This window comes from Aliiruegeria sabulilitoris (genome assembly GCF_001558155.1).
Classification (GTDB): Bacteria; Pseudomonadota; Alphaproteobacteria; order Rhodobacterales; family Rhodobacteraceae; genus Tropicimonas; species Tropicimonas sabulilitoris.
In genome coordinates this window covers 1-115,343 of sequence record NZ_LOAS01000001.1, presented here as the reverse complement: position 1 = coordinate 115,343, position 115,343 = coordinate 1, and the positions used below count along the sequence as shown (strand labels likewise).

The following is a 115,343-nucleotide window of genomic DNA, read 5'->3' as shown; positions in this document are numbered from 1 at the left end:
GGGCCGCACGCATCTGATGAGCCCCGCCATGGCCGCCGCTGCTGCCATAAATGGAAAGCTGACAGATGTGCGCGAAGTGATGTAGGGTCGCGGGCAATTGGGTAAGCGTGCCGTGTACGAGGTGGGTTTCATGAGCGAATGGGCCAGATGGCTGATGGCAGGACTGCTGTCGATTGCTCTTGGGGCCCTTGCCCTGGGCAACGCCGTGGCGGTGTCCATCGGGATCGTCTGGGTGACGGGCTCGATGCTGTTGCTGGCGGGCGGCGTTCAGATGGTCCTCGGCTTCTCCGACAACGGCCTTGGCAACAAGGCCCTGTCGATGTTGCTTGGATTGCTGATCGCGGTGCTCGGCCTCTCCTTCATGCGCAACCCGCTTGAAGGCACGATGTCCATCACGGCCGTCATTACCCTTGTCATCGCCTTTGCTGGCGTGCTGCGCCTGTTCTGGGCCTTCCGCATGCGACAGACCGGTTACTACTGGATGATGCTGATCTCCGGTTCGCTCTCGATCCTGCTCGCCGGGTTCATCTTGGCGAACTTCCTGCAGACAAGCGAACGACTGCTCGGCATCCTTCTCGGTATCGAGCTGGTCTTCAACGGCGCGGCCCTCTCCGTTCTGGCGCTGTTCCTGCGCGCCCATACGGACGAATATTGATGCAAACCGTGGCCCCGCCGGGCCGCGAAAACCAGATCTGAGCCGCCGGGGGGCACTCCCCGAAGACGGCAAAAGGACGACGAAATGGACAAGTTCACCACTTTGACGGGCATCGCCGCCCCCCTTCCGCTGATCAATGTCGATACCGACATGATCATCCCCAAGCAGTTCCTGAAGACGATCAAGCGCTCCGGGCTTGGCGTGAACCTCTTCGACGAGATGCGCTACGATTCCGATGGTAACGAAGTCGAAGACTTCGTTCTGAACAAGCCGGCCTATCGCGAAGCGAAAATCCTTGTCTCGGGCGACAATTTCGGCTGCGGCTCCTCGCGCGAGCACGCCCCCTGGGCAATCAAGGATTTCGGAATTTCCTGCGTCATCGCGCCGAGCTTCGCCGATATTTTCTTCAACAACTGCTTCAAGAACGGCATCCTGCCGATCGCGCTGCCGCAGGAAGATGTCGACAAGCTGATGGATGACGCCGAGCGCGGCTCCAACGCGGTCATCACGGTCGATCTGGATAGCCAGACCATCACCGGACCGGACGGTGGCGAGATTTCCTTCGAGGTCGATGCGTTCAAGAAGCATTGCCTGCTCAACGGCCTCGACGATATTGGGCTGACGCTGGAAAAGGTTGCTTCCATCGATACGTTCGAGGCGCAGGCCGCACAGTCGCGCCCCTGGGTCTGAGACCGTAACAAGATCTTTGCACGACGCGAGAGAGGGGCCAGGGTGCCCCTCTTTTCTTGTCCAAAGCATCGAGCCGATCCGGCGCATCTCGCAGCGCATCCTCCGACGGCACGATCAAGCCCCAGAAAGTCAAACGAAGTCAGATACTTCTTCTGACGCCAAATATTCCCGCCGGGGTCACGATCCGAAAGGATCGTTCCCAGGGGCCGAACATGCGCGACGTACAACCGCTGCGGCCAGGGAGATGCCTTCATTTGTCCACAAACTTGATGCAAAGGCGCACCATTTCGCCCGCAAATCGGCCCTAAAGGCTTTGTTAACCTAGACTTGGACTTGTGGGGCGGCGGCGAAAGCGGCAAATGTTTCGGAAAAGTTGGGGCATCGCGTCCAATTGGACGCATCCACGCCGGAACAAGGGCACGGCATCGTATCGTGACCGTCCGGGATGGAGGTATCGAGCAGTGTTCTCGAAGCTTACGAGCGCGACAGTGCGGGCGATTCTTGTGGCGGTGGTGATCCTGCTGCCATCTCTGCTTGTGCCGGGGGTGCGGGACGACGCGCCGCAGATCATGGTTTTGATCGCGCTGGCCTGCGCCCTGCTGACATTCTCCGAGTATTCCTCCGTTTATCCCAGCCTGGTCGAGTTCCGGGACGCGCCGCCATTCAACCGTATCCGCTACCTGTCCCTGTTCATGACGCTGTTCTTCCTCTCCGTCCTGGTGCGCGGTCAGACCGACCCCAGCGGGCTGACGATGTTCATGGAGGCGCTTGGCGGACTGGTCGGCGTGGCGCTCGATTTTCCCTACAGCCCTGTCCGGCTCGTCCTGCTGTCGCTGCCGGAAGCGACCCCCGCCGAACAGCTCGTCGCGGTGCGGACTTCCGCCGGGATGGCCTATTTCATCTCGCTGATGGCGATCACCTTTTTCTACCTGATCCTGAAGTTGAAGAACTGGCCTTCTCGGTCCGGCGCCTTCAACGTCTGGATCAACTTGCCCACGTTCGACCCGACCGCCGGTGGCGATGTGGTGGACCGGCTCAACCGGGATGCGCGCGTTAACCTTGCCTTAGGGTTTCTTCTGCCATTCCTGATCCCGGCGATCGGCAAGGCCGCGACTTCGCTCTTCGGTCAGGCGGCGATCTCCGAACCGCAGACCTTGATCTGGATGGTGTCGCTATGGGCTTTCCTGCCGCTGAGCCTTTTCATGCGCGGTATCGCCATGTCGCGCGTGGCCGACATGATCACGGAGATGCGCAAGCGGACCTCCGAGCCGATCACCGCGCAACCGCAGGCCTTCGTTACCTGATCGCGGCCGTCCTGCTTGTCGTCCTGACCGTTGGCGCGGCGATGGCCGAGACCGTACGTATTGCGAGCTATTCGCCGGAATTGTCCCGCAAGGGGCCGGGGCTGCTGCTGCGCGATATCCTCAAGAGCGAGGATGAGCAGATCGCCGCCTTCATTTCGGTCGTTGCGGAGCTGTCCCCGGATATCCTTCTGCTGACGGGCTTCGATTACGACGCAGGCAACGTGGCGCTGCGCGCGCTGGCGGAGCACCTCGCTGAGGCTGGCGCCGACTATCCGCATCTTTTCAGCCTGCGCCCAAACAGCGGCATGGCCACGAAGCTCGACATGGACGGCAATGGCCGCACGGGTGAGCCGCGCGATGCGCAGGGCTATGGGCGCTTTTCCGGTCATGGCGGCATGGCTCTTCTGAGCCGTTTTCCCGTCATCGAGGAGGAGGTTCGGGATTTCTCGGCACTCCTGTGGAAGGATCTTCCCGGCGCGCGCCTGCCAGCAACTGGCGGCGTCCCGTTCCCCTCCGAAGAGGCGCTTGCCATCCAGCGCCTGTCGAGCACCGGCCATTGGGTGGTGCCGGTCCGCGGGCCCGGGCGCGCGGCGCTGTCCTTGCTGGCGATGTCGGCCACGCCGCCGGTCTTCGACGGACCGGAAGACCGCAACGGGCTGCGCAATGCCGATGAAACACGCCTCTGGCAGGTCTTTCTGGATGGCGGTCTCGGCGCGCCGGTGCCGCAGGAGGGTTTCGTGATCCTCGGGAACATGAACCTCGATCCAAGCGATGGGGATGGGCGTCGCGAAGCCATTGCGGCGCTGCTTGCCGACCCGCGCCTGCAGGACCCGCAACCGGCAAGCCCCGGTGCACGGGCGGCCGCGGATCCCGTCCATACGGGCGATCCGGGCCTGGATACGGCGGAATGGACGCCCGCGGCCAAGGGGGGCACGGGAAATCTCAGGGTGGATTACGTGCTGCCATCGGTCGATCTGGAGGTTGTGAAAAGCGGCGTTCACTGGCCCGAAGACGAACGGGCGCAGGAGCTGGCGCGGAAGGCCTCCCGCCACCGGATGGTCTGGGTCGACATCCGCATTCCTTGAGAAACGCGCCGAGGGACGGTTTTTCCGCCGTCGCACCGATGTTGCGCCCCCTTGAGCACGGCGTGGTTCTTGATTCCTCGGGGCAGCGCGGGTAACCCCGCCCGGACACATCTTGCAAGGATTTAAGACTCATGAGCACCCCATCCCTCCTGATCCTGCCCGGCGACGGCATCGGCCCCGAAGTCATGACCGAGGTTCGCAAGATCATCGATTGGTACGGCGCCAAGCGCGACCTGCAATTCGACGTCAGCGAAGACCTTGTCGGCGGTATCGCCTATGACAAGCATGGCGTGCCGCTGACCGACGAGACGATGGCCAAGGCGCAGGAGGCCGACGCCGTCCTGCTTGGTGCCGTGGGTGGCCCGCAATATGACGATCTCGACTTCTCGCTGAAGCCCGAGCGCGGCTTGCTGCGCCTGCGCAAGGAGATGGATCTCTTTTCCAACCTGCGCCCGGCGCAATGCTTCGACGCGCTGGCCGATTTCTCCTCGCTCAAGCGCGACGTGGTTGCCGGCCTCGACATCATGATCGTCCGCGAGCTGACCTCCGGCGTCTATTTCGGCGAGCCGCGCGGTGTTTCCGTGAACGCCAATGGCGAGCGCGAGGGCGTGAACACGCAGCGCTACACAGAGAGCGAGATTGCCCGCGTGGCCCGCTCCGCCTTCGAGCTGGCCAAGCGCCGTGGCAACAAGGTCTGCTCGATGGAAAAGGCCAACGTGATGGAATCGGGCGTGCTCTGGCGCGAGGTCGTGCAAGAGGTGCATGACAAGGAATACCCCGAGGTCGAGCTGTCGCACATGTATGCCGACGCCGGCGGGATGCAGCTCTGCCGCTGGCCCAAGCAGTTCGACGTCATCGTAACGGACAACCTCTTTGGCGATTTGCTCTCGGACGTGGCCGCGATGTTGACCGGAAGCTTGGGCATGCTGCCCTCCGCGAGCCTCGGCGCACCGATGGAGAATGGCCGCCCGAAAGCGCTCTACGAACCGGTACACGGCTCCGCGCCGGATATCGCCGGCCAGGGCAAGGCCAACCCGATCGCCTGTATCCTCAGCTTCGCCATGGCGCTGCGCTATTCCTTCGACCAGGGCGCCGAAGCCGACCGGCTCGAAGCCGCGGTGGAGAAGGTGCTGGCCGACGGGCTGCGCACCGCGGACCTGATGGGCCCGGAAGGCGGCACCCCTGTCTCGACCTCCGAGATGGGCGACGCGATCGTCGCCGCGCTTGACGCCTCGCTCTGAGCCGGACATCCGCGCCCTGCGCGGGCAACAGGATTGGGCCCCTCCGATGGATCGGAGGGGCCCTTTTTCGTGGCGGGAACACGCCGAAAGGCGCAAAACCTTCCCAAAAGAGGAAAGCGCCCCCTTTTCACATCGCCGGAACCGCAGTAACGCTGACATTATCCCCGGTAGTACCAGAGTCGGGATCGCTCCCATGCAAAACAATACCAAAGGCGCGCTGACTGCGCTTCTGGCCTTCGGGCTGTTCTCAACGCACGATGTCGTCGTCAAATATCTTGGCGGGACCTACTCGACGTTCCAGATCGTTTTCTTCAGTGTCCTGCTGGGTTTCCCGCTGGCCGCCCTGATGCTGATGCATGACAATACGCCGGGCAATCTGCGTCCGCGCCACCCGTGGTGGACCGCCATTCGCACCGTGGCGGTGATGACCACCGGGGCCTGCGGGTTCTATGCCATTACCACGGTGCCGCTGGCGCAGTTCTACGCGATCATCTTTGCCATGCCGCTCGTGATCACGCTGCTCTCCATCCCGCTTCTGGGAGAGAAGGTCGGCCTGCATCGCGCCGGCGCGGTTCTCGCGGGGCTGGCTGGGGTGTTCATCGTTCTGCGGCCGGGAACGGCCGAGCTTACACTCGGGCACGCCTCGGCCCTCGTTGCCGCCTTCAGCGGCGCGCTGGCCTCGGTCATCGTGCGCAAGGTCGGCCACGAGGAGCGCAGTGTCGTGTTGCTGCTCTATCCGATGGTGGCCAACGTGATCGTGATGGGGGCGATCCTGCCCTTCGTCTATGTTCCCTTGTCCGGTATCGACCTCGCCGCGCAGGCGGTGATTGCCGTGCTCGCCTTCGGCGCCACTCTCGGGGTGATCGCCGCCTACAAGGCCGGCGAGGCAGTCATCGTCGCGCCCATGCAATATTCCCAGATCATTTGGGCAACCTTCTATGGCATGATTCTGTTTGGCGAGAGCCCCGACATGGCGACGGTGATCGGGGCCGGCGTGATCATCGGCAGCGGCATATATATCCTCATGCGGGAGGGCCGCAAACACAGCACGTCCAACCGCCCGGTTCTGCGGACGCGGACACGCCACGAGACAGGAACCTTTCTGCGGGCAGGATCTTTCCTGCGGCGCAAGGCCGATATGACCAAAAAAAATGGGAACGGACCAAAAGGATGACCGACAACCCTTGCCATTCCCGGGCAGGTTCTGTAATCGCCTGCGTCACGGTCGGAGTGTAGCTCAGCCTGGTAGAGCACTGTCTTCGGGAGGCAGGGGTCGGAGGTTCGAATCCTCTCACTCCGACCAATTAAACAAGGGCCCTGAGGGGCCCTTTGTTGTGTCAACGCACATGCTGTTTCTGGGGTGGGTCCAAACCGGACGTTCGCCGGGTCACTGAGATGCTGAATTGCCGTTCGCCATTGTGGCCGTTGAGTGTGACTGCACGGGCGTAGCAGTGTTGTTCAAAAATAGAAGTGCGAAGACAGCTTACGCATCACTCGACGGGCGGTGCCAAAGAAACAATGCGTGTGTTTTCGGGAATACCGGTTTCTGGAACTTCGGAAAGAAGGGTCAGGTCCCCATCTGGCTTCAGAACACCGATCAGCTGTGCATCCGGCCAACGCTCGCGCCAATTGTCAACGTGAACTCTTCGGTAATTCGCGTAACGCGCATGCTCCAACCTTGCTTGACCAAGTCGTCCAGATATTCTTGGGTTCTGCCTTCCCCGATGGAGCGCCCTGCCAAACCTGGTGGCAATGCATGGCGTGCGCGGTTTTCCTTCGATCTCGCCAGGCGCCACACGCGAGCGCGACCGAATTCTGGCCCGAGATCAGCCACGACCAGCGTGTTGTAGGCGTCGTTATTTGTTGCCGCCAGGACGGTCCGGTACTCAATAAACTCGACCGAATGTTCTGCGGCCTCTCCCAGAATGTCGCCGTAGAATGTCGGAATGCCAGCATCCCGTGCGCGTTGCAGATTGGCCCTGTTAGGATCCGTGATCAAAGCTGGCAATCCGGCTTTCACTAGAGCTTGGGCGAACTCGGTTGTGAAACGAGATCCTCCAACGAGAATGACGCCTGGCGACTCGCCGCCTGACAAGCCCAGAAACCGCGCCATGGGGCCAAGTGTGAAACCATGCAAGACAACCGTCACCGTGACCAAGGCAAAAGCAAGCGGTCCCACGAGAGCGCCATCGGCAACGCCTGCAGCGGCCAACCGTTCGCCAAACAACCCGGCGACTGCAACGAGCACAATGCCTCTGGGTCCGGTGAAGGCCACCAATATGCGCTCTCTCCAAGGCAAGTCTGTGCCCAGCAGAGAGATGAGAACCGTCAAGGGACGCGCGAGCAGCACCACCCCAAGCACAAAAAGTGATGCCCTCCATGTGAGCTGTCCCAGTGCCGAGAAATCAAGCGAGGCGGCAAGCAATATGAAAAGGCCGGAAACAAGAAGGACCGTGGCGTGTTCCTTGAAGCGTCTTAACTCTTCGTAGGACGGCAGGTTGGCATTGGCGATGACAAGCCCCATCACGGTCACCGCGAGCAGGCCGCTTTCATGAAGCAACAAGTCCGAGACTGAAAAAGCCACGAGAACAGCGGCAAATAAGACCGGCACCTTCATGTATTCGGGAACCAACGCATTGCGAAACAGGTAGACGACGCTTTTTGCGATCGCATAGCCAAGGGTCGCGGAAAAAACGATTCCGAAAACCATTGCACCCATTCCGACTTCGGCCCCGCCCCGCAAGGTCAGCACGACTTGGAAGGCGACGACCGCCGCCAAGGCTCCAATCGGATCGTTGACAATCGCTTCCCATTGCAGCAAAGCGGCCGGCCGACGCTGTAGGCGTGCCTGGCGCAAGAGCGGCGCGATCACGGTCGGTCCTGTAACAATCATGATGCCACCGAAAACGACGGCTGCGTCCCAAGTCAGGCCGGCGCCGTATCGCAGGGTAAGCGAAGAGAGCAACCACCCGAGAGGCGCTCCAATCACGATGAGCCGGATCACGCCCGTTCCTGCACCCGCGAGCTTTTTGAAATCGAGTGTGAGACCGCCTTCAAAGAGGATGATTGAAACGGCCAAAGCGATTAGCGGCTGAAGCAGCGCGCCAAACTCGACAGAAGGTACCAGAATCCCGGTCAGTGGGCCGACAACGACACCAGCTGCCAGCATTAGAACGATAGCTGGTAACTGCAGGCGCCATGCAAGCCATTGCGAGCCGACCCCCAATGCCCCGACGAGCGCGACTGCAGGAATTGTTCCAATACTCCCAGCTACTTCTATCGCCATCGCGACGCACTCTCCGTTGTGTTCAAGGCAACTGTTTTGCCTAAGCCTTCAGGCGTTGTCCATGCAGCAGTGCGAGATGGGGTTTCGAAATGATGTGACGGTTCTATTAGCTGTCTTGTCGTAACGGGTTGCCGCGCGTCGCGCGCCCTTAAGCCTGTTTCCGCATGGTTCGAAGAGGCACCTCAGCCCGTAGAGTGGAGATCCACGCCAAATCGCCTTTTGCGCGACTGGGATGACCTCATTGGGTGGTTCTGGTTGAATGCCTAAAGGTGCATTGAAAAAGCAACTTCCAAGATGGGCGGGTCATGATGGCTCCGTCCACCGCATTGTCGGCCCGCCCCTTGGCACCAAGCAAGATGCTGGGCGTCACGCGGTTGCGGTTCGTTTTTCGTCACCCATGCCATTTGATGACCGATGGACAGGGACTCTGCGGATCGTTTTCTTGTATAATGGATGCATCTTAAAGGCTTGTTAGTGCCGGATCGGCAATGCTCACGCGTCGAATCATCCCGGAGATATCAATGACCTATAAGAAGATCCTCGCCGCTCTGCTTGCTACGGCCGCGTGCTCCAGTGCCGTCGCAATGGAAACGGATAGATTTCGGACCATTGTTGCCGACACGGTGTCCCAGCTTGAAGCAGGCGATGTCGATGCAGATGCGCTCATCGCCTTGCAGGTCGAACTGGTGCAGATCGGTGTTGCCGGTGCGCTGGAGCATGCCTCGGAAGCGCCCGAAGACGCAAAGATCCTGAACTACGTCGCGGACAACGCTGAGAAAATGATGGCGATGGATCTCGATGGTATCGAAGTCGCTTGGCATGATGGTGAAGCGTTCCAAGAGATTGGTACCGACATTGAGGACTATGACCACTTCAGCCCTGTTGTCGGTCATGTGGATGCCGTGGTGCATCCAGCAACCGCCGTCATCGCGCTTCGGAGCTACAAGGAGACCGGAGACAAGGTGTTCCTGCTGCAGGTCAAGGACGAGTTGGCCGAGGTCGTCGAGCACCTCGCGCATATCGACTGAACAAACCTGAGTGAAAATGGAGCGTGGAACATGCTGAAATCCATGAGTATTTCTCAGCAACTGGTCCTGGTGTTCGGGATCGTGCTGGCTATTGCTGCCGTAGTTGGCGGTGTTGGTGTCTACGGCGCGCGCTCCATTACGCAAACGGTCAATATCGCGGCGGAACAAGCGCTTCCTCAGGCAGAGAGAGCAGCACTTCTTGCTGAAACATCGGCGAAGATAGAAGTCACGGCGGTCTCCTATTTCGGTCGCGCACGGAATGACCCGACAATGGAAGACCAAATTGCAGACCTCATGGACGAACTCGGAGAAATTGCGTCCGCGTCAGGCAACGAGGCGCTGATTGCCGAGCTTGCCCGCCTGAAGGACGACACGCGGACCACGCTCGAGGTTCATGAGCGAACCTCGAAATATGTCTTCATGTTTGATGGGACCGAATATAGCCTGCCGAGCTTTCTTGAACACATTGCCGTCGTCAACGCGCGGTTTTTGAAGTCGGTCGACGAAGCAACACGCTTTGGAGTTTTCGACGGTTTATTGACGGATCCTGGGGAAACCGAGTTCGCGCAGTGGTCGGCCGAATACACGGCTCCGGACGAGGACTTGGGCGCTCTCATTGGCAGCTATCTCGCGGCCGAAGACAGCATGGTCACCTATGTCGCGGACAAGGTTATTACGAAGCCGGAGAAAGCCGCGGCTCAGTTCGTCCGAATGCAGTCTCGTCGTGTACCGAAGGTGAACCGTGCCTTGGAAGCCTTGCACGATGAAGCAACGACTCGCTTCAAGGCAGCCGAGGATGCAAAAAACGCGGCTCTTGGAGCGCTCCTCGAACGGCTTTCCACGGTGATTGAAATGTCTCGTTCCGAGCAAGCCAATGCAATGGCTGCCATGGCCAAATCCGTCGATCATGCAAAATCTACCGGCGCGACGACAATTGCCATCGTGTCCTTGGTTTTGGCGTGCGGTATTGCCGTCTCGGCCCTGGCTTCCTTTGCCGCGACTCGTCGGATCGGTCGCCCATTGGCTCATCTCTCTGAGGTGATCGGAGAACTGGCGGGCCGCAATTACGAGATCTCGGTTCCATTCAAGGACAGGGCGGACGAGATTGGTGCCATTGCGCGGGCGACCGAAGAATTTCGGGAGAGTCGGCTGGAACGCGAAGAGCTTCAGCGGGATCAGGAACGGCACCGGGAGCGTGCAGAAGCCGAACGCCTTGAACGTCTTGAGCGGGAACATGCGGCTCAACGCGAAGCAGAACAACGGGAACGCCAAGCAAAGGAGGCCGAGGACAAACGACTTGCAGAGATAGAACATGCCGCGGAGATGGAGCGCCGAGCCAGGCAGGAGGAGCAGGCAACGGTTGTCGACTCGCTCGCCAGGGCCCTGCGTGATCTTGCGGCCGGCAAACTCAATGCACGTATCGAAACGCGGTTTGTTGATGGCTATGAACAGTTGCGGCTCGATTACAATCTCGCAATCGATACACTTGCCGATACAATCCGATCGATTTCTTTGAGCGCGGCAACGATCAACCAGAATGCAGCATCGATGAACGAAGCTGCCGAGAGCCTTTCCGGCAGAACGGAGCGGTCTGCGAGTTCGCTGGAAGAAAGTGCGGCGGCAATCACGGAGGTGGCCTCCTCAGTCAAGCAATCCGCGGAAAGGGCCAATGAGACCGACAGTATCGTGACGTCCGCTCGGGACCAGGCCGAAAAGAGTTCTCTTGTCGTGACGGATGCTGTCGCTGCGATGAGCGCAATCGACCGGTCGTCCAAGAAAATCGCGAAGATTATTGATTTGATCGAGGATATTGCATTCCAAACCAACCTGCTGGCGTTGAATGCCGGCGTCGAAGCTGCTCGCGCAGGAGATGCTGGAAGGGGATTTGCAGTCGTCGCATCTGAGGTCCGCGCCCTCGCTCAGCGTGCGTCCGAAGCTGCGAGCGAAATCAACGGCCTGATTTCGGAAAGCGATTCCCAAGTAGAGCAGGGGGTGAAACTGGTCGACGACGTCGGAGACGCGCTGAAAACAATTGTCCAATCCGTTTCCAGGATCTCTTCTCATGTTGCAGACATCGCTTCGTCTTCGCGGGAGCAATCGACGGGTATCGAAGAGATAAGCAACGCCGTTAATCAACTTGATCAAGCGATCCAACAGAACGCCGCTATGTCGGAAGCGTCTGTTTCGGCCACGTTCATGATGTCCAATGAAGCACAGCGCCTTGCAGAAAGTGTGGCTCGTTTTCAAGTGGAGCCGGAAGAGAAGATGAGTGAGGCTGCGGCGTAGTCACTCGCTACAGTTTGCAAACGCACTGGGTGCGGAGGCGACGCTGTCAGCCCGGTTCGGCCATTCGCGCCAGCTAACCTCGCTGCTGCATGACGTCCCGAGATGAGACACTCATCGGTATCGCAGCCTTCCAGACCGCTGCGGGCTACACGGGCCGAAAGGTCGCTTGCTAAGGCGAGCGGGTCATCGTCTACCAAATCATCCTTATGGTGCTGGAACGTGCGGAGGCGGCCCGAAGATGTGGGCAGCACCGGTTGACCCGGAGGGTGGTTTGAGGCTTTTCTTCCTGGGCACACGGCACAGCCCTGCAACCTGACGGTAAATTGTTGGCACGCGAGACAACACCTCCCCTTCGTATCGGCAACCGGACGGCACGGACCCTTTGGTTGACCTCGCAGGGCTTGGCTCGGGCGCCGACCGGTCCTCTCAATGCCTTGGCGATCATTCGCAAGCTCGGGTTCGTACAACTCGACACCATTCAGGTCGTCTCCCGCGCCCATCACCACATCCTCTGGAGCCGCAACCAGAACTACCGCGAGCCGATGCTGGACAAGCTTCTTGCCCGGGACCGGAGCATTTTCGAGCATTTCACCCATGATGCCTCGGTCCTGCCGATGGAGTTCCTGCCGATGTGGCAGCGGCAGTTCCGCCGCAAGCGGGAGCAGCTCGACAAGGCGGGCTGGTTCAAGGGCCTGCCTGATATCGAGGCGCGTGCGGCCATCAAGGCGAGAATTGCTGCCGAAGGAGCCCTCTCGACCAAGGCATTCGAAACCAGGGCGGCCAATTCCGGCCAGATGTGGGCACGTCCACCGCACAAGCTGGCGCTCGATTACATGTGGTACAGCGGGGAATTGGCGACCTGCCACCGGATGAACTTCACCAAGGTCTACGATCTGGCCGAACGGGTGTTTCCAGCGCATCTTCGCGAAGCTTGCGTAAGTGACCGGGCGCAGATCGACTGGCTCTGTTCAGAGGCGCTGGATCGCTTGGGTTTCGCCAGTCCGGGCGAGATCCAGCGGTTTTGGGATGCCGCAAGTCGTACCGAGGTGCTGGATTGGATCGACCGGACCGAAAGCCTCCATCCGGTCGAGATCGAGACAGCAGACGGCCAGTGGATCAAGGCTCTTGGACCTTCTGACATCGAGCAACGCATTGCCGCGCTGGCTGCGGTCACTTCAAGGCTCCGCATTCTGAACCCGTTCGACCCGTTAATACGTGATCGCGACCGCCTGAACCGACTTTTCGGCTTCGAGTACCGAAACGAGATGTTCGTCCCGGCCGCACAACGCAACTGGGGATATTACGTGTTTCCGATCCTTGAAGGTCACCGGTTTGTCGGGCGTATCGAACTGAAGGGAAACCGCCGGGACTCATCCCTCAATGTGCTCAACTTCTGGCCCGAGGACGGTGTCCGTTGGCCGTCAAAAAGACGCGTCAAGCTCGCCGCCGAACTGGCGCGCCTCGCAGCGTTCATCGGCGTGGAACAAGTATCGTGGGGAAGTCAAGCGATTGCGAACAGCGACCGTCGATAACGGCCCTGAGCGGACGTGTACTGCCATACCGCGGCCCACCGTGGTGGACCTTGGCTGGGGTGCCTAAGGCTGCAAGAACCGACCCGCAGGTCAGGAAGGCTGCAATCGACAGGCGATGAAAGCTCGCTGATGTCGTCGCCGGCCCACCAAGGGTGGCTACGCGTTCAGTGCGGCGTTTTCAAAATCGACAACCGCTGCAACCGAATTGGCGTCTGTCAGCAAGTCGCGGGCTATCTTCGGAGCAATCGTGAAGCAATCCAGCCCGATGCGGGCAAGCGACACCATCTGATCGGTATTGCGCAGGGAGGCCACAAGAATTCTGGTTTTTCCGCTCGCGAGATCGCCAATTGCAAGCATCTGTTCCATCGCCTCATAGGCCGGGAGCCCTCCTTCGAGCATCCTTCCGAAATAGGGCGCGATATACTCCGCCTCCAGAGCCGTCGCCACGAACATCTGCTTTGCATCGTAGCAGGCCGTCATCAGGATAGGCCCGCCGAGGACGGATTTCATCTTTGGCACGACGCGAATGGCCGGTTCGACCAGGGGGACCTTGATCACAACCTGTATGCCCGCCTTTTTCCCGTCCTCGTATCGGGCACCGGCAAAGTCGATGTAGGTCTCGGTCGGACCGTAGACCTGGCAGTGAAGTTCCTTGGCACCGAGATCCGCGGCAAGCCCCGCCATGCCAGCCCAGTCGATCTCCGGATAGGAGAGTCCGGCCCGGTGCGCCAGAAGCGGGTTCGTCGTGATCCCCTTAAAGAGCCGCGTGGGCATGAGTTCCGACCAGGCGGCTGTTTCCGCGGTGTCGATATAGAGGTCCATCTTGTCCTTGGCCTTTCAAGTTGAAGCTGCGTCTATCTCTGTGCGGCTGGGCGGGTTGCATCCCGCGCGTCCGCAATTGAGCGCCGCGGCCAGACTGGCGCGACGGAGCAGCAAAATGAGGTCGTCTCGCGTGAGGGACGCGAGAGCGGCGGTGGAGAGCGCGTTTCGGTCTGCCAGTGCGGCCAGGATTGTCGCCGTGAATGTGTCGCCGGCCCCGACCGTGTCGACAAGCGCAGGCACATCGGCGGCGGGAAGCTCGATCGTCTCGCTGCCCATCTGAGCGACGACCCCCTCGCTGCCGCGAGTCAGGATGAGCAAACGGGCCGAAGAAAGCGCCCGCAGCGCCTCCAGCGCCTGGGGCTGCGTCTGGCCCGGGAAAAGCCCTTCGAGATCCTCGTCGCTCAGTTTGAGCAGGTGAACCCGTTGGCATATGCGCAGGATGCGGTCCCGGTATCCGGACACATCCGCAATGACCGATAGGCGAACATTGGGATCGAGCGAAATCAGCCGCCCTTCGTCGAAGCAATCGGCGCAGAACGCCTCCCAGGAAGCGGCATCTGCGCCATCGGTAAGTGTCAGCGAGCCGGTATGGACCGACGCCGCGCCGTCCGGCAAGGCGGCGCGGAGGCTTTCGCAAGTGATCATCCGCTCTGCTGTCCGCTCCCGCTCGAAACGGTAGCTGGGCACGCCGTTGGAAACCGTCACCCGCGCCATGGTCGTGGGGGCGGGGTTGCGCCCGCCCGTCAGGACCACGCCCGATGCGCGCAGCGTTTCGGTGAGCAAGTCCCCCCAGCGATCCGTGGAAATCGGGGAGATGTAGTGCACATCCGTTTCCTGCCGGCCCAGTGCCATGGCGACGTTGAACGGCGAGCCGCCGGGGCAGGCCGAGACCTCGCCATCGCGGGTCACATGGTCGATCAGGTTTTCACCGCCAACGGCGAGGATCGGTCTGCCGGCCATCAGCTCATCCAGTTCCCGCCATCGACATTGAGCGTCTGCGCCGTGATATACCGCGCCTCGTCGGAGGCGAGGAAGACACAAGGCGCGGCAACTTCCTCGGGGCTGCCCATGTAGCCCAGCGGCACGGCCTCTCCGACTTCCCGTTTCTTCTGCCCTACAGGCTTGTTTTCATAGCGCGCAAACAGGCCGTCCACGACATCCCACATCGGCGTTTCGATCACTCCCGGCGCGATGGCGTTCACGCGAATGCCGTTCGGGGCCAGTTCAAGCGCCAGCGATTGAGTGATCGAGATGATCGCCGCCTTCGTGGAGCAATAGAGCGCGATGTTCGGCTCTCCGCGGCGGCCGGCTTGCGATGAAAAATTGATGATCGCGCCAGAGCCGCGCCGCTTCATCCCGGGCACCACGGCCTTGATCGTGAACAGCGTGCCGGCGACGTTGATGTCGTATTGGCGGCGATATTCCTCGAGCGTGATCTCCTCGATCGACGCCATGGTGAAGATACCGGCATTGTTTACCAATATGTCGATCTTGCCCCATTTCGCCTCGACCTCGGCCACACCCGCAGCAATCGCGTCAAGATCGGTCACATCCATCGCCAGCGCCATCGCGTTTTCGCCGAGGGCGGCGGCGGTTTCCCCGGCCTCCTCCGCCAACCGGTCCGCCACGGCGACCTTTGCCCCGGCGGCTACGTAGGCCTCACAGATTGCCCGTCCAATGCCACGCGCTCCGCCCGTCACCAGGGCGACCTTTCCTTCGAGTCTTTTCATTGCTTCCAGATCCCTCCCTAGCGCTGGCCCAACAGGTCGTCCGCATGGTCGGACGTCCCTTTGCGCCGAGTTGTCATTCCAGGTTCGTGTGGTTGCGACGCATCTTCTCGGGGTCGATCCCGAGCCTGTCGCGGAGCTTCAGCACCATGATTTCGAAAAGCACGAATTGCGCCCCTTCGAAGAGCGATCCCATGGGGAGGATCGAAAGGCCCGGGCCGGAATCGTCGGCCATGGTCTGGGCCGGAATGGTCAGGACATGATCGGCGGATTGCGGGCAGCGGCCATCGGGCTGGGCGGTGACGCATAGCGTGCGCGCACCCGCTGCCGATGCGGTCTCCAGGAGGCTCTGGACCGTCGAGAGATAGCCCGGGCCGGCGGAAACGATCAGCAGGTCGCCCTCTCCGAGCGGTGGCGTCGTCATGTCTCCGACCACAGAGACCTGCAGGCCAAGATGGAACAGACGCATCGCCAATCCCTTGATCTGCAGCCCTTCCCGGCCGACGCCGTAGAGTGCGATCCGCCGGGCGGAGGCGATCACGGAGACCGCATCCTCCACGGCGCTGTCGTCGAGCCGGTCGAGTGTTGTACCTAGTTCGGCCAATGCGCTGTCATAGATGGATGTCATGGTCGCCCCTCTTCGCCGCGACTCGCGGGCGGGATCTCCGTTACGGCGTCAATCCATTCCGATTGGCGGCGGCTGTCAAAGCGACCTTTGCGCACCGTTGGCTATTCCTCGAATCCGCAGGCTGTAAAATACCGCTTCACGGCCCGCTCGATGTGCTCGGCGATGAGCGTCTGCGCGCTTGCCGGCGGGGCTCCGAAGTCGCGGCCGAAGAAGAACTGCGACAGGAGGGTCTCGGCAAGAGGTTGCTCCGAGAGATTGGCCATCATCTGCGTGAGCGCGGCCGCGACCTCTGCGTCGTTCCAGTAATAGCGGATCCTGTCGCTGTAGCTGAAGCGCTTGAGCAACTCGATCCGGGCGTCGTCGCCTGCATAGTAATCCTGCCAATCCCCGGGCTTGGCGGCCATGACGGCGGCGACCGTTTCGGCCAGCCGGCTGGGCTTTGCGGGTGACAGGAGCGTCTCTACCTCGGCCAGCGCGTAGACCGCCTCGCGGAAACGGAAGGTCAGTTCCGGCCCGACCTTCAGGAAGAAGAAGTGGTTCTCGACCAGTTCCCGGAGCGCTTCGGTCGGTTGGTAATCCGTCGAATGCGCCTCGAAGGTAAGGCCCGGCGCGTCCTCGATGGCCCTGCAGAGCGGGGCCGCTGCTTCCGGGACGAAGCGGAAGATCGAGGTATGCGAGAAATCGACGCCGGGCTGGGTCACCACCGAAACGATCCGGGACCAGGCCCGTGCCAGCCCGCGCGCCTCGAAGGCCGCGCGGTGCGTGTCGATCGTATCCTGGAAACGCGGCACCGAGGTCACGTCCAGCGCGTCGGGCTCCTCGGTCTCGCCGCCGGGGATCGGCACCTCCGTCCCGATGATATAGATCAGCGCCTCCGGATCCGGAGCGTATTTCTCAGCGACCGCGCAGAGATCTGCCGCGCGCTCGGCGATCTGGGTAAAGCTCGGATTGGGCTCGCCCCCGCATGCCATGCTGGCATCGAGATGGATCTTCGTGAATCCGGCCTCGACATAGAGCTTCACCAGCTCCCGGGCCTTCTCCATGGCGGTCTCGACCGGCTCCCTGCGCCAGGCATTTGGCCCGAGATGGTCCCCGCCGAGCACCAGCTGCTCCATGGGAACACCGGCCTCCCCGGCCATCCGCTCAATCCACCGCATGAAATCGGCGGGTTGCATGCCCGTATATCCGCCATCCTGGTTCACCTGGTTGCAGGTGGCCTCGATCACGGTCGGGAACCCGCTGCGCGCGGCAAAGCCGAGGATCGACCCGATGACATGCTCGTTCGCGGTGCAGAAACAGGGCAGCCCGACGGGTTTTCCGCTGCGGTTCGCTTCAATCATGGAGTGAATATCAAGCATCTTAGCTCCTCTCAGGCGCGGGTATTTTCAGCAGCAAGGAACGCGTCGATTTCCTCCGGGCTTGAATTGCCCTCCATCGGGCCGCGCCGCGTCACAGCGATGGCCCCGGCAGCATTGGCGCGCCGCCCGGCCTCCTCCAACGAAACGCCCTGCGCCAGAAGTCCGACAAAGGTGCCGCAGAACCCATCGCCTGCGCCGGTCGGGTCAAGTTCTTCAACCTTGTGCGGGGAGATATCGAAACGCTGCCCCTGCGAGATCAGGGTCGCCCCCTCGGCGCCGCGTTTCAGGGCAATGATCTCCGCCTTGGCCGAAAGCATCTTCTCGACCGCCGCAGCCTCGTCCAGCCCAGGAAAGAGGTAGCCCAGATCGCTCGTGCTCGGCATCAGGCACCAGCTCTGCTCGACGATGTCCTGCAGCGCCTGCCGTGCGGCGTCATCTCGCATCAGCTCCGGCCGCGCATTGGGGTCGCAGGAGATCCGGCCGCCGCGTGCAAGAACGGCCTCGACCGCCTGGACGATGACGTTCCGCAGCTTTGGCGTGCCAAGAGAGGCTGCGGAGACGTGAAGTATCAATTCCCCATCCGGCAAGTCTTCCGCCGAGAAGGAGATCGCCTCCGCCGCTGTGTCTTTGAGGTGGAAGATGAACGTCCTGGATCCGTCCTCGTAGTAGGAGACAAAGGCGGTGCCGGTCGTCCGGTCGGGATCGGTGGAAATGCCGGAGGTATCGACGCCGTCCTCCCTCAGGCGCGCAACCAGAGACCGGCCGAACCCGTCATCACCAACCGTTCCATAGAACCCGGTCGCGGCGCCCATGCGCGCGGCCTGGTCGATGAAGATCGCCGGTGCACCGCTCGGGTAGGGGCCGGAATACTCCGACACGGCCTCAAGTCCGCAACCCTTCCGGTGCGAAACGAATTCGACGAGAAGCTCGCCGGCCGAAATGATCGTGGGGCCAGACGGCATAATACCCTCGCTTGGTTGTTCGAGCTGTAATTTCGACATACGGAAATACTTTACGCGTGTCAATTTTTCTGTTTCCATAATACTAAGAACTTGAGCGCTGCGGGTGCCGAGGGTATCTCGGCCCTTCAGGGAAAGGCGCGGGTGTGATGAAGCGGAAGATCAAAACAATGGAGGAGTTTGCCGAGGTCAGCGGCATTTCCCGTCCGACAATTTCCAAGTATTTCAACGATCCTGAAAGTGTTCGGAGGTCGACTCGCGACCGCATCGAGGTTGCCCTGGAGGCATATAGCTACCGGCCAAACATCTTTGCGATCAACCAGAACCGGAAGCTCACGAAGACGATCGGGATCGTGGTGCCCTACCTGGCCGACCCGTTCTTCGCGGAGATCGTGCGCCTGATGGAGCGCAGATGCATGGACGCTGGCTTCTCGCCGATGATCTTCAGTGCGCATGGCGAGCAACGGCTTGAGAATGACGCGCTCGCCGCGCTGCAATCCCAACGTCCCGCCGGTGCGTTGATCGCTCCGTTGGGTCGGCATTCGGATTTCGAAAGCGTGCGCCGCTTCACCGAAGAGGTGCCGACGGTTGTTTTCGACAGCAATATAAAGGTCGGAGAGGCCTTTGTGGGCTCGGACAGTTTCCAGAGCATCCCCTTGATTGTCGATTACCTGTGCCGCTCCGGCGAGCCCCCCTGTTTCCTCGAGATGCCGCCGGTGAACCCGAACGCAAACAAGCGCCGTGATGCCTACATTCTGGCGATGGAGCGTCTTGGGCATGATCCGAAGGTTATTCGCGTTGACGGGAACGGTTGGGACTTCGAGCGCATCGGGATGGACGAAGGGACGCGCCTTATCTCGAAAAAAGAGCTGCCTTCCGAGACTGTTTTGTGCAGCAATGATCGGCTCGCGATCGGATTCATCGCGGCCGCCTATCAGCAGGGTCTCCGGGTGGGGCATGGCGCGGGTTGCGCGCTGCGGGTTGCCGGGCATGATGACCATCCCTGGGCGCGCTTCACCTGCCCGCCGCTGACGACGGTCGCGCAGGATTACTCGGCCATCGTGGACAGGAGCGTCGAGAAGCTCTTTGACCTGATCGAGAATGGCCGGACGGAGGAAGAGCGGTTGGAGGTCTTGATCGAATGCAAGCTCGTTCTTCGCTCTTCTGCCTAAGAGGGTGTGACGCCGAAGTGGGTTTAAATTTTACGGGAGTAAAAATTTCATTTGACAGGTGAGGCGAGTCGTCTTTAGCCTCCCGCGGTGTGTTCAACGCGAAAGGGAGGACTTTCGATGAAACTGAGAACCGCAATGCTTGCCGGCTCGGCGCTGGTATCGGCGGTGGCAACTTCGGCGATTGCAGAAGAGATTACGATCGCGACCGTGAACAACGCTGACATGATCGTCATGCAGAAGTTGGCTCCGAAGTGGGAAGAAGCCACGGGCAACACCATTAACTGGGTCGTTCTGGAGGAGAACGTCCTGCGCCAGCGCACGACGACGGATATCGCCACCGGTGGCGGCTCCTTCGATATCATGTTCATCGGCGCCTATGAGACGCCGATCTGGGGCGCCAAGGGCTGGCTTACCCCGCTGGACGATTTCGCCGATGACGCCGATTACGACCTGGAAGACATCTTCCAGCTCGTGCGCAACGGTTTGTCGGCCGACGGTCACCTCTATGCGGTTCCGCTCTACTCCGAGACGTCCTTCACTTTCTATCGCACCGACGTGTTCGAAAAGGCTGGTGTCGAGGCCCCGACCGAGCAGATCACCTATGACGCGTTTGCCGAGCTCGTCGCCAAGGTCCACGACCCCGAAAATGGCGTCTACGGCACCTGCCAGCGCGGCAAGGCCGGCTGGGGTGAGAACATGGCGTTCATCGGCCCGCTCGCCAACGCCTTCGGCGCCAAGTGGTTCGACATGGACTGGCAGCCGCAGCTCGACAGCGAAGAGTGGAACAATGCGATCACCTACTATGTCGACCTGATGAACAATTACGGTCCTCCGGGTGCGTCCGCCAATGGTCACAACGAGAACCGCGCCCTGTTCAAGGACGGCAAATGCGCAACCTGGGTCGACGCCACTTCGGCCGCCAATGACGTTCGCAACCCGAAAACCTCCACCGTTGCCGACGTGACGGACTTCTTCCAGGCACCGAAGCAGGTGACGTCGAACGGTACCGGCTGGTTCTGGTCCTGGGCTCTTGCCATCCCGGCAAGCTCTCAGAAAGCCGACGTCGCGAAGGACTTCCTGAAATGGGGCACTTCGAAAGAGTACTACGAAATGGTCGGCGAAACCGAAGGTTGGGTCGCCGTGCCGAGCGGTACCCGCGCATCGGTCCACGAAGATCCGCGTCTTCTGGAAGCTGCGCCCTTTGCCGAGACAATCAAGAATGCGATCTTCTCGGTTGACCCGGCGAACCCGACCAGGGATCCGGTTCCCTATACCGGCGTCCAGTTCGTGGCGATCCCCGAGTTCCAGGGCATCGGCAACTATGTCGGTCAGCAGATTGCCGCGGCCCTGACCGGCCAGGCGACGGTTGAAGAGGCGCTGGCCAACAGCCAGAAGTTCGCCGTCCGCGAAATGACCAAAGCGGGTTACATCAAGTAACCTCCTCCCGAAGCGGGCCGAAACCAAGCGTTTCGGCCCGTTTTGCCTCCGCCTGGCAAAAAGCACTCCGGCAAGGGCCTGACAGCGGTCTTTCCCCGAGTGCTTACGAAAATTCGCAGGGAGGGCGAACCGTATGGCGACCAAGGCTTCCAGATCCTCTGCTCGATTGATGATCTCCCCGGCAGTGATCCTGCTGCTGGGCTGGATGATCATTCCCTTGAGCATGACAATTTATTTTTCGTTCCTGCGCTACAACTTGTTGCAACCGGGAAGTACCCCTTTTGCAGGGTGGGAAAACTATTACTGGTTCTTCACCGATCCCAGTTTCAGCGCGGCGATGGTAAACACGCTGGTGCTGGTGACGGGTGTGCTGACGATCACGACCATCGGTGGCATCTGCTTCGCGCTCCTGCTGGATCGACCGATGTTCGGACAGGGCATTATCCGCATCATGGTCATCGCGCCTTTCTTCGTCATGCCGACGGTGTCCGGCCTTGTCTGGAAGAACATGTTCATGAACCCGGTGAACGGCATCTTCGGGCGGATCGCGGGTGCGCTCGGGATGCAGCCGGTCGATTTCTTCGGACAGATCCCGATGGCCTCGATCATCCTCATCGTTTCCTGGATGTGGCTGCCATTCGCCACGCTGATCCTGCTGACGGCGCTCCAGTCGCTCGACCAAGAGCAGTTGGAAGCGGCGGAAATGGATGGGGCGAGCTGGCCGAACCGCTTCTGGTTCATCATGTTGCCGCACATGGCACGCGCCATCACGGTCGTGATCCTGATCCAGACGATCTTCCTGCTCTCGATCTTCGCCGAAATCCTCGTCACCACGAATGGTGGCCCCGGCGTCGCAACAACCAACCTCACCTATCTGATCTATGTCTCGTCGCTGCTGCAATATGATGTGGGCATCGGCAGCGCAGGTGGTGTCGTCGCAATCATCCTCGCCAATATCGTCGCATTCTTCCTGATGCGGATGATTGGCAAGAACCTCGACGCGTAAGGGGAGGGAACAAAATGGCACGCGCAATTTCGACGAAATCCAAGATGTTCAACACAGCAACGGCCGGAACACTGGGTTTCCTGATGTTCTTCCCGATCCTGTGGATCCTGATCCTGTCCTTCAAGACCGAGGAGGACGCGATCCGGGCGCCTCTCGAAGTCCTCTTCTCCTCGGACTGGACCACCGAGAGCTATGGCGCGGTTCAGGCGCGCTCCGACTACTTCAAGCACTTCATGAACTCGGTGACCATCTCGGTCGGCTCGACCCTCCTCGGCTTGCTGATCGCGATCCCGGCCGCCTGGGCAATGGCCTTCGTGCCCGCCAAGCGGACCAAGGACGTGCTGATGTGGATGCTCTCGACCAAGATGCTGCCGCCCGTCGGCGTGCTGATCCCGATCTACCTGATCTTCCGCGATTTCGGCCTGCTCGACACCCGCGTCGGTCTCACCTTCGTGCTGATGATGATCAACCTGCCGATCATCATCTGGATGCTCTACACCTATTTCAAGGAGATCCCCGGCGAGATCCTTGAAGCGGCACGGATGGACGGGGCCACTTTGCGAGAAGAGGTCATCTACGTGCTGACCCCGATGGCGATCCCCGGCATGGCCTCGACCGTGCTTCTCAACATCATCCTGGCCTGGAACGAAGCCTTCTGGTCGCTTCAGCTGACGAGTTCCAACGCAGCGCCGCTGACCCAGTTCATCGCCAGCTATTCCAGCCCGGAAGGCCTGTTTTACGCCAAGCTCAGCGCCGCCTCGATCATGGCCATCGCGCCGATCCTGATCATGGGCTGGTTCAGCCAGAAACAACTCGTCCGCGGCCTGACCTTCGGCGCGGTGAAGTGAGGACAGAATAATGGGACATATCTCTCTCAGCCAGGTCACCAAGTCCTTCGGGGATGTGAACGTCATTCCGCCGCTGGATCTCGAAATCAACGAAGGCGAGTTCGTCGTCTTCGTCGGCCCCTCGGGTTGCGGAAAGTCCACGTTGCTGCGGCTCATCGCCGGACTTGAGGACATCACCTCCGGCCATATCGCGATCGACGGGCAGGACGCGACCGACGTGCCGCCTGCCAAGCGCGGCTTGGCGATGGTCTTCCAGAGCTACGCGCTCTACCCGCATATGAGCGTGCGCAAGAATATCGCCTTCCCGCTGCGCATGGCAAAGCTCGACAAGGCGGAGCAGGACCGGAAGGTCGAGGAAGCGGCCCGCGTTCTCAACCTCACGGACTATCTCGACCGTCGCCCCGGCCAGCTTTCGGGCGGCCAGCGCCAGCGGGTTGCCATCGGCCGGGCCATCGTGCGGGAACCCTCCGCCTTTCTCTTCGACGAGCCGCTCTCGAATCTCGACGCAGCGCTCAGGGTGAACATGCGGCTGGAGATTTCCGAGCTGCACAAGCAGCTCGCAACGACGATGGTGTATGTCACTCACGATCAGGTCGAAGCCATGACCATGGCCGACAAGATCGTGGTGCTGCGTGCGGGAAATATCGAGCAGGTGGGCAGCCCGCTGGAGCTTTACCGCAAACCGCAGAACAAGTTCGTCGCCGGCTTCATCGGTTCGCCCAAGATGAATTTCCTCACCGGCAAGACGGCCGCCGCCCATGGGGCTGACACGATCGGTATTCGGCCGGAGCATCTCGAGGTCTCCCGGGAGAGCGGGGACTGGAAAGGGATTGTCGGCGTCTCCGAGCATCTCGGCTCGGACACGTTCTTCCACGTGCCGGTCGCGGATTCCGAGGCCCCGCTCACGGTTCGGGTCAGCGGGGAGGTTGATCTCCGGCGTGGCGAGGAAATCTTCGTGTCACCGCAGCTGGAACATCTCCACCGTTTCGACGCCCAGGGGCGCGCAATCGGGTAACGCCTTGAACTGAGGTATATTCCTCTCCCCGAGAACGCTCCCGGCGGCGCACTGCCGCCGCCGGGGTGGACGACGACCGAAATCGGCCGTGGCTCTCCTGCAAGGAAAGATACGATGACGATCACAAGCGCGAGTTCCTCCCAGACAATCCGATCCCACCGCATCGGCGGTGAAGAGGTTCAGGAAGTTCTTCTCACCAACCAGGCCGGCGCGCGGGCATCCATCCTCTCCTGGGGCGCTGTCCTGCGCGACCTCGAGGTCCCGCTCAAGGACGGTTCTCTGCGCCGCGTGGTGCTCGGTTATGCCGATCTCGCCGACTACGCGGCCAATGCCTCCTATCTGGGGACGGTGGTCGGGCGGGTCTGCAACCGGATCGCGCACGGGCATTTCACCCTCGACGGCAAGGAATACCAGTTGCCCGTGAACGGGGCAGGGGATGTGCACCTGCATGGTGGCGACAAGGGGTTCACGCGGAGGAACTGGTCGGTACTGGAAGCGGGCGGCGATTTCGTCGTGCTGGCACTGGTTTCGCCCGATGGCGAGGAGGGGTATCCGGGAAAGGTCTCGGTCACCTGCCGCTACGAGCTGACGGAAGACAACGCCCTGCGAATGGAAATCGAAGGTCACACGGACGCGCCGACGCTTCTGAACATGACCAATCACAGCTATTTCACCCTCGCGGACGGGGCCATGGCGGCGCAGCACTGGTTGGAGGTCGCCTCCGATCTGCACACTCCTGCGGCGCCGAACCAGATCCCGACCGGGGAGGTGCTCTCCAGCGCCGGTACGAAATACGATTTCAACGCCCTGCGGCAGATCGGCGAGGATTACGAGATCAATTTCGTGCTGCAAGGGCCGCGCGGGCTGCGGCCTGTGGCGCGGTTGGTTTCGCCGCATCGCGACCTGGAAATGGCGGTGATAACGGATCAGCCGGGCTTGCTGTTTTACACTGGCGCCGGGCTGCCCGAAGCGCGTGGTCTGGACGGGCAGATGCACGGACCCAGCCTCGGGCTCTGCCTGGAGGCGGCGGGTTTCGCGGATTCGGTGAACAGACCCCATTTCCCATCGCCTGTCCTGAGGCCGGGCGAGACCTATCGCAACATCTGCGAATATCGATTCACGGCGCTCTGACGCCGGAAGCACATCTCGCCCTGGGCGAGGAAAGACAAGATGGAGAAGAACATGAAACGTCTTGAAGGAAAATCCGCGATGATAACCGGCTCCGCGCGCGGCATCGGAAAGGGCTTTGCCGAGGCCTATATTCGCGAGGGCGCGACGGTGGCCATCGGTGATATCAACATGGAAGCCGCGGAAGCCACCGCGAAGGAGCTTGGCGAGGGCGCCTATGCGGTCAATCTCGACGTGACCAAGCAGGAGAGCATCGATGCCGCCATCAAGGCGGTGGTCGACAAGACCGGCAAGCTCGACATCCTCGTCAACAACGCCGCCGTCTTCGACGCCGACGAGATCGTCGATATCACCCGCCAGAGCTACGAGACGCTCTATGCGATCAACGTGGCCGGCACGCTCTTCACCATGCAGGCCGCCGCACGGCAAATGATCAAGCAGGGCCATGGCGGCAAGATCATCAACATGGCCTCCCAGGCGGGCCGTCGCGGCGAGAGCCTCGTGGCGATCTATTGCTCGACCAAGGCGGCGGTGATCTCACTGACGCAATCTGCCGGTCTGAACCTGATCAAGCACGGCATCAACGTCAACGCCATCGCGCCAGGCGTGGTTGCGGGCGAGCACTGGGTCGGGGTGGATGCGAAATTCGCCAAGCTCGAAGGCAAGGAGCCTGGACAGAAACGCGCCGAGGTCGAGGCCGGGGTGCCGGCGGGCCGCTTCGCCACGCCCGAGGACATGGCCGGCATGGCGATCTTCCTCGCCTCCTCCGAGTCCGATTACATCGTTTCCCAGACGTATAACGTCGATGGCGGCCAGTGGATGAGCTGATGAAACTGAACGCTGATACCCTCACGAAGCTCGACCCGCGCATCGTGGTCCCGAGCTACGACCGCTCGCAACTCAAGCCCGGCATCCTGCATGTGGGCCTAGGCAATTTCCATCGCGCCCACCAGGCCTTCTATGCCAACCAGCTTCTCAATGCCGGCGGCTCGCTCGACTGGGGCATTCTTGGCGCGGGTGTCATGCCAACCGATGCCGCCATGCGCGCCGACCTGGAAGCGCAGGACTGGCTCTACTCGGTGACCAAACAGGGGGCCGGGACCGAGGAAGTCGAGGTTTCGGGCGTGATGTGCGGCTTTCTGCCGGTCGAAGAAGGGCACGGGCCCATCATCGAGGCGATGCAGAACCCGGATGTCCGGATCGTCTCGCTCACCGTGACCGAGGGCGGCTATTACGTCTCCGCCGAGACCGGCGGTTTCAACCCTGAAGCGCCAGATATCCGCGCCGATATCGCCAGCCCCGACAAGCCGAAGACAGTGTTTGGCGCCATCGTGGCCGGGCTCAAGGCGCGCCGCGATGCGGGTCAGGTGCCGTTCACGGTGATGTCCTGCGACAACCTCCCCCACAACGGCAATGTCACCCGCTCCGCCGTGGTTGGCGTCGCCCGCGGGCAGGATAGCGCGCTTGCCGACTGGATCGACGCCAATGTCGCCTTTCCCAACGCGATGGTGGACCGGATCACCCCCGCGACAACGTCCGAGCGTGCCGCCGGTTTGGCCGAGGAATACGGGCTTGAAGATGCCCGCCCGGTCTTCTGCGAACCCTTCCTGCAATGGGTCCTGGAGGACAAATTCACCGCCGGCCGTCCCGCCTTCGAGGAGGTCGGCGTGCAGATCGTCGAGGATGTGACGCCCTATGAGCATATGAAGATTCGCATGCTCAATGGCGGCCACGCGATCATCGCCTATCCGTCGGCTCTGCTGGGGCTGACCTACGCCCATGAGGCGATGGCCCATCCGCTCGTCTCCGCCTTCTTCGACAAGGTCGAGCGGGAGGAGATCTATAACGTGGTCGAGGCGGTTCCTGGCGCGACCCAACCGGAATACCACGCCGCGCTTCAGGAGCGTTTCGCCAACCCGGCCATTCGCGACACGATCGCCCGGCTCTGCTTCGATGGCTCCAACCGCCAGCCGAAATTCATCGTGCCTTCCGTGGCCGAGAATCTCGCGCAGGGCCGTTCAGTTCCGGGCCTCGCACTCGAAAGCGCACTCTGGTGCCGCTACTGCTTCGGCGAGGGCGAACAGCACCAGGAAATCCCCGCCAACGACCCGTCCTGGGATCGCCTCACCGGGCTGGCCCGCGAAGCGCGCGACCGGCCGGATGCCTGGCTCGAAATGCGCGACATCTACGGCGATCTCGTCGACAAGCCGGATTTCCGCGATGCCTTCGCCGCAGCGCTCGAAAGCCTGTGGAACAAGGGCTGCGAAGCCACGCTGAAGGCCTATCTGGGCCTATAGAGCAGTTGCCGCCGGCACATTCCGGCGGCACCCCACTCTCTCCCCTCGAAACTGGACCCGAAAAATGAAAGCAGTTGTCTACGACGCGTTGGGCTCGGTCATCTTCTCCGAGATCGAAACCCCGCGCCCTGCCCCCGGCGAAGTGTTGATCCGCGTCGCGGCGAGCGGCGTCTGCCACACCGATATCGACGTGCTCCACGGCCGCTATGGCACGCCCGACTTCCCGCTCGTGCCCGGGCATGAATATGCGGGTGTGGTCGAAGAACTCGGCGAGGGTGTGAGCGAATTCGCAGTCGGTGACCGCGTGGTGGTGGACCCGAACCTGAGCTGTGGCCATTGCCGCGCCTGCCGCAAGGGGTTGGCCAATCTCTGCGAAACGCTGGGTGCCTATGGCGTCTCCACCAATGGTGGTTTTGCAGAATACAGCGCTGTCAAAGCGGAGAATCTCGTCGCCATCGGTGACATGCCGTTCAACATGGCAGCCCTGGCCGAACCCATGGGCTGCGTTCTCAACGGCGTCGAGGCGATCGGCACCGAAGGTGTCGAGAACGCGCTTGTCGTCGGCGCCGGTCCGATCGGCCTGCTGATGGCAATGGCGCTGAAGACTCGCGGCGTGGAAGAAATCGGACTTGTCGACCTCGCCCCCCACCGGTTGGAACTGGCCGAATCCTTCGGGTTTACGCCCTATGCCCCGGGCTCTGCCGAGATTGCCGCCCTTGAACATTCCGTGGATCTTTGCGTTGACGCGACCGGCGTGCCAGCGGTGGCCGCAACTCTGCCCGGCTACACCGCCAATGGCGGCAAGGTGCTCTATTTCGGTGTCTGCCCGCCGGATGCCCGTATCGAGATCTCGCCTTTCGAGGTGTTTCGCAGGCAGCTGACGATTGCGGGAGCGCATTCGCTCAACCACAATATCGCGGATGCGATCGCCGCCCTGAATGCAACCGGGCCGAGCGTGACGCGCCTTGTTTCTCACGAACTCCCGCTTGAAGAGATTCCGAAGGTTCTGCTGAAACAGGGTCCGGAAGGAACGCTCAAGGTCCAGGCGAGGTAAGTTGGAAAAGAGCCGCCGCCCGCGTCGCAGGCGGCGGCTTTGCTTTCGCAGTGGCGCCTACTGCTTCAGGGCGGTCCAGATGCGGTCATAGATGGCCTGGGTTTCTGCGTCGCAGGCCTCGATGAAGACGCCGGGCCCGGCGTCGGCGGGCGGGTTGGCCTCGGGCAGGGTGCGCAGTTCCTCGTCGAGAAGCGGGGTGACGCCCTCGACGCCCGCGGAATACTGCGTCCAGTTGGTCAGGATCGCGACATTCTCCGGCTCCAGCAGGAAGTCCATGAGCTTGAGCGCGTTTGCGCGGTTCGGCGCGTCCTGGAGCAACACCATGTTGTCCATCCAGACGATATATCCCTGCTTCGGATATGCGTATTCGGTATTGGCGCCCTCGGCGCGCGCCTTGGCGTTGAACCCGTTCCAGATCATCCCGGCGGCGGCATCGCCGGAGACCAGAACTTCCTTGGCGGTGTCGGAGTTGAACGAGACCCAGTTCGACTTGGCGGCCTGCAGCATGTCGTTGAGCGCCTTGAGCTGGTCACGATCGGTGCTGCATTGCTCGATGCCCATATGGATGGCGGCCATGGCCATCACCTCACCCTGCGTGTCGAGCATGTTGACCTTGCCGGCAAGCTCGGCGGGGCTGTCGAAGAGAATGTCCGTGGTGGCGATATCGCCCTGATAGACATCGCGGTTCACCGCGAAGCTGGTCGATCCCCACTGATAGGGGATGGAGTATTTGCGGCCCGCATCGAAGGCAACGTCGAGCCATTTCTGCTCGATATTGCCCTTGTTGGCCAGCTCGCCTTCCTTGATCTCGTCGAGCATGCCCTCGCTGGCCATGATCTTGACCATGTAATCGGCCGGCACCGAGACATCATATGTGCCCATGCCGCCGGCCTTGAGCGTTGCCAGCATTGCCTCGTTGGAATCGTATGTATCCATGACGATCTCGACACCGGTCTCGGCGGTGAACTTGTCGATCAGCTCCTGCGGCATGTACTCGAAGAAGTGGAACACAACCACTTTCTCTTCGGCTGCGGCAGCCGTCGCAACCAGGGCAAGGGCCGTGGTCGCGGCCAGCCTTGCAAACGTGTTTTTCATGACAGGTCTCCTCTGTTGGATCATTTTGTGGTGTCGGATCTGCTCACCAGCCAGGACAGTGTGACCAGAAGGATGGACAGGCCCAGAAGCAGGGTCGAAATCGCCATTATGTTGGGTTGGATGCCGCGCTTGACGGCGCCGAAGATCGCCGTGGGCAGGGTCTCCACGCCCGCGCCCTTGACGAAATTGGTGATGATGAAGTCGTCGAGGCTGACGATGAAGGCGAGCAGGTAGCCAGACACGATGCCGGGTGCCATCAGCGGCAGCAGGATGCGCGTGAAGACCTGCCGTTTCGTGGCGTAGAGATCGAGCGCGGCCTCCTCGTAGGCGGGTCCGATCCCCTGCATCCGCGCAGAGATCGGCAGATAGGCGAAGGGGATGCAGAAGACGACATGCGCGATCAGGATGGACAGGAGGCCACGTTCGAGCGCAATGGCGTTGAAGAAGATCAGCGTCGCCACGGCGGTGACAATCTCGGGCACCATGAGCGGCAACGAGATCAGGCCGAAGGAGAGCGTGCGCGCCCGGAAGCGCCCGGTTCGGATCATGCCGGTTGCGGCCAGCGTGGCGATGGTGGTGGAGATCGTGGCCGCCGAGATGGCGATAAGAAAGCTGTTCGCCGCGGCGGTTTTGAACTTGCCGCTATCGGGGCCGGTGAAGACATCCCAGTACCAGCGCAAGCTCAGCCCTTCCCAGTTGGTGATCGAGGCGGAGGCGTTGAAGCTGTAGACGGTGACGACGATCAGCGGGGCATAGAGCACGAACAGGCAGAGGAGAGTCAGTGCGCGAAAACCCGGAATGGTCCGAAGATTGGTGCGCCTTGCCATCGGTTACGACCGCCTTTCCGCACGCGCCTGCTGGCGTGCGAAGACAAGCAGCAGCAGCAGCACGAGTGTGAGCAGGATCATCGAGGCGGCGGCGCCGAAGGGCCAGTTGCCGGCATTGCCCTTGAACTGCTCTTCGATCAGCGAGCCGATCATGAAATTCCGAGCCCCGCCGAGCAGGTCTGGCGCAAGGAAGGAGCCGAGCGAGGGCACGAAGACGAGGATGCAGCCGGCGATAACGCCCGGCTTTACCGCCGGCAGGAGAATACGCCGCAGCGTCGTCCATTTCGACGCGTAGAGATCCGCCGCCGCTTCCGAGAGCGCGAAATCGTAGCGTTCCACGGCCGCGTAGATCGGCAGTACCATGAAGGGGAGGTAGGAATAGAACAGGCCAAGCTGCACGGCGAGATTGGTGTTCACGATCTGCAGCGGGCTGTCGATTGCGCCTGTCCACTGCAGGAAATCGTTCAACGGCCCCTGTTCCCGCAGCAGGAATTTCATCGAGACGGTGCGGATCAGCAGGTTCACCCAGTAGGGGATGGTGATCAGGAACACCCAGAGCGGACGCGCCTTCGCGGGGCGCGTGGCGATGAAATATGCGGTGGGAAAGCCGACAACCAGGCTCATGAGCGTCGCCGCGCCTGCCTGCCAGATAGAGCGCCAGAAAATGGCGATATAGGTCCACTGGATGCGCGGGGGCTCGTCTCCGAACAGCCCGCGATCGAGGAAGAACTGGTCATAGGCGGCAAGCGAGAACTCCCAGATCACGCCACCGCGATGTTCCTTCGTGAGGAAGGAATAGATCAGCATCATGATGACGGGCGCCAGGGAGAAGAAGAGCAGAACCGACCAGGCCGGCAGGAGCAGCCAACCGCGGGCCTCCTTGTATGTGCTGCTCGCGGTGCTGCCGCCCACTGCGCCACCCGCCATCAATCGACCAGGAGCCGACCGGCCCCCGCCTCCATATTGACGAAACAGGTGGCACCTTGTTCGAAGATCCGCCGGTTGCCGCGTTCCGAATTCGAGCTGCGCAGGGTCAGGCGCGGGCCCTGCTCCAGTTCGACGATGCTGGTGATGTCCGTGCCGGTAAAGACATTCTCCACCACCCGTGCCGCCAGCGCCTCCGGCCCGGTCGGTTCGGCGGTGGCAAAGAGCCGCTCCGGGCGCACCGACAGGTGTACCCTTGCGCCGTCGCGCGCCCCATCCACCGCCTCGCAGATCAACGCATGGCCGCCGCCGAGGTGACAGGCCGCGCGCGTGCCCTCGATGCGGTCCACCGTTACCTCCAGCAGATTGGTGTCGCCGATGAAATTGGCGACGAAGCGATTGCACGGACGCTCGTAGATCTCGCGCGACGCGCCCACCTGTTGCAGCTTGCCTTCCGACATCACGGCGATGCGGTCGGACATGGTGAGCGCTTCCTCCTGGTCGTGGGTAACGAAGACGAAGGTGATGCCGGTTTCCCGCTGCAAGTGCTTGAGCTCGATACGCATCGCCTTGCGCAGCTTCAGGTCGAGCGCGGACAGGGGTTCGTCAAGCAACAGCAGCTTCGGTTGCGGTGCAAGCGCGCGCGCAAGGGCGACTCGCTGCTGCTGGCCGCCGGAAAGCTGACCGGGGCGGCGATCCGCGAATTGCGAAAGCTGCACCAGTTCCAGCATCCGCCCCGCACGCTCCCGTGCTTCCGCCGACGATTTCCCGAGCATTTCCAGACCGAAGCTGACATTGTGCAACACGCTCATATGCGGAAATAGCGCATAGCTCTGGAACACCGTGTTCACGGGGCGGCGATTGGGCGGCAGCGCGCCCAGATCCTCGCCGTAGAGCCGGACCGACCCTTCGGTGACTTCGTCGAAACCGGCGATGATGCGAAGCAGCGTCGTCTTCCCGCAGCCCGATGGTCCCAGGAGCGTGAAGAACTCGTTGTCGGCAATCCCCAGGCAGATCTGCTTGAGAGCCGTGAAATCGCCGAACCGCTTCACAGCATTCTGCACGTCGATCGCGTTTGGACTGCTTGTTTCTGACATTTCCGTCTGCATGACGCCGGATTCGGGGTATCGGATCGATTTGGGCTTAGCGAGCAGGCAGGCCCGTCGCCCGCCTTTGGAGCGGCGAGCGGATAGGTTGCTTGCGCGCCATGTGATCAATCAGGTTTTCACGGGCGTGTCACGCGTTCAAAAGGGCGCAGCCTGATGGGCGGCCGTCGCAAGAGAGGGGGTCAGATACCACCGGAGGCTCACTTCGGCGACTTCACCACATTGCTGCAACCATGAAGTGCAGGGCGCGTGCCCTCTATCGAACACCCGGTGTCGCGCAGACACAGGAGAACTCCTGGCGGCCTGTCCGGCTTTCACGCTGGCGCAGGTGTCCGATCAGGCTGTTAGAGTGTCCTGTTTGCCTGAGACCCAGGGGGCGATATCCGCCTGCTCCAGGAATGCCGTGAGCGGCGCGCGGCCTGCGTCCGACAGTATCCGGAAGGGGGCGCGGCAGGGGCCGCAATCGACGCCAAGATGCTGAAGTGACAGTTTGATCCCCGGCATGACGCCGACCTCGAAAAGGTGCCCGACATAGTCCCGCGAGATCTTCTGGAGGTCCCGCGCGCGATCCATGTCGCCAGCTTCCATCGCCTTGTCCAGGGCGACATAGAGTTTGCCGAAAACGTTGTATGTCGAGCCGATGCCACCATTCGCTCCGGACAGTGCGCCGGTCATGTAAGTTTCGTCGGAACCGAAGAAAATCGTGCTGTCAGAATGCCGGCTGCGCAATTGCGAGAGCACGAACAGGTTCATGGAAGAGAACTTGATCCCGGCGACGCCCGGCAGATCCAGTATCGCGGAAAGCTCGGCCACGGAGGACTCGCGCCCGACGCGCCCGGGCACCTCGTAGACGATCAGCGGCAGGGACGTCGCGGAGGCGAGAGCCTTGTAATAGTGAAAGATCTCGTCGGGCGTGAACCGGTAGGAATGCGGCGGCAGCGCGGACAGCGCATCGTATCCAAGGTTTTCCGCATTGCGGGCAAGGCGGATCGAATCCCGCAACGAGGGTTGGCCGACATGGGCAATCAGGGTGACATCGCTTGCTTTGGCGGCGTCCTTCACGATGCCCTGCTGTTCGTGCAACTCGTCCGTCGTCATCAGCCCGGACTCCGCGGTGCTTCCGCCGACATAGAGCCCCTTCAGCCCTTGCCGGAGCACATGGTTGACGATGTTTCTTTGCCGCGGCTCGTCCAGGTCCTCGTTATCGGCAAAACCGGTGAGAAGCGCTGCATACATACCATCAAGACAGGCAGTCATCTGTTTTTCCTTCGAAACTGTTCGATTCGCGGCAATCGCGAAGTGAGGCGGGATCTTGATTCTTGCAGTTTTTGGTACCCCATCAGTTTGCTTTGGTAAAGTTATGTTTGACATAAATGATACTTTGGCTTTACCAAAACTGCGAAGGTAGCGTTGGAGGTGCGCGGTGATTCTCGGCTCGACAAGCAAGGGAACCAGCAAGGCAAAGGGGGCCGCCCTCGATATCGCGGCGACCTTGCAGGAGCGGATTCAATCCGGCGAACTGGCGCCCGGCGATCCGATGCCGACAGAGAGAACACTGTGCGAAGAGTTCAGCACCTCTCGGCCGACGGTTCGGGAGGCGCTGCTTCTTCTTCAGGGGCGGGGCTATGTCAGCCTCGAGACCGGCCGGCGCCCGCGTGCGGCCCTGCCGACGCTCGACGGCATCCTTGCCTCCGCTGCCGCGCACATTTCGAACCTGCTTGGCGACGCGGAAAGCGGGGCGCATCTCGAGCAGATGCGCCAGTTCATCGAAGCCGCTGCGGCCCGGATTGCTGCCGGCAGGGCGAGCAGCATCCAGCTGCACCAGATCAAGTCGGCCCTGGAGTTGAACCGGGATGCCATCGACACGGACGGGTTTGCGGAAACCGACATCGCCTTTCACAGGGCAATCGTGACGGTCGTGGGCAACCCGATCATTCTCAAGCTTCACGACATGTTCGTCAGCTCAATGCTGGCGCACCGCCCCCGCCGCGCAGATGGCGGATCGGACGAGATTTCCTTTAGGGAGCATCGCGCGATCTACGACGCCATCGTGGCGGGCGATGCGATGGCCGCTGCCGAACTGACGGACCAACATCTCATGCGGTCCTACCGATCCAGATTGGCGGGGGCAAAAGAAGGTTAGTCGCGCCGCGCCGCCCGGATTGGCGCGTCTCGAATGCACGGAACGATGAATCAGCAGTAGCGAGGAGAAAAGACATGCTGAACAAGTTTGTGGGGGGAGTTGTCGCGGGTCTGTTGTTGGCTGTGGCGGCGCAAGCCGAAACGGTCCTGACCTTCGGGACCCAGGAAAACGAAGCCTCCCCGATGTACCAGGGCATGCTTGCCATGGACGAGGCGCTCAAGGAAATCTCGGGCGGCGAGATGTCTCTCAAGATGTTCCCGTCATCCACGCTCGGTGACTTCAAGGCGATGGTGGCCCAGACACAGGCCGGCGAGCTTGATCTCGTGATGACCGGTTACCCGGACATGAGCTACATCATTCCCGAACTGAAGCTGATCGGCGCGCCCTATGTCGTGTCCGATTTCGATCATCTCAAGGAGCTGATCGCCGGCGAGTTCGGCCAGAAGATGGATGCAGCCTTTACCGAGCAGGGCGTGAAGGTGCTGGATGTCTGGTATCTCGGTACCCGGCACACGACCTCCAACAAGCCGATCAACTCGCTGGAAGACATGAAGGGCCTGCGCCTGCGGACACCGAACGTGCCCTTCCTGATTGCCTTTGCCGAGAACACCGGCGCCTCGCCCGCGCCGGTCGCCTTTGCCGAGGTCTATCTCGCGCTTCAGACCAACCAGGTCGATGCCGAGGAAAACCCGCTGCCGACCATCGAGGCGATGAAGTTCTACGAAGTGCAGGATCACATCGCGCTGACCGGCCATTTCGTGGCATCGTCGGCGATCCAGGTCGGCACCAAGACCTGGGACAAGCTCTCTGACGAGGAAAAGGGCTGGCTGCAGGAAGCCATCCTGAAAGGCGGCGAAGTCGCTACCAAGATCGTGATGGACAAGGAAGAGAGCCTGATCGCTGACTTCGAGGCCAAGGGCCTGACGATCACTCGCCCCGATACCGGCCCGTTCCGCGACGCGATGCAGCCATATTACGATGAGCTCGAAGCCGAGTTCGGCGAGGGCAGCATCACTGCGCTGTTCAAGAAATAAGAACATGCGTGGCGCGCTCCTCCCGGCGCGCCACAGCATTTATGCTGGGCTCGGAGCAGGTTGATGTCAGGACATGGCAGGTACAGTATCGAGGGATACGCCGCGACGGTGCTGTTCCTCGGTTTGATTTTCGTGGTTTTGCTGCAGGTTTTCGGCCGTTCTGGCTTCCTGCCAGCAGCTGTCTGGACGGAGGAACTGGCGCGGTGGATCTGGGTATGGATGGCCTTCATCGCAACGGGTGAGGCCGAGCGGCGCAATGTCCAGCTTCGGATGGGAATCCTCGCCGAAGTCCTGCTTGGGCGTTTCCGTTTCGTCCTCTTCACCCTGATCGATCTCGTCTATCTGGCCGTCACATGCCACCTGCTCTGGGTCGGCTACCAGACCGTCCTGCGCACCTGGAACAACGAATCCGTCACGCTGCTGTTCTCCGACGCCGTACTTTACGCCTCCTACCCGGTTGCCGCGCTCTTCGTCATCTGGCGCGTCGCCAGCCGCATCCGCTGGCAACTGATCCACCGAAGCCCCTTTGTCTTCGATCCGGAGGGCGAGCAATGACCCTGATCATCGTCTGTTCCGTCTGGCTCTTCATGGTCTTCGGCGGTGTGCCCATCGGGATCGCGATGATCCTCGTCTCGGTCGGATATTTCTATCATACGGGCATGGGCATGTCCTTTGCCGTGCAGCGGATGGTCGACGGGCTCAACTCCTTCCCGATGCTCGCCGTACCGCTCTTCCTGCTGGCCGCCGCGATCCTCAACTCCGCGGGCATCACCAACCACCTGTTCGGTTTCGCCCGCGCCCTGGTCGGGCGCTTCACCGGCGGGCTGGGCCATGTGAACGTGCTCGCCTCGCTGTTCTTCTCCGGCATGTCCGGCTCGGCCGTGGCCGATGCGGGCGGCCTGGGGAAGATGGAAATCAAGGCGATGCGCGATGCGGGCTATGACGACGAGTTTTCCGGCTCCGTCACAGCGGCCTCGTCGATGATCGGCCCGCTGGTGCCGCCCTCGATCACCATGGTGCTCTACGGCGTCATCTCCAACACCTCCATCGGCAAGCTGTTCCTCGGTGGCGTGGTGCCGGGCTTCCTCTGCGCGGGGGCGCTGATGGTCATGGTCCATGTCCTCGCCAAGCGGCGGAACTATCCGAAGGACCCGGTCCACAGCGCTGGAGAGGTCTGGCGACTCTTCCTGAAATCCTTCCCGGCGCTCCTGACCCCGATGGTCATCGTCGGCGGGATCTTCAGCGGGTTCTTCTCGCCCACCGAAGCCGCGGCCGTGACCGTGCTCTATGCGATCGTCATCGACCTGGTGTTCTATCGCGAACTGACCCTGCGCCGCTTCTTCGACGCGGTCTACGAAACCGCCGTGACCTCGGCCACCATCGGCACGATCATCGCCGGTGTCTCCGTGCTCGGCTTCGTTCTCGCCCGCGAGCAGGCGCCGCAACAGATCGCCAGCTTCTTCCTTGCCTTCGTGGACAGCCCGATCACCTTCCTGATCGCGGTCAACGTGATGATCTTCGTGCTCGGTGCCTTCATCGAGACGCTGGCGATCCTTCTGATCGTCGTGCCGATCCTCATTCCGCTGGCGCTCGGCTTCGGCATCGACCCGGTACATTTCGGCATCATCGTGGTGCTGAACCTGATGATCTCGACCCTGACACCGCCGATGGGGATGGCGCTCTTCGTCGTCGCCCAGGTGGGGGAGATCGAATATCACAAGCTCGCCAGGGCCATCCTGCCCTGGCTCATTCCGCCGCTGATCGTCCTGGCGCTGGTATGTGCCTTCCCGATCCTGGCGACCGGCCTGCCCAACCTGATGCAATAGACCATGCAAGCACTCTCTCTCCTCAAAGGTGGCTTTGTCGCCTCTTGCCAGCCCGTCACTGGCGGCCCGATGGACAGCACCAATATCATCGTCGCCATGGCTCGTGCTGCGGTTGATGGCGGCGCAAGCGGCCTGCGTATCGAAGGCGTCGAGAACGTCCGGGCGGTACGCGCCGCGGTCGCTGTTCCGATCATCGGCATCGTCAAGCGCGACCTGCCCGACACACCGGTCCGGATAACGCCCTACTTGGCGGATGCCGAGGCGCTGGTTGAAGCGGGGGCGGACATCATCGCCTATGACGGCACCGCGCGGCCGATGCCGGATGCGCGGAAAGCCATTGCCCGTGCCATTGTCGATGGCGGGCGCATCGCCATGGCCGACTGCTCGACAGAAGCCGATGCGAGGGCCGCCCTGGCCGATGGCGCCGGGATCATTGGCACCACCCTGTCGGGCTACACTGCCGAGACCCAAACGAAGTCTACCGCGCCTGATCTTGCGCTCGTCACGGCCTTCTCCCGCCTTGGCGGCTTCGTCATGGCTGAAGGACGTTACAACGCGCCGGACCTCGCGCGGCAGGCGATCGCGGCGGGGGCCGATTGCGTCACGGTGGGCAGCGCCATCACCCGCGTCGAACATATCGCGGCCTGGTTCAGCGCCGCCGTGAAAGCCGGCGCGAGGTAACCCGGATGCCCACGCGCGACACTCTCTCCGGCGTGGCATTGGACCTGGGCGGCACGAAGCTGGCAGCGGCGCGGATCGCTCAGGGCGAGGTCGTCGCCCGCGCGCAGGTGCCCACGCGAGGGTCCGCCTCCGCGGTCGAGCAGGTAAGGGACATGCACGCACTCGCCCGCAAGGTCGGCCTGGACCCATCCGACCGGGTGGGGCTGGCGGTGGCCGGGCGGGTCGATGCAGACGGGATCTGGCGCGCGGTCAATACGGAGACGCTGAGCAACCTCGACGATGTCGACTTGCGGCAGTTGGCCTCGGACTTGTTCGGTCGATCCGTGACGGTGCTCAACGACGCACAGGCGGCCACGCTCGCGGAATTCCATTTCGGGTCCGGACGGGGCAGCGCCGCGATGGCCTATGTGACGGTCTCAACGGGCGTCGGCGGCGGTCTCGTGATCGGCGGGGTGCCGGTTCTCTCGCCGAACGGCATGGCCGGGCACATCGGCTTCTCGACATCGCGACTGGCCACCCGGAGATGCGGAAGCGGGCGCATGGGAACGGTCGAAAGCGTCGCCGCCGGCCGCGCAATTGCTGCCGAGGCGAGGCGGATAGGGTATCCTGTGGAGGATGCCCGCGACGTCTTCGACGCATGGCGCGCGGGCGGCGAATGGGCCGGGCAGATCATCGACAGCTCGGCGGCGGCGGTTGCCGGGATGTGCGCCGACCTGGCCGCGATCCTCGGCATTGACAGGGTGGTGCTCGGCGGTGGAATTGGACTTGCGGAGGGCTTTGTGGACCGAATCCGGCGCCATCTGGATACCGAGCCGCCCCTGTTCCAGCCGCAACTCGTTGGCGCTGAACTCGGGCAGGATGGCGTCCTGCTCGGGGCGCTGGTGCAACCGGATCGGAGCGGAAGCGACACATGAAAGTTCTCATTCACAATTCGGCTGAACTGGCCCAGCAGGCCGTTGCCGATATCCTGACCGCCCGCATCCTCGCTCACCCCGCATCGGTCAACGGGCTGGCGACCGGCGGCACGATGGAAGCGGTCTATGACAGGTTGATCCGCGCCATCGCGCGGGAAGCGGTTCCCGTGCGGGACCTTGTGACCTTCAACCTCGATGAATACTGGGGGCTCGCACCGGCGCATCCGGCCTCGTACCGAAGCTACATGAATGCACGCCTCTTCGGCCCCGCCGGCATTCCGCTGGAACGGACCTTCCTGCCGGTTGCGGACGCGGCCGATCCCGTCGCGGAATCGGACGCCTACGAGCAAAGGATTCGGGAGGCGGACGGCATTGATCTCCAGCTTCTCGGCATCGGGCAAAACGGCCATATCGGCTTCAACGAGCCTACCTCGAGCCTCGCATCGCGCACCCGGCTGAAGACCCTCACGCAGAGCACCCGCAAGGCCAACCAGCAATATTTCGGCGCAGATGAAGCGACGCCGGAATACGCGATTACCATGGGTATCGGCACGATTCTGGACGCACGGGAATGTCTGCTGCTCGCCACCGGCAGCAACAAGGCGGAGGCGGTGAGCCGGATGATCGAAGGGCCCTTGGGCGCACTTTGCCCCGCCTCGGCGCTGCAGCTTCATCCGAAGGCAACGATCATTCTCGACTCCGACGCCGCCTCGGCGCTGGAACTCCGCGAATACTACCAACACGTCCACCCGGATGGCATCGACAGGCAGCCCACACATAGCTGAAGGCCAGCCTTTCGGGCTGTTTGCCCGGACTCTCCATGACGGTATCGCGGAAGAGCCAGTACGGGATATCCTGATCCGCATATCGGAGGGGTGGATCGATGGAACGCCGATCCTTCAATGAGACATGCGCCAAAGCTGTCGGCCAAGAGGCATTAGCGACGGCGATTTCACGGGCCAGTCATCCGCTTTGGAAGTGCTGGACGTTTGGTGACAGCGGATAATGCAGTGCCTGGCCGGGAGGCTTGCTGCGGGCCAGTCCCTCCCGGCTGCGTGGCTCTCCCGCGTCGGCTTACCGGGCGATCAGGACTTCGATGCCGCGTAGCTCGAACTCCTTGGCGTCGCTGTCCGAGATGCCGTCATCGGTGACGAATGTGTTGATCAACTCCAGCGCCCCGAGCCGGGTGAAGGAGGATTTGTTGATCTTCGTGGAATCCGCCACGAGATAGACATGGCTCGCCGCCTTGATCATCGCCTTCTTCAACTCGAGATCGGCAAAGCTGGGATAGGTCAGGCCGGATTCCGGGCCGACGCCGGCAGTGGCAAGGAAGAGCTTGCCCGCATAGATATTGTGGAAATACTCGACCGCTTTGTCGCCTGAAACCGAGAGCGTGGGGGATTTGAACTGCCCGCCGGGCAGGTGCACCGCGAAGCCGGGAACCGCGCCCAGAATGATGGCGATGTTCAACGCGTTGGTGATGATCGTCAGGTTGGAGCGGTCCACCAGCCGGGTCGCGACCTCGGTCGTCGTGGTGCCGGCATCCAGGATGATTGTCTCGCCATCACCCACCAACGAAGCCGCATAGGCGCCGATGCGGCGCTTCATGTCCATGTTTTCCATGTGCTGGAGCACCATGGCGCCGGCCTTCGACGCCCCGGGCCGGCTCAGATGCGCCCCGCCATGCTCGCGCGTGACACGGCCCTCCTGTTCGAGCTTTTCGAGATCCTGCCGGATGGTGGCCTCGGAGACCTCGAACGCGGCGGAGAGGTCCCGGACCCGGGCGCTGCCTTCCTCCTCGAGCCATTCGAGGATCTTGCGCCGTCGCGGTTCTGCCAGCAGCCCGGTGATGGCTTCATTGGAGACTGCGTGCTTGTCGGCGGGCTTGTTCAAAACGTCTGCTTTCGTTCGGCGGATGCGCGGTTCCTTGGCATTATGGCGGATTCTTTGCAAGCAATCCGCCCCAAATTCGCCGCCGGCCGAAAAGATACGGCCGGCGCGCAGCTTCAATCGTTCAGCGCTGCCTGTTGTTGCAGCACCACGCGGGCCTGCAGCTTCTGCTGCGCTTGGTCGACGACAACGGCGGCGATGATGACGAGGCCCTTGATGACGGTCTGCCAGAAGGCGGAGACGCCCATCATGACGAGCCCGTCCGACAGGATGCCGATGACGAAGGCGCCGATGATGGTGCCCGCGATCTTGCCGCGTCCGCCGGACATCGAGGTGCCGCCAAGCACCGCTGCGGCAATCGCGTTCAGCTCGAACATGTTGCCGGTGGCCGGGTGGGAGGCGACGAGCTGCGAGGAGATGATGAGACCCACCAGCGCCGCGCAGAAACCGGAGAACATGTAGACCGCGATCTTGACCATATGGACGTTGACGCCCGAGAGCCCGGCGCTCTTCTCGTTGCCGCCCACGGCATAGATATAGCGGCCAAGCGGCGTGCGGTTGGCCACGTAGGCCGCGCCGATCCCCACCGCGACCAGCATCCAGATCGAGATCGGAATGCCGAGGAAATCGCCCGCGCCGATCAGGTAGAACGTGTGATTGCCGTATTCGGCGGAACCGTTGAGGTTGGGGAAGGTGCGTCCGTCGGAGGAGAGCAGCGCCGAGCCGCGCGCGACATAGAGCATCCCCAGCGTGGCGATGAAGGGCGCGACGTTGAGCTTGGTGATCAACAGCCCGTTGATCAGCCCGATCAGGATGCCGACGCAGATCACGATCAGCATGATTTCGAGCGTGTTGAACTGTATCGTCCAGCCCAGCCCGATATCGACGCCGTTCAGGATCAGCCAGCCCGCGACCATGCCGCAAAGCCCGACGATGGAACCCACGGAGAGGTCGATGCCGCCGGTAATGATGACGAATGTCATACCGATGGCCAGGAAGGCGTTCAGCGCGACGTGCTTGGACATGATGATCATGTTCGCCGTGCTGAGGAAGTTCGGCGCCGCGAAGGCGAAGAAGGTGAAGACGACGATCAGCGCGATGAATGTCCGTGCTTTCAGAAGCAGGAGCAGCATGGCGCCAGACTGGTTGTCCTTCGATGGGTTTGCAACGGCGCTGCTCATGAAGCGGCCTCCTCCAGGGGTGTCTCTTTTTCCTCGGTCCTGCCGGGGGTGGACGCGGCGACCAGATCCTCGCTGGTGACGGCCCCGGCGTCGAATTCGCCGCTGATCCTCCCGTCGGCCATGACGATGATCCGGTCGCTGAGCGCCATGACCTCCTCCAGATCAGAGGTGATGAAGATGATGCCGAGCCCCTGCGCGGTCAGCGCGCGCATGGTGCGGAACATCTCGGCCTTGGCGCCGATGTCGATGCCGCGCGAGGGCTCGTCCATCAGCAGGACCTTCGGGTTGGTCATCAGCGCCTTGGACACGACGACCTTCTGCTGGTTGCCGCCCGACAGGCTGGAGACCGGGTTTTCCAGCGAGGCGATCTTGATCGACAGCTTGCGGACATACTCCGCCGCCGCCCTGGCCTCCTTCGCCAGGCTCATATGGAAGATCCGGGTGAAATCCTTAAGCGAGGAGAGGGTGATGTTCTCCCGGATGGAAAGGATCTCGATCAACCCGTCCTGTTTGCGGTTCTCGGGGATCAGCGCGATGCCGCGGTTGATCCGGCCGGCGACGGATCGTTCGCGCACCTCCTTGCCCTCGACGAAGAACTTGCCGCCCGAGGAGGGGTGCTGGGCCATGACGCATTCGAAGAACTCCGAACGGCCCGCTCCCATGAGCCCGTAGACGCCGAGGATCTCACCGGCGCGGACGGACATGGAGATATGGTCGACGAGATAGCCGCCGCCCATGCGGGGCAGCGTGATATCTTCAGCCCGGAAGATCTCGGCACCGAATGCCTGCACTTCCGTCTTGGGGAAGTCCTTCGAGGCGCCACCGATCATGTTCTTCACGATCCAGCCGACATCGATCCCTTCCATCGAGCGCGCCCCGGTGACGAGCCCGTCGCGCAGGACGGTGATGTAGTCGCCGATCCGCACCAGCTCTTCGAGCCGGTGAGAAATGTAGACGATGCCCACACCATCGGCCTTGAGGTCCCGGATGACCCTGAAGAGGATATCCACCTCCGCCGCCGAGAGCGCGGAGGTCGGCTCGTCGAGGATCAGGATGCGGGCGCTCTGCGCCAGCGACTTGGCGATCTCGATGATCTGTTGCTGACCGATCCGGAGATCGCCCAGCGGGGTATCGGGGTCGATATCCTCGTGTTCGAGGCGTTTGAGGATCTTGCGGGTCTCGGCGCGCTGGTAATCGCGGTCGATATCGATCCCCATGCGCGTCTTTTCGCGGCCGATGAAGATGTTCTCGGCCACGGTAAGGTTCGGAAACAGGTTCAGCTCCTGGAAGACGATGCCGATCCCGGCGGCCTCGGCCTGGTTCTTGTTGTGGAACCTGACGGGTTTGCCGAAGAGCTCCATCGCGCCGGATGTCAGCGGTTCGACGCCAGCAACGATCTTCATCATCGTCGACTTGCCCGCGCCGTTCTCGCCCACGAGCACGTTGACCGCACCCATGTGGAGGTCGAAATCGACGTGGTTCAGCGCGATCGTGCCGGGATAGACCTTGACCCCGTCGCGGATCGTCAGCCCGATCTCATGGGTTTCCATCGCTCAGCCCCCCACGGCGAGATGAACCGGCACAAGCAGGATCGCATCGCTCTGCCTGGGTAGGCTGAAGGCGCCGGTGAAGCTGACCGTCTGGCCCACGAGGTCGCCTTCGGGAATCTCGATTGCCGCGCCGGCTTGGTCGTTCAGCGCGCGAGCGAGCTTGGCGAACTCGATCTGGTCGCGGAAATCTGTGAAGACGAAGAAACTCGTGGCGTCACGCAGCGCGGTGCCCTTGATCACTGGGCCGAGCTGGATCGAGAGATCCGCCTCGTTGTCGCCGTTCACGTCGACTTCCAGCTTCGCGGCGCGGGACTCGCGGTTGGAGGCAATGACCACCCCTTCGCCCTTGGCGACGAAGTTCCACGGGCTGCCCTCGCTCGCCTTCGGGATGCCGAGGCTTTCGCCCGCCGCGTTCAGGTCGCTCGCGATGGCGGGGAGCACGGCACCGATCTCCTGCGCCTTCTCGTCCATGTAGGGCAGGAGCTTGGGCTCGTAGACCTCTGCCACGAGCGCAGCCATCCTCTCCTCGTCGGTCATCTGTGCAGCGGCGTGTTCCGCGTCGTTCGGGTCGGGATTTTTCACGATCTTGCAGCCAGAGACCATGGGCAGGAGCGCCAGCAGGCAGGTTGCCGTCATCAGGGTCCGGGTCATGTCGAACCTTTGCGTTGTTCGAGTGGGGCGGCACGGCCAGCGGGCAGCGCCGCGAAAAGGGCCCGGCGCGTTCGGGAGAGCGCGCCGGGGTGTCGTCTGGATATCAGTTCGCCAGGGCGAAGGTTTCGAGATTGGAGGCGTTGTCGCCGTTGATCAGCACGCAGTCCATCAGCTGCTTCTCTTCAGCACCGGTCGAGCCGGTCTTGATATACATGTCGGCTTGCTCGACGGCGAGCTGGGCCTGACGGTAGGCGGGCTGCAGGACGGTCGCCTTGATGCCACCCTCGAGGATCGAGTCGCGCACATCGTTGGAGCCGTCAAAGCCGACGACGATGACGTCTTCACGGCCGGCGGCCTTCAGCGCCGCCCAGGCGCCCATCGCCATGGTGTCGTTGCCCGAGATCACGCCCTTGATGTCGGGGTTGGCCTGCAGCATCGTTTCCATGACCGTGTAGGCCTCGGTCTGGGACCAGTTGGCCGATTGCTGGGCGACCATTTCCATGTCCGGATACTGGTCGATTACGTCATGATAGCCGGAGGAACGGATGCCGGCATTGGTGTCGGATTCGCGGCCCAGAAGCTCGGCATACTTGCCCTCTTCGCCCATCAGGGTCACGAACTCCTCGGCGCCGACCTGTGCGCCCTGGTAGTTGTTCGACACGATCTGGCTGACGGCGACACCGGAGGCGGTGATTTCGCGGTCGATCAGGAAGGAGGGGATGCCGGCGTCCTTGGCGCGCTGTACGGCAGAGACGGTGGCGTCCGCGCCGGCATTGTCGAGGATGATCGCCTTCGCGCCGCTGGCGATGGCGCTGTCGAACAGCTCGGACTGCTTGTTGGCATCGTCGTCATGCACCATCACGACGGTGTCGTAACCCAGCTCCTTGGCTTTCGCCTCGGCGCCGATGGCTTCGGCCTTGAAGAACGGGTTGTCGTGGCTCGGCGTGATGATGGCGATGAGGCCTTCTGCGGCGGCGAAGCTCGGCAGCGCGCCGGCGATACCGAGGGCCAGCGCGGATACAAGAAGTCTGCGGTGAATATTCATGAGTTCCTCCATATGAACAGCCGTCCCCCGGGAATGGGGTGGCTCCTCCGCCGTTACCAGAGTATTTTTTTCGACTTATGTCAAATAATTTCGTTTTAAGAGCATTCTGGTAAGACATGCGAGATATCGAAAGAAGACCAGCGCAAGTTCGAAAGCTGTTGAATAACAAGGGGAGAGCTGCGTGTTTCGTCTGTCGATGCCTTCTTGGTGCGAGATAGGTAGCGTATTCGCCGATACAGTGGCCTGTACCCATCTTGGCGCGTAAGGAACTTGAATTGGCTGATTCGAGATTGATTCGCGCGTTGTCGCTTGTCATTCCATTTGCAAAGCTCACAAAACGATAGTATACGAAAAAAATCAAAAGAATCCACAGCCCCACCCGCATTCAAGCAAAAAAGGTTAGGCTGCGGGGAATCGCGAGCCGGAGGAGCAAGCAGAATGACGAACAACGCGACGCGCAAGGTGACCCTCGGGGTCGTGATCGGCAGCCGGGCCTTCTTCAATGGTGCGCCCTGCAAGGCGGCCCGCGACGAGGTTCTGGCGCATCTGGAGCGGCTCGGTGTCGGCGCGGAGATCCTGCCCTTCGAGGCGACGGTCAACGGCGCGGTGCAGTCGGTCGAGGACGCGAAGCTTTATGCCGCGCATTTCGCCGGCAAGCGCGGGGAGATCGACGGGCTTGTCATCTGCCTGCCGAATTTCGGCGATGAGATCGCGGTGTCCGAACTTGTCAACCGCGCCAGGCTCGACGTGCCGATCCTGCTGCAGGCGAGCAATGACGAAATCGACAAGGTCGACGTGCATTCCCGCCGCGACGCCTTCTGCGGCAAGCTCTCGGTTGCCAACAACTTCTACCAGTACGGCGTGCCCTTTACCGAGACGACCTCCCATACCTGCGATGTCTCCAGCGAAGAATTCGGCGCCGACCTGGATCGGTTTGCCCGCGTCTGCCGCACCGTTCGCGGTCTGAAGAACGCCCGCATCGGCGCAATCGGCGCGCGGACCGGTCCGTTCCAGACCATGCGTTTCTCTGAAAAGCTGCTGCAGGATAGCGGCCTGACCGTGGTCACGGTCGATCTCTCCGAGATGATCGCCGCGGCCGCCGCCATCGCGGATGACGACGCGGACCTCACCGCCAAGCTCGCCGCGATCAAGGCCTATGGCACCATTCCCGGCCACATCACCGAGGTCCAGATCGCCAAGCAGGCCAAGTGGTCCCTCGCGGTCAACCGCTGGATCGCCGAGAATGAATGCGATGCCTCCGCCATCCAGTGCTGGCGTTCGCTTCAGGACAATTTCGGCTGCGCCACCTGCCTAACCATGTCGATGATGGGCGAGGAATTGATGCCCTCGGCCTGCGAGGTCGACGTGATGGGCGCGATCTCGATGTACGCGCTGACGCTGTCTGCCGGCACGCCTTCCGCGATCCTCGACTGGAACAACAACTATGCCGACGAAGTGGACAAATGCGTCTGCACCCATTGCGGCAACTATCCCAAGCAGTTCATCGGCGCGACGCCGGAGGTGGGCGAGCTCGACGTGCTCGGCGAGACGATCGGGCGGTCGAAATGTTTCGGTGCGGTGAAGGGCAAGGTCCAGCCCGGGCCGATGACCTTCTTCCGGGTGTCGAGCGACGATCGCGCCGGCACGCTCAAGGCTTATACCGGCCAGGGCGAGTTCACCGCCGACCCCTTCCCGATGGATGGCGGTATCGCGGTGACGCAGGTGAACCGGCTGCGCGAATTGATGGGTTTCGTGACGCAGAACGGTTTCGAGCACCATGTCGCCATGGTCCGCGGCCATCACGCCGAGATCGTTGCCGAGGCAGTCACCCGCTACATGCGCTGGCCGCTCTACAACCATGACGCGCCCGCGGTTCCAACACTCACCTGGCCGGCCCGCTGATCGGCCCCGCGCGGCAAGACGTACAATAACTGTCCTCGATCACGGGCGAGCCGGCGAGCAAAGCCGCCCGAATGGAGGAGGTCCAATACCATGGAGACCGAAATGAATACCCAGGATCTTCGAAGAATGGCCAACAAGATCCGCCAACGCGACCTGAGGGCCGTCTTCGAGGCGGGCGCCGGCCATATCGGCGGAGAGATGTCGGTGATCGACATTCTCACCGCGCTTTACTTCCACGTCCTGCGGGTCGATCCGGCCAATCCGCTGGATCCGCAGCGCGACCGGTTCGTGCTCAGCAAGGGGCACACCGCCTGCGCGCTCTACGTGACGTTGGCGGAGAAGGGGTTCATTCCCAAGGAGGAGATCGAGACCTTCCTGCAGCCGCATTCGCGCCTGAACGGTCACCCGAACCGCACCAAGGTTCCGGGCGTGGAGACCAATACCGGCCCGCTCGGGCACGGGTTGCCAGTGGCGGTCGGCATGGCGCTCTCGGCCAAGCTCGACGGGGCCCCGTGGCATAGCTTCGTCGTCACCGGCGACGGCGAAATGCAGGAAGGCAGCAACTGGGAGGCCATTGCCTCCGCCGCCCATTACAAGCTCGACAACCTGACCTTGATCATCGACCACAACCGGCTCCAGCAGGGCGCGCGGCTGGCCGAAACCAATAACCTCGCGCCCTTCGCACCGAAGCTCGAAGCCTTCGGCTGGGCCGTGCAGGAGATCGACGGGCACAACATGGACGAGATCGTCGCCGCGCTCTCGCCCGAAAAGGTGGTGGCCGGAAAACCGGGTTGCATCGTCGCCCATACCAACAAGGGCCACGGCATCTCCTTCATGTCCGACAACGTCGCCTGGCACCACAAGGTGCCCAGTGCCGAGCAATACAAGCAGGCCATGGCCGAACTTCAGGAGGCTGCACAATGAACGCCCCGACCGCGAAAGAGACGCTCCATGATTGCCGCGACGCCTTCACCGAAACGCTCGAGTCGATGGCGGCAGAGAACAACGACATCGTCGCCGTCTGTAACGACTCGGTCGGCTCCTCGAAGCTGACCGGCTTCCGCGACCGCTTCCCGGATCGGCTGATCAATGTCGGGATCGCCGAGCAGACCCTCGTCGGGGTCGGCGCGGGCCTCGCCAATGGCGGCAAGATCCCGTTCGTCTGCGGCGCGGCCTGCTTCCTGACGGGCCGGTCGCTGGAACAGATCAAGGCGGACGTCGCCTATTCCGATACCAATGTGAAGCTCGTGGGTATCAGCTCCGGCATGGCCTATGGAAACCTCGGCCCGACCCACCATTCCACGGAGGATTTCGCCTGGATCCGCGCGATCCCGAACGTCGCCGTCGTCGCTCCCTGCGACAATGTCGAAACCGCGGCGGCTGTGGCCTTTGCCGCCGAGTTCAGGGGACCGATCTTCCTGCGGCTCAGTCGCGTCGGTGTTCCGCAGCTTCTGCCGGACGGGCACACGTTCGAACTCGGCAAGGCCAACCTGCTGCGCGACGGCTCCGACGTCACGATCATCGCCAATGGCACGCTGACGCATCGCGCGATGAAAGCGGCCGAGATCCTTGCCGCCGGCGGCATCGAGACGCGCGTGCTCAACATGGCCAGCGTCCGCCCGATCGACGAGGAGGCCATCATCGCGGCCGCGAAGGAGACCGGCGCAATCGTCACCTGCGAGGAACACACCATCTTTGGCGGGCTCGGCAGCGCGGTGGCCGAGGTCGTGACAGAAAACGCCCCGGTCCTGATGAAGCGCCTCGGCGTGCCGGGCATCTTCCCTCCGACGGGCTCGGCCAATTTCCTGCTCGACGAGTTCGGCATGTCGCCCGATGGTATCGCGACGACGGCAAGCGACCTGATCAAGCGGAAATCGTAAACGCAGGGCAGGAAAGGGAGGAAGCCGTGATGCAACGAGCGGTTCTGGCCATCGACGAAGGCACCACGAACAGCAAGGCAATCCTGGTGCTGGAAAGCGGCGAGATCGTCGCGCGCGGCTCCTGCCCGGTAGAGACACGCCACCCGCAATCCGGCTGGGTGGAACAGGACGCGCGGCAGGTCTGGTCTAGCACTGTCGCCGCGATCGGGGAATGCCTGTCCAACGGGCCGGAAGTGGAGATCGTCGCCATCGGCATTTCCAACCAGCGCGAGTCGATCATGATCTGGGACAGGCAGACCGGCGCGCCGCTGGGGCCGCTGGTCACCTGGCAATGCCGCCGAACCGCCGCTGCCTGCGAGGCCCTGAAAGTCGCCGGACAGGAGGATGAGGTGATCGCCCGCACCGGCCTGCCGCTCGACCCGTTATTCCCGGCTACCAAGGTCGGATGGCTGCTTGAGACCCACTGCGCAGGCAAGCCGGCCGGGGATATCTGCATCGGCACGGTCGATTCCTGGCTGATCTGGAACCTTTCCGGTGGCAAGGTGCATGCCTGCGACGCCTCCAACGCCGCGCGGACCCAGCTCTACAACATCGCAGATTGCCAATGGGACGAGACGCTCTGCAGGCTCTTCAAGGTTCCCATGACCGCCCTTCCGCAGGTGCACGATTCCTCCCACGTCTTCGCCCGGACCGAGGGCGTTGACGGCCTGCCGGACGGGGTGCCCGTCGCCTCGGCGATCGGCGACTCGCACGGGGCGCTTTTCGGCCACGGCGCCTATCATCCTGGCGATGGCAAGGTCACCTTCGGCACCGGCTCGTCGGTGATGACGACGCTGCCGGAATTCATCGTGCCGCCGACGGGGCTTACCACCACCATCGCGTGGTCGCTCAACGGCAGGCCGACCTATGCCTTTGAAGGCAACATCCTGGTTAGCGCCTCGATCCTGCCCTGGACGGCGGAACTGCTTGCGCAGAAAGATGTTACCGCCCTGCTCGAACTCGCCCAGACGGTGGACAGCACGCTGGGCGTCACCCTGGTGCCGGCGCATGTGGGCCTGGGATCGCCGCACTGGAACGCCAACGCGCGCGGGTTGATCTGCGGGCTTTCCTTCAACGCCGGCAAGGCGCATCTTGCCCGCGCCGCGGCCGAGAGCATCGCCTTGCAGGTCGCCGACGTGTTCGAGATCGTCACGCAGAATTCGGGCCAGGGCATTGCCCGGCTTTTTGTCGACGGTGGCCCGAGCCGAAACCCGTTCCTGATGGGGATGGTCGCCGATTTCATCGACCACCCGGTGATCGTGGGCGAGAGCACCGAGGCTTCCGCCCAGGGCGCCGCCTATCTGGCGGGACTGGCCATCGGCCTCTGGCCGGATCTGGAGACGCTGAGCGCGCTGGAGGAGCATGGACGCGAGATCGCACCGACCATTTCGGCGACAGACCGGGAAAGGGCCCGGTCGGCCTGGCGGATGGCAATCACGCGGACAACGCTTGATTCCGCGTAGTCACGACAATCTATCCGCTTTCCCAAGGCTGGCCCGCCTTCAGGGCCGCCGGATCACGTAATCCGGGGCAATCCCGGCCGTCTCCATTGCGGGGCGCGGATCGGTTCCCGCAAAGAAACCGTATTCGGCTACAAGCGCCGAGGCGATCCCTGCGGTCTGTGCGCCGAGGATGTCGGTGTGGAGGCTGTCCCCGACCATGAGGATCCTGTCGCGCGGATACTCGCCGCCAAGCCGGGCGAAGGCCAGCTCGTAAATATTGGAGAACGGCTTGCCGAAGAAACGTGGCGAGATGCCCGTTCTGTCGGCCAGCCGATGGGCGAAATATCCCGGTTCGAACGAGAAGCCGCTGTCGCCGGGGGCAACAATATCCGGGTTTCCGACCCAGACCTCACGCGGATTGGCCCGCAGGGCGGCCTCCAGCAGGGCATGGCGGGCCTCGGTCCATGCGCCGGCGCCAATCAGCAGGAATGCCTCGACTTCGGCATAGGGCGCGGGGTCTTCGGCGAGGAAGATCAGGTCGATCTCTTCCAGGTCGGCCCGGCCCAGAGCTTCGGTCGCCATCACGCCCCAGCGACGGGGCGTTTCGGATCGGACGGCGCCCAGCAGCGCCTTGCGGCTGGTGACCACGTCTTCAGGGGCGAAGACATAGCCGAGCCGGGCGTATTTCTGCATCAGCAGTTCGTGCGGAAAACCACCGGCGTTCGAGACCACCATGACGCGCTTTCCCGCAGCCTGAAGGTCCGCGACGCGGTCGGGCGTTCCGGGAATGGCGGCGTTGCCGATGTTCAGAACGCCGAAGGCATCCAGCAGGAACACGTCGAACGCGTCGGCGATGTCGGCCAGCGTTTCGGCATGGCGCGGGCTCCCGCCGCGCACCGGACCCGGCATACGCGCGCGGGCGGCCTCGTAGGAGGCAAAGGCCTGTTGCGTTGTCATTGTCACGTGAGTGCCTCCCGCTTCTGGGCCGAGACCTATTCGCAGGCCCCCATGAACACAATGATCGCCAAGGGCTTCACGATGCCGCGCCAAGTGTTCCCGGCTGCTCAGACCTCCTCGAAGAGGATCTCCTGCGCGCCTTCCCAGAGCACCCTGGGCCCGATTTCGGCGAGTTTGTCGAGATTGGAGGTCAGAGTGATGAAGTGGTTGCCGGCAAGCTGGCCCATCTTGGATTTGAAATGCACCCCGCCATAGGCAAGCAGGATCTCGGTCTCGGAGATGCCGCCCGGGTAGAGGACGAACTGGCCCGGGGCCGGAAAGCTGGTGTGGTTTTCGTACTCGACACCGAAATCGGTCTCGCCGAGCGGGATCCAGACGCCTTCGCCGCTCCAACGGACATGCACGACCTGGCTCTTGTAGGGAAGCTGCGCGCGGAAGGCGGCGACGGTTTTTGGCGCGGCGGCCTCTTCGAATTTCGCGTCGAATTCGATTCCGGAGATGGTGACTTTGAGCTTGGACATGGGAATTGCCTCTTGAGTTTCAGTCGATGCGCCCGAAAAGCCGCGACAGGCCGATAAGGCGCGAAACCTTCAGGACGGAGCGGTTGGCGACGGTGGAGGCGCCGAAGAGCGGGACGCCATAGGGGATTCACCGTACCGATGGCGCAGTTGGCGATCCCCAACAAGGAGAAATGGATCGGGCCGCCTCCCATCTGAGCGGCCATCGGCGACAACACCGGGACGATGATTAAAATCGCGGCAATCGTCGCAAGAAACATGCCGACAAAGCGGAAGAGCTGTTTCGCGATGATCCGGCAGACGAACCGGTTGGAGGATGCAGCCTGGGAACCGGGCGACCTGCGCGCCCGCAGTCGGGCCTCATTCTGGAGCCTGCAACAATACGACACGGCGCATCTTCGGCTAAGCACCGAATGAAACTTGATGTTCAGGCATCTACCGCGCATCGTTCGGATTACCCGCCAGTGAGTGGACGCCGGTCATGGATCGGCATCTGCCCATATGGGGAGGACGGCGGGGGCAGTTTCCCGGGAGGATGAGATGACAATGACCGATGAGGAAATGTTCAGCGACAAGCTTCAGGAGGTCCGCGAGATCGCTGCAGAGCGCCTTGACGGGGCTGATCGGGAGAGTTTTCTCGAAGCAATCGACCTGCTGCTTTCCCGGTCATCGCCGGAGGATCTGAGAGGGCGGGACTCTTTCGAGATATACGGCTCGGCGCTGGCGCTATGGAAATTCGCGGCCCGGCGCGAGGCCGGCAAGGTCCGGGTGCGGCTGTACAACCCGCGCATGTCCGAACATGGCTGGGAATGCTCCCATTCCGTTCTGGAAATCGTCAATGACGACATGCCGTTCATTGTCGATTCCCTGACGTCCTATCTCACGGTCCAGGGCCTCACGATCCATTCGCTGATCCATCCGCTGATGACCGTCCGGCGCAATGCGGCGGGCGAGCGGATGGAAGTTCTCTCCCCCGGTTGCGAAGGCGGGAAACGGGAATCCCTGATCCAGGTACAGATCGACCAGATTGGCGACGAGGAGATGCTCGACCGCTACGAGGCCGAGATCCGCCAGATCCTGGCCGATGTTCGGGTTTCGGTCGAAGACTGGAAGCCGATCCTGAACCGCCTGGTCGATGTGACCGAAAGCCTGAAGAAGGCGCCGACCGATGGGGAAAAAAGCGTCACCGAGGATGTTGTCGAATTCCTCGAATGGCTGGCCCAGAACCATTTTACCTTCCTTGGCTATCGCGAATACGAAAATGCGGCTGACAAGCCCTCCCTGCAGCAGGTCAAGGGCACCGCGCTGGGCCTGATGCGGGATCCCAAGTTCACGGTCCTGCGGGACCTGCACGGGAATTTCGCTGACTGGTCGCCGGAGATGGATGCCTTCATCACCGACGTTTCGCCCTTGATGATCATCAAGGCCAACCGGCGGTCCACCGTGCACCGCTCGACCCATTTCGATCTGATCGGGGTCAAGCAAATCGACCGCAAGGGCGTGGTGACCGGGGTGCATCTGTTTGTCGGCCACTTCACGGCCGCCGCCTATAACCGAAGCCCGAAATCGATCCCGCTCCTGCGCCACAAGGTGGATCGCCTTGTCGAGCGCTCGGGCTTTGCCCCTGACAGTCATGACGCGAAGGCCCTGGCGCATGTTCTGGGCACCTATCCGCGCGATGAGCTGTTCCAGAGTTCCGATACCCAGCTTTTCGAGAATGCCATGGGCGTTCTGCACCTGGCGATCCGGCCGCGCACGCGGCTGTTCGTCCGGCCGGACCGGTTCGGGCGCTTCGTGTCCTGCCTCGTTTTCGTTCCGCGCGAGCGCTACAACACGGAGTTGCGGCAGAGGGTCGGGGACATCCTGGCCGAGGAATTCGACGGGCGGGTCGCGACCTGGACCCCGTCCTTCGGGGACGAGGTTCTGGCGCGCGTGCATTACGTGATCGCGCTGGAGGGGACGGTGGCGTCCAGATACGACGTTGCCACCATCGAGACCCGCATCCTCGACGCCGTGCGCGACTGGAGCGACCACCTGCGTGACGCCCTGATCGAACGCAAGGGGGAGTCCGAAGGCAACCGGCTGCACGCGCTCTATGGCGCCGGCTTCGGCGCTTCCTACCGCGACGAGTTCAGCGCGGTCACCGCGATCTCCGATATCGAGAAGATGGAAAGCCTGAATGGTGACAGTGGGCTGGAGCTGAAATTCTACCGCCGTCTGGAAGACCCGGAGAGCAAGGCGCGTTTCAAGCTCTACCGGCTGGGCCGCTCGGTGCCGCTCTCCGATTGCCTTCCCATCCTTGAGAATATGGGTTTCCGTATTCAGGAGGAGCACCCGTTCTGGGTCGAGCGCGGCAATGACGTGATCTGGATCCACGATTTCCACATGCAGTCGGCCACTGGCGGCGAGGTCGACCTGTCGGAACTGCGCTCCAAGCTCGATGAGGCATTCGCCACCCTCTGGGCGGGCAAGGCGGATGACGATCCGCTGAACAGGCTGGTTCTGGTGGCCGGGCTGACCGTGCGCGAGACGGCGCTTCTGCGGGCCTATAGCGGCTATCTGCGACAGGCGCGGATCCCGTATTCCATGCCCTACATGCAGGATGCGCTGATCGAGAACCCGCATATCGCCTGCAAGCTCGTCGATCTGTTCTATGCGCTCTTCGATCCGGTCGCCTTTAGCGACAGCGACAAGCGTCTGGCGGGGGCCGAGAAAATCGTGGCCGCGATCGAAGCCGCGCTGGAGGAGGTGGCCAGCCTCGATTTCGACCGCATCCTGCGCCGCTTCTGCAACGCCATCCAGGCGACGCTGCGCACCAACTATTTTCAGCGCGACGCGGAGGGGCAGATCAAGCCCTACATGTCGTTCAAGTTCGACTGTTCGAAGCTGGAAGACCTGCCCCTGCCGCGTCCCTGGCGCGAGATCTTCGTCTACTCGACCCTGGTCGAGGGGGTGCATCTGCGCTTCGGCCCGGTGGCCCGTGGCGGGCTGCGCTGGTCCGACCGCAAGGAGGATTACCGCACCGAGGTGCTCGGGCTCGTGAAGGCGCAGCAGGTCAAGAACGCGGTGATCGTACCCGTGGGCTCCAAGGGTGGTTTCCTGCCCAAGACCCTGCCCATCGACGGCACCCGCGACGAGGTCGTGGCCGAGGCGGTCCGCTGTTACCGGATCTTCCTGTCCGGTTTGCTGGATCTGACCGACAATATCGTCGGCGCGGATGTGGTCCCGCCCCAAGGCGTGATCCGGCACGACCCGGACGATCCCTATCTCGTGGTAGCCGCCGACAAGGGCACCGCGACCTTCTCCGATTACGCCAATGCGCTGGCGACCGAATACGGCTTCTGGCTCGGCGATGCTTTCGCCTCCGGCGGCTCGAACGGCTATGACCACAAGGGCATGGGGATCACGGCGAAGGGCGCCTGGGAAGCCGTCAAACGGCATTTCCGAGAGCTTGGCCACGACACCCAGACCCAGCCCTTCACCGTGATCGGCTGCGGCGACATGTCGGGCGACGTTTTCGGCAACGGGATGCTGCTGTCGGACCAGATCCGGCTGGTGGCGGCTTTCGATCACCGGGACATCTTCATCGATCCCGACCCGGACCCGACGGCCAGCTTCGCCGAGCGCAAGCGGCTGTTCGATCTTCCTCGGTCGAGCTGGAAATCCTATGAAACCAAGCTGATCTCGAAAGGCGGCGGGGTGTTCTCGCGCAGCGCGAAATCCATCGCGATCACGCCCGAGATCAAGGCCCTTACCGGTTTGACCGCCGCCCGGGTGACGCCCTTCGAGCTGATCAAGGCGCTTCTCAAGGCACCGACGGACCTGCTGTGGTTCGGCGGTATCGGCACCTACATCAAGAGCGATGCGGAGACCCACGCCGATACCGGCGACCGGGCCAACGACAACGTGCGCGTCAACGCGAAGGAGGTGAAGGCCCGCGTGATCGGTGAAGGCGCCAATCTGGGGGTGAGCCAGCCCGGCCGCGTCCAGCTTGCCAAGGCCGGCGTGAAGCTCAACAACGATGCCGTCGACAATTCGGCCGGCGTCGATTGCTCCGACCACGAGGTCAATATCAAGGTCGCCCTCGGCGCCGTCGTCGATGCCGGCGACATGACCGAGAAGCAGCGCAACAAGCTTCTGGCCAGCATGACCGACGAGGTGGGCGAGCTGGTTCTGAAGACCAATTACCACCAGACGCTGGCAATCTCGCTGGACGAAGCAGCCGCACCATCGTTGCTCGACGAACATGAGCGGTTCATCCAGTCGCTGGAAGCGCAGGGCAAGCTCGACCGCAATGTGGAGTACCTGCCCAGCGAGGAGGAACTGGCCGAGCGGCGCATGGCCGGGCTTGGCCTGACCCGTCCGGAAATCTCGGTGTTGGTGGCCTATGCCAAGATCGATATCTTCTCCGATCTGGTGCAGTCGGAGGTGCTCGACGACCCCTACATGGAGCGCTTCCTGATCGACTACATGCCGACACCGCTACGGAAAAAATACGGTGATGCCCTGCGCGAGCACAGGCTGCGCCGGGAGATCATCGCAACGGTCGTGGCGAATATGTTGGTGAACGAGGGCGGTCCGACCATGCCTTCCCGCCTGAGCGAGGATGCCGGTGTCTCGATTGGCGAGGTCGTCAAGGCGTTCATCATTACCCGCGAGGTGTTCGGCCTTTCCGATGTCGCCGCGGAAGTGAACGCGCTCGACAACAAGATCGCGGCCTCTGTGCAGATCGAGATCCACCGGGCGCTGTCAGAGATGCTCGCGGCACAGAGCCAACGGCTTCTGAAGGACAATTGCCAGGCCATCGGAGAGGCGATCGAACGCTACCGTCCCGGAATCGCCGAGATCGCCTCCATTGCCGAGACGGCGGTCAGCGCCTTCTCGCGCGACCGGCTCGCGTCGCGGACGACCGAGCTGATCGAACAGGGCGCGCCGGAGCATCTGGCCAAGCGCGTGGCGTTGTCGGAGCTGCTCGGCGGGGCAATCGACATCTTCGACGTGGCGGGCAGCCAGGGCCGCGACGTGCGCGATGTTGCGGCGAGCTATTTCGCGGCCGGGGCCCGGTTCAGCCTGGACTGGCTGCGCTCCTCTGCCCGGAAAGTCGAAGTTTCCGATCATTGGGAGCGCATGGCCGTGGCTCGGCTGATGGCGGATATGCGCGTTCACCAGACGAATATCGCTGCCGCTGCGCTGGCTATTGCCGATGCGGAACCCGGAGAGGACAGCATCGCAAAGTGGATAGAGCAGAACAGCCATCTGACGCATCGGGCGGACAAGCTGATCGAGGAGCTGCGCTCCGGCGGCCCGCTCACCGTCTCCAAGCTGGCGGTCGCATCCTCGCACTTGACGATGACGGCGAGCTGACACGGCTGCGGAAAAGTATCGCGCCCCGTTTTCAGGCGGGGCGCGAAGGATTCAAGCGAAGTGCCTTGACCGGGCAGATGCGGGGCGTCAACGCCCTTCGACGAACTTGCGGCCTGCGGCGACGGTGCGTTCCAGCCAGGGCTGCTCCTGCGCCATCGCGTCTTCCAGCGAGGTGCCCAGCGGCAGCCAGTGCTCGACGATCACGCTCATATCCTTGTCGCAATGGGCGAGCTGGTCGAGGATCCACGGGATATCCGCGCGGCCTTCGCCCAGCGGCACGCCACGGATACGGAAGCCAACGCCATAGGGGTCGGGCTCGATCACGTAATCCTTCAGGTGCAGGTTGATCGTGTAGGGCGCGAGCATGGTGATGGTCTCTTCGGGCCATTCCTTGGCGCAGATCGAGTTTGCCACGTCGAGGCAGACACCAAGGGCGTCGCTGTCCACCGCATCAAGCAGTTGCACCATCAGCGGGGAGGGGTAGTTGAAGTGGTTCTCGATGGCGATGCGGACACCTGCGGCCTTCGCATCTTCGACCAGCGGGCGTAGCTGGTCGGCCAGTGCGGCCACGGGCTGTTTCGCATCCTCGGCATCGAGCGCCACGCGCAGGATCTTGGACGAGATCACCTTGCAGATCTCGATATACTCGGCGACCTGCTTGGCGTTGAAGCACTGGGTGCCAACCTCCAGCGTGATCCCCTTCTCCTTGGCCAGCGCGGCCAGACGCGCCAGTTCCTCGGGCGAAAGGTTCTCGAGCGGCATGTTGTCGGCATACTGGATGAGGTCGAGCCCCAACGCCTCGGCCGCTTCCAATACGTCAAATGGTGTCATCGGCGTCTCGGGCACCTGGTCCTTGATACCGATGTTCCAGCGATACGCGTAGCTTCCAAGCCCAAGGCGCATGAGACTTCCTCCGTAATCACGCGGCACGGTTGTGCCATTTTGACAAATTCTACGGCAAGCGCATCGGGGTCGAAACAGGAAGCTGCCGCGATCATGTGAAGTTCTCCTTAGCGGGTGATTAGTTTTTGACGGTTCTCGTGCTTCGGCGGCGGCAATACCCGCAAGAGCGCAGGTTCTGCCGCTTGCCGACTGCCGTGGTTGTGATGCCGGAGATGTCGACATTTGTCCTGTCTGTGAGCATACTCGCTCCCATGACGCGTGTGGCTCGCATATTCAGCGCCTGCCTGATCGCCGCCTTTTTCCTCGGGCTGGTGACCCAATCCGCGTCTGCCGGTATGATGGACCTGTCCATGGATATGGCAGTCAGCCAGAATGCGGAAATGAACCACGCCCCCTGTGTCGGCTGCGATGACGACGGGATGGATGGGCAGTCCGATTGTGACGGCGCTTGCGGCATGGCGGAAATGGTGGCCTTGCCGGTCGGCTGGACCGGCCCAAACGCGGCCGCTTCCGGTGAGTTTTCCGATCTTGCGCCGAGATTCCGCAATCGCGACGACCCGCCCGCGCGAACGCCGCCCCGCGCCATTTCCTGATGGAATGACCCGCGCCCGGAACCGGCGCGGATGACAGGATCGAGCAGGGGCTTTGACGGCCCCGATGGCGTCGATCCCAAATCAACGGAAATGAATGGACATCGCGCGATCCCGGCTTTCCCGGCATGTTCGCCGCGATGTTTCAAAGGGAAAATATCATGAAGAAACGTATGTTGGCCGCCCTCATGCTGATTGCCACACCGGCCATGGCGGCCGAAACGGTCACCGTCTATCGCGACCCCAGCTGCGGCTGCTGCGAGCTGTGGGCAGATCACATGGCGGACCGTGGCTATGACGTGAAGATCGTGGATGACACCGACGTCGCCGAACGAGCAATGGCCGCCGGTGTGCCCGAGGAGGGCCTGTCCTGCCACCATGCCGAGGTCGGCGGCTACCAGGTGCATGGCCATGTTCCCGAGGAAATCATCGCCCGCCTTCTGGACCAGAGGCCTTCGGTGACCGGGATCGTCCTTCCCGGCATGCCCGAGAACTCCCCCGGCATGGCGCGCGAGAAATACGGCACGCTCAAGGTCTATTCCTACGGACCGGGCGGAATTGAGGTCTACTCGAATGAATAAGTTTCAGATCGGCTCAACGTATTGCCGTATTCTGCGGAACCGGGTTCCAACGCTGACGACAGGTGGAGCAAACGAACAAGGGGCGGACAAGCGATGATAACACGCAGATCCCTGCTCGCTGGCGCCGGTGCGCTCGCCGCCGCGCCGTTCATGCCCGGCCGGGCGTTTGCGTCCACGACGCACGAGACTTTGGAAGCCGCGCTTGCGAAGGTCCAGATCGCGCCCGAAGGCTACCCACAGACCGAGATCTGGAGCTATGGCGGAACCGTGCCTGGCACGGAGATCCGGGCGCGGCAGGGCGAACGACTCCGCCGCCGGCTGGTCAATTCGCTGTCCGAGCCGACCTCGCTGCATTGGCATGGCATCCGCATCGACAATGCGATGGACGGCGTGCCGGGCGTGACACAGGAAGCGGTCCCGCCAGGTGGCACGTTTCTCTATGACTTCGCGCTGCCCGATGCGGGCACCTACTGGTACCACTCGCATAACCAGTCCTATGAACAGGTTGCGCGTGGCTTGCAGGGGGCGCTCATCGTCGAGGAGGCGGAGGCGCCGGACGTCGACCGGGACGAGGTTCTCGTGCTCGACGATTTCCGCCTCGATCCCGAGACCGGGCAGATCGCCGGTTTCGCCAACATGCATGATTTCAGCCATGGTGGCCGCGTCGGCAATATCACGGTGACGAATGGCATCTTCAACAAGACGCTCGACGTCAGGCAGAACGAACGCTTGCGCCTGCGCCTGATCAACACGGCCAATGCGCGGATCTTCGAGTTGCAGCTTGAGGGGCTGGAAGGTTGGGTGGTGGCGCTGGACGGTATGCCGCTCGAGCAGCCGCAGCCGATCACCGAGACTTTCCTGTTGGCCCCGGCTCAACGGGCTGACCTCATCGTCGATGTGACAGCGGAGGAGGGGGGCGAGGCGCATCTGGTGCGCCTTGAGCGGGAAGACGGGTTCAGCCACGTGTTGTTCAACGTGAAAGGTCGGGCTGCCGAAACCCGCCGTCCAACGCCCATGCCCTTGCCGCCGAATCCGGACATGGCCGTGACCGGGCTCGAAGACGCCCTGCGCAGCGACTTGCGCATGGAGGGCGGCGCGATGCGCGGTTTCGCCTCGGCGCAGATGAACGGGCGCGAGGTCGGGTTCCGCGAGGCCGCGCAGAGCATGAAATTCTGGGCGATGAACGGGATGGTTGACATGCCGGAGGTGCCGCTTTTCGTGGCCGAACGTGGCCAGACGGTGCGGGTGGCGATGCGCAACGACACGATGTTTCCCCATGCCATGCACCTGCACGGGCACCACTTCCGGGAGGTGCTACCCGGCGGCGGTCTTGGCCCGATGCGGGACACGCTGCTCATGTTCGCAGACGAGCGCCGAGAGATCGCCTTCGTGGCCCATAATCCCGGCGACTGGGTGTTCCATTGCCACATGCTCACCCATGCAGCCTCGGGCATGATGACCCGGATCAAGGTGCTGGCATGAGAGCGGTGGCCGTGCTTGCCGGTGCCGTGGTGGCCGGCGCTGCGGCATGGATCCTTTGGGGAGCAAAGGCGGAGTCCTTCGGCCAGCCGGAGAAGGTCGATATCGAGGCCGGTGGGGCGCTCTACCAGGAGAACTGTGCCGCCTGCCACGGTGCCGATCTCGAAGGCCAGACGGAGGACTGGCGCTCTCCGGGCGAAGACGGCCTGCTGCCCGCACCGCCCCATGACGAGACCGGGCATACTTGGCACCACGGCGACATGCTGCTCTTCAACTACACCCGGCTCGGGGGCAAGGCGACGCTGGCGCGGCAGGGGCTGGAGTTCCAAAGTGGCATGCCGGGGTTTGGCGACAGCCTGTCGGATCAGGAGATCTGGGACATCATCGCCTATATCAAGTCGACCTGGCCCGAGCGGATGCGAGAAATCCAGGCGGTGCGGACGGAGGCAGAACGCCAGCAAAAACAGCAGTAGCAGAGGCAGCGCGCGGCGGGATGTGCCGCGCCGCGCGCTCCCGGCTCATTCCGGCTCAAGAAGGTGTTCGTAGCGCGCATCCGTGAGGGTGCGCAGGAATGCGACGATGGCGTCGGTCCGCTGGTCGTCCAGCGCGGGGCCGTGCTCCAGCTCGTTCAGCGAGAGCGTCCCGTCGACTTCCGGCGCGCGCCAGGGCTGACCGGTTTCCGGGTTGATCTGGCGCGCCCCGGAGCGGGAATTGTACTTGTCGTAGAACAGCACAACGGTCCGCAGGTCTTCGAAGACGCCGTTGTGCATGTAGGGGCCGGTTACAGCCACGTTGCGTAGGGTCGGCACCTTGAACTTGCCTGCCTGCTGCGGGTCGTCGATGGCCGGGTTCTGCAATAGCCCGGTATCGACGTATTCCGCATCCACACCGTTGATTTCCCGCAGGACGCTGTTCTCGGGCACGCCGATATTGTGGAACTCGTAGTTGGAGAAGGTCTCCCGTGGGTCGATGGCGCTGCGGGCGAGTTGGTGACACATGGCGCAATTGGTGAACTGCTGGGAGAAGAACAGCACCCGGCCCAGCTCTTCCACGTCGGTGAGCGTCGCCTCGCCGCGAAGGAACCGATCATACTTGGAATCGAACGGGGCAAAGCTCTCCGTCTGCTCGAAGGCGGCGATGCTCTGGGTCATAGCGCCATAGGCCGCGTCGGGATTTTCGAAGATCGCCAGACCGAACAGGGCCCGCATCGACGCGACGTAGTCGGTGTTTTCCTGCAGGCGGTCCACCACGCTCGCCTTGTCCGGTATTCCCATCTCGATCGGGTTGAGCGGCGGGCCGCCGGCCTGTTCGGCAAGGTCCATCGCGCGGCCATCGTGGAATTGCCCGCCCTTCCAGCGCCCGGCCTTCTCGTCGAAATGGAACTCGGGAGAGAACATCGCATAGCCCGCGCTGGGGGCGTTACGGTCTCCCAGGGAAACGCCGTCATCCCCAAGGGACACAGCGCGTGCGGGGCCTTCGCCACGGTGATCGACAAACCCCGCTGAAGGGTCGTGGCAGCTGGCGCAGGCCTGGCTGCGGTTGCGCGACAGCTCGGTGTCGAAGAAGAGCGCTTCGCCCAACGCCGCTTGTGTCGGGTAAGCCTCATCGGCGGCGGAAATGCTGGCCCCACAAAGTGTGGCCAGAAGTGCCACGCGCGCTGTGCGGCCGGCTTTCGTCGATCGGGCGGATCGGTTTTCACGCATCTTGAATGTCCGCTGTGCTGTTTCTCGTTGTCCCGTTCTTGCCTCCTTTAAGGGGCATTTTCCGGGCATTGGAATTGCGCGAGGTCAAAAGCCGACAAAAAAAGTCAAAAATGGTTTCCGAGTGAATTAGTCTGATATATTCAACGCTCGGAAAACACGAACAGGGACAGACATGATTCTCCGAACTACCGCCCTTGCGGCGCTTCTCTCCGGCGCTGCTTTCGCGGCCCAGGCCGCCGCCCCTGCCGAGGTTCTTGCCAACTATGCCGACATTGCGCTGGCCGGCTATGAGGATAGCCTTGAGACCGCCAAGGTGCTGAAGGTCGCGCTGGAAACGCTCGTCGCGGAGCCGACCGATGCCAACCTCGCGGCCGCGAGGGCTGCATGGCGCGCCGCCCGCGTGCCGTATCAACAGACGGAGGCCTTCCGCTTCGGCAACCCGGTCGTCGATGACTGGGAGGGCAAGGTCAACGCCTGGCCGCTGGACGAGGGCTTGATCGACTATGTCGCGGGGGATTCCGGTCTGAACGACGAAAACCCCTTCTCTGGCGCCAATCTCATTGCCAACCCGATGCTGGAAGTGTCCGGCACCACGTTGGATGCCAGCACGATCACCCCCGAGCTTCTGCAGGAAATGCACGAGATCGACGGGATCGAGGCCAATGTGACCACCGGCTACCACGCCATCGAATTCCTGCTCTGGGGGCAGGATCTGAATGGCACCGGTCCCGGCGCGGGCGCTCGCCCGGTGAGCGATTTCGATACCGCGAACTGCACGGGCGGCAATTGCGATCGCCGCGCTGAATACCTGCTGGCCGCCGCCGATCTGCTGATCGCGGACCTCGAAGACGCCGTTGCGCTCTGGACGGAAGGCGGGCAGGGACGCACGGATGTGACCGCCGACGACACGCAAGGGTTGATCATGGCCTTCACCGGCATGGGCTCGCTCTCATATGGCGAGCAGGCGGGCGAGCGGATGAAGTTGGGCCTGCTGCTGCATGATCCGGAGGAGGAGCATGACTGTTTCTCGGACAATACCCACGCCTCCCACTACTTTGACGGAAAGGGCATTCAGAACGTCTATCTCGGTACCTATGAGCGGATTGACGGCTCCAAGGTCGAAGGTCCGTCGCTCTATGACGTCGTTGCCACCACGGACAAGGCGCTGGCCGATGCACTGAAATCCGACCTCGAGGATACCATGGGCAAGCTCGGCGCCATCGTCGCGCAGGCCGAGGCAGGCACCGCCTATGACCAACTTATCGGCGCGGGCAATGAGGAGGGGAACGCCATCGTGCAGGCAGCCATCGACGCGCTGGTCGCCCAGACCCGCAATATCGAGCGCGCCGTGGCGGCGGTCGGCCTTGAGGCCATCGCGGTCGAAGGCTCCAACAGCCTCGACGATCCCAACGCCGTCTTCCAGTAAACCTCACCAAAGGGGGCAGCTTCCGAGCTGCTCCCATCGCCGGGAACAGCCCATGATCGTTTGCCACTGCCAGAACATCTCGGACCGCGACATCCATGCCGCCATCGACTGGATGCGCGCCTCGGATCCGGCCGCGATCATCACACCCGGCAAGATCTACCATGCCCTTGGAAAATCGGCGGATTGTGGCGGATGCATGCCAGTTTTCTTGTCTACCATGCGGTCCAATGGCAACTTGGAAATACCTGCCACACTTCGCAACCTGCGAAGTCCAGCACGAAAGGAAGCCTGATATGAAGGGCGACAAAAAGGTTATCGAGTATCTCAACCGGGCGCTGCGCAGCGAGCTCACGGCAATCAGCCAATACTGGCTGCATTTCAAGCTGCAGGAAGACTGGGGCCTTGGCAAAATGGCGGCCAAGAGCCGCGAGGAAAGCATCGAGGAGATGAACCATGCCGACGAGCTGATCGGCCGGATCCTTATGCTCGAAGGCCATCCGAATCTCCAGAAGCTGGACTCACTGCGCATCGGCGAGACTCCGAAGGAAACGCTGGAAGCCGATCTCGCCGCCGAGCATGAGGCCCACGCGCTCTACAAGGAGGCCCGCGAGTATTGCCAGAAAGCGGGCGACTACATCTCGATGGAGTTGTTCCAGAAGCTGCTCGGCGATGAGGAAGGCCATATCGACTTCCTCGAAACGCAGCTGGATCTGCACAAGCGGATCGGCGCGGAGCGCTACGCCCAGCTGAACGCCTCGACAATGGACGAGGCCGAGTAAGATGCACCACGCCGTCGCGGCGCTGGCCGTCGCGACCGGCCTGATTGCGCCCCGGATCGCCCCCGCCGACGGGTGGGGGGAGCCGCATCTGAAGGTGGTTCCTCCTACGCTGGCGGAGGCGGAACGCGTTCGGCATGTGCTGGCCCCCGTGGAGGCTTTCGACCGTGCCGAGCAGTTCGAAAACCGCTCCGCCGGGGCAGCGACCCACTTTGACACCCGCACGGCAACACCCTTTTCCCTGCCTTCGGCCAATATGGACAAAGCGCGCGAGATGGATTTCCGTCTTGGCAACGGCTTTTTCGAAAAGCTCTGGGTCGCCTCTCCCTCCGCGACCACCGCCAGCGACGGCTTGGGGCCGCTCTATAACGGTCGCGGCTGCAAGTCCTGCCATTTGCAGGATGGCCGGGGCCACCCGCCGGACAGTCCCGACGATTTCGGCGTTTCGATGGTGTTGCGCCTGTCCGTCCCGCGGGAGGCATCGGACCTGACCGCCGACATTCTGGAGTACCGGCCCAACGCGCCCGAGCCGCGCTACGGGCTGCAACTGCAGGACAAATCCGTTGCGGGTTTTCCTGCGGAGGGGCGTGCGCGTGTCGAGTACACGGAGTTTCCGGTTGCCTATGCCGATGGCAGCGTCGAGACTCTCCGCAAGCCCGGCTATTCCATCCACCAAATGGGATACGGCCCGCTTCACCCGGACGTGCAGATCAGCCCCCGCGTGGCGCCGCCCATGATCGGGCTGGGGCTGCTCGAAGCGATACCGGAGGCCGACATCCTTGCCCATGCCGATCCCGAAGACCGCGATGGCGATGGGATCTCGGGCCGTCCGAACCGGGTCTGGTCGCTGGAATATCGCCAATGGATGCTCGGGCGGTTCGGCTGGAAAGCTGGGCAACCTACGCTTGCGCAGCAGGGCTCGGACGCCTTCGCGCATGATATCGGTATCTCGACGCCGCTTCACCCATACCACTGGGGCGATTGTACGCCGGCTCAGGAGCATTGCCGCACGGCCCCGCACGGTTCCACCGGCAATGACGAAGCGTTGGAGATCCCCGCTATCGGTCTCGACCTCGTGACCTTTTACACCCGAAACCTCGCCGTGCCCGCCCGAAGGCAGGTGGACGCGCCATGGGTTCTGCAGGGGAAAAGGCTGTTCCACGAGGCCCGCTGTGCGGCTTGCCATAGCCCCAAACACGTCACGCACCGGCTCTCCGACCAAACGGAGCGGAGCTTCCAGCTGATCTGGCCCTATACCGACCTGTTGCTGCATGACATGGGCGCGGGGCTGGCCGACAATCGCCCTGAATGGGAGGCGACCGGGCGCGAATGGCGCACGCCGCCACTCTGGGGGATCGGGCTGACCGAAGCTGTCTCAGGCCACAGCTATTTCCTTCACGATGGCCGGGCGCGCTCGTTGAGCGAAGCGATCCTGTGGCATGGCGGCGAGGCGGAAGCTGCGCGAGAAGCCTTTCGCACGATGACCAATTCCGAGCGAGATGCGCTTATTTCCTTTCTGGAGTCCCTTTAGGATGTTCAAACCGATCACCGCGGCGATTGTCGCCATTTGCCTATGGGCACCGCCGATCCACGCCGCCGAGACCGATCATGCAGCGTTGCGAGAGGACTCCTTGCAGGTGCTGGAGGCCCAGTTCGGCGCGTTCCGCACCGCTGCGGGGCAATTGTCGGAGGCGTCCCAGGCGCACTGCGCCGGGGAAAAGGACGACGCCTCCTACGAGGAGGCCTTTCGCGCGACATGGCTGGCCTGGGCGCCGCTGGATGCCTACCAGTTCGGACCCGTCGAGCAGAATGCTGCTGTTCTGACCGTCGCTTTCTGGCCCGACAAGAAGGACTTCGTCGGGCGCGGGCTGAAATCGCTACTGGCGCACCCGGAGGACAGCCTGTCCATGCCCGAGACCATCGCGGCCCAGTCGGCGGCGGTGCAGGGCTTGCCGGCCATCGAACGGCTGGTTTTCACCGAGATGGCGGCCTGCCCGGCGATTGTCGGCATCTCGGCCAATATCGAGTACACCGCGATTGCGCTTTATGACGGTTGGTTCGCCGAATACGGATTTGCCGATCTGGCCCGCTCGGCGGGGCCGGAGAACCCCTTTTTCGCGACCGATGCCGAGTTTACCAAGCTGCTCTATACCGCGATTGATTTCGAGTTGACCCGGATCGCCGATACACGGCTCGGCCGCCCGCTCAATACGTATGACAAACCCATGCCGCGCCGTGCCGAGGCCTGGCGCTCCGGCCTGAGCCTTCAGATCATCGACGCGCAGCTTGCGGGCATCCAGTTGTTGCTGCGAGACGGGTTCGGCAACAACCTCTTCAGCCCGAGCAAATCTTGGGTCGATGGCGCCATCGACGACACCCGCGCGCGCATCGACGTGATCGGAGCGCCGCTCGATCAGGCCGTCGCTGATCCCCTGCAGCGGGCGCGTGTTGAGGCTCTGCAAACCAGGATCCTCTACCTGCAACAGCAATTCGCCGAGGATGTCGGGCCGGAACTCGGCGTCGATACCGGATTTTCGGCGGCCGATGGAGATTGAACGATGAAGAGACGGCATTTCCTGATCGGGGCCGGCGCGGGCATCGCCTCGGCCAAGCTCGGCTGGGCCGATATCGGCAGCTCCCTCTACCTGACCGCCGGCAACCGGCCGGATAATTCGACCTGGCTTGTGGGGGTGTCGATCTCCGGCGAAATCCGCTTCACGCTGCCTCTGCCGAGCCGCGGCCATGCCGCCGCCGCCCATCCCTTCCGGGCCGAGGCCGTCGCATTCGCCCGCCGTCCGGGCAATTTCGCGCTGGTTCTGGATTGCGGCACTGGCCGGGAGATCGCGCGGCTGAGCACGCCAGAAGGCTCGCATTTCTATGGTCATGGCGCCTTTACCGCAGATGGACGTCACCTTCTCACCACGGAAAACGCCTTTGACGTGCCCGAAGGACGGATCGGTGTCTGGGATGTCGAACTCGGCTACCTGCGCGTGGGCGATTTTCCTTCTGGCGGGCTCGGTCCGCACGAGATCATCCGGTTGCGGGATGGCCGTTTCGCGGTGGCCAATGGCGGCATCCAGACCCATCCCGATTTCCAGCGCGCCAAGCTGAACATCCCGACGATGCAGACCAACCTGTCGATCCTGTCGGAGAGCAGCGAGATCCTGGAGACGACGGAATTCCCCGGTGACATGCGTCAGAACTCGATCCGGCATATCGACACGGACGGGCAGGGCAACGTCATCGCCGCCTTGCAATGGCAGGGAGCTCCTGGCCGGGCTGTCCCGCTCGTCGCGCGCTTTGCGCCGGGCGGCGGGTACGAATTCCTGTCCCATCCCGACACGGCCCGGCTCAAGCAGTATGCCGGCTCGATCTCGGCTTCCGCGGATGGGGATCGAATTGCCGTGACCGGACCGAAGGGGGATCACGTTCTGTTTCTCGACGGCGATGGCAGACCGTTGGAGGCCTCCTCGCTACCGGTTGCCAGCGGCGTGGCCAAGGCGCCGGGGGGATTCCTGATCACCTGTGCAGGCGGGCTGGTCCGTTGGGAGCAAGGACGGACGGTCGAATTGCCGGTTGACGGTGAATGGTCCTGGGACAATCACCTCGTCCGGGTATCCTGAAGGCCGGTTGGTCGGGCCTCATCCCGTTCCGAGATAGCGGGCCAATGCGGGTGGCGGATCGCGCAGAAGGGCCTGCGTCGGTATCGGCGGGGCCACTGTCCCTTCGGCGACGACGGCGGCCTCCGATGCGATCCGGGCGGCATCCTGCGGATCATGCGAGACCATGATCACTTGCAGGTTCTTCTCCGAGGCGACTTCGGCCACGAGGTCGAGCATCTCGTGTTTGAGCGCGGGGCCGAGCGCGGCGAAAGGCTCGTCCAGAAGCATCAGCGGGCGCGCCTGAAGCAGTACCCGCGCCAGCGCCACCCGGCTTTGCTGCCCGCCCGACAGCTCGGACGGTTTGCGGGCTTCGACATCCGGCAACCCGACGCGGGCGAGTGCCTCGGCGATCTGGGAGCGCTCTGCCGAGGTCGGGCGCTTGCGGGTCAGGGCAAGGGCGAGGTTCCGGCCAATGTCCAGATGCGCAAACAGGTTATTGTCCTGAAACAGCATTGCAACCGGGCGCTTTGCCGGGGGCAGGGCGGTGACATCCTGTCCGCGCCAAAGGGCACGCCCGGAATTGGGTGGAATGAATCCGGCGATCACGTTGAGAAGGGTGGACTTTCCGGCGCCCGAGGGGCCGACAAGGGCGGTGATGGGGGCGCGCATCGTGACATCGGCAACAAGCTCGAAGGCGCCTTGCCGAACGGTGAGTTGGTCAAGCTGCAGCATTTGCGCGCCCTCCGCGGTCGAAGCCCCAGAACAGGCCGAGGCTGAGGACCAGAAGGAGCAGCGCCGCCGCGCGGGCCGCCTCCATCTGGTAGCTTCCCATCAGACGGTAGATTTGCAGCGGCAGGGTGGCGTTGTCCCCATCGGCAAAGAGCGTGATCACCCCGAGATCCCCCATGGAGAGCGCCGCCGTCAGTCCGGCGGCAAAGCCGAGCGGGCGGCGCAGGCGCGGCAGGTAGACGATCCGCCAGAGCCTCCAGCCGCTCAGCCCGAGCGCGGCGGCAAGGCGCCCGCAATCGGCCCGCGCGCTTTCCAGCCCGGGGCGCAGAATGCGGATGACGAAGGGCAGCGCCATGAGCGCATTGACCAGCATCGTGACCGGCAGCGCAACATCGCCCGGCCGTATGAGTGGCTGCAACAGCAGGAAATAGCCCGTTCCCAGCACCAGCCCCGAGACCGCGATGCCCAGCAGCGCGGCGGTCTCCCCCGGCGCGGTCAGAAGCGGCAGCGCGAGCGCGAGTGTCAGCGTCGTTGCCCCGAGCGCCAGCGCCAGCGAGCGCGCCGCCGCGCTCCAGACCTCGGCCGGCATCTGGGCGAGGCCCGGCAAACCTGCGACCGCGACGGACAGTAACGGAAGCAGAAGGAAGGCGGCGGCGAAGGTGATCCAAAGCCCATCGGCAGCCCGCGCCATGGGCGTTGCCCCGTCCCAGCGGTCGCGCTGTCGGTCGAGGCCGATCCCGAAGCCACCGCTTGGGGCGACCCGCAGCGCGAAGGCTCCGGCGGCCAGGCCCAGCACCAGTTGTAACGCGGCCAGAGTCGCGGCCTTGCCAAGGTCGAAATCGAAGCGAAAGGCCTGGTAGATGGCAAGCTCCACCGTTGTCGCTCTCGGCCCGCCGCCAAGCGTGAGCGCCACGGCAAAGGAGCCGAGGCAGATAACGAAGATCACCGCGAAGGCGCCGGGGCAGACCCGCCGCAGCATCGGCCATTCGAGCACGCGCCAGATCGGCGCATCGAGCGCGGCGGCCAGGCGGAAGCGCTCGGCCGGGATGTCCAGCCAACCTTGCAGCAGCAGCCGCACCGCGAGCGGCAGGTTGAAGAAGACATGCGCGAGGATCACGCCGTGATAGCCATAGATATCCAGCCGGGGTGCGCCCAGTGGGGCGCCGACCCGGTTGACCAGCCCGCTGCCGCCAAAGACGGCCAGCAGCCCGAGGATCGCCACGATCACCGGCAGGATGAAGGGGGCCCCCATCAGCGCGATGAGAGTGCCGCGGCCGGGAAAATCCCGGCGTGCCAGCCCGCGCGCCACCGGCACGGCCAGCGCGACCGACAGTGCGGCGGAAACCGCCGCTTGCCAGAGCGTGAAGCGCAGCGCCGCCCATTCCGCCGGCCCGAGCGCCCCCGGGCCACCGCCACGCCACAGCACCGCCGTCACGGGGAGGATGACCATCCCCGCGACAAGCAGCGCCGTTGTTATTGGGAGAGCGCGCTGCGCCATGCCTCGACAGCCTCGTCCCGCATCGCCGCGGCTTCGTCCTCGCTGTAGAACAGGACCTTTTCGGGCACTGGCAGGGTCTGGAAACCTTCCGGCCATTTCTCCTTGGGCAGCGCCGCCGGGAAGGACCAGTTGGAGGTCGGGATCATGGACTGGAATTCCTCGGTCAGGATGAAGGCCATGAACTGGTCGGCCAGATCGGGGTTGTCCGTCCCGGCCAGCTTGGCGGCCAGCTCGACCATGAAATAATGGCCTTCGGGGAAGATCGCCGCCGATTTGCTCAGGTCGTCCTCGGCCACGATGTGATAGGCCGGCGAGGAGGTGAAGCTCAGCACCATGTCCGCCTCGCCATCGGTGAACATGCCATAAGCCTCCGACCAGCCCTTGGTGACGGTGACGATCTTGGGCGCGAGCTTCGACCAGGCCTCCGCAGCCTTGTCGCCATAGACATGATTGACCCAGAGCACGAGTGCGAGGCCCGAGACCGAGCTGCGCGGGTCCTGAATCACCAGCCGCAAATCATCGGGCGCTTCCAGCAAGGCGTCGAAACTCGCCGGCGGCTCAGTGACCTTGGTGTTGTCATAGATGAAGGCCGTGTGGGAATAGTTGAACGGCAGGAAGGTGTCGTCCGTCCACTCGACCGGCAGGGTGAGCGTCGAGAGATCCAGCCCATGCGGCGCGAAGAGCCCGCTGTCGCGCGCCTTCTTGGTGATGTCTGAATTCAACCCGATGGCGACATCTGCCTCCGTCCGCGCGCCCTCCAGCAACAGGCGCGGCAACAGCTCGCCGGTCTTGTAGACAAGGTCGCAGCCGCAGCGCGCCTCGAACGCGGCTTCGATGCCGGGGCCCGGCCCCCATTCGGAGGCGAAATAATCGGGGGCATAGACAGTCAGGACGGGTGTTTCGGCCACCGCAGAGGTGGCGATCATCAGGCCCGCAACAAGAGGAAGCGCCTTCATGGCAAACTCCTTGGGTTGGGGGCGGAGTTTGGTTGGTCACCTTTAGGGCGTCAGCCTTCCCTCCGCCGGTTCTAACCGGTTCAGGTTCAACGGGTTCGCGTAACGCATCTCAGCTTCTCAGCACCCCGAGGTGGGATCTGGATAGATCAAACGGCGCTCCGCAGCAAGAGAGCGCAGGCGGCGCAATGCCGGCAAGCCGCTGCCACGACTCAAAACGCGCCCTCTTTCGAAGGGCGCGTTTGTCACTCGGTGTCGTCGTGGAGGCCTACGAGCCTCCGCCCGAGGTCGGCGGAACGGCATTCTTCTCGGCCGCGAGCCCCTTGACGATTGCCACGCACATGAGAAGCAGGACGAAGGTGAAGGGCAGCCCGGTGGAGATCACCATGGCCTGAAGCGCCGAGAGCCCGCCGCCCAGCAGCAGCACGATCGCCACGGCACCCTCGAAGGTGCACCAGAAGACCCGTTGCGGCAACGGAGCGTCGATCTTACCGCCGGCGGTGATCGTGTCGATCACGAGGCTGCCGGAATCCGACGAGGTGACGAAGAAGACGATCACCAGAACGATCCCGAGGGTGGAGGTGATCGAGGCCAGCGGCAGCCCTTCCAGCATGGCGAAGAGCGAGATCGGCGGGTTGTAGCTGTCGATCACTTGTGCCTTGACCGCGCTTGTCGTTGGATCGGACAGGACCTGGTCGATTGCCACGCCACCGAAGACAGCCATCCAGAGCACGCAGACAAGGCTTGGGATGATCAGTACGCAGATGATGAATTCGCGTACCGTGCGCCCACGGCTGACCCGGGCGATGAACATGCCGACAAAGGGCGACCAGCTCACCCACCATGCCCAGTAGAAGGAGGTCCAGCCCTGCAAGTAGCCGGTATCCTCCCGGCCGATCGGGTTGGAGAGCGCGATGATCTCGGTTGCGTAGGTGCCAAGCCCGGCGAAGAAATCGGAGAAGATCACCATTGTCGGCCCGGCCAGCAGGACGAAGAGCAACAGCAGAGCGGCCAGTACCATGTTGATCTCCGAGAGCACCTTCACGCCGCCATCCAGCCCGCGCACAACCGAGACCAGCGCAATGCCGGTAATGACGGTGATTAGGACAACCTGGACATTGGCGTTGTTGGCGATGCCGAAAACATGCTCAAGCCCGGCATTGGCCTGTTGCGCACCGAAACCGAGCGAGGTGGCAAGCCCGAAGAGCGTGGCGAAGACCGCGAGAATGTCGATGACATGGCCGGTCCAGCCCCAGACGCGATCACCGAAAATCGGGTAGAAGGCGGAGCGGATGGTCAGCGGAAGGCCCTTGTTGAAGCTGAACAGCGCCAGCGCCAGCGCCACCACGGCATAGATCGCCCAGGGATGCAGCCCCCAGTGATAGATCGTCGACGCGAGCCCCATGCGCTTGGCCGCTTCGACATTGGCTTCGATGATCGTTCCGTCCTCGGCGAAGGGCGAGGGCACGCCGAGCGGCTGCGAGATCGCCATGTGGTAGACCGGCTCCAGAACCCCGAAGAACATCAGCCCGATGCCCATGCCGGCGGCAAACAGCATCGCGAACCATCCGGAATAGGAATAGTCCGGCACCGCGTCCGCGCCGCCGAGCCGCACGCTGCCCCAGGGGCTCACGATCAGGAACAGGCAGAAAAGGACGAAGATATTGGCCGAGGTCAGGAAGACCCAGTCAAAAGTGCCAGTCAGCCAGGGCCGCAGCGCACCGAACGCGGCGGTCGCCTGCTCCTGGAACACCAGCGTGTAGAAGACAAAGGCAACGATCGTGAGGCCAGAGATCAGGAAGACCGGGTTGTGCACATCGAAGCCGAAGGGGCCGACGGTGCCTTCCACATTGTCCTGGCCGATCTCGAAATCGGTGTCGATGACCTCGGTGTGCCCCTCCGGTTCGGGAATGCCCTGGTCCGTTGTTACATCGCTCATGGCGTATTCTCCGGTTTGTTCCGTTCAGTTGCGTACGACCATGACGGTGGCCTTGGCGAGTTTGGCGACGATGCCGCCGTCGGATGGCAGGAAATGATCCAGAACGTTCGGAACATGTCCTTCCAGCACGATGAGATCGGCACCGATTTCTTCTGCGGCGCGAACCAGTTTCGCGTCGAGTTCGACCCGCGGATCATGGCTGATGATCGCATGGTGCGCGGTTGATATTCCTGCGCTTTCTCCCTGTGCAGCGGCGAACTCCGCGAGGTGGCGCGTGAATTCCTCGGGCGTATGGCCTGTTACGCCAGGAGCGGTGCCGGTGACACCCGCATAGACGACCGGGATGTCGAAATGACGCGCCAATTCGGCAGCGCATTCGAGAGATTTGGTCAATTTGTCCTGATGTGCCAGATCCACCGGAACCATGATCTTCGAGAACATTTCTTCCCCCTGGAATTTGTTCGGCGTGAATGAAAATGCGGTCTCACTGTCGATAGCGGGAGCCGCTTCGATGGTCGTGCAAATCGCGTTGGGTATTGGGACAGGCTAACAGGTTCGCCTTGTATCGCAAGTTTTGCGCCGGTCGACCCGATGCCAAGCTTTATCAGCCACGTCCGTTTCTGACGGGTGGTCGCTCCGTTCGCAAACCTGGATGTGGCCAATTTCGCCGTACTTTCAGCTTTCGACCGGCCCCAACCGGTTCAGGCGACCGAGGCCATCGCTGTCTCGGTTCATTCGGCTGACCGCCGTTGCCCGGATCACTGAAAATCGTGGCAGACCGCTGGCGCTCAGCCGGGCTGGGCTGCTCGCCTGTTGGTCACATGTCGGGGAGAGGTCAGGCGACGCCTTGCAGCCGCGCCGGGTCTTTTGCCGTGAAATGAGCGGTTTTCGGGTCGCAGTCATAGGCCGCCTCAAACTCGCGGGACCGTTCTGCCAGCTCTGTAACCGCGCCGAGGATACGCTCCACCTGCTCGTCGCTATGCAGATAGCTGAGATTCAGGCGCACCCAGCCCGGCTTTTCAAGCTCGTACCCTGCGCTGAGACGCTGGAACAGCGCTTCGGAGCGTGCCTCGTCGAGGTCTAGCAACGCGTGGGCATAGGGCCCGGCGCAGGCGCAGCCGCCGCGCACCTGGACACCATGAATGTCCGACAGCATCCGCGTGAAAAGCTGCGGATGCACGGGTTCGCCGGCCAAGTCAGACACCTGGAAGGAGAAGATCGGCAGCGCGTCCACCTCTTCGAAACGTCCCAGAATGTTGATGCAGGGATGTGTCCCGAGCCGCTCCAGCGCGCGCGCGCGCAGATCCGCATCGCGTTGAAGAATGGCCTCCGTGCCGATGGCGTCCTTGATCAACATGACAAGGGCCGCGCGGATGTCGCCGACGATATTTGGCGTCCCGCCTTCCTCCCGTTCCTCGACATGGGCGGAATAGTCGGTCCGCCACGGCGAGACGAACCAGACCGTGCCGCCGCCGGGCGCCGTGGGGGTGCTGCGGGCGATCACCGTGTCGCGGATCACCGCGACCCCCGAGGCCCCGGGGCCGCCCGGGAACTTGTGCGCAGAGAAGACGATGGCGTCCTTGGCGCAATCGGGCGCAGGCGACATGTCCATCGGCAGGTATGGGGCGCCGCCGGCATAGTCCCAGATTGCTAGGGCGCCATACGCTTTCAGAAGGCGCGTCACCGCGTCGGTATCGGTGAGAATGCCGGTAACGTTGGACGCGGCAGAGAAGGAGCCGATGATACGCCGTGCCCCATCTGCCGCGATCAGCGCGGTTTCGAGCGCGTCGAGATCCACGCCTCCACCGGGCTTTTCCGGAATGGTCACCAGTTCGGCACCGCTCTCCCGCCACGGAAGGATGTTGGAGTGGTGTTCATACGGGCCGATCAGCACCACGACCCGCTCCCCGGCCGCGACAACTTCCTCGATGCGGAGAAGGCGCGCGATCCGGTTCAAACCCGCCGTCGCCCCCGATCCGCAAAAGACCACATGGCATTCGTCATCGGCATTCACGAGCCGGCCGATCGTGTTCCGCGCTTCTTCGCGCATGCGCGTCATGGTCATCCCGCAGAAGGATGTCTCGGTATGGCTGTTGGCATAGAAGGGAAGCACCTTTTCCATAACGAAATCCTCCACCTGCCGAAGGGCGCGGCCGGAGGCCACATAGTCGGCATAGAGGAGGTTCTTCGTTCCGAAAGGGGTCTCGAACGCGATTTCGTCGCCGATCAACCCTCGACGCAATGCGTCGAGAAGATCAGGCTGGTTCAGGTTATCGCGGAACTCGGTCAGGGCGGTCATGGGGCGGCTCCAGAAAGGTCTTTCTTGAAAGTAATGCCCACAAAATTGGAGATTTCATCTCTAAATGTTTGGAATTTTGAACGCAGAGCCGTGGAACTGATTGCAAAATTACAAATATACCGATCATTCAAACGGTAAAATAGAGCGGCAAACTTTCGACCGCTTCATGATGAATCGGGAAGCCTTCGATGCCCTGGCGGTCCGCCGTCGGAAAGGCCGCAGCAGATGAGGGGAGATCGCGTTTCTGTCCGTTTCAGGCAGCGGGTCGGCCCCGGGTATTTCGCACTTCCTGAAACGAAAACGCCCCGCCGAAACCGGCGGGGCGCGTTCAGTTCTGTCCGAGTGACGCGGGATCAGAAATCCCGGCTCTCCGGAGTGTCGACGATGAACGGATCGCTGACATCGCTTGCCGACAGGTCTTCGGTCGGCGCCGCGAGAGCCGCGGCAGCTTCCGCCTCGGCCTGACGCTCTTCGATGACCTTCTGGTCGCGATCCTGCGCGATCCGGCGAACCCGCTGGGTCGCGCCGCCCGTGCCGGCCGGGATCAGGCGGCCGACGATGACGTTTTCCTTCAGGCCGACGAGCTTGTCGCGCTTGCCCTGTACCGAGGCTTCGGTGAGCACACGGGTGGTCTCCTGGAAGGAGGCCGCCGAGATAAAGGAACGCGTCTGCAGCGAGGCCTTGGTGATACCGAGCAGGATCGGTTCGCCCTCGGCCGGGCGCCGCCCGTCCTTGATCGCCTTGTCGTTGGCCGCGTCGAACTCTGCCTTGTCGACATGTTCGCCCTTGAGCAACGTCGTCTCGCCGGAGTCGTTGATCTCCCACTTCTGCAGCATCTGGCGAACGATCACCTCGATGTGCTTGTCGTTGATCTTCACGCCCTGCAGTCGATAGACGTCCTGCACCTCGTCGATCATGTAGTTGGCCAGCTCCTCGACACCCAGGATCGACAGGATGTCATGCGGCGCCGGGTTGCCGTCCATGATGTAGTCACCCTTCTGCACGAAGTCGCCTTCCTGCACCGGGATGTGCTTGCCCTTGGGCACCATGTACTCGGTCGGCTCCTGGCTCTCGTCGGCGGGAACGATGGAGATCCGGCGCTTGTTCTTGTAGTCGCGCCCGAACTTCACGTAGCCGTCGGCCTCGGCGATGATCGCGTGATCCTTCGGACGACGCGCTTCGAAGAGTTCGGCAACACGCGGCAGACCACCGGTGATGTCCTTCGTCTTCGCGCCCTCGCGCGGGATACGCGCAACAACGTCACCGGCCTTGACCTGGGTGTTTTCCTCAACCGAGAGGATGGCGTCCACGGACATCGGGTAGGTAACGGGGTTGCCCGCCTCGTTGCGCATCGGCTCGCCGGTTTCCGGATCTAGGATCAGGATCTCCGGCTTGAGCTCGTTGCCCTTGGGCGCGGAGCGCCAGTCGGACACGATCTTCTGGGTCATGCCGGTGGCATCGTCGGTCTCGTCACGCACCGAGATACCGGTGATGAGGTCGACGAACTTTGCCGTACCGGCCTTCTCCGCGATGATGGGCAGCGTGTACGGGTCCCACTCGAACAGCTTGTCGCCGCGGGCGATTTGCTGGCCTTCCTTGACGAAGATCTTGGAGCCGTAGCCGATCTTGAAGTTGCCGCGCTCCACGCCGTGATCGTCCATGATGGCGATCTGCATGTTGCGGCCCATCACGACCTGCTCACCGGCTGCATTCTCCAGCAGGTTGGCATTGCGGAACTCGATCTTGCCGTTGCCGTTGGCCTCCTGGAAGGATTGCTGGCCACCCTGGGCAACGCCGCCGATGTGGAAGGTCCGCATCGTCAGCTGCGTGCCCGGCTCACCGATCGACTGTGCCGCGATGATGCCCACGGCTTCGCCCTGGTTCACCATCGTGCCGCGCGCGAGGTCACGGCCATAGCACATCGCGCAGACGCCCTCTTCCGACTCGCAGGTCAGCGGGGAGCGCATGCGGATGGAAGCCAGGCCCGATTGCTCGATCTCGTCGGCCTTGCGTTCGTCGATCAGCTCGTTCTTGGCAACGATCACCTCGTCGGTACCCGGACGCAGGATATCGTCGGCCGCGACACGACCCAGAACGCGCTCGCCGAGCGAGGCGACGACTTCGCCGTCATTGACAGCCGGCTCCGCCGTGATCGCTTTTTCGGTGCCACAGTCATGCTCACGAATGATGCAGTCCTGCGCCACGTCCACCAGACGACGGGTCAGGTAACCCGAGTTCGCCGTCTTAAGAGCGGTATCCGACAGGCCCTTCCGCGCGCCGTGGGTGGAGTTGAAGTACTCCAGCACGGTCAGACCCTCTTTGAAGTTCGAGATGATCGGCGTTTCGATGATCTCGCCCGAGGGCTTGGCCATCAGGCCGCGCATGGCGCCCAGCTGCTTCATCTGCGTAACGGAACCACGCGCCTTGGAGTCGGCCATCATGTAGACCGAGTTCGGCTCCATCTCGGCGCCGTTCTCATCGAACCGCTTGGCGGAGATGGTGTTCATCATGGCGTCGGTGACGCGGTCGTTACATTTCGACCAGGCATCGACGACCTTGTTGTACTTCTCACCCTGGGTGATCAGGCCGTCCATGTATTGCTGTTCGAAATCCTTGACCTGGTCGCGGACGCTGTCGACGATCTCCCACTTGTTGTCGGGGATGACCATGTCATCCTTGCCGAAGGAGATGCCGCCCTTGAAGGCTTCGCGGAAGCCCATGCCCATGATCTGGTCACAGAAGATGACCGATTCCTTCTGGCCGCAGTAACGGTAGACGGTGTCGATAACCTTTTGCACGTCGCCTTTCTTGAGCAGGCGGTTGACCAGCTCGAACGGGGCCTTGGCGTTCTTGGGCAGCAGCGCACCGAGGCGCACCCGGCCGGGCGTCGTCTCGTAGCGTTTCTGAACTTCCTGGCCATGCTCGTCGATCTGCGGCACGCGGCACTGGATCTTGGCGTGCATGTGCACTTCGCCGGCGTTGAGCGCGTGCTCGACCTCCTCGATGCCGCCAAAGACCATGCCTTCGCCCTTCATGCCGTCGCGCTGCAGCGAGACATAATAAAGGCCAAGGATCATGTCCTGAGACGGAACGATGATCGGCGCGCCGTTGGCAGGCGACAGAACGTTGTTCGTCGACATCATCAGCACGCGCGCTTCCAGCTGGGCTTCCAGCGAGAGCGGTACGTGGACGGCCATCTGGTCACCGTCGAAGTCGGCGTTGAAGGCCGAGCAGACGAGCGGGTGCAGCTGGATCGCCTTGCCTTCGATCAGAATGGGTTCGAAGGCCTGGATGCCGAGGCGGTGCAGCGTGGGCGCGCGGTTCAGAAGAACCGGGTGCTCGCGGATCACCTCGTCGAGGATGTCCCAAACCTCGGGACGTTCCTTCTCCACCAGCTTCTTCGCCTGTTTCACGGTGCTGGACAGGCCCTTGGCCTCCAGACGCGAATAGATGAAGGGCTTGAAGAGCTCGAGCGCCATCTTCTTGGGCAGGCCACATTGATGCAGCTTCAGCTCCGGACCGGTCACGATGACCGAACGGCCCGAGAAGTCGACCCGCTTGCCCAGAAGGTTCTGGCGGAAGCGGCCCTGCTTGCCCTTGAGCATGTCGGAGAGCGACTTGAGCGGGCGCTTGTTGGCACCGGTGATGACCCGGCCACGACGGCCGTTGTCGAACAGAGCATCGACGGATTCCTGCAGCATCCGCTTTTCGTTACGGATGATGATGTCCGGCGCGCGCAGCTCGATCAGCCGCTTGAGGCGGTTGTTCCGGTTGATGACGCGGCGATAGAGATCGTTCAGATCCGACGTGGCAAAGCGGCCACCGTCCAGCGGGACGAGCGGGCGCAGTTCCGGCGGAATGACCGGCACGACGGTGAGGATCATCCATTCCGGACGGTTGCCGGATTCGAGGAAGTTCTCGACGATCTTCAGACGCTTGATGATCTTCTTCGGCTTCAGCTCGCCGGTGGCTTCCTTCAGCTCTTCGCGCAGCGTCTCCGCGGTCGACTCCAGGTCGATCTGGGAGAGCATTTCGCGGATCGCTTCGGCGCCGATATTGGCGGTGAAGGCGTCCATGCCGTACATGTCCTGCGCGTCCATGAACTCCTCTTCGGACATCAACTGCCCGTAGGTGAGATCGGTGAGACCCGGCTCGATGACGACATAGTTCTCGAAGTAGAGGATGCGCTCAAGATCCCGAAGCGTCATGTCCAGCATCAGGCCGATGCGGGACGGGAGCGACTTCAGGAACCAGATATGCGCAACGGGAGCGGCCAGTTCGATATGGCCCATGCGTTCGCGGCGCACCTTCTGCAGCGTGACTTCCACGCCGCATTTCTCGCAGACAACGCCGCGATACTTCATGCGCTTATACTTGCCGCAAAGGCACTCGTAATCCTTGATCGGGCCAAAGATCCGGGCGCAGAACAGGCCGTCGCGCTCGGGCTTGAAGGTCCGGTAGTTGATGGTCTCGGGCTTCTTGATCTCGCCATAGGACCACGAGAGGATCCGTTCCGGGCTCGCCAGCGACACCTTGATCTCGTCAAAGACCTTCGGCGGGGTGAGCGGGTTGAACGGGTTGTTGGTCAGTTCCTGGTTCATCTTCAAATCCTTGAAATGGTGCGAAAAGGGAGGAGCCGGGCGACCGCGAGGGCCGCCCGATTCAGGCGCCGGGCCTTATTCCTCATCCTCCGCATCCAGGAGTTCCATGTTCAGGCCGAGGCCGCGCACTTCCTTGACAAGGACGTTGAACGATTCCGGCACACCGGCTTCGAAGTTGTCCTCGCCCTTGACGATGCTCTCGTAGACCTTGGTCCGGCCAGCCACGTCGTCCGACTTCACCGTCAGCATTTCCTGCAGGGTGTAGGCGGCGCCATAGGCTTCCAGCGCCCAGACCTCCATCTCCCCGAAACGCTGACCGCCGAACTGCGCCTTACCACCGAGCGGCTGCTGAGTGACGAGCGAGTACGGGCCCGTGGAGCGGGCGTGGATCTTGTCGTCGACAAGGTGGTGCAGCTTGAGCAGGTACTTCATGCCCACGGTGACCTGACGGGAGAACTTCTCGCCCGTGCGGCCATCGTAAAGGTCCGACTGACCGGAGAGATCGAAGCCCGCACGCTTGAGCGCGTCGTTGACGCCCTCTTCGCGTGCACCGTCAAAGACCGGCGTCGCGATCGGAACACCGTTGGTGACGAGCGAAGCGCTCTCCACCAGATGTGCCTCGTCCATATCGGCGATGCCTTCTTCGTAGACATCGTCGCCATAGACGATCTTCATCGCGTCACGCACCGGCGTCAGGTCACCGGAGCGGCGATACTCGTCCAGCGCCTCGTCGACCTTGATGCCAAGGCCGCGCGCGGCCCAGCCCATATGGGTCTCGAGGATCTGTCCGACATTCATCCGCGACGGCACGCCGAGCGGGTTCAGCACGAAGTCGACAGGCGTACCATCGGCAAGGAAGGGCATGTCTTCCATCGGAACGACCTTGGAGATGACACCCTTGTTGCCGTGACGGCCGGCCATCTTGTCGCCCGGCTGAAGCTTGCGCTTCACCGCGATGAAGACCTTGACCATCTTCATAACGCCCGGCGGCAGGTCGTCGCCACGGCGGACCTTCTCGACCTTGTCCTCGAAACGGGCCTCCAGAGCGCGCTTCTGCACGTCGAACTGTTCGTTCAGCGCCTCGACAACCTGCGCATCGGCCTCTTCGGCCAGTGCCAGTTGCCACCACTGACCCTTGGAGAGGGTCCCCAGCAACTCTTCGGTGATCGCGGAATTGGCCGGAACGCCCTTCGGGCCCTTCACGGCGGTCTTGCCGAGGATCATCGACTTCAGGCGCGCATAGATGTTGCGCTCAAGGATGGCCATCTCGTCGTCCCGGTCACGGGCCAGACGCTCGACCTCTTCACGCTCGATCTGCAGCGCGCGTTCGTCCTTCTCCACACCGTGACGGTTGAAGACGCGGACTTCCACGACGGTACCGAAATCCCCCGGCGGCAGGCGCAGGGAGGTGTCACGAACATCCGAAGCCTTCTCGCCGAAGATGGCGCGCAGGAGTTTTTCCTCCGGCGTCATCGGGCTCTCGCCCTTCGGCGTGATCTTGCCCACGAGAATATCCGCCGGCCCCACTTCGGCGCCGATATAGACGATACCCGCCTCGTCGAGGTTGCGCAGGGCTTCCTCGCCAACGTTGGGAATGTCGCGGGTGATCTCTTCGGGCCCAAGCTTGGTGTCACGGGCAGCGACTTCGAATTCCTCGATATGGACCGAGGTGAAGACGTCATCCTTGGCGATCCGCTCGGAGATCAGGATCGAGTCCTCGTAGTTGTAGCCGTTCCACGGCATGAACGCGACGATCACGTTCTTGCCGAGCGCCAGTTCGCCAATATCGGTCGACGGGCCATCGGCGATAACCTCGCCCTTGGTCACCGTGTCACCCACTTTCACCAGCGGACGCTGGTTGATGCAGGTGTTCTGGTTGGAGCGCTGGAACTTGCGCAGACGGTAGATATCCACGCCCGGATCCCCGACTTCGAGATCGGCGGTGGCACGGACAACGATCCGCTGCGCGTCGACCTGGTCGATGATGCCGGCACGCTTGGCCATGATGGCCGCACCGGAATCGCGCGCGACCACTTCCTCGATGCCGGTGCCGACAAGCGGCGCCTCGGCACGCAGGAGCGGCACCGCCTGACGTTGCATGTTCGAGCCCATCAGAGCGCGGTTGGCGTCGTCATTTTCCAGGAACGGGATCAGCGACGCAGCGACCGAAACCAGCTGCTTCGGCGACACGTCGATCAGGTCCACGTTTTCGCGCGGCGCCATGGTGTATTCGCCCGACTGGCGGGTGTTCACCAGGTCGTTCTCGAACCGGCCCTCGGCATCGAGATGCGCGTTGGCCTGGGCCACGGTGTGACGCATCTCTTCGGTGGCGGACATGTAGTGCACCTCGTCGGTCACCTTGCTGTCCTTCACCACCCGGTAGGGGGTTTCGATGAAGCCGTATTTGTTCACGCGGGCAAAGGTGGCCAGCGAGTTGATCAGGCCGATATTCGGGCCTTCCGGCGTTTCGATCGGGCACATCCGGCCATAGTGGGTCGGGTGCACGTCGCGAACCTCGAAGCCAGCACGCTCGCGGGTCAGACCGCCCGGGCCAAGCGCCGAGAGACGACGCTTGTGCGTGACCTCGGAGAGCGGGTTGGTCTGGTCCATGAACTGCGACAGCTGCGAGGAGCCGAAGAACTCGCGCACGGCCGCGGCGGCGGGCTTCGCATTGATCAGATCCTGCGGCATGACCGTGTCGATCTCGACCGAGGACATGCGTTCCTTGATCGCGCGCTCCATGCGGAGCAGGCCGACGCGGTACTGGTTCTCCATCAGCTCGCCAACGGAGCGGACACGACGGTTGCCGAGGTGGTCGATATCGTCCACGTCGCCATGGCCGTCCCGCAGTTCCACCAGCGCCTTGATGCAGGAGATGATATCCTCATTGCGCAGCGTCCGCTGGGTATCCTCGGCGTCGAGTGCCAGGCGCATGTTCATCTTCACCCGGCCAACGGCCGAGAGGTCATAGCGCTCGCTATCGAAGAACAGGCTGTCGAAAAGCGTGGAGGCGGCCTCGACGGTGGGCGGCTCGCCCGGGCGCATCACGCGATAGATGTCCATAAGCGCGCCTTCGCGGCCTATGTTCTTGTCCGCCGCCATCGTGTTGCGGATGTAGGGGCCGACATTGATGTTGTCGATGTCGAGAACAGGGATCTCGGTAAAGCCCGCGTCCAGCAGCTCCTTGAGCGTGCCGCCGGTCACTTCGCCATCCTTGTCCACGTCCCAGGTCAGCTCGTCGCCGGCCTCGACATAAATCGCGCCGGTTTCCTCGTTGATGATGTCCTTGGAAACGTAGCGGCCGACGATGTGATCAAAGGGCACCAGTAGCTCGGTGATCGCGCCCTCTTCGAGGATCTTCTTCACCGCGCGGGGCGTCACTTTCTTGCCGGCCTCGCAGATCACTTCACCGGTGGCGGCGTCGATCAGATCATAGGTCGGGCGCGTGCCGCGCACACGCTCGGGGAAGAACTTGGTAACCCAGCCCTTGTTCTTCTCCAGCTTGAAGTCGACCGTTTCGTAATACTTGTCGCAGATGCCTTCCTGGTCGAGACCGAGCGCATAGAGCAAGGTCGTGACCGGAAGCTTCCGGCGACGGTCGATACGGGCATAGACGATGTCCTTGGCGTCGAATTCGAAATCGAGCCAGGAACCGCGATAGGGAATGATCCGGCAGGCAAACAGGAGCTTGCCCGAGGAGTGGGTCTTGCCCTTGTCATGGTCGAAGAACACGCCCGGAGAGCGGTGCATCTGGGAGACGATCACACGCTCGGTGCCATTGACGATAAAGGTGCCGTTGGGCGTCATTAGCGGCATGTCGCCCATGAAGACGTCCTGCTCCTTGATGTCCTTCACCGATTTCGCGCCGGCATCCTCGTCCACATCGAAAACGATGAGGCGAAGCGTGACCTTCAGCGGTGCGCTGTAGGTCATGTCGCGCTGCATGCATTCTTCGACGTCGTACTTGGGCTTTTCCAGCTCGTACTTGACGAATTCGAGAACCGCGGTCTCGTTGAAATCCTTGATCGGGAAGACCGACTGGAAGACACCCATGATGCCTTCGCCGTCCTTCGGCTCAGTCGAGTCGCCGGATTTCAGGAACAAGTCATAAGAAGATTTCTGAACCTCGATGAGGTTCGGCATTTCCAGGACTTCCCGGATTTTGCCGTAATACTTGCGGAGTCGCTTCTGGCCAAGGAAGGTCTGCGCCATGTGGTAAGTCACCTTTCGTCTGTCACGTCTGTGCATGCCGTCGGGCTCCGGCTGCACGCCGCTCACGAATGAAGGGGGTCAGGTTCTATTCCCGCTGCCGTCCCACCGGCAACTCCCGAACCATTTGAACCGCGCCTTGGAAAGGGCTCGAATGCTGAGCCCTTTCCAAGACAGGTTCGACAGGAGCCGGTTTTCACCGGCTCCTGCCTCACAAATCACATCGAAACTCGGATTACTTGAGTTCGACTTCGGCGCCAGCTGCTTCCAGCTTGCCTTTGATTTCTTCGGCCTCTTCTTTGGAGCACTGCTCCTTGACGGCCTTGCCACCAGCTTCGACGAGCTCTTTGGCTTCCTTGAGGCCCAGGCCGGTGATGGCGCGGACTTCTTTGATGACGTTGATCTTCTTGTCGCCAGCGGCTTTGAGGATCACGTCGAACTCGGTCTTTTCTTCCTCGGCAGCGGCGCCAGCGCCGTCAGCGGGACCCGCCATCATGACAGCGCCGCCAGCAGCGGGCTCGATGCCGTATTCGTCCTTGAGGATGGTTTTCAGTTCCTGGGCTTCGAGAAGGGTCAGACCCACGATCTCTTCAGCAAGTTTCTTCAGATCAGCCATTGTACTGTTTCCGTATTTCTAGATGTGTTCCAACGCGAAGGGTAACTCTCCACGAAGGTCTCGCGATCACGCGGCCTCGCCGCGCTCCTCGATGGTGCTGAGAATGCTCGCGATGTTCGAAGCAGGTGCGCCAATGGCCCCGGCAATGTTGGATGCAGGCGCGCCGATGCAGCCGACGATGGAAGCAATGAGCTCCTCGCGCGACGGCATTTTCGACACGGCCTGGACACCAGCACGGTCCAGGGCGTTCTCTCCCATGGCACCGCCGAGGATCTCGAATTTCGAGTTGTCCTTGGCGAAGTCCTCGGCAACCTTGGCCGCAGCCACGGGGTCTTCCGAGAAGGTGAGAACGGTCATGCCCGTCAGATACTCGCCGATGCTTGCGCAGGGCTGTCCTTCAAGGGCGATCTTGGCGAGCCTGTTCTTGGCAACGCGAACGGAAGCTTCGGCGCCGCGGGCGCGGGCACGAAGATTCTGCATCTCTGCAACCGTGAGACCTTCGTAGCGCGATACCACTACGACGCCAGAGCTTTCAAAGATCTGGCCGAGTTCCTCGACCACTTTCTCTTTCTGGGCTCTATCCACAGTTTCACTCCAAGTATGGGAGGCTTGCACCCCCCGGCTCTACTTTGCCGACGTGAGCCGGCGTTAAGGTCCGTTTTACGGGGCTGCGCCAATACGCCCGAGGACACCCTCGGCCAATCTTGTCGTATCCCGTCTCAGGCAGGATTTATGGCCCCGGTCGAATTGATGAGGCCACCCACCGTCTTGGACGAAACGCAAAATAGCGCACGACGAATCGTACGCTGAATTGCGAGATGTTTAATTAGAAGCAAACAGGGCGCTTGCCAAGAGCAAAACCTTACCCTGCAATGGAGATCACGAAGCCGTCAAGAAAAGCCGCCAGCCTCTCCGTCGTCGCATCGTCCGTAAGCGTTCCGTGATCATTAAACAGCTTTCTGGCTCCGGAAACAAGTAATCTGCCCTCGTGATACTGTCTGGCCTGCAGCGCGCGCAGGACCTGAAGCCACTGGGTTTGCGCCATGATCGTTCCGAATCCGCCCGGAGACGCCCCGATCACGGCCACCGGCTTGCCCTTGAACACATCCGCCCCCGGCCCGCTGCCGATCCAGTCCAGAGCATTCTTGAACACGCCGGGGATGCCGTTGTTGTACTCGGGCGTCACCAGCAGCAAGCCGTCGGCCGCCGCAATCTGTTCGCGCAAATGCAGAACCGGCTCGGGTACGCCCTCCGACTCCACATCCGCGTTGTAGAGCGGCACGTCGGCAATGGAGCCGATCTTCAGCTCAGTTCCGGGCGGCATCTGCGCCTTTGCCGCCTGCAGCAGGGAGGCGTTGAAAGACGCGCGGCGCAGGCTGCCGCTCAATCCGAAAATCGTTGTCATTCTCTTCCCTCAGCGCAGGCTGTTCAGGAGCGCCTGCGAGGGCTGACCCGTCACGGCCATCCCCTTGCTGCGCTGATAGTCGGAAATCGCCGCTTCCGTCTTGGAACCGATCACGCCGTCGGGTTCGCCAACGTCATAGCCCTTCGCATTCAGCCGTCGCTGCAGTTCCTTGCGATCGTCTATGCTCATGCCGTAGCGGTCCGGCGCGAAATTGCCCTGGATTGGCGGCTTGCCGTCCAACCGGTCCGAGAGGTGACCAACGCCGATTCCATAGCTCTCGGCATTGTTGTAGCGCAGGATGACGTTGAAGTTGTTGAAGACCATGAAGGCTGGGCCGCTCAGCCCGTCGGGGGCGAGAATGGCGGCGGAGCCGTGATTGGGCACCCTGTTCCCCTTCATGTCCAGCACCCCGGAAGCGGCCCAGGCATCCGGGCTGCGCTTGCTGCCGCGCCCGGTCGGGCCGGAGAAGCCCGCCGGAAGCCGGACTTCCACGCCCCAGGGCTGCCCACGCTTCCAACCGGAGCGCTGGAGGTAGGCCGCTGTCGATGCCAGCGAGTCTGCCGGGTTGTCCGACCAGATGTCGCGCCTGCCATCGCCGGTGAAATCAACGGCATAGGCTTCGAAGGATGTCGGGATGAACTGGGTGTGGCCCATCGCGCCCGCCCAGCTTCCCAGCATGTTTTCCGGCGTGGTATCGCCCCGCTGCAAGATCCGGAGCGCGGCCATCAGCTGTTTTTCCATGAAGGCGCCGCGCCGCCCGTCAAAGGCCAGCGTCGAGAGCGACGAGATCACCGGGATATCGCCACGGCGCGTTCCGTATTTGCTCTCCAGCCCCCAGACAGCCGTCACGACCTGTTTCTCCACGCCGTATCGGCTCTCGATGGCAGACAGTGTGCCATTATGCTTGCTGAGGGCAGATTTCCCCATGCGGATCCGCTCGTCCGAGGCCGCGATGGCGATGTAATCCTCCAGCGTGCGGGTGAACTCGGTCTGGTTGCGGTCCTTTTGGATTACATCCGGCAGGTAGCCGACATTCCGGAAAGCCCGGTCAATGGTGGATTGCGAAATGCCGTTCGCGGCGGCGCGGCCCTTGAAGCTTGCAACCCATGCGTCGAATGCCGGGTTCGGCACCGCCTTTACCTTCGTCGGAGATGCGCGCGAGACACTGCCGCCGCCGCCGGAACAGGCCGTCAGCGCCAATGCGCTCAGCCCAATTGTAACCGTTCTTCTGGAAATACCCATGCTCGCCACCTGATTTGCAATTCTTTGGGGAAACCCTAGCGCATCCGTTGCAATCGTCACAGCCGTTGCTTGGGCCGTTCCGATCAATTTCGCCACCCTTATCGTGCTGCCTCCGGCCAGTGCGTGCGCGCAGCCAGGGCCCCATTCGGCGACGGCCACACCACTCCATGTGTCAATCCGCCAATCCGCCAATGCGAGCGCGTCGAAGCCCGGGCGGAACGAAAAAAAAAGGGCGCCTGCAGGCGCCCCTTTCCAATCGATTTCTTGAGCGATCAGGCTTGCGCAGTCGCGGCGGCCACATCGATGGTGACGCCCGGGCCCATGGTGGAGCTCAGCGAGATCTTCTGCATGTAGCTGCCCTTGGCGCCCGAGGGCTTTGCCTTGGCAACCGCGTCGCAGAAGGTGCGCACGTTCTCGACCAGCTTGGCTTCGTCGAAGGAGGCCTTGCCAATGCCGGCGTGAACCACGCCGCCCTTTTCGGCCTTGAACTGCACTTCACCACCCTTGGCTGCCTCGATGGCGGCCTTGACGTCGGGGGTGACGGTGCCGACCTTCGGGTTCGGCATCAGGTTGCGCGGGCCCAGGATCTTACCAAGACGGCCGACGATCGGCATCATGTCCGGGGTCGCGATGCAACGATCGAAGTTGATCTCGCCGCCCTGGATGGCCTGCATCAGGTCTTCGGCGCCAACGATGTCCGCACCGGCTTCCTTGGCTTCGTCAGCCTTGTCGCCACGGGCGAAGACAGCGACGCGCATCGTCTTGCCGGTGCCGTTGGGCAGAACGACGGTGCCGCGGACCATCTGGTCAGCGTGGCGGGTGTCGACGCCCAGGTTCAACGCGATCTCGATGGTCTCGTCGAACTTGGCGTTGGCATTGCCCTTCACCAGCGATACGGCTTCCTCGACAGTCAGGTTTTCCTTGCCAGCAGCGGCTTCACGGGCGGCGCGGGTACGTTTTCCAAGCTTGGCCATAATTTACCCTTTCACCTCGATACCCATGGAACGCGCGGAGCCGAGGATGATCTGCATCGCGGCTTCGATGTCGTTCGCGTTGAGGTCCTTCATCTTGGCCTCGGCGATTTCCTTCACCTGTGCCACGGTCACAGAACCGGCGGTCTGCTTGCCCGGGTTGTTGGCGCCGGACTTCAGCTTGGCAGCCTTCTTCAGGAAATAGGACGCCGGGGGCGTCTTGATGTCCATCGTGAAGGACTTGTCCTGGTAGTAGGTGATCACGGTCGGGCAGGGCGCGCCGGGATCCAGGTCCTGCGTCTTGGCGTTGAACGCCTTGCAGAATTCCATGATGTTGATGCCACGCTGACCGAGCGCGGGGCCAACGGGGGGGGACGGGTTCGCCTGTCCGGCAGGCACCTGCAGTTTCATCTTGCCTGCGAGCTTCTTGGCCATCTGGCCTCTCCTTCTTACAACGGCCCACGAACGCGTCCGGGGCCACTCATGTTGCCGTGGTCAGGAGGCGGACGCGTCCGCCATGCCTCCCACGATTTGCCCCGGCATTCTGCCGGGTTCCGGCGGCTTTGCCGCCGATCCCTCAGGTCTCCTTGGAAACCTGAGCGAATTCCAGTTCGACCGGGGTCGCCCGGCCGAAGATCGACACCGTCACCTTGAGGCGGTTGTTGTCCTCGTCCACATCCTCGACCATGCCCGAGAAGCCCTCGAACGGGCCGTCGGTCACGCTCACCGTCTCGCCGATCTCGTAGGAAATGAGAGAACGGGGCGCCTCGGCGCCTTCCTCGACGCGGTTGAGGATCTGGTTCACCTCAGCGTCGCGCATCGGCATCGGTTTGCCTTGCGGGCCCAGGAACCCGGTGACCCGGTTGATCGAGTTAATCAGGTGATAGCCCTGATCCGACATTTCCATATGAACGAGCACATAGCCCGGCATGAAGCGGCGCTCGGCCGTCACCTTCTTGCCGCGGCGCACTTCGATCACCTCTTCGGTCGGCACCAGCACCTCGTCGATCTCGTCCTCGAGACCGGCCTGCACGACGTCGTGCCGGATCTGTTCGGCAATCTTCTTCTCGAAGTTCGAGAGGACGCTAACCGAATACCAACGCTTCGCCATATGCCATGCCTTGCTCTGAGCCGGAGCCTTCCGGCCCCGGAAATTCCAACCGTGCCGGATCATGTCCGGCGTCTCACCCAAACGAAAAGCGGCGTGCGACCCGAATCGATGCACGCCTGCTGGGGAAAGTCCGGCTGCTTTAGCGCTGCCTGCGACAGGATTCAAGAGCTACGCGCCCGCAAGCGACGGCAAAGGGGCGTGAAATCAGCCGAACAGCCCGAGAACCGCCTGCAGACCCTGGCGGATCAACAAATCGACAAGGAAGAAGAAGATAGCCGTGAGCGTGGCCATCGCCAGCACCATGATCGAGGTCAGGAACACTTCCCGCCGTGTCGGCCAGACAACCTTGCCGACCTCGGTGCGCACCTGCTGCATGAACTGAAGGGGGTTGGCCATTTGTCTTCCTGCGTTTTCGCTTCTCGAGCTTCAGGCGCTGCACATACGCGCCGACGCGCGGAAATTCAAGCCGCAACACTCATGGCCATTTCGCACCCGTTGAAACGGCGGCATTTCGCGCCGAAGGCACCGGAAGGCGCCTCGTCAAGTCGAAACGCGACTGACGATCCTCGTGGTTCGTCGCGTTCTTTTTGGGCGGAAGCCTTGGACACAGAGATTCGGCGCGGCACTGATCGACCTTATCGGGATGGCCCGACTTGGCGCGCTCCATGTCCCATGCCTTTTCAACCGCTCCACGGAAGGCAGGCACTGCCCGGATCGTTTGGGAGTTGCAAAGGCCTGCAAATTCGCGCGGACTCAGTCCGGATCGGAAATGGTCACAAGTTCCGCGAAATCAGAAATATCTTCTTGCGGCGGCAAGCTGGGCCCGATCTGCGCCAAAGCACCAAGGGACAGCGCGGTTGAAAAACGCGCGATTTCGGGAAGCGGCATGGCGGCAATCAGGCCATGCGTGATCCCTGCGACCATGGCATCGCCCGCGCCGACCGTGCTGACAACGCGCGCCTTTGGCGGCACAGCAAGAACGGCTTCCTCTGAGGTGACAAACAAAGCGCCCTTATCCCGCATGGAAACGACAACCAGCTTCGTCCCGTTTTCCAGAAACTGCCGAGCGGCGTCAATGATCTCACCGTGGCTCTCCATGACCGAGCCGGTCACTTCCTGGAGCTCGTCGATATTCGGTTTGATCACGTCGGGCTTGGCTTGCAGCGCACGGTCGAACGGGATGCCGCTGGTATCCAGAACAACCTTGCATCCCTTTTCCTTCAACTGCTCGATGAGCAGACGATAGCTGTCCGTTTGCATGCCTTTCGGCAGGCTTCCGGAAAGGATGAACCATTCGATGCCGGTGTCTGCCAGTTCAAGCACGATCCGGGTGACCGCTTCGATGCTGTCCGCATCGGCATTGATCCCGGGAAAGTTGATATCTGTGACGAGCTCGCGAATTTTGTCGACGATCTTGACGTTCACCCGGGTCAGGCCGGGCAGTTTCACGAAACGATCAACAATCTGTCTTTCGGCAAAGAGATTTTCGAACGGCTCCAGATTTCCCCGACCAAGCAATCCGGTCGCGGTTACATCATGGCCACACTGGGCAAGATACGCGGCAACATTCACGCCTTTGCCGCCTGCATCCGATTGCTCGCTGATCACACGGTTTACCTTGCCGGCGTGGAAATCCGGCGACTGAGCCGTCTGATCCAAGGCCGGGTTCAGTGTTACCGTGACAACTCGAGGAAGCTTCGCCATCAATCTGTCTCCCGTTCGACAAGATCTCGTGAATCGGCGTCACTGCTGCACCCGCAGGAGCCCCAATGCAAGCACCATTGTTGATCTCTGGATGATGGCAATTGACGCACTGACCGCACAAGGAACAGTACACTTCAGATGGTGTTGATTCCATACCATCGCCATTCCGCCCAAGCTTGCAAACTGACGATCACACATAAAAAGTGAACGTTGATCTGCTATGACGTCGCCCCAGACAAGAGCATCAACGCCGTGTTCGAAGCGCTCACGGATTGCATGATGTCCGACATCTCGGACCGAAGAAGGTAGGTCTTGACGAGGGCGTCCATTTTCTCCGGATCCGAGAATTGCGAAACTTCATCCGAGCCAAACCGTTTTTCGGCTTTGTCCTTGAAGATCTCCAGTTGCTCATCAATGTCCAGCGAGGCGAACTCACTGGGCAGGCCGAACGCCGTCTCGAATACAGTCCTTAACGTGGTCGAGCCCATGATGCTGTACCACTTCGCATTATTGCTCACGGAGCTTTCGGCGATATCGGGCAAGGTGCTTTTGGCGTTCAACGCCAGCCCGAAATCTTCGTTCTGATCCCCTACATCGAGTGCAAACTGGACCGTATTGTAAGCGCTGATGATTTCGTCAGCGAAGCCTGACAGACTTGTCCTGGCGGGTTGTTCTTCCCCGAAGCCGAATGCTTCGGAGAGATTGTAATATGCTTGATTGGACAGCTTGTTCGCCAGAGAATCCGAGTTGGATACGCCTTCCTCCAGCACCTTCCGGATCAGGAAGGTGCTGTTGATGTCATCGTCAAGCCCGAAAGCCCCGAGCGCAACGGTCAACAGCTTCCGGTCTGACACCAGATCTTCGGCCGTTTTCACTTCGCCGATATGTTCGGCGAAGTAATCCGTATTCGTTTGCAGGCTTTCACTGTGGGTTTCCTGCTGAGCTTCGAGAGTTCTGTTGAGGAATATCCACCCTGCATAACCGCTGATGGGGACAATCGGTTGAAACGTCATTGCGTCATTGCCGCGAAAAGTCGCTCCTCTCTGGGCAACAAACCTCGCAGTGCTTTGAGCACCTGATAATGCTGGCCTTCGATGATCGCTGTCGTTGCCATGTCCAGCTTGCTTCGGCTGTCATCATCCCTGAGAACCTGACTCAACTGTTCGACGCCGCGCAGCAATTGAAGCCTGGCTTCTGCTGGATCGGCGTCCCCGGACAGAACAAGCTGGGCGATGTAACACACTCTGCGCACGGGCGTATTGACCTCTTCAGGATGAATGGCATCCCGAAGGCGCAAGATATTCGCGTTGGGGGTGACAATGCTCAACCGGCTGCGACGCTCACCATTCTCGATGACAGCGCCATTGATCAGAACACGTTCCTTGGGGGCAAGTTTCAGAACCAATCCGCTCATTCCGAACGCGCCTCCTGTCGCAAACCGCGCATGATGGCAGTGTTGATTTCGATCAGTGGCTCGGCGGAGGCTTGGCCGCGTAAGACCTTGCTGCTTTGAAGATTTACAAAACCGAAAAGATAGATGATCTGGCTTCGCAATTGATCGGGCAAGCCATTGGTCTTGCCGGCAACGTCGGTTGCCAAAATTGTCCAGAGCTTCCGGTTGTCATGCAAGGCGCGCGCCAGGCCGGCGAAGTCTTCGGTTCCTTTCGAGGCGGAAGACCGGATTCGTTGAGTTATACGTGCAAAGGCGGCGTATTCTGTGTCGCGAGGAGTTCTGACTGGGGTCGCACTGGCCCCATAGGCCTTTTTGGCCATGTCTACGGCATTCACGGAGTTTCCTTCCGTTCGCTAAATTGGGCAGGGTCCCGCTTATGCGGGGAGGCAACGGGGCGCTGGAAGGCGCCCCGTTGTTCAGTTTATTGGAACAGCGAGAGGACCGATTGCGGCGAGGAGTTCGCAATCGACAGGGCTTGAACACCCAGTTGTTGTTGAACCTGCAGCGCCTGAAGGCGAGCCGAGGCTTCTTCCATGTCTGCATCGACCAAAGTGCCGATACCGGCCGTCATCGAGTCGGAGAGCTTTGCGATGAAGTCCGCCTGGGTTTCAATGCGCCCCTGAACCGAACCGAATGCTGCTGCTGCGTCCACCGAGGTATCGATCATTTTCTCGATGCTGGAGAGCGCACTTTCTGCACCGGCGTTCGTCGTGACATCCAGGGTATTTAGATCCGACAGGCCACCCGATCCACGTTCGGCCGTAATTGCAACGGCGAGCGTATCTGCAGCGTTTGCGTTGTCGATCGCGAATACGCCAGCTGTGGCGGTCGCCGAGAGATCGGACGCATCCAAGGTTGTCGCGACAACGGCGTTCTTGCCAAAGTTCTCGAGCGCCGGGTCACCGACCTTCTCGTTGAAGGCAGCTGCTAGGCCGGCGTTGATGCTCTCGCCGAAGTCGCCTTCCTTGACCGTGTAGCTCACGGTGAAGTAGTCGACATTCTCCTCCACGCCAGCCGAACTCGTATCCCCGAAGGTCAGCGTGACGACGTCTCCAGCCATCAAGCCCGTATCGACCGGCGTGATGTTCGGGTTGTCGAGCCCAGTTTCCGAAATCGCTCCAACGCCAACGCTGTTTGCCGTGGTCAGAGCCGTGCCGTCCGTGTCGATCATCTGAAACGCGTTTGCGGCGATGATGTTGGTCGACGCGCCTACCGCGGCCGTTGCTGCTGTCAGGGCCGGAACGCCGGCCCCTGTCAGAGCGGTACCGTTCTCAAGGCTGAGATCCTGCCCTGCAACGGTGATGTTGCTGGCCGAGACGTTTCCGTTGGAGTCGCGGTCAAGCGACGAGAGAACATCGACCGAGCTGTTGCTGCCATTGACCAGGTTCAGGCCGTTGAACTGGGCCGCGCCGACAACCGCGCCGATCTGGTCCTTGAGGGCATCGATATCGGTCTGGATCTTGTCGCGGTCGACGTTGTCTTCCTGTGCCGCAACGATCTTTTCCTTCATCTGGGTGAGAAGGTCCGTCACGGTTTCCGCGGCATTCGCGGCGACGGCAACCGTGCTTTCCCCAAGCGAAAGGCTGTCGGAAATTGCCTCGAAACCGGCGACATCAGATTCCATCACTTTCGAAATGGCCCAGACGGCGGAGTTGTCCTTGGCCGATGCGACGGATTTGCCCGTGGAGATTTCGCTTTGAACGGATTCAAGGCTGGAGTTGATGCCCTTCAGAGTTTGCAGGGCAATCATCGAGCTGGTGTTCGTGAGGATGCTGGTCATTTTCTAAATATTCCTTCCAAACGGCGCTTTTCGCCGCGAGCTGACCCGCCGGACGAACCGACGGAGGTTATCGCATTCTGCGCCCTACGAACGGCTCTCGGACCGAACGTGCCACCCTTGTTGGGTGCGATGTCAGATTGGCGATGATCAGCTAAGAGAATCCTAATGCCGGCCCGCCAGAAGCCTACGATTTTACGCGAATTTCCCGGACATTGTCTTTCAAGCGCGCCTCTCAACTTTCGGGGCTGCGAATTGCAGCGTCCGAAGACTCCCGTTGGATGTGTAAGTATCCAGCTGCGTCAGGACTCTCCTGATCTCGGACACCCGGGCTGCCGCCGTTTTCAGCCCACGCCTGGAGGCCTCGAAGAGTTCCTGGTTCCTGCGAACCTTTTGCTGCAACCTCTTCAGGTTCTCGGTATCGAGGGGGCCTTGCGCTTCGATCTTTTCGGCCAGTTCGATCTTTTGCGGTTCGAGCGCCGCGACATTTTCGATTTTTCCTTCGATCAGAAGCGTTTTCTCCTGTTCGAGCAGATCAAGCAAAAGCTGCGTTGGGTCATTGCTCATCGAGTGTCTCCACAAGTGAATTAAAGATTGATTCTGCCAGGCCGATACCCCCTCGGGCAGCGATCTCCCTGGCTTGCATGTCGCGCAGAAGGCTCGAGAATTGTTCTTCGCCGACGCCGCCTCCGAAGCCTTCGGGTGTTTTGCCGACGCCGGCGTGCTTGAGCATTTCGGACAGAAACGTTGCCTCCAGATCCTGCGCGACCTCTCTCAGCGCCTCCCTTTTGCTCGTCAGCGTGCCCTCGGGGCGCGTTCCTTGTCCTGAATTTGCTACAGGCTCCACGTGCTCGACCTCCTGTCGGCTAAAACTTTTTTGAAATTAGCACCCTGCAAGTAAAGGATCAGTAACTCGATCCGTGCAGCCTCCAATCATCCGTAGCCAGAAGGCCATTCGATCGATGCACCCAGCTCAATCCATTTCATTGGTCACGTCTCCTACCTCGCAGACGGGGCGAAAAACATGTCAACATACTGAAAGTACGGACATTTCATTCGCAGACCACCTGTCGGCCCTGCAGGGGGGGACCAATCACAGTTCGAAGGCGGGTGAAACAGAATCGATTCCTTTTGGCTCTCCCGAGGGAGGGGAAGCTCTGGCGGTCACCGAAACCCCGACCGCGAAATCGTCGGATCAGACGAACCGTTTTGCCGATTCTGATGACCTTCTGAATAAAGATCGAGAAGAATTGCCCGAACCAGCGACCGAGACCGGCACTGCGGACACCACCGCACCTGAACGACCGAATCTGCCTGTTGTTGAGCGTTCTGTGGCCGATCTGGCCGCGAAGAGCGTGCAATCCGGGGAACAGCCCAAAGATCTACTGGCGCTCAATGCGACCGACCGCACCGATACCGAAGGCACCGACGCCGGCAAGTCCGTGAAGGGCATTCGCAGCGAGGATGTCGAGGGAGAAAATGCGGCCGCACCAGATAAGGCGGGACGAGGTGTCTTTCCGATGCCTCCGACCCAGGACGGGTGGCCGGCGCAACGGATGCCAAGTGAAGGACCCGCCGACGAAACCTCCGCGGCTTCCCCGGGCTCGCAACTTGTTGAGCAAAAGGTGTCTTTTTCCCAGTTCCGAGGCAATCAGAACGCCGTTGCCACCACTCGCTTTCCCGAAGCTGATGCGAGAGAGGGCGATTCGGGGCGAAGCATTCCGAATGGAAGCCTCAAACAGACTGACGCGGTTTCCTTGGTGAGCGCCACAGGGGCTTCGGCAGCAGGCACTTCTGTGCCCAACCTTTCCAACGATCCCGGGATGCCATTGACTCCCCCTGGCGGGAACACTCCCTCCGGCCTCGCCGGCGAAACCACCGACAAGGCACGTCCGTTGCTGCAAGACATCTCGTCGCGCTCAACCGAGGGCACTCAATCACAGCAGCCATCCGTCGCCCTGCGTGGTGCCCCTGCCCCTTCAGCGTCCAGGCAGCGGGTCGTCGTGCAATCACAGCCAGATGCCATTGGCACAATGACAGCCTCCAACTCAGGCCGATTCGCATCAACTCAGCCGATCCGGCCAGATGGGATGTCGCTTCCGATTGGAGACCTTTCGCAAGCAGACCGGTCGGCCCCGGAAATGAGCGAATTGGGTCTCCAAGTGCCAATTCCTTCGAGAACATCTACCTCGACATCTGAGGAGGCGTTTGATCGCGCGTCACTGGCTCAACAGGTGCAATTTCACAGAAAGGTCAGTGCAAGGCCCCAGGTGTCAATGAGTCCGTCACAGCCAGCCGCGTTCCAGGCTGCCATGGAACAAGATGCATCCGCGGCGGTGCAAGGCCGGTACGGGATGGAGGGGCTCAACGCTCAAGCTGTCAAGGCAGAGATTTTGCGACAGAACCTCGTGCCCGAGATGCCTATCGCCGCGTCATCAATCGTCCAGCAACCTCAGCAAGGCCAGTGGTTCGAGGCTTCCGGCGAATTGGTGGGGCAACCCGACAGCCCATCCTTCTCGAAGGCAGACTCCGAGGAGAACGAGCACCGGAGTGCCCCAGACGCGCCCCCCCGCGTCCACCAAAGGTCTGTTTCAAGAAGTGACGCGCAAAACGGAACAACACCTGCGAGCATAGCCGGAGGTTTCAGCCCGGCGAAGGTGGAAAGCGACCTGTCGATCGCCGCGGAACAGGAATTCGAAACGGTGCCGGAATTGGACTTGTCCGAAGTATTTTCGGATCGAGGTCGTGAAGGCGTCGGAACAACGACGGTTCGGCAGTCGGATACCTCCTCGGCAGCGCTTCGAACAGCGAGCAGGTCTCTGGCGGAGACAATCAGCGATCGTGTTCAGGTGACTTCTCGTGAGAGCTTTGACGTCCGGCTTTCACCGGAAGAACTCGGCAACCTGCGGATCTCTTTCATCAATGCCGAAAGCGGTCTGAGTGTGAACATCCACGCTGATCGTCCCGAGACCCTGGAGCTGTTCCGCCGCAACATCGAAGTCCTTTCCGCAGATCTCAGGGCATTGGGATATGAGGACGTAAGCATGTCCTTCGCTGAGGGGCGTAGTGAGGGTGGGGACCACCCGGGAACGTGAAAGGATCAGGACGGCAGCTCCGGTGGTATCCTGGCTTCACGGTCCAAAGCCGACATACAGGCGACAAATACCAGCACAGTTTCCGGCGCCGGCCTGGATCTCAGATTGTAAGGATGCTTGATGACTTCCGTTTCAGCAGCAACCCAGACGGGCGCGGTAAGCACGACAAGCTCGGCGCTTACAAGCGAATCCCTGACGTCGCAGGATATGGACACCTGGCTGACCTTGATGACGGCCCAATTGCAGAACCAGGATCCATTCGATCCCGTGGATTCGACCGAGTACACGGCACAGCTTGCGCAGTTTTCGGCAGTCGAACAGCAAGTTGAAACCAATGATCTCCTGAGTGAGCTGATATCCGTCTTCACTTCCAGTGATCTTGCCACCATGGCCGAATGGGTCGGAAAGGAAGTCCGCGTGGCTGCGCCCGTTGAGTATGAGGGAGACCCGATCACCATCACGACACAATCCGAACCGACGGCCAGCTATGCCGAAATGGTTGTGCAGGATGCATATGGCAACGAGGTTACACGCTACGTTGTCGCCAGCGGAAATGACGAGGTCACGTGGGATGGGACAAATGACTCAGGACAGCAGGTGTCCGGGGGCAGCTACAATTTTCGTGTCGAGAGCTATGATTCGAACGGTGAGCTTTTGAGCACGCGTGACGCGGAGACCTATGTCGAAGTCATCGAGGTGCAGCGTCAGGATGATGGCTACGCCCTGATCCTGCCGGACGGGACCGCGATTTCCGCTGATGACGTGTCCGCAGTCCGTTCGATTGCATGACCCCGCAAGGGGCGCAGCTCTTCAGAGTTGCGTCACGCCCCATGTCACCGCTGCGGCGAGGGCAGCTCCCGCCCCAAACCACGCCCAGCGATGCGACTTCGGCACCTCCTCCGGCGTGTTCGGCTTAAGGGCAGACTGTCTGGCCAGCATGTCCTCGGCGATCTTCGGAAGGCGCGGGCCGAAATGGGACAGGATCCGCAAGGTGCGGGTCAGGTCCCGCGCCAAGGCGCGCGGCCCGATGCTCTGCTTAATATAGTCCTCGACCACCGGACGGGCGACATCCCACATGTTGATATTCGGGTAAAGCGAGCGCGATACCCCTTCGACGACAACCATGGTCCGCTGCAGGTGAATCAGTTCCATCCGGGTTTCCATACCGAAGCGTTCCGTCACCTCGAACAGGTAGCTCAAGACCCGCCCCATCGAGATATCGTCGGCCGACATGCCGAAAATGGGCTCGCCCACGACCCGCAATGCGCTTGCGAATTCATCGACATCCCGGTCCGCAGGGACATAGCCCGCCTCGAAATGGACCTCGGCAACGCGCCGGTAATCCTTCTTGATGAAACCATAAATGATCTCGGCATAGACGCGACGGGTGTATTCATCGAGCCGCCCCATGATGCCGAAGTCGAGCGCGATCACATCCCCGTTCAGGCCGATCTTCAGGTTTCCCTGGTGCATGTCAGCATGGAAGAACCCGTTATGCAGGGCGTGTTTGAGAAACAGGCCAAGGATACGCTCGCCAAGAACCTTGCGGTCGAAGCCAAGTGCGTCGATGCGCGCCAGCTCGTTGCAGGACGGGCCTTCCGCCCAGTCGAGCGTCATGATCCGGCGATCGGAGAGCTTCCAGTGCATCTTCGGCACCCAGAAGCCTTCATCCTCCTGCGTGCTGGCCTCGTATTCAGAGGCGGAGGCCGACTCGAGCCGCAGGTCCAGCTCACCCTTCACGGAGCCGTGGAAATGCTCGATCACCGCGCGAGGCCGCAGCCGGCGGGAGCCCGGTGAGAGGGTTTCGATGATCGTGGCGCCCAGGTAGAAGGCATCGAAATCCCGGCGGAAATTGCGCTCGATATTCGGCCGCAGTACCTTGACCGCGACTTCCTGACCGGTTTCGCGCAAACGCGCACGGTGGACTTGCGCAATGGAAGCGGCCGCGACGGGTTCGGAAAATTCCGAGAACACCTCATCGACCTTGATATTCAGCTCTTTCTCGATGGTGGCGATGGCCACGTCACGCGGGAAGGGCGGCATCCGGTCCTGCAGGATCTTGAGCTGGTGGGAAAGATCTTCGCCCACCACATCCGGTCGGGTCGACAGGATCTGACCGAGCTTCACATAGGCCGGTCCCATCGCGTTCAGTGCGCTCAGGAGCGGCGGCAGGCTTGGATCGCCCTTGTAGCCAAGCCACTTGAACGGCCAGCCCAAAGTGTGCGCGGCGATCCGGATCGGCACCGGCGCGTTGAGCGCATCGAGCATTTCGCCCATGGCGTTGTTGCGTTCGAGCGTGGCGCCGACTCGAATCAGGCGCCAGATATTATGAGGTCCACGCAAGGGATCAGAGCTTCCAGCCGGAGTGCAGGGCAACGACGCCCATGGTCATGTTGCGATATTTCACCTGTTCGAACCCGGCAGTCCGGATCATCGCGGCGAAGCGTTCCTGATCGGGGAATTTCCGGATCGATTCCACCAGGTATTGATAGGAGTCGCGGTCATTGGCCACGACCTGCCCCATCACCGGGATCAGGTTATAGGAATAGCGGTCATAGGCCCATTGCATCGCCGGGTTCGGAAGCTGCGAGAACTCCAGCGTCATCAGGCGCCCGCCCGGGCGCAAAACCCGGTAAGCTTCGGACAGCGCGTCCTCGATCCGGGTCACGTTCCGAGTGCCGAAGCTATTGGTGACCACGTCGAAGCTGTTATTTTCGAAGGGTAGATCCATCGCATCACCCACGACCCAGTCGAGCCGGTCCGACAGGCTCTCGGCTTCGGCACGCTTCTTGCCTTCGATCAGCATGTCCTCGGTCATGTCGCACACAACCGCCGTCGCCTCCGGTGCGCGGCGCAGGAAGCGAAAGGCGATGTCGCCGGTGCCGCCGGCCACGTCGAGCAGCTTCTGGCCGGGACGCGGCGCCAGCCAGTCCATCATCGCATCTTTCCACAAGCGGTGGACGCCAACGCTCATGAAATCGTTCATCAGGTCGTAGCGAGAGGCGACCGAAGAGAAGACGCCATGAACCATGCCCTTCTTTTCTTCCTCGGGCACGATTTTCTCGCCGAAATGGGTTGTCTTGGTAGAGTTGTCGCTCATGGGACTTGCTCCCGCAGAATTTTGCCCCTCCTTATAGAGCGCTGCGGGGGCGCTGCAATGGCGAGCCCGACAGGGTGCGTCGAAGGGAGACAGGATTGCCGGAGCTACCCGAGGTCGAAACGGTGCGTCGGGGGCTGGAGCCCGCGATGGCGGGGCAACGCATCCTCGAGGCGCAGGTTCGGCGTCCGGATCTGCGCTGGCCCTTTCCCGAGCGGATGGCCGAACGCCTCGAAGGCAAGCGCGTGGAGCGGTTGCGGCGGCGCTCGAAATACATCCTGGTGGATCTGAATAGCGGTGAGTCGCTCCTCATACACCTCGGAATGTCCGGAAGAATGATCATTTCTGGTGACGTTCCGGGCAGCTTCCACCACGACCTTTTGCCGCTGGCCAAACATGATCACGTCGTCCTCGAAATGGAGAACGGCGCCCGGATCACCTTCAACGACGCCCGGCGCTTCGGCGCGATGGACCTTGTGCCGACAGCTGAGTGTGACGCCCATCCATTGCTGGCCTCTCTCGGCCCGGAACCCTTGGGCAACAGCTTCGACGGGCCGAGGCTGGCCGCTACCCTGCAAGGTCGACGTAGCCAGATAAAGGTCGGCCTGCTCGATCAGACGCTCGTGGCCGGTCTGGGAAACATATATGTTTGCGAGGTGTTGCATCGCGCCGGCCTGTCACCGTTGCGGCGGTGCAACAACATTTCGCGCGCGAGAGTCGAGGCGCTGGTTCCGATCATACGGAAAGTTCTGGAAGAAGCGATCGAAGCCGGGGGATCCAGCCTGCGCGACCATCGGCAGACAAATGGTGATCTGGGCTATTTCCAGCATGCGTTCCGCGCCTATGGCCGCGAATCCGCCGCTTGCTCCACCGAAGGGTGCGGCGGAACCATACGTCGGGTCACGCAATCGGGTCGGTCGACCTTCTACTGTCCGGACTGTCAAAGATAGCTTGAATGATGCTGTCAGGGTGATAACCCTTGGCAACTGTGCAATCACGGAAAGGCTCGGCCGCATGGCTTTCGAGACACTGATCGTCGAAATTACAGATCACATCTGCCTCATCAGACTGAACCGACCCGAAGCGCTGAATGCGCTCAATACGCAGCTTCTCAGCGAACTGGGTCAGGCCCTGCGCGAGGCGGAAAAGAACGAAAAAGTCCGGTGCATCGTGCTGACCGGTTCCGACAAGGCGTTCGCCGCCGGGGCCGATATCTCGGAGATGTCGGAAAAAAGCTTCGTCGACGTCTTCGGCGCGGACCTGTTTGGGGCCGAGGGCGACGCGATCTTGCGGATTCGCAAGCCGATCATCGGCGCGGTGGCCGGCTACGCCCTGGGTGGCGGCTGCGAATTGGCCATGATGTGCGATTTCATCATCGCTGCGGATACGGCCAAGTTCGGCCAGCCCGAAATCAATCTCGGCGTTGTGGCTGGCCTGGGCGGAACCCAGCGTTTGACCCGATTCGTCGGCAAGTCCAAGAGCATGGACATGCACCTTACCGGACGTTTCATGGATGCCGAGGAAGCCGAGCGTTCCGGCCTGGTATCCCGCGTAGTCCCGGCCAAGAAGCTGATCGAAGAGGCGATGGCCGCAGCGGGCAAAATCTCTCGAAAGTCCATGCTGACCGCCATGGCCGTCAAGGAAGCCGTCAATCGCAGCTATGAAGTGCCGCTGCGTGAGGGGATCCTGTTCGAGCGGCGCCTGTTCCACGCCCTGTTTGCCACCGAGGACCAGAAAGAGGGCATGGGCGCCTTCCTCGAGAAGCGCGAAGCGCAGTTCCGTGACAAATAGGTGACGCTTTCCCTGTTGACTCATCGGAGCAAGCCGCCTAGAGACGCGGCTTCAAGAACAGTTTCACCGAAATTCGGAACAGCATCACATGGCTAACACGCCCCAGTCCAAGAAGCGCGCCCGCCAGAATGAACGGCGCTATGCCGTCAACAAAGCGCGTCGCTCGCGCATCCGCACCTACCTGCGGAGTGTCGAGGAGGCGATTGCCTCCGGGGACCAGGAAGCCGCGATCTCAGCCCTGCGTGCCGCTCAGCCCGAGCTGATGCGTGGCGTAACGAAAGGCGTTCTGCACAAGAACACCGCTTCGCGGAAAATGTCCCGCCTGTCGTCGCGTGTGAAGGCCCTCAGCGCCTGATCTGACGTAGGTTTTACAAGATTTGACGGGTGTGTCTTTTCAGGCGCACCCGTCTTTTCGTTTTTGGTAAAGGTTTTGATTTTCAGGTGCTTATCTCTCGGCTCGGGATTCGTTTTGGTAAAGTCCGAGTCAAGATCGAAGTTCAGTTGCGCGTGATCGGACCGAATTGCTAGCTTGGCGCTGCGATTCACATCGTCCGGGGGGACATGGATCGATCACGCCCGGCAGAGAACTTGGGGAAGTTCATCTCTGCTCCGAACGTGACCAGATCAGGCCACTGTCAAGCTGATCCTTATGGAACGGCGAAGCAGTGGCGGGCCGCAACTGCCATGCATAGTCATGGCTGCCATGGTCATGTCCACAACACGAGAAAGCAATTCGTATGCCGGTAATCCGGTATGAACGAATGGTGCATGCAGGCGGAATCTGTCCTGCTTATCCGGTGTTTTGCCGGACCGTGTTGTATTGTCTTCGACGGTCGAAACGGTCGCAAAGGGCTTCGGGCCACCGGGGGAAGACGGTGAGTCCGACACAAAAAACGAATCGGATAAGGGCACGATGACAAACGACACCTGGGGACGTGTGCGGCAAGATCTTCTGAAGGCAGTGGGGAAGAATAACTATGTCACCTGGATTGAACCTCTCGAGTTCGAACGGGTGGACAACGGGGTGGCACGTTTCAACGTGCCGACCAATTTCATTGGCAACTGGGTTTCCCGGAACTTCGGCGACCAAATCCAGCAGCATCTGATTCGAGCCGGCGCCACGGTCGAACGGATCGAGTTCAGCGTTCCGTCCAGCGCTGCGCGGCCCACGATGCAAGCGGCATCCAGTGCCGCTGCAGGCCAGGCTCGGGAAAACAGGCCTCACAAACCGGCGATGGTCAAAGCGGGATCGAGCGATTTGCCCGGTGCGCCGCTCGACAAACGCTTCACCTTCGACTCCTTCGTCGTCGGCAAGCCGAACCAATTGGCCCACGCCGCCGCCCGCCGCGTTGCCGAAGGCGGCCCGGTGAGCTTCAACCCGCTGTTTCTTTATGGCGGTGTCGGCTTGGGCAAGACGCACCTGATGCACGCCATCGCCTGGCAGTTGCAGAGCGATCGTTCGGACCTGCGAGTGGTGTACCTTTCGGCCGAACAGTTCATGTATCGCTTCGTGCAGGCGCTGCGCGAGAATGGCACGATGCAGTTCAAGGAGATGTTCCGTTCCGTCGACGTTCTGATGGTCGACGACGTTCAGTTCATTGCCGGCAAGGATTCCACGCAGGAGGAGTTTTTTCACACCTTCAACGCGCTGGTGGACCAGAACAAGCAGATCATCCTTTCGGCAGACCGCGCGCCGGGCGAGATCAAGAAGCTCGAAGAGCGGATCGCCAGCCGGCTGCAATCGGGCCTGGTGGTCGATCTGCACCCGACCGATTACGAGCTCCGTCTCGGCATTCTTCAGCACAAGGTGGAACAGTATCGCGAAAGCTATCCGGGGCTGGTCATTCAGGATGGCGTTCTGGAGTTCCTGGCGCACCGCATCTCGACCAATGTGCGTGTGCTCGAAGGCGCGCTGACCAAGCTCTTCGCCTTTGGCTCCCTTGTCGGGCGCGAGGTGACGATGGACCTGACGCAGGACTGCCTGGCCGATGTGCTGCGCGCCTCCGATCGCAAGGTCACCGTCGAGGAGATCCAGCGGCGTGTTTCGGAGCATTACAACATGCGGATGTCCGACATGATCGGGCCGAAGCGGCACCGTACCATTGCCCGCCCCCGGCAGATGGCAATGTACCTGTCCAAGCAGCTCACCTCTCGGTCGCTGCCGGAGATCGGCCGCCGTTTCGGCGGGCGCGATCACACGACGGTCATGCATGCGGTGAAGCGGATCGAGGAACTCAAGGCGGTGGACAACCAGATCGCGGAAGATCTGGAACTGCTGCGGCGTATGCTTGAGGCTTGAGGAGAGCAGACCGGACGCAAAGCGCTTTCCTGTGGCCTTTAGGCACTTGTGCCTACAGGGGAAAGCGATAGGGTGACGGTCCCGGGAAATTTGGGAGCGATTGCATGAAGATCAGCATCGAACGCGGCACCCTGTTGAAGGCGGTGTCACAGGCGCAATCGGTTGTCGAGCGGCGCAACACGATTCCGATTCTGGCCAATGTGTTGATCGAGGCGGAGGGCGACACGGTTTCCTTCCGAGCCACCGATCTCGACATCGAGGTGGTGGACAAGGTTCCCGCTCAGGTCGAGCGCGCGGGCGCGACGACGGTTTCGGCGGTGACGCTGCACGAGATCGTGCGCAAGCTGCCCGATGGCGCGCTGGTGCGGCTGACCGATGACGGCGCCGCCGGCCGGCTGGTGGTTGAGGCGGGGCGCTCGAATTTCACCCTCGCCACCCTGCCGAAAGAAGATTTTCCGGTGATGGCCAATGCCGAGTACGGGTCGAATTTCTCGGCCCCTGCGCCGGTTTTGCGGCGGCTTTTCGACAAGTCGAAATTCGCCATCTCCACCGAGGAGACCCGCTATTACCTGAACGGCGTCTACATGCATGTCGCCGATGGCGAGGACGGCAAGGTTCTGCGCTGCGTGGCCACGGACGGCCACCGGTTGGCCCGGATCGACGCCGATCTGCCCGCAGGTGCCGAGGCGATGCCCGGCGTGATCGTGCCCCGCAAGACGGTGGGCGAACTGCGCAAGCTGCTCGATGACGACGAGATGCAGATTGCCGTGTCGGTGTCCGAGACGAAGGTCCGCTTTGCCACGCCCGAGATCACGCTGACCTCGAAGGTGATTGACGGCACTTTCCCCGATTATGCCCGCGTGATCCCGGTCGGAAATACGCGCAAGCTCGAAGTGGATGCGAGCGAATTTGCCAGGGCGGTGGACCGTGTGGCGACCGTTTCCTCCGAGCGTTCCCGCGCGGTGAAGCTTTCGCTCGACGAGGATCGCCTGGTGCTTTCGGTCAATGCGCCTGACAGCGGTGCGGCCGAGGAAGAGCTTTCCGTTGCCTATGGCGACGAGCGGTTGGAGATTGGCTTCAACGCGAAATACCTGCTGGAGATCGCCAGCCAGGTGGACCGCGAGAATGCCGTGTTCATGTTCAATTCATCGGGCGATCCGACCCTGATGCGCGAGGGCTCGGATACGAGCGCCGTCTACGTCGTCATGCCGATGCGCGTGTGATGGGCATTCTGCCGGGGAACTCATGCCTCCGGCGGGAGTGTTTTGACCAAGAAGAAGAGCGTTGAATGGCTGGGCTGAGTGTCCGCGCCTTGGGCCTTTCCCATTTCCGATCGTATAAAACCGCCCGGCTTGAACTCGGCCCGGGGCCGGTTGCGCTTTTTGGCCCGAACGGCGCGGGAAAGACCAACCTGCTCGAAGCTGTGTCGCTCTTGTCGCCGGGCCGTGGGATGCGGCGGGGCTCGGCCGAGGAAATGGCGCGACGGCCGGAAGCGCTCGGCTGGAAGATCACCGCAAACATTGAGAGCCTTGGCCGGGAGCACGAGATCGTCACGTGGTCCGACAGTGGCAATGCGCGTCAGGTCCTGCTCAATGACAAGGCGGTTCCGCAGTTGGCGATCGGAGAAATCCTCCGGGTTGTCTGGCTTGTGCCGGCGATGGATCGGCTCTGGATCGAAGGGGCGGAAGGGCGGCGGCGTTTTCTGGATCGCCTCGTGCTGAGTTTTGTGCCCTCTCATGCTGAGGTTTCGTTGAGCTATGAGAAGGCTATGCGGGAGCGCAACCGCCTGCTGAAGGATCAGGTGCGCGACGCCGCCTGGTACGAGGCGCTGGAGGCCCGGATGGCAGCAGCAGGGGCGGAGATCCAGGCCAATCGCAAGGCGACGCTGGTACGGATTGCTCGGGCGCAGGAGGGCGCGCGCACTGTTTTCCCGGCAGCCGATCTGGCCCTGACCGGACCTGAGGCCACTTTCCCCGAGACACGGGAAGCGCTTCTCGACGCGTTTCGGAGTGGTCGCAGCCGGGACATGGCCGCCGGACGGACCCTCGCCGGGCCGCATCGGGCGGACCTGGAGGCGACCTATTCGGAAAAGGGGATCGAGGCCCGGAATGCCTCGACCGGTGAGCAGAAGGCGCTCCTGTTGTCCCTGATCCTGTCGAATGCGCGTGCGTTGGCGGAAGATTTCGGCGCAGCCCCTCTGTTGCTGCTGGACGAGGTGTCCGCGCATCTCGATGCCGGGCGGCGTGCGGCGCTTTATGACGAGATTACCGCCCTTGGCGCGCAGGCCTGGATGACGGGGACAGGTGTTGAGTTGTTCGAGGATTTCGGACCGCGCGTGCAGCGGATCGAGGTGACCGACGAGGACGGGTTGTCCAGCCTGCGCCCGCTCTAACCTGGCGTTCCGCGTGGCGCCGAAAGGGCGCCAAATCTTGTGTCATCCGCGTGACAATCCCCTATCCACCAAGTATAAACTCGCAAAGTTCATAAGGAAGGGCCGCATGGCAGACGACGCGAACCGGACAGAAGAATACGGCGCAGATTCCATCAAGGTTCTCAAGGGCTTGGAGGCTGTGCGCAAGCGGCCCGGCATGTATATCGGCGATACCGATGACGGCTCGGGCCTGCACCACATGGTCTACGAGGTTGTCGACAACGGGATCGACGAGGCTCTGGCGGGTCATGCGGACTTCGTGAGCGTGACAATCAATGCCGACAGCTCCGTCACCGTGCGCGACAACGGTCGTGGGATTCCGGTCGATATTCATACCGAAGAGGGTGTGAGTGCGGCCGAGGTCATCATGACCCAGCTCCATGCAGGCGGGAAGTTCGACAGCAATTCCTACAAAGTCTCCGGCGGCCTGCACGGCGTCGGCGTCTCGGTGGTGAACGCACTCTCCGATTGGTTGGATCTGCGCATCTGGCGCCATGGCAAGGAGCATTACGCCCGCTTCGAGCATGGCGAATGCACGAAGCATCTCGACGTCGTGGGCGAGGCCAATGGCGAGAAGGGCACCGAGGTGACTTTCATGGCCTCGACCGACACGTTCTCGGACCTGAACTACGTGTTCAAGACGCTGGAGACGCGCCTGCGCGAACTGGCCTTCCTCAATTCCGGCGTTCGCATCATCCTGCGCGACGAGCGCCCGGCGGAACCGGTCCAGGTTGACCTGTGCTACGAGGGCGGCGTGCGGGAGTTCGTGAAATATCTGGACCGTTCGAAAGCGTCGGCCATGCCGGAGCCGATCTATATGTCCGGCGAGCGCGACGGGATCGGGGTCGAGCTGGCGATGTGGTGGAATGACAGCTACCACGAGAATGTCCTGCCCTTCACAAACAACATCCCGCAGCGAGACGGCGGCACGCATATGGCCGGCTTCCGGGGCGCGCTGACGCGGACGATCAACCTCTATGCGGGCAGCTCCGGGATTGCCCGCAAGGAAAAGGTGAATTTCACCGGCGATGACGCGCGCGAAGGGCTGACCTGCGTGCTCTCGGTCAAGGTGCCCGATCCGAAATTCTCCAGCCAGACCAAGGACAAGCTGGTCAGCTCCGAGGTACGTCCGGCGGTCGAAGGGCTGGTGAACGAAAAGCTCAGCGAGTGGTTCGAAGAGAATCCGGGTCAGGCCAAGGTGATCGTCGGCAAGATCATCGAGGCTGCGCTGGCACGCGAAGCTGCCCGCAAGGCGCGCGAGTTGACGCGACGCAAGACAGCGATGGACGTGGCCAGCCTGCCCGGCAAGCTCGCCGATTGTCAGGAAAAGGATCCGACGAAATCCGAGATTTTCCTCGTCGAGGGTGACTCGGCCGGCGGATCGGCCAAGCAGGGCCGTGCGCGGGCCAACCAGGCCGTGCTGCCGCTGCGCGGCAAGATCCTGAACGTGGAACGCGCGCGTTTCGACCGGATGCTGTCGAGCCAGGAGATCGGCACCCTGATCACCGCGCTCGGGACCGGAATCGGGCGCGACGAGTTCGATATTTCCAAGCTGCGCTACCACAAGATCGTCATCATGACCGATGCCGATGTGGACGGCGCGCATATCCGAACGCTTCTGCTCACCTTCTTCTTCCGGCAGATGCCCGAGATCATCGAGCATGGTAATCTCTACATTGCGCAACCGCCGCTGTTCAAAGTTTCTCGGGGTAAGTCCGAGGTCTATCTGAAGGACCAGTCCGCACTGGACGATTACCTGATCGCGATGGGCGTGGATGGGGCGCGGTTGCGTCTGGGCACGGGCGAAGAGATTGCCGGGCAAGACCTCTTGCGGGTTGTCGAGGAGGCGCGCCAGGTCCGGCGTACATTGCGTGCCTTCCCGACCCATTATCCGCCGAACATCCTCGAACAGTCCGCCATCGCCGGCGCCTTCCTGCCTGGCCAGGTCGATGCCGATTTGCAGGGAACGGCGGATCGCGTCGCGCAACGGCTGGATTCGGTTTCGCTGGAATATGAGCGTGGCTGGCAAGGCCGACCGACACAGGACAAGGGAATTCGCCTGACGCGCTCCGTGCGCGGTGTCGAGGAGGTGCGGCGGCTTGACGGACCCGTGCTCCGCTCTGGCGAAGCAAGGCGGTTGGGCACTCACACGGAGGCCCTGCAGGAAGTCTATTCCGAAGGCGCCTCGCTGTTGCGCAAGGAGAAGGAAATCGAGGTTCACGGCCCGATCAGCCTGCTGGATGCGATCCTGGAGGAAGGCGAAAAAGGCCTCAGCCTGCAGCGTTACAAGGGGCTTGGCGAAATGAACCCCGACCAACTCTGGGAAACGACCCTCGACCCGAACGAGCGGACCCTTCTGCAGGTACAGATTGCGGATATGGCCGAAGCCGACGACATCTTTACCAAGCTTATGGGCGATGTGGTCGAACCGCGTCGGGAGTTTATCCAGACGAATGCGCTCAACGTCGAGAACCTCGATGCGTAGGCAAATGTAGGGACGCGCATAGCGCTGCGCGGACCCCATAGTTTTGCGTTTCTAGCCCATAGTTCTGCGCGACCCACATTCCGACCCTTTCTGGTGTATGAAAAGCCGTAGCGGTTCGACGACGTCGCCCATGAACACCAAATGGGTTTTGCGACTGGGGTTTGAAAAACACAGAAACGTCTTTGGCGACCCTTCATCAATGGTCGAAGAGATTCTTCCGGTGCCACGCCAGTTGGAGTTTGTGTTCGTCCGTCAGTCCTTGGATCTTTGAGTTCTCACCTTTGAGGTGCGTGCGCGCTTCGGCTGAGAGTTTCGTCGAAAAGATAGGCGTCCCTTCTTCTTCAAAGGAGACATGCCCTTTGTCGAATGCGGCGTCCCAGAGCGCTGAGAGCAGAAGTCCGTTGTGGACGTCCAGGCGTTCGGCATCGGTCTTACAGTCTCTCCACGGTTTGATGTGTGAGGCGCGAAGTAGGTCCGGGTCTGTGATACCGGTCATGGGGCATCGGACCTTCCAGTAGGTCATTAGGCGGTCCCGGAAGATGCTTTGTCCAACGCGCTGAACCACTAGGCGCTCTACTTCTGTCGTCCTTGGCATGCCCTTTGTTCGGAGCAGGAACTCTTGCAGGGGGGCGTCAGGAAGACTAACGGCGAGTTCGTATAGGCCGGACATTGCTGCATAGAGCGAGGTTAGGGATTTGAATCGAAAGCATGCGAGACCAGGGCCATCAACATCGGATATCTCAAGGTCGATTTCCGCAAGAACCCCTGCATGGTCGATTGATAGCAGCCAGTTGCCTGTCTGCATGGCAGCTAACCAGATCGACCCTTGCGCAGTGGTCGAGGTGTAATGCCGCCAACCGTCAGTTTCGCCATGCGTCAGACGAAATCCATTCTGGAACGCGATCTTGTCGCACTCCTGCCTCGTGACAAAGGTTTGAGGCGCTTCGACCTTCATCTGAGTATCCGGTTTTCTTTGAACGGAAGATCGAGTTGCTTCTCGACGGCGCTGGCCACTTTAAGAATACGGTGCAGATCGAGTTGATCGAATGCACCTTTGTAGTGGTCAAGGTAGTTCTCGCTGCGCGGAGAAACCCCGGTTCTCTTGGCGACGAGATACGCGACCGTCTCGGCTTCTACCTCGCGGAGTGCGAGGTCCTCCGGCCGATTGAACTTGACGCCGCGCTTCTGGTCACTGCCGCAGTGGCCAAGAAGTATGTGAGCCAGCTCGTGTGCGAGAGTGACCGGTTGTGCGGCTGGGGGATGATTTCGATTCACGCCGACTTCAAAACGTTCAAGGCGTTCTTTCTCGCCATGGCTGGTCAGGCGGCGTGCGTGGCCGGCAGTATAGTCTCCTTGATCAAGCCATAGGATCTTGAATTCGGCGCGGTTCAGCTTGTGCTCGACTGCTGCCAGCCAGCCTTTGGAAACCTCTCCGTCAGCCGGAAACGAAAAGGCGGCCTCGGGCAAGGGCTCTCCCTCGGTATCGAGCACATCATAAACGAACTCGACGGGGCCGAAGTTGCGCAGCACGACGAGCGGACTTGCGTAGGGTTTCGGCCGCCTTCGAAAGCGTTCCCACCAGTCCCTTGGCCGCGCGGCAAAACTGAGGCCCGGCTTCTGAATATTCAGCAGCATCGCGTTGAACGGCGCGATATGCCGAAGCCGAACGGTGAATTCCAGCAGGTCTTTGATGGCTTTGACGGAATCGTAGAGCTGGGTATCAGCAATCAGCTGATCGACGAGCGCACGATCCCGTTCTTCCTCAGCCTCGTCAGCGACCTGGAACAGGTCCTTCTCCGCTTCCACGGAGGGCTTTGTCGGCAGCGTGTTGGGAAAAAAATCATCCTTACTGTCGCTTGATCCTCTTGGTCGCGGTCGTTTGGGGGCGATCCACCCCTGTGGTGTCCGATCCGTCATCTCACATCCCTATTGCCGTGAATTCGTCGCCCGCTTCCATTCGGTCCCAGGCGGCGAGGACGAGGCGCTCGGTGCGATATTCGCCGAACTCATCGATCTCGTTGCGTTGCAACCCGCGAAATGTTTCGGACGGGTAGTCCGTCCCGTGTGTTTTGGCCGGATCGAGCACATAACGCAGCTCGTCGCGACTCAGCCCGTATTTGCGAGCGAAAAAGGCGTCGATATCGGCGCGCAAAATGGCGCGGCGGTCGGGGTTCCAGGCAAAGGGTGCGCCGGAATGCCCAAGGTCTTCGGCCCAGGGTTTCATTGCATGGCTGGTATAGGTCAGTTCCAACACGCGCGGGTTGAGGAAGGCGAGATCATCGCGGGTGAATTGCTCGGGGGCAAGGATTGGGAGTTGATTGATATAGGTATACGTCAGATGTGTTCCGGCAAGTTTTTGGCGAGCAGCGTAATCAAATGGCAACGAGGCCAGTTGCGAAACAAGCGCCGCGATGTTCAGCGCAGGTTTGTTCGCAAAAACCATCGGTGTTGTATGCCCAACACCCACCCTTGGGAACACAGACGCAATCACCGTCCGTTCGTCCGTCGAGCGACAGATATCTCGCCAACCCATCAGCCAGCGGGGTTGCTTGCGCTGTATCAGAGCAGTGGACAGGTCCAGGACATCCTTTGGACCCTGCTTGATGAAACGCAGATCATCGCCGTCCAACGGAGTTTCCCGTGCCATTTTTCGCGCACCCGGCGCGACCCGGCCAAGCCATGTGGAAAACGTTGCGCCCAGAATGCCGCGGGTCACTGCGCGGTCGCCCAGTATCTCGCACAGGCGGGCAGTGGCCGGCGTGGCCGAACGGGCCAGCGCGTCTGGCAACAAGTCGTCGGGATCCAGCGTGGACAAAACCCACTCAGCCAGCACCTTCAGGCAGCCATCCGCGTTGTCCTTGCGCAGATAGGCCTTGAGCCGCTGCGGCACCCGTGCCACGCGCAGTGTGGTTTCCTCGGCAGGCACCCAATACCATGGGTCGGCCTCGTAATCGGGACTGGCACGCAGGGCGTCGGTGACATCGGGCAATGACCCGTCCGCGGGCCGGGCGTCAAGCCCTGCATAGGAGCCATAGCGGTGGTCAAAATGATGGATCATCTTGGCCTCATAGAGCGGCAGGTAATGCTGCCCGTCCGGCCCGCGCCAGTCGGGACCTTCACGAAGGAAACCTTTGGCCGTGAGTTGTGCGGCGGTGCGGAAGAAACTTGAGGCAGAGGTCATGTTATACAGACCCTGCTGAAACGTGATCCCCCAAGGGTTCTCGTCGCCTTGAGGGTGGTCGGGCCGTTCGCGGATCAACACCGGCGCGGCCTGATACAGTTTGCGGGTCAGTTCCTTGTCAGCGCGGGCGCGAAACAGGGGGGCGGTGTTGGTATTGGGGTTGAACAGATTGAATTCATCTGGCGTCAGGCTGATCTGACGGTGCTCGTTGGTAAGCATCCCGGTATTGAGCAGAAAGGCCGCGAATTTGGCGGTGCGGGCTGGGCCAATGGAGAGGATCGAAAACTTGACCCGGCTGTCGACGGCCGGGAAAAATTTCTCTCGGTTCTCAAAATCATAGAGCGCCAGTAGGTGGTTATGAGTAACCAGGTCACCGAAGAACGCCGCCGTAGAGCTATCGGTCGCGATGCCGGTTGGCACGATCACCCCGGCATGGCCCGTCGACTCTCCTTCGCTCTTGTGTGCCAATTGTGCGAAGTGCTCGGCGAAAAGAGGATATGTGTTGATTTTTCCTGTCGCGGTAAGCGGAAAGCGCCCCGAAGCACGGAAAAAGGTATTGACGGCTTCGGTGGAACGCTTGGCAAGATTGAAGTCTTTCCAAAGCTGGGGGCTTTCAGTTTTCAGACGCTTGATTGCGCGTTTGCGTTCGTTCCCATCCAGCGCGGCAACACTGGGGTCTCGAGCGGCGAAAAACTCCTCCTCGGAAAGCTGTGAGACCTCCCATGGCGGATTTCCGATCACCACGTCAAACCCGCCCGAAGCCATTTGGGCTGGAAATTCCAATGGCCAGTGAAATGCGTGGGCGGATTCGGAAAGGTCTATGCAACGCGCCTGTGTATCACTTCGGATGTCGCCTCCCTGGACCGTGCGCCAGATCGCCTCGGTGGTGGGAATGGGCATGGTGGCAACGCGAGCATTGGGAATCTCGCCGGTTTTTGGCATCAGAAACGCCGCCACATACATGTCGCAGGCGGTTTTCAGGGTCCACCATTTGGGTTCGCGCAGAAGGCGGGCCCAGGCGCGGGACTTGGTCTCGATCTGATCCAGCGTGTCCTCTGGCATGGCGAGTGTCTTGGCCGCGCCATCGGTAATTTCGGCGGGAGCCTTGAGGCTGGCAATGAAACCACTGGCAGCAATGCCTTCGCGTTGTTCCTTATTGATGTTCCTATATTCTTTCGCCACATCCTTTTCGTCGCCGGTCAGTGCTTCAAATGCGGCATCCGGCAGTCCATCGCGCAACATGCCGTAGCGCGCTACGCCAAATAGACTGTCGCCACAGCGGATCTGCGCATCGAAGAAGCCAAGAGGAAGGCCGGGGTCCACCGTCTCGATCCAGAGCGCGACCTTAGTCAACTCTACCGCCATCGGGTTGCGGTCCACCCCGTGCAGGCAGGAGCGTGCGACATCGCGCAGAGCATGACGGAAGTCGGACAGCGCGGGCGTGCCCTCGGCCCGGTGGCGGGCAAGGCGCGTGGCAATGCGGCGGGCGGCGGCCAGCAGGAAGTGGCCTGAGCCGCAGGCGGGGTCGATGACGGTTAGCTTCAACAGCTTGTCGGGTTCGGTCTTGTCTAGCACAGGATCCAGCGCGGTATCGAGCAGCGCCTGAACGAGGCTGTCAGGCGTGTAGTAGGAACCGGTGGTCTTGCGTTGGTTTCCTTTCTGCTCGGCCGCCTCGGAGGCAAAAAGGAGGGTCTTGCCGTCGTCGCTCAGTTGCGGCTGGAGTTCGAGAAGTGACTCGTAGACAGATCCAAGTTCTTCCGTCTCCATCGCACGCCAGTTGACGGGAACCATGCCGTTCTTGTCGCTGAGCCAGGACAGGCGGTGTCCGTCGTCAGATAATTTGGGACGCTTGAGCGTTTTTCGGATTGGA

99 protein-coding genes, 1 tRNA gene, 1 pseudogene and 1 riboswitch (1 of these 102 running past the window's edge) are annotated in these 115,343 nt (G+C 61.9%); of the genes and pseudogenes, 51 read left to right on the top strand and 50 right to left on the bottom strand.

Annotated elements, in window-relative coordinates; all coding sequences use genetic code 11:
- The 8 genes from leuC to AX756_RS00465 all read left to right on the top strand — a co-directional run.
- Positions 1-85, top strand: partial view of a 3-isopropylmalate dehydratase large subunit gene (leuC, locus tag AX756_RS00500; RefSeq protein WP_068307338.1) — the 3' portion only. 1,319 nt of this gene lie to the left of the window's left edge; 85 of the gene's 1,404 nt are visible here — the last part of the coding sequence; its start codon lies off the left edge, out of view; the stop codon is at positions 83-85.
- Positions 86-130: 45 nt separating this feature from the next.
- Entirely contained in the window at positions 131-655 is a 525-nt protein-coding gene (locus tag AX756_RS00495; protein WP_068307336.1) for an HdeD family acid-resistance protein, read from the top strand.
- 84 nt (positions 656-739) lie between these two features.
- Positions 740-1,345: a 3-isopropylmalate dehydratase small subunit gene (gene leuD, locus AX756_RS00490; protein ID WP_068307334.1), complete on the top strand. Its 606-nt coding sequence runs from the start codon at positions 740-742 to the stop codon at positions 1,343-1,345.
- A 461-nt stretch (positions 1,346-1,806) separates the two neighbouring features.
- Positions 1,807-2,649, top strand: a complete 843-nt coding sequence (locus AX756_RS00485) for a hypothetical protein (protein ID WP_068307333.1) — start codon at positions 1,807-1,809, stop codon at positions 2,647-2,649.
- Between the two features lie 41 nt (positions 2,650-2,690).
- On the top strand, positions 2,691-3,734 hold the full coding sequence (locus tag AX756_RS00480) for an endonuclease/exonuclease/phosphatase family protein (RefSeq protein ID WP_231700944.1): 1,044 nt from the start codon (positions 2,691-2,693) through the stop codon (positions 3,732-3,734).
- Between the two features lie 131 nt (positions 3,735-3,865).
- Entirely contained in the window at positions 3,866-4,975 is a 1,110-nt protein-coding gene (leuB, locus tag AX756_RS00475; RefSeq protein WP_068307332.1) for a 3-isopropylmalate dehydrogenase, read from the top strand.
- A 193-nt stretch (positions 4,976-5,168) separates the two neighbouring features.
- Positions 5,169-6,149: a DMT family transporter gene (locus tag AX756_RS00470; protein WP_068307331.1), complete on the top strand. Its 981-nt coding sequence runs from the start codon at positions 5,169-5,171 to the stop codon at positions 6,147-6,149.
- Positions 6,150-6,201: 52 nt separating this feature from the next.
- Positions 6,202-6,278 (top strand) — tRNA-Pro (locus tag AX756_RS00465).
- Between the two features lie 294 nt (positions 6,279-6,572).
- Here AX756_RS00465 and AX756_RS00460 read toward each other — a convergent pair.
- Positions 6,573-8,261 carry a cation:proton antiporter gene (locus AX756_RS00460; RefSeq protein WP_068307329.1) on the bottom strand — a complete coding sequence of 563 codons (1,689 nt, stop codon included), beginning with the start codon at positions 8,259-8,261 and terminating at the stop codon, positions 6,573-6,575.
- A gap of 521 nt (positions 8,262-8,782) precedes the next feature.
- Here AX756_RS00460 and AX756_RS00455 point away from each other — a divergent pair.
- From AX756_RS00455 to AX756_RS00445, 3 genes are all read left to right on the top strand, one after another.
- Positions 8,783-9,289 carry a hypothetical protein gene (locus tag AX756_RS00455; RefSeq protein WP_068307327.1) on the top strand — a complete coding sequence of 169 codons (507 nt, stop codon included), beginning with the start codon at positions 8,783-8,785 and terminating at the stop codon, positions 9,287-9,289.
- Positions 9,290-9,319: 30 nt separating this feature from the next.
- Positions 9,320-11,575: a methyl-accepting chemotaxis protein gene (locus AX756_RS00450; protein ID WP_068307325.1), complete on the top strand. Its 2,256-nt coding sequence runs from the start codon at positions 9,320-9,322 to the stop codon at positions 11,573-11,575.
- A 386-nt stretch (positions 11,576-11,961) separates the two neighbouring features.
- Positions 11,962-13,107 carry a winged helix-turn-helix domain-containing protein gene (locus AX756_RS00445; RefSeq protein ID WP_231700943.1) on the top strand — a complete coding sequence of 382 codons (1,146 nt, stop codon included), beginning with the start codon at positions 11,962-11,964 and terminating at the stop codon, positions 13,105-13,107.
- Between the two features lie 156 nt (positions 13,108-13,263).
- Here AX756_RS00445 and AX756_RS00440 read toward each other — a convergent pair whose 3' ends face one another.
- The 6 genes from AX756_RS00440 to AX756_RS00415 all read right to left on the bottom strand — a co-directional run bounded on the left by AX756_RS00440 (position 13,264) and on the right by AX756_RS00415 (position 18,604).
- On the bottom strand, positions 13,264-13,929 hold the full coding sequence (locus AX756_RS00440; RefSeq protein ID WP_068307323.1) for a transaldolase family protein: 666 nt from the start codon (positions 13,927-13,929) through the stop codon (positions 13,264-13,266).
- A 15-nt stretch (positions 13,930-13,944) separates the two neighbouring features.
- Complete coding sequence (locus AX756_RS00435; RefSeq protein ID WP_068307321.1) at positions 13,945-14,889, bottom strand: PfkB family carbohydrate kinase; 945 nt, start codon at positions 14,887-14,889, stop codon at positions 13,945-13,947.
- On the bottom strand, positions 14,889-15,659 hold the full coding sequence (locus AX756_RS00430; RefSeq protein WP_068307319.1) for an L-iditol 2-dehydrogenase: 771 nt from the start codon (positions 15,657-15,659) through the stop codon (positions 14,889-14,891). The genes AX756_RS00435 and AX756_RS00430 overlap by 1 nt, the downstream gene beginning before the upstream one ends.
- Before the next feature lie 73 nt (positions 15,660-15,732).
- On the bottom strand, positions 15,733-16,284 hold the full coding sequence (locus AX756_RS00425) for an SIS domain-containing protein (protein ID WP_068307317.1): 552 nt from the start codon (positions 16,282-16,284) through the stop codon (positions 15,733-15,735).
- A 101-nt stretch (positions 16,285-16,385) separates the two neighbouring features.
- The gene (locus AX756_RS00420) at positions 16,386-17,642 is read right to left on the bottom strand and encodes a class II D-tagatose-bisphosphate aldolase, non-catalytic subunit (RefSeq protein WP_068307315.1); all 1,257 of its coding nucleotides are present in this window, start codon (positions 17,640-17,642) and stop codon (positions 16,386-16,388) included.
- Between the two features lie 11 nt (positions 17,643-17,653).
- A complete protein-coding gene (locus tag AX756_RS00415; RefSeq protein ID WP_068307312.1) occupies positions 17,654-18,604 on the bottom strand; it encodes a carbohydrate kinase family protein in 951 nt (316 codons plus the stop codon).
- A 143-nt stretch (positions 18,605-18,747) separates the two neighbouring features.
- Here AX756_RS00415 and AX756_RS00410 point away from each other — a divergent pair, with 143 nt between their 5' ends.
- The 9 genes from AX756_RS00410 (at position 18,748) to AX756_RS00370 (ending at position 28,558) form a co-directional block, all read left to right on the top strand.
- The gene (locus AX756_RS00410) at positions 18,748-19,773 is read left to right on the top strand and encodes a LacI family DNA-binding transcriptional regulator (protein WP_197431038.1); all 1,026 of its coding nucleotides are present in this window, start codon (positions 18,748-18,750) and stop codon (positions 19,771-19,773) included.
- 117 nt (positions 19,774-19,890) lie between these two features.
- Complete coding sequence (locus tag AX756_RS00405; protein ID WP_068307308.1) at positions 19,891-21,210, top strand: ABC transporter substrate-binding protein; 1,320 nt, start codon at positions 19,891-19,893, stop codon at positions 21,208-21,210.
- Positions 21,211-21,343: 133 nt separating this feature from the next.
- On the top strand, positions 21,344-22,216 hold the full coding sequence (locus AX756_RS00400; RefSeq protein WP_068307306.1) for a carbohydrate ABC transporter permease: 873 nt from the start codon (positions 21,344-21,346) through the stop codon (positions 22,214-22,216).
- A 14-nt stretch (positions 22,217-22,230) separates the two neighbouring features.
- The gene (locus AX756_RS00395) at positions 22,231-23,064 is read left to right on the top strand and encodes a carbohydrate ABC transporter permease (protein ID WP_068307304.1); all 834 of its coding nucleotides are present in this window, start codon (positions 22,231-22,233) and stop codon (positions 23,062-23,064) included.
- Between the two features lie 10 nt (positions 23,065-23,074).
- Positions 23,075-24,079 (top strand): ABC transporter ATP-binding protein, encoded by a 1,005-nt coding sequence (locus tag AX756_RS00390; RefSeq protein WP_068307303.1) that lies wholly within the window; start codon positions 23,075-23,077, stop codon positions 24,077-24,079.
- Positions 24,080-24,193: 114 nt separating this feature from the next.
- On the top strand, positions 24,194-25,210 hold the full coding sequence (locus tag AX756_RS00385; RefSeq protein WP_068307301.1) for an aldose epimerase family protein: 1,017 nt from the start codon (positions 24,194-24,196) through the stop codon (positions 25,208-25,210).
- Between the two features lie 51 nt (positions 25,211-25,261).
- Positions 25,262-26,035, top strand: coding sequence for an L-iditol 2-dehydrogenase (locus AX756_RS00380; RefSeq protein WP_068308086.1), 774 nt, complete (start codon positions 25,262-25,264; stop codon positions 26,033-26,035).
- Entirely contained in the window at positions 26,035-27,504 is a 1,470-nt protein-coding gene (locus AX756_RS00375; RefSeq protein WP_068307300.1) for a mannitol dehydrogenase family protein, read from the top strand. Before AX756_RS00380 ends, AX756_RS00375 begins: the two co-directional genes overlap by 1 nt.
- Positions 27,505-27,568: 64 nt before the next feature.
- Complete coding sequence (locus tag AX756_RS00370) at positions 27,569-28,558, top strand: zinc-dependent alcohol dehydrogenase family protein (RefSeq protein WP_068307298.1); 990 nt, start codon at positions 27,569-27,571, stop codon at positions 28,556-28,558.
- Positions 28,559-28,615: 57 nt separating this feature from the next.
- Here AX756_RS00370 and AX756_RS00365 read toward each other — a convergent pair whose 3' ends face one another.
- The 5 genes from AX756_RS00365 to AX756_RS00345 form a co-directional block, all read right to left on the bottom strand.
- Positions 28,616-29,653, bottom strand: a complete 1,038-nt coding sequence (locus tag AX756_RS00365; protein WP_068307295.1) for an extracellular solute-binding protein — start codon at positions 29,651-29,653, stop codon at positions 28,616-28,618.
- 20 nt (positions 29,654-29,673) lie between these two features.
- Positions 29,674-30,480 (bottom strand): ABC transporter permease, encoded by an 807-nt coding sequence (locus AX756_RS00360; protein WP_068307294.1) that lies wholly within the window; start codon positions 30,478-30,480, stop codon positions 29,674-29,676.
- A gap of 3 nt (positions 30,481-30,483) precedes the next feature.
- Positions 30,484-31,407, bottom strand: a complete 924-nt coding sequence (locus AX756_RS00355; RefSeq protein WP_068307292.1) for an ABC transporter permease — start codon at positions 31,405-31,407, stop codon at positions 30,484-30,486.
- Positions 31,407-32,501 (bottom strand): ABC transporter ATP-binding protein, encoded by a 1,095-nt coding sequence (locus AX756_RS00350; RefSeq protein ID WP_068307288.1) that lies wholly within the window; start codon positions 32,499-32,501, stop codon positions 31,407-31,409. Before AX756_RS00350 ends, AX756_RS00355 begins: the two co-directional genes overlap by 1 nt.
- Before the next feature lie 345 nt (positions 32,502-32,846).
- Positions 32,847-33,767 carry a dihydrodipicolinate synthase family protein gene (locus AX756_RS00345; RefSeq protein ID WP_068307287.1) on the bottom strand — a complete coding sequence of 307 codons (921 nt, stop codon included), beginning with the start codon at positions 33,765-33,767 and terminating at the stop codon, positions 32,847-32,849.
- 166 nt (positions 33,768-33,933) lie between these two features.
- Between AX756_RS00345 and AX756_RS00340 the strand changes: the two genes are divergently transcribed.
- The 7 genes from AX756_RS00340 (at position 33,934) to nagB (ending at position 39,893) form a co-directional block, all read left to right on the top strand.
- Positions 33,934-34,653 carry an FCD domain-containing protein gene (locus AX756_RS00340; RefSeq protein WP_231700942.1) on the top strand — a complete coding sequence of 240 codons (720 nt, stop codon included), beginning with the start codon at positions 33,934-33,936 and terminating at the stop codon, positions 34,651-34,653.
- A 74-nt stretch (positions 34,654-34,727) separates the two neighbouring features.
- Positions 34,728-35,687 carry a sialic acid TRAP transporter substrate-binding protein SiaP gene (locus AX756_RS00335; protein ID WP_068307284.1) on the top strand — a complete coding sequence of 320 codons (960 nt, stop codon included), beginning with the start codon at positions 34,728-34,730 and terminating at the stop codon, positions 35,685-35,687.
- Positions 35,688-35,750: 63 nt separating this feature from the next.
- Positions 35,751-36,242, top strand: coding sequence for a TRAP transporter small permease (locus tag AX756_RS00330; protein WP_068307282.1), 492 nt, complete (start codon positions 35,751-35,753; stop codon positions 36,240-36,242).
- Complete coding sequence (locus tag AX756_RS00325) at positions 36,239-37,513, top strand: TRAP transporter large permease (protein WP_068307279.1); 1,275 nt, start codon at positions 36,239-36,241, stop codon at positions 37,511-37,513. Before AX756_RS00330 ends, AX756_RS00325 begins: the two co-directional genes overlap by 4 nt.
- Positions 37,514-37,516: 3 nt before the next feature.
- Complete coding sequence (locus AX756_RS25450) at positions 37,517-38,194, top strand: N-acetylmannosamine-6-phosphate 2-epimerase (RefSeq protein ID WP_068307277.1); 678 nt, start codon at positions 37,517-37,519, stop codon at positions 38,192-38,194.
- Between the two features lie 5 nt (positions 38,195-38,199).
- Complete coding sequence (locus AX756_RS00315) at positions 38,200-39,108, top strand: ROK family protein (RefSeq protein WP_068307272.1); 909 nt, start codon at positions 38,200-38,202, stop codon at positions 39,106-39,108.
- Complete coding sequence (gene nagB, locus AX756_RS00310; RefSeq protein WP_068307271.1) at positions 39,105-39,893, top strand: glucosamine-6-phosphate deaminase; 789 nt, start codon at positions 39,105-39,107, stop codon at positions 39,891-39,893. The genes AX756_RS00315 and nagB overlap by 4 nt, the downstream gene beginning before the upstream one ends.
- Positions 39,894-40,182: 289 nt before the next feature.
- Here nagB and AX756_RS00305 read toward each other — a convergent pair whose 3' ends face one another.
- The 5 genes from AX756_RS00305 to AX756_RS00285 form a co-directional block, all read right to left on the bottom strand.
- Positions 40,183-41,001: a DeoR/GlpR family DNA-binding transcription regulator gene (locus tag AX756_RS00305; protein WP_197431037.1), complete on the bottom strand. Its 819-nt coding sequence runs from the start codon at positions 40,999-41,001 to the stop codon at positions 40,183-40,185.
- Positions 41,002-41,114: 113 nt separating this feature from the next.
- The gene (locus tag AX756_RS00300; protein ID WP_068307270.1) at positions 41,115-42,179 is read right to left on the bottom strand and encodes an ABC transporter permease; all 1,065 of its coding nucleotides are present in this window, start codon (positions 42,177-42,179) and stop codon (positions 41,115-41,117) included.
- Positions 42,176-43,729, bottom strand: a complete 1,554-nt coding sequence (locus AX756_RS00295) for a sugar ABC transporter ATP-binding protein (protein WP_068307269.1) — start codon at positions 43,727-43,729, stop codon at positions 42,176-42,178. The genes AX756_RS00300 and AX756_RS00295 overlap by 4 nt, the downstream gene beginning before the upstream one ends.
- Before the next feature lie 3 nt (positions 43,730-43,732).
- Positions 43,733-44,380, bottom strand: coding sequence for a DUF2291 family protein (locus AX756_RS00290; RefSeq protein ID WP_156461345.1), 648 nt, complete (start codon positions 44,378-44,380; stop codon positions 43,733-43,735).
- A gap of 103 nt (positions 44,381-44,483) precedes the next feature.
- Positions 44,484-45,425, bottom strand: coding sequence for a D-ribose ABC transporter substrate-binding protein (locus tag AX756_RS00285; protein ID WP_068308075.1), 942 nt, complete (start codon positions 45,423-45,425; stop codon positions 44,484-44,486).
- Between the two features lie 438 nt (positions 45,426-45,863).
- Here AX756_RS00285 and AX756_RS00280 point away from each other — a divergent pair, with 438 nt between their 5' ends.
- From AX756_RS00280 to AX756_RS00265, 4 genes are all read left to right on the top strand, one after another.
- A complete protein-coding gene (locus AX756_RS00280; protein WP_068307267.1) occupies positions 45,864-47,327 on the top strand; it encodes an L-fucose/L-arabinose isomerase family protein in 1,464 nt (487 codons plus the stop codon).
- Positions 47,328-47,417: 90 nt separating this feature from the next.
- Positions 47,418-48,251, top strand: a complete 834-nt coding sequence (locus AX756_RS00275; protein WP_331457752.1) for a transketolase — start codon at positions 47,418-47,420, stop codon at positions 48,249-48,251.
- Positions 48,248-49,207, top strand: coding sequence for a transketolase family protein (locus AX756_RS00270; protein ID WP_068307265.1), 960 nt, complete (start codon positions 48,248-48,250; stop codon positions 49,205-49,207). Before AX756_RS00275 ends, AX756_RS00270 begins: the two co-directional genes overlap by 4 nt.
- A 29-nt stretch (positions 49,208-49,236) precedes the next feature.
- Positions 49,237-50,709, top strand: a complete 1,473-nt coding sequence (locus tag AX756_RS00265; RefSeq protein ID WP_068307263.1) for an FGGY family carbohydrate kinase — start codon at positions 49,237-49,239, stop codon at positions 50,707-50,709.
- Positions 50,710-50,748: 39 nt separating this feature from the next.
- Here the strand turns inward: AX756_RS00265 and AX756_RS00260 are convergent, their stop codons facing one another.
- From AX756_RS00260 to AX756_RS26310, 3 genes and pseudogenes are all read right to left on the bottom strand, one after another.
- Positions 50,749-51,645 (bottom strand): HAD-IIA family hydrolase, encoded by an 897-nt coding sequence (locus AX756_RS00260; RefSeq protein WP_068307261.1) that lies wholly within the window; start codon positions 51,643-51,645, stop codon positions 50,749-50,751.
- A gap of 107 nt (positions 51,646-51,752) precedes the next feature.
- A complete protein-coding gene (locus AX756_RS00255; RefSeq protein ID WP_068307259.1) occupies positions 51,753-52,166 on the bottom strand; it encodes a DUF3830 family protein in 414 nt (137 codons plus the stop codon).
- Between the two features lie 182 nt (positions 52,167-52,348).
- Positions 52,349-52,423 (bottom strand): annotated as a pseudogene (locus AX756_RS26310) (hypothetical protein); the annotation flags it as partial.
- Between the two features lie 280 nt (positions 52,424-52,703).
- Between AX756_RS26310 and AX756_RS00250 the strand changes: the two are divergent.
- Positions 52,704-57,527, top strand: a complete 4,824-nt coding sequence (locus AX756_RS00250) for an NAD-glutamate dehydrogenase (protein WP_068307258.1) — start codon at positions 52,704-52,706, stop codon at positions 57,525-57,527.
- A gap of 87 nt (positions 57,528-57,614) precedes the next feature.
- On the opposite strand, the gene AX756_RS00245 is transcribed toward AX756_RS00250, so the two are convergent.
- The gene (locus AX756_RS00245; protein WP_068307256.1) at positions 57,615-58,430 is read right to left on the bottom strand and encodes a sugar phosphate isomerase/epimerase family protein; all 816 of its coding nucleotides are present in this window, start codon (positions 58,428-58,430) and stop codon (positions 57,615-57,617) included.
- A gap of 251 nt (positions 58,431-58,681) precedes the next feature.
- On the opposite strand from AX756_RS00245, the gene AX756_RS00240 reads away from it, so the two are divergent.
- The 4 genes from AX756_RS00240 to AX756_RS00225 all read left to right on the top strand — a co-directional run bounded on the left by AX756_RS00240 (position 58,682) and on the right by AX756_RS00225 (position 61,553).
- Positions 58,682-59,023, top strand: coding sequence for a hypothetical protein (locus AX756_RS00240; protein WP_068307254.1), 342 nt, complete (start codon positions 58,682-58,684; stop codon positions 59,021-59,023).
- 158 nt (positions 59,024-59,181) lie between these two features.
- Positions 59,182-59,601, top strand: a complete 420-nt coding sequence (locus AX756_RS00235) for a DUF411 domain-containing protein (RefSeq protein ID WP_068308068.1) — start codon at positions 59,182-59,184, stop codon at positions 59,599-59,601.
- Positions 59,602-59,694: 93 nt separating this feature from the next.
- Positions 59,695-61,083 carry a multicopper oxidase family protein gene (locus AX756_RS00230; RefSeq protein WP_068307252.1) on the top strand — a complete coding sequence of 463 codons (1,389 nt, stop codon included), beginning with the start codon at positions 59,695-59,697 and terminating at the stop codon, positions 61,081-61,083.
- A complete protein-coding gene (locus AX756_RS00225) occupies positions 61,080-61,553 on the top strand; it encodes a c-type cytochrome (protein ID WP_068307250.1) in 474 nt (157 codons plus the stop codon). The genes AX756_RS00230 and AX756_RS00225 overlap by 4 nt, the downstream gene beginning before the upstream one ends.
- A gap of 45 nt (positions 61,554-61,598) precedes the next feature.
- On the opposite strand, the gene AX756_RS00220 is transcribed toward AX756_RS00225, so the two are convergent.
- Positions 61,599-62,783: a cytochrome-c peroxidase gene (locus AX756_RS00220; RefSeq protein ID WP_082738848.1), complete on the bottom strand. Its 1,185-nt coding sequence runs from the start codon at positions 62,781-62,783 to the stop codon at positions 61,599-61,601.
- Positions 62,784-62,955: 172 nt separating this feature from the next.
- Between AX756_RS00220 and AX756_RS00215 the strand changes: the two genes are divergently transcribed.
- The 6 genes from AX756_RS00215 to AX756_RS00190 are packed head-to-tail and all read left to right on the top strand — an operon-like array spanning position 62,956 to position 68,608.
- The gene (locus tag AX756_RS00215; RefSeq protein ID WP_068307247.1) at positions 62,956-64,209 is read left to right on the top strand and encodes an imelysin family protein; all 1,254 of its coding nucleotides are present in this window, start codon (positions 62,956-62,958) and stop codon (positions 64,207-64,209) included.
- 52 nt (positions 64,210-64,261) lie between these two features.
- Positions 64,262-64,501: a (2Fe-2S)-binding protein gene (locus AX756_RS00210; protein WP_068307244.1), complete on the top strand. Its 240-nt coding sequence runs from the start codon at positions 64,262-64,264 to the stop codon at positions 64,499-64,501.
- Between the two features lies 1 nt (position 64,502).
- Positions 64,503-64,988 (top strand): bacterioferritin, encoded by a 486-nt coding sequence (gene bfr / locus AX756_RS00205; RefSeq protein WP_068307242.1) that lies wholly within the window; start codon positions 64,503-64,505, stop codon positions 64,986-64,988.
- A 1-nt stretch (position 64,989) separates the two neighbouring features.
- Positions 64,990-66,516 (top strand): di-heme oxidoreductase family protein, encoded by a 1,527-nt coding sequence (locus AX756_RS00200; protein WP_068307240.1) that lies wholly within the window; start codon positions 64,990-64,992, stop codon positions 66,514-66,516.
- 1 nt (position 66,517) lies between these two features.
- Complete coding sequence (locus tag AX756_RS00195) at positions 66,518-67,540, top strand: imelysin family protein (RefSeq protein WP_068307235.1); 1,023 nt, start codon at positions 66,518-66,520, stop codon at positions 67,538-67,540.
- Between the two features lie 3 nt (positions 67,541-67,543).
- Positions 67,544-68,608 carry a DUF1513 domain-containing protein gene (locus AX756_RS00190; RefSeq protein ID WP_068307233.1) on the top strand — a complete coding sequence of 355 codons (1,065 nt, stop codon included), beginning with the start codon at positions 67,544-67,546 and terminating at the stop codon, positions 68,606-68,608.
- An 18-nt stretch (positions 68,609-68,626) separates the two neighbouring features.
- Here AX756_RS00190 and AX756_RS00185 read toward each other — a convergent pair whose 3' ends face one another.
- The 23 genes from AX756_RS00185 to AX756_RS26305 form a co-directional block, all read right to left on the bottom strand.
- On the bottom strand, positions 68,627-69,319 hold the full coding sequence (locus AX756_RS00185) for a thiamine ABC transporter ATP-binding protein (protein ID WP_068307232.1): 693 nt from the start codon (positions 69,317-69,319) through the stop codon (positions 68,627-68,629).
- Positions 69,306-70,814 carry an ABC transporter permease family protein gene (locus AX756_RS00180; RefSeq protein ID WP_068307230.1) on the bottom strand — a complete coding sequence of 503 codons (1,509 nt, stop codon included), beginning with the start codon at positions 70,812-70,814 and terminating at the stop codon, positions 69,306-69,308. The genes AX756_RS00185 and AX756_RS00180 overlap by 14 nt, the downstream gene beginning before the upstream one ends.
- Entirely contained in the window at positions 70,790-71,770 is a 981-nt protein-coding gene (locus AX756_RS00175) for a thiamine ABC transporter substrate-binding protein (protein ID WP_068307228.1), read from the bottom strand. The genes AX756_RS00180 and AX756_RS00175 overlap by 25 nt, the downstream gene beginning before the upstream one ends.
- A 40-nt stretch (positions 71,771-71,810) precedes the next feature.
- Positions 71,811-71,908, bottom strand: a riboswitch (TPP riboswitch).
- Between the two features lie 127 nt (positions 71,909-72,035).
- Complete coding sequence (locus tag AX756_RS00170) at positions 72,036-73,706, bottom strand: BCCT family transporter (RefSeq protein ID WP_068307226.1); 1,671 nt, start codon at positions 73,704-73,706, stop codon at positions 72,036-72,038.
- Positions 73,707-73,730: 24 nt separating this feature from the next.
- Entirely contained in the window at positions 73,731-74,147 is a 417-nt protein-coding gene (locus AX756_RS00165) for a universal stress protein (protein WP_068307224.1), read from the bottom strand.
- A 394-nt stretch (positions 74,148-74,541) separates the two neighbouring features.
- The gene (locus tag AX756_RS00160; RefSeq protein ID WP_068307222.1) at positions 74,542-76,005 is read right to left on the bottom strand and encodes an aminotransferase class V-fold PLP-dependent enzyme; all 1,464 of its coding nucleotides are present in this window, start codon (positions 76,003-76,005) and stop codon (positions 74,542-74,544) included.
- 353 nt (positions 76,006-76,358) lie between these two features.
- The gene (gene rpoC / locus AX756_RS00155; RefSeq protein ID WP_068307220.1) at positions 76,359-80,606 is read right to left on the bottom strand and encodes a DNA-directed RNA polymerase subunit beta'; all 4,248 of its coding nucleotides are present in this window, start codon (positions 80,604-80,606) and stop codon (positions 76,359-76,361) included.
- A gap of 75 nt (positions 80,607-80,681) precedes the next feature.
- A complete protein-coding gene (rpoB, locus tag AX756_RS00150) occupies positions 80,682-84,818 on the bottom strand; it encodes a DNA-directed RNA polymerase subunit beta (RefSeq protein ID WP_068307219.1) in 4,137 nt (1,378 codons plus the stop codon).
- Between the two features lie 232 nt (positions 84,819-85,050).
- Positions 85,051-85,431 carry a 50S ribosomal protein L7/L12 gene (gene rplL / locus AX756_RS00145; protein ID WP_068307216.1) on the bottom strand — a complete coding sequence of 127 codons (381 nt, stop codon included), beginning with the start codon at positions 85,429-85,431 and terminating at the stop codon, positions 85,051-85,053.
- A gap of 66 nt (positions 85,432-85,497) precedes the next feature.
- Positions 85,498-86,016 carry a 50S ribosomal protein L10 gene (rplJ, locus tag AX756_RS00140; protein WP_068307215.1) on the bottom strand — a complete coding sequence of 173 codons (519 nt, stop codon included), beginning with the start codon at positions 86,014-86,016 and terminating at the stop codon, positions 85,498-85,500.
- 277 nt (positions 86,017-86,293) lie between these two features.
- On the bottom strand, positions 86,294-86,836 hold the full coding sequence (locus tag AX756_RS00135) for an NADPH-dependent FMN reductase (RefSeq protein ID WP_068307214.1): 543 nt from the start codon (positions 86,834-86,836) through the stop codon (positions 86,294-86,296).
- A 9-nt stretch (positions 86,837-86,845) separates the two neighbouring features.
- A complete protein-coding gene (locus AX756_RS00130) occupies positions 86,846-88,078 on the bottom strand; it encodes a lytic murein transglycosylase (RefSeq protein ID WP_068307213.1) in 1,233 nt (410 codons plus the stop codon).
- Positions 88,079-88,350: 272 nt separating this feature from the next.
- The gene (gene rplA / locus AX756_RS00125; protein ID WP_068307211.1) at positions 88,351-89,052 is read right to left on the bottom strand and encodes a 50S ribosomal protein L1; all 702 of its coding nucleotides are present in this window, start codon (positions 89,050-89,052) and stop codon (positions 88,351-88,353) included.
- A 3-nt stretch (positions 89,053-89,055) separates the two neighbouring features.
- Positions 89,056-89,484: a 50S ribosomal protein L11 gene (gene rplK, locus AX756_RS00120; protein ID WP_068307209.1), complete on the bottom strand. Its 429-nt coding sequence runs from the start codon at positions 89,482-89,484 to the stop codon at positions 89,056-89,058.
- A 142-nt stretch (positions 89,485-89,626) separates the two neighbouring features.
- Positions 89,627-90,160 (bottom strand): transcription termination/antitermination protein NusG, encoded by a 534-nt coding sequence (gene nusG / locus AX756_RS00115; protein WP_068308062.1) that lies wholly within the window; start codon positions 90,158-90,160, stop codon positions 89,627-89,629.
- A gap of 204 nt (positions 90,161-90,364) precedes the next feature.
- Positions 90,365-90,556, bottom strand: a complete 192-nt coding sequence (gene secE, locus AX756_RS00110) for a preprotein translocase subunit SecE (protein ID WP_068307207.1) — start codon at positions 90,554-90,556, stop codon at positions 90,365-90,367.
- 357 nt (positions 90,557-90,913) lie between these two features.
- Positions 90,914-91,864 (bottom strand): 1-phosphofructokinase, encoded by a 951-nt coding sequence (gene pfkB / locus AX756_RS00105; protein ID WP_068307204.1) that lies wholly within the window; start codon positions 91,862-91,864, stop codon positions 90,914-90,916.
- Positions 91,865-92,082: 218 nt separating this feature from the next.
- Entirely contained in the window at positions 92,083-92,877 is a 795-nt protein-coding gene (locus AX756_RS00100; protein WP_068307202.1) for a DUF1217 domain-containing protein, read from the bottom strand.
- Positions 92,874-93,278: a flagellar biosynthesis repressor FlbT gene (gene flbT, locus AX756_RS00095; RefSeq protein ID WP_068307200.1), complete on the bottom strand. Its 405-nt coding sequence runs from the start codon at positions 93,276-93,278 to the stop codon at positions 92,874-92,876. Before flbT ends, AX756_RS00100 begins: the two co-directional genes overlap by 4 nt.
- The gene (gene flaF / locus AX756_RS00090; protein ID WP_170307789.1) at positions 93,275-93,637 is read right to left on the bottom strand and encodes a flagellar biosynthesis regulator FlaF; all 363 of its coding nucleotides are present in this window, start codon (positions 93,635-93,637) and stop codon (positions 93,275-93,277) included. Before flaF ends, flbT begins: the two co-directional genes overlap by 4 nt.
- 101 nt (positions 93,638-93,738) lie before the next feature.
- A complete protein-coding gene (locus tag AX756_RS00085) occupies positions 93,739-95,097 on the bottom strand; it encodes a flagellin (protein WP_068307197.1) in 1,359 nt (452 codons plus the stop codon).
- 219 nt (positions 95,098-95,316) lie between these two features.
- Positions 95,317-95,661 (bottom strand): hypothetical protein, encoded by a 345-nt coding sequence (locus AX756_RS00080; RefSeq protein WP_068307194.1) that lies wholly within the window; start codon positions 95,659-95,661, stop codon positions 95,317-95,319.
- On the bottom strand, positions 95,651-95,941 hold the full coding sequence (locus AX756_RS26305; RefSeq protein WP_068307193.1) for a rod-binding protein: 291 nt from the start codon (positions 95,939-95,941) through the stop codon (positions 95,651-95,653). The genes AX756_RS00080 and AX756_RS26305 overlap by 11 nt, the downstream gene beginning before the upstream one ends.
- A gap of 115 nt (positions 95,942-96,056) precedes the next feature.
- Here AX756_RS26305 and fliK point away from each other — a divergent pair, with 115 nt between their 5' ends.
- Together fliK and AX756_RS00065 are read left to right on the top strand one after the other, a co-directional pair.
- Positions 96,057-98,189, top strand: a complete 2,133-nt coding sequence (fliK, locus tag AX756_RS00070; RefSeq protein ID WP_082738846.1) for a flagellar hook-length control protein FliK — start codon at positions 96,057-96,059, stop codon at positions 98,187-98,189.
- Positions 98,190-98,309: 120 nt separating this feature from the next.
- Positions 98,310-98,978, top strand: a complete 669-nt coding sequence (locus AX756_RS00065; RefSeq protein ID WP_082738845.1) for a flagellar hook capping FlgD N-terminal domain-containing protein — start codon at positions 98,310-98,312, stop codon at positions 98,976-98,978.
- 21 nt (positions 98,979-98,999) lie between these two features.
- Here AX756_RS00065 and ubiB read toward each other — a convergent pair whose 3' ends face one another.
- Both ubiB and ubiE read right to left on the bottom strand, forming a co-directional pair.
- Positions 99,000-100,532 carry a 2-polyprenylphenol 6-hydroxylase gene (gene ubiB / locus AX756_RS00060; protein WP_068307187.1) on the bottom strand — a complete coding sequence of 511 codons (1,533 nt, stop codon included), beginning with the start codon at positions 100,530-100,532 and terminating at the stop codon, positions 99,000-99,002.
- A 4-nt stretch (positions 100,533-100,536) separates the two neighbouring features.
- Positions 100,537-101,289 (bottom strand): bifunctional demethylmenaquinone methyltransferase/2-methoxy-6-polyprenyl-1,4-benzoquinol methylase UbiE, encoded by a 753-nt coding sequence (gene ubiE, locus AX756_RS00055; RefSeq protein ID WP_068307185.1) that lies wholly within the window; start codon positions 101,287-101,289, stop codon positions 100,537-100,539.
- Positions 101,290-101,384: 95 nt separating this feature from the next.
- On the opposite strand from ubiE, the gene mutM reads away from it, so the two are divergent.
- The 7 genes from mutM (at position 101,385) to gyrB (ending at position 110,292) form a co-directional block, all read left to right on the top strand.
- Positions 101,385-102,236 (top strand): bifunctional DNA-formamidopyrimidine glycosylase/DNA-(apurinic or apyrimidinic site) lyase, encoded by an 852-nt coding sequence (mutM, locus tag AX756_RS00050; protein ID WP_068307183.1) that lies wholly within the window; start codon positions 101,385-101,387, stop codon positions 102,234-102,236.
- Between the two features lie 64 nt (positions 102,237-102,300).
- Positions 102,301-103,077, top strand: a complete 777-nt coding sequence (locus tag AX756_RS00045; protein WP_068307181.1) for an enoyl-CoA hydratase — start codon at positions 102,301-102,303, stop codon at positions 103,075-103,077.
- Between the two features lie 88 nt (positions 103,078-103,165).
- Positions 103,166-103,432, top strand: a complete 267-nt coding sequence (gene rpsT / locus AX756_RS00040; RefSeq protein WP_068307179.1) for a 30S ribosomal protein S20 — start codon at positions 103,166-103,168, stop codon at positions 103,430-103,432.
- 558 nt (positions 103,433-103,990) lie between these two features.
- Entirely contained in the window at positions 103,991-105,376 is a 1,386-nt protein-coding gene (gene dnaA / locus AX756_RS00035; protein ID WP_068308059.1) for a chromosomal replication initiator protein DnaA, read from the top strand.
- A 104-nt stretch (positions 105,377-105,480) separates the two neighbouring features.
- Positions 105,481-106,599 carry a DNA polymerase III subunit beta gene (dnaN, locus tag AX756_RS00030; RefSeq protein ID WP_068307177.1) on the top strand — a complete coding sequence of 373 codons (1,119 nt, stop codon included), beginning with the start codon at positions 105,481-105,483 and terminating at the stop codon, positions 106,597-106,599.
- 65 nt (positions 106,600-106,664) lie between these two features.
- Entirely contained in the window at positions 106,665-107,768 is a 1,104-nt protein-coding gene (gene recF / locus AX756_RS00025) for a DNA replication/repair protein RecF (protein WP_068307174.1), read from the top strand.
- A gap of 106 nt (positions 107,769-107,874) precedes the next feature.
- A complete protein-coding gene (gene gyrB / locus AX756_RS00020; protein ID WP_068307172.1) occupies positions 107,875-110,292 on the top strand; it encodes a DNA topoisomerase (ATP-hydrolyzing) subunit B in 2,418 nt (805 codons plus the stop codon).
- A gap of 196 nt (positions 110,293-110,488) precedes the next feature.
- On the opposite strand, the gene AX756_RS00015 is transcribed toward gyrB, so the two are convergent.
- From AX756_RS00015 to AX756_RS00005, 3 genes are all read right to left on the bottom strand, one after another.
- Positions 110,489-111,247, bottom strand: coding sequence for an HNH endonuclease (locus AX756_RS00015; RefSeq protein WP_068307171.1), 759 nt, complete (start codon positions 111,245-111,247; stop codon positions 110,489-110,491).
- A complete protein-coding gene (locus AX756_RS00010) occupies positions 111,244-112,209 on the bottom strand; it encodes an ImmA/IrrE family metallo-endopeptidase (RefSeq protein ID WP_082738844.1) in 966 nt (321 codons plus the stop codon). The genes AX756_RS00015 and AX756_RS00010 overlap by 4 nt, the downstream gene beginning before the upstream one ends.
- A 1-nt stretch (position 112,210) precedes the next feature.
- Positions 112,211-115,343, bottom strand: a 3,133-nt coding sequence (locus AX756_RS00005; protein WP_156461343.1) for an Eco57I restriction-modification methylase domain-containing protein, incomplete at its 5' end; no start/stop codon positions are given.

Bases quoted from the DNA above. Each gene is read 5' to 3' on its own strand.
- AX756_RS00495 (WP_068307336.1), top strand. From the start codon at position 131: ATGAGCGAATGGGCCAGATGGCTGATGGCAGGACTGCTGTCGATTGCT.
- leuD (WP_068307334.1), top strand. From the start codon at position 740: ATGGACAAGTTCACCACTTTGACGGGCATCGCCGCCCCCCTTCCGCTG.
- AX756_RS00480 (WP_231700944.1), top strand. From the start codon at position 2,691: ATGGCCGAGACCGTACGTATTGCGAGCTATTCGCCGGAATTGTCCCGC.
- leuB (WP_068307332.1), top strand. From the start codon at position 3,866: ATGAGCACCCCATCCCTCCTGATCCTGCCCGGCGACGGCATCGGCCCC.
- AX756_RS00470 (WP_068307331.1), top strand. From the start codon at position 5,169: ATGCAAAACAATACCAAAGGCGCGCTGACTGCGCTTCTGGCCTTCGGG.
- AX756_RS00460 (WP_068307329.1), bottom strand. From the start codon at position 8,261: ATGGCGATAGAAGTAGCTGGGAGTATTGGAACAATTCCTGCAGTCGCG.
- AX756_RS00455 (WP_068307327.1), top strand. From the start codon at position 8,783: ATGACCTATAAGAAGATCCTCGCCGCTCTGCTTGCTACGGCCGCGTGC.
- AX756_RS00450 (WP_068307325.1), top strand. From the start codon at position 9,320: ATGCTGAAATCCATGAGTATTTCTCAGCAACTGGTCCTGGTGTTCGGG.
- AX756_RS00440 (WP_068307323.1), bottom strand. From the start codon at position 13,929: ATGGACCTCTATATCGACACCGCGGAAACAGCCGCCTGGTCGGAACTC.
- AX756_RS00435 (WP_068307321.1), bottom strand. From the start codon at position 14,889: ATGGCCGGCAGACCGATCCTCGCCGTTGGCGGTGAAAACCTGATCGAC.
- AX756_RS00430 (WP_068307319.1), bottom strand. From the start codon at position 15,659: ATGAAAAGACTCGAAGGAAAGGTCGCCCTGGTGACGGGCGGAGCGCGT.
- AX756_RS00425 (WP_068307317.1), bottom strand. From the start codon at position 16,284: ATGACATCCATCTATGACAGCGCATTGGCCGAACTAGGTACAACACTC.
- AX756_RS00420 (WP_068307315.1), bottom strand. From the start codon at position 17,642: ATGCTTGATATTCACTCCATGATTGAAGCGAACCGCAGCGGAAAACCC.
- AX756_RS00415 (WP_068307312.1), bottom strand. From the start codon at position 18,604: ATGCCGTCTGGCCCCACGATCATTTCGGCCGGCGAGCTTCTCGTCGAA.
- AX756_RS00405 (WP_068307308.1), top strand. From the start codon at position 19,891: ATGAAACTGAGAACCGCAATGCTTGCCGGCTCGGCGCTGGTATCGGCG.
- AX756_RS00400 (WP_068307306.1), top strand. From the start codon at position 21,344: ATGGCGACCAAGGCTTCCAGATCCTCTGCTCGATTGATGATCTCCCCG.
- AX756_RS00395 (WP_068307304.1), top strand. From the start codon at position 22,231: ATGGCACGCGCAATTTCGACGAAATCCAAGATGTTCAACACAGCAACG.
- AX756_RS00390 (WP_068307303.1), top strand. From the start codon at position 23,075: ATGGGACATATCTCTCTCAGCCAGGTCACCAAGTCCTTCGGGGATGTG.
- AX756_RS00385 (WP_068307301.1), top strand. From the start codon at position 24,194: ATGACGATCACAAGCGCGAGTTCCTCCCAGACAATCCGATCCCACCGC.
- AX756_RS00380 (WP_068308086.1), top strand. From the start codon at position 25,262: ATGAAACGTCTTGAAGGAAAATCCGCGATGATAACCGGCTCCGCGCGC.
- AX756_RS00375 (WP_068307300.1), top strand. From the start codon at position 26,035: ATGAAACTGAACGCTGATACCCTCACGAAGCTCGACCCGCGCATCGTG.
- AX756_RS00370 (WP_068307298.1), top strand. From the start codon at position 27,569: ATGAAAGCAGTTGTCTACGACGCGTTGGGCTCGGTCATCTTCTCCGAG.
- AX756_RS00365 (WP_068307295.1), bottom strand. From the start codon at position 29,653: ATGAAAAACACGTTTGCAAGGCTGGCCGCGACCACGGCCCTTGCCCTG.
- AX756_RS00360 (WP_068307294.1), bottom strand. From the start codon at position 30,480: ATGGCAAGGCGCACCAATCTTCGGACCATTCCGGGTTTTCGCGCACTG.
- AX756_RS00355 (WP_068307292.1), bottom strand. From the start codon at position 31,407: ATGGCGGGTGGCGCAGTGGGCGGCAGCACCGCGAGCAGCACATACAAG.
- AX756_RS00350 (WP_068307288.1), bottom strand. From the start codon at position 32,501: ATGTCAGAAACAAGCAGTCCAAACGCGATCGACGTGCAGAATGCTGTG.
- AX756_RS00345 (WP_068307287.1), bottom strand. From the start codon at position 33,767: ATGACTGCCTGTCTTGATGGTATGTATGCAGCGCTTCTCACCGGTTTT.
- AX756_RS00335 (WP_068307284.1), top strand. From the start codon at position 34,728: ATGCTGAACAAGTTTGTGGGGGGAGTTGTCGCGGGTCTGTTGTTGGCT.
- AX756_RS00330 (WP_068307282.1), top strand. From the start codon at position 35,751: ATGTCAGGACATGGCAGGTACAGTATCGAGGGATACGCCGCGACGGTG.
- AX756_RS00325 (WP_068307279.1), top strand. From the start codon at position 36,239: ATGACCCTGATCATCGTCTGTTCCGTCTGGCTCTTCATGGTCTTCGGC.
- AX756_RS25450 (WP_068307277.1), top strand. From the start codon at position 37,517: ATGCAAGCACTCTCTCTCCTCAAAGGTGGCTTTGTCGCCTCTTGCCAG.
- AX756_RS00315 (WP_068307272.1), top strand. From the start codon at position 38,200: ATGCCCACGCGCGACACTCTCTCCGGCGTGGCATTGGACCTGGGCGGC.
- nagB (WP_068307271.1), top strand. From the start codon at position 39,105: ATGAAAGTTCTCATTCACAATTCGGCTGAACTGGCCCAGCAGGCCGTT.
- AX756_RS00300 (WP_068307270.1), bottom strand. From the start codon at position 42,179: ATGAGCAGCGCCGTTGCAAACCCATCGAAGGACAACCAGTCTGGCGCC.
- AX756_RS00295 (WP_068307269.1), bottom strand. From the start codon at position 43,729: ATGGAAACCCATGAGATCGGGCTGACGATCCGCGACGGGGTCAAGGTC.
- AX756_RS00290 (WP_156461345.1), bottom strand. From the start codon at position 44,380: ATGACCCGGACCCTGATGACGGCAACCTGCCTGCTGGCGCTCCTGCCC.
- AX756_RS00285 (WP_068308075.1), bottom strand. From the start codon at position 45,425: ATGAATATTCACCGCAGACTTCTTGTATCCGCGCTGGCCCTCGGTATC.
- AX756_RS00280 (WP_068307267.1), top strand. From the start codon at position 45,864: ATGACGAACAACGCGACGCGCAAGGTGACCCTCGGGGTCGTGATCGGC.
- AX756_RS00275 (WP_331457752.1), top strand. From the start codon at position 47,418: ATGGAGACCGAAATGAATACCCAGGATCTTCGAAGAATGGCCAACAAG.
- AX756_RS00270 (WP_068307265.1), top strand. From the start codon at position 48,248: ATGAACGCCCCGACCGCGAAAGAGACGCTCCATGATTGCCGCGACGCC.
- AX756_RS00265 (WP_068307263.1), top strand. From the start codon at position 49,237: ATGCAACGAGCGGTTCTGGCCATCGACGAAGGCACCACGAACAGCAAG.
- AX756_RS00260 (WP_068307261.1), bottom strand. From the start codon at position 51,645: ATGACAACGCAACAGGCCTTTGCCTCCTACGAGGCCGCCCGCGCGCGT.
- AX756_RS00255 (WP_068307259.1), bottom strand. From the start codon at position 52,166: ATGTCCAAGCTCAAAGTCACCATCTCCGGAATCGAATTCGACGCGAAA.
- AX756_RS00250 (WP_068307258.1), top strand. From the start codon at position 52,704: ATGACAATGACCGATGAGGAAATGTTCAGCGACAAGCTTCAGGAGGTC.
- AX756_RS00245 (WP_068307256.1), bottom strand. From the start codon at position 58,430: ATGCGCCTTGGGCTTGGAAGCTACGCGTATCGCTGGAACATCGGTATC.
- AX756_RS00240 (WP_068307254.1), top strand. From the start codon at position 58,682: ATGACGCGTGTGGCTCGCATATTCAGCGCCTGCCTGATCGCCGCCTTT.
- AX756_RS00235 (WP_068308068.1), top strand. From the start codon at position 59,182: ATGAAGAAACGTATGTTGGCCGCCCTCATGCTGATTGCCACACCGGCC.
- AX756_RS00230 (WP_068307252.1), top strand. From the start codon at position 59,695: ATGATAACACGCAGATCCCTGCTCGCTGGCGCCGGTGCGCTCGCCGCC.
- AX756_RS00225 (WP_068307250.1), top strand. From the start codon at position 61,080: ATGAGAGCGGTGGCCGTGCTTGCCGGTGCCGTGGTGGCCGGCGCTGCG.
- AX756_RS00220 (WP_082738848.1), bottom strand. From the start codon at position 62,783: ATGCGTGAAAACCGATCCGCCCGATCGACGAAAGCCGGCCGCACAGCG.
- AX756_RS00215 (WP_068307247.1), top strand. From the start codon at position 62,956: ATGATTCTCCGAACTACCGCCCTTGCGGCGCTTCTCTCCGGCGCTGCT.
- AX756_RS00210 (WP_068307244.1), top strand. From the start codon at position 64,262: ATGATCGTTTGCCACTGCCAGAACATCTCGGACCGCGACATCCATGCC.
- bfr (WP_068307242.1), top strand. From the start codon at position 64,503: ATGAAGGGCGACAAAAAGGTTATCGAGTATCTCAACCGGGCGCTGCGC.
- AX756_RS00200 (WP_068307240.1), top strand. From the start codon at position 64,990: ATGCACCACGCCGTCGCGGCGCTGGCCGTCGCGACCGGCCTGATTGCG.
- AX756_RS00195 (WP_068307235.1), top strand. From the start codon at position 66,518: ATGTTCAAACCGATCACCGCGGCGATTGTCGCCATTTGCCTATGGGCA.
- AX756_RS00190 (WP_068307233.1), top strand. From the start codon at position 67,544: ATGAAGAGACGGCATTTCCTGATCGGGGCCGGCGCGGGCATCGCCTCG.
- AX756_RS00185 (WP_068307232.1), bottom strand. From the start codon at position 69,319: ATGCTGCAGCTTGACCAACTCACCGTTCGGCAAGGCGCCTTCGAGCTT.
- AX756_RS00180 (WP_068307230.1), bottom strand. From the start codon at position 70,814: ATGGCGCAGCGCGCTCTCCCAATAACAACGGCGCTGCTTGTCGCGGGG.
- AX756_RS00175 (WP_068307228.1), bottom strand. From the start codon at position 71,770: ATGAAGGCGCTTCCTCTTGTTGCGGGCCTGATGATCGCCACCTCTGCG.
- AX756_RS00170 (WP_068307226.1), bottom strand. From the start codon at position 73,706: ATGAGCGATGTAACAACGGACCAGGGCATTCCCGAACCGGAGGGGCAC.
- AX756_RS00165 (WP_068307224.1), bottom strand. From the start codon at position 74,147: ATGTTCTCGAAGATCATGGTTCCGGTGGATCTGGCACATCAGGACAAA.
- AX756_RS00160 (WP_068307222.1), bottom strand. From the start codon at position 76,005: ATGACCGCCCTGACCGAGTTCCGCGATAACCTGAACCAGCCTGATCTT.
- rpoC (WP_068307220.1), bottom strand. From the start codon at position 80,606: ATGAACCAGGAACTGACCAACAACCCGTTCAACCCGCTCACCCCGCCG.
- rpoB (WP_068307219.1), bottom strand. From the start codon at position 84,818: ATGGCGCAGACCTTCCTTGGCCAGAAGCGACTCCGCAAGTATTACGGC.
- rplL (WP_068307216.1), bottom strand. From the start codon at position 85,431: ATGGCTGATCTGAAGAAACTTGCTGAAGAGATCGTGGGTCTGACCCTT.
- AX756_RS00135 (WP_068307214.1), bottom strand. From the start codon at position 86,836: ATGACAACGATTTTCGGATTGAGCGGCAGCCTGCGCCGCGCGTCTTTC.
- AX756_RS00130 (WP_068307213.1), bottom strand. From the start codon at position 88,078: ATGGGTATTTCCAGAAGAACGGTTACAATTGGGCTGAGCGCATTGGCG.
- rplA (WP_068307211.1), bottom strand. From the start codon at position 89,052: ATGGCCAAGCTTGGAAAACGTACCCGCGCCGCCCGTGAAGCCGCTGCT.
- rplK (WP_068307209.1), bottom strand. From the start codon at position 89,484: ATGGCCAAGAAGCTCGCAGGCAAGATGAAACTGCAGGTGCCTGCCGGA.
- nusG (WP_068308062.1), bottom strand. From the start codon at position 90,160: ATGGCGAAGCGTTGGTATTCGGTTAGCGTCCTCTCGAACTTCGAGAAG.
- secE (WP_068307207.1), bottom strand. From the start codon at position 90,556: ATGGCCAACCCCCTTCAGTTCATGCAGCAGGTGCGCACCGAGGTCGGC.
- pfkB (WP_068307204.1), bottom strand. From the start codon at position 91,864: ATGGCGAAGCTTCCTCGAGTTGTCACGGTAACACTGAACCCGGCCTTG.
- AX756_RS00100 (WP_068307202.1), bottom strand. From the start codon at position 92,877: ATGACGTTTCAACCGATTGTCCCCATCAGCGGTTATGCAGGGTGGATA.
- flbT (WP_068307200.1), bottom strand. From the start codon at position 93,278: ATGAGCGGATTGGTTCTGAAACTTGCCCCCAAGGAACGTGTTCTGATC.
- flaF (WP_170307789.1), bottom strand. From the start codon at position 93,637: ATGGCCAAAAAGGCCTATGGGGCCAGTGCGACCCCAGTCAGAACTCCT.
- AX756_RS00085 (WP_068307197.1), bottom strand. From the start codon at position 95,097: ATGACCAGCATCCTCACGAACACCAGCTCGATGATTGCCCTGCAAACT.
- AX756_RS00080 (WP_068307194.1), bottom strand. From the start codon at position 95,661: ATGAGCAATGACCCAACGCAGCTTTTGCTTGATCTGCTCGAACAGGAG.
- fliK (WP_082738846.1), top strand. From the start codon at position 96,057: ATGCACCCAGCTCAATCCATTTCATTGGTCACGTCTCCTACCTCGCAG.
- AX756_RS00065 (WP_082738845.1), top strand. From the start codon at position 98,310: ATGACTTCCGTTTCAGCAGCAACCCAGACGGGCGCGGTAAGCACGACA.
- ubiE (WP_068307185.1), bottom strand. From the start codon at position 101,289: ATGAGCGACAACTCTACCAAGACAACCCATTTCGGCGAGAAAATCGTG.
- AX756_RS00045 (WP_068307181.1), top strand. From the start codon at position 102,301: ATGGCTTTCGAGACACTGATCGTCGAAATTACAGATCACATCTGCCTC.
- rpsT (WP_068307179.1), top strand. From the start codon at position 103,166: ATGGCTAACACGCCCCAGTCCAAGAAGCGCGCCCGCCAGAATGAACGG.
- dnaA (WP_068308059.1), top strand. From the start codon at position 103,991: ATGACAAACGACACCTGGGGACGTGTGCGGCAAGATCTTCTGAAGGCA.
- dnaN (WP_068307177.1), top strand. From the start codon at position 105,481: ATGAAGATCAGCATCGAACGCGGCACCCTGTTGAAGGCGGTGTCACAG.
- recF (WP_068307174.1), top strand. From the start codon at position 106,665: ATGGCTGGGCTGAGTGTCCGCGCCTTGGGCCTTTCCCATTTCCGATCG.
- gyrB (WP_068307172.1), top strand. From the start codon at position 107,875: ATGGCAGACGACGCGAACCGGACAGAAGAATACGGCGCAGATTCCATC.
- AX756_RS00015 (WP_068307171.1), bottom strand. From the start codon at position 111,247: ATGAAGGTCGAAGCGCCTCAAACCTTTGTCACGAGGCAGGAGTGCGAC.
- AX756_RS00010 (WP_082738844.1), bottom strand. From the start codon at position 112,209: ATGACGGATCGGACACCACAGGGGTGGATCGCCCCCAAACGACCGCGA.